At 71.1% G+C, this 113,334-nt stretch carries 100 protein-coding genes, 2 tRNA genes and 2 pseudogenes (2 of these 104 running past the window's edge); 57 read left to right on the forward strand and 47 right to left on the reverse strand.

Annotated elements, in window-relative coordinates; all coding sequences use genetic code 11:
- Nucleotides 1–1,199, reverse strand: the 5' portion of a protein-coding gene (locus tag ABZ098_RS21475) for a M6 family metalloprotease domain-containing protein (protein WP_356593395.1). It extends 82 nt beyond the left edge of the window; 1,199 of the gene's 1,281 nt are visible here — the first part of the coding sequence; the start codon lies at nucleotides 1,197–1,199; the stop codon falls past the left edge of the window.
- Between the two features lie 270 nt (nucleotides 1,200–1,469).
- Between ABZ098_RS21475 and ABZ098_RS21480 the strand changes: the two genes are divergently transcribed.
- Together ABZ098_RS21480 and ABZ098_RS21485 are read left to right on the forward strand one after the other, a co-directional pair.
- Complete coding sequence (locus ABZ098_RS21480) at nucleotides 1,470–2,108, forward strand: TetR/AcrR family transcriptional regulator (protein WP_356593397.1); 639 nt, start codon at nucleotides 1,470–1,472, stop codon at nucleotides 2,106–2,108.
- 165 nt (nucleotides 2,109–2,273) lie between these two features.
- Nucleotides 2,274–3,812: an MFS transporter gene (locus tag ABZ098_RS21485; RefSeq protein ID WP_356593399.1), complete on the forward strand. Its 1,539-nt coding sequence runs from the start codon at nucleotides 2,274–2,276 to the stop codon at nucleotides 3,810–3,812.
- A gap of 91 nt (nucleotides 3,813–3,903) precedes the next feature.
- Here ABZ098_RS21485 and ABZ098_RS21490 read toward each other — a convergent pair whose 3' ends face one another.
- Nucleotides 3,904–4,413 (reverse strand): MarR family transcriptional regulator, encoded by a 510-nt coding sequence (locus tag ABZ098_RS21490; protein WP_356593401.1) that lies wholly within the window; start codon nucleotides 4,411–4,413, stop codon nucleotides 3,904–3,906.
- Nucleotides 4,414–4,532: 119 nt separating this feature from the next.
- Between ABZ098_RS21490 and ABZ098_RS21495 the strand changes: the two genes are divergently transcribed.
- Nucleotides 4,533–5,324: a class III extradiol ring-cleavage dioxygenase gene (locus ABZ098_RS21495; RefSeq protein ID WP_356593403.1), complete on the forward strand. Its 792-nt coding sequence runs from the start codon at nucleotides 4,533–4,535 to the stop codon at nucleotides 5,322–5,324.
- Between the two features lie 16 nt (nucleotides 5,325–5,340).
- Here the strand turns inward: ABZ098_RS21495 and ABZ098_RS21500 are convergent, their stop codons facing one another.
- Nucleotides 5,341–5,871, reverse strand: coding sequence for an N-acetyltransferase family protein (locus ABZ098_RS21500; RefSeq protein WP_356593405.1), 531 nt, complete (start codon nucleotides 5,869–5,871; stop codon nucleotides 5,341–5,343).
- A gap of 193 nt (nucleotides 5,872–6,064) precedes the next feature.
- Here ABZ098_RS21500 and ABZ098_RS21505 point away from each other — a divergent pair, with 193 nt between their 5' ends.
- Nucleotides 6,065–7,063, forward strand: a complete 999-nt coding sequence (locus ABZ098_RS21505) for a sigma-70 family RNA polymerase sigma factor (RefSeq protein WP_356593407.1) — start codon at nucleotides 6,065–6,067, stop codon at nucleotides 7,061–7,063.
- A 440-nt stretch (nucleotides 7,064–7,503) separates the two neighbouring features.
- Here ABZ098_RS21505 and ABZ098_RS21510 read toward each other — a convergent pair whose 3' ends face one another.
- Nucleotides 7,504–8,475, reverse strand: a complete 972-nt coding sequence (locus tag ABZ098_RS21510; protein WP_356593409.1) for a YafY family protein — start codon at nucleotides 8,473–8,475, stop codon at nucleotides 7,504–7,506.
- 62 nt (nucleotides 8,476–8,537) lie between these two features.
- Here ABZ098_RS21510 and ABZ098_RS21515 point away from each other — a divergent pair, with 62 nt between their 5' ends.
- From ABZ098_RS21515 to ABZ098_RS21535, 5 genes are all read left to right on the forward strand, one after another.
- Nucleotides 8,538–10,064, forward strand: coding sequence for an MFS transporter (locus ABZ098_RS21515; RefSeq protein ID WP_356593411.1), 1,527 nt, complete (start codon nucleotides 8,538–8,540; stop codon nucleotides 10,062–10,064).
- Nucleotides 10,065–10,240: 176 nt separating this feature from the next.
- Complete coding sequence (locus ABZ098_RS21520) at nucleotides 10,241–11,002, forward strand: DeoR/GlpR family DNA-binding transcription regulator (protein WP_356593413.1); 762 nt, start codon at nucleotides 10,241–10,243, stop codon at nucleotides 11,000–11,002.
- Nucleotides 10,999–11,946, forward strand: a complete 948-nt coding sequence (gene pfkB, locus ABZ098_RS21525; protein WP_356593415.1) for a 1-phosphofructokinase — start codon at nucleotides 10,999–11,001, stop codon at nucleotides 11,944–11,946. The genes ABZ098_RS21520 and pfkB overlap by 4 nt, the downstream gene beginning before the upstream one ends.
- A 178-nt stretch (nucleotides 11,947–12,124) precedes the next feature.
- Nucleotides 12,125–14,167, forward strand: coding sequence for a fructose-specific PTS transporter subunit EIIC (locus ABZ098_RS21530; RefSeq protein WP_356593417.1), 2,043 nt, complete (start codon nucleotides 12,125–12,127; stop codon nucleotides 14,165–14,167).
- A 99-nt stretch (nucleotides 14,168–14,266) separates the two neighbouring features.
- Complete coding sequence (locus tag ABZ098_RS21535; RefSeq protein WP_356593419.1) at nucleotides 14,267–14,521, forward strand: hypothetical protein; 255 nt, start codon at nucleotides 14,267–14,269, stop codon at nucleotides 14,519–14,521.
- A 57-nt stretch (nucleotides 14,522–14,578) separates the two neighbouring features.
- Here the strand turns inward: ABZ098_RS21535 and ABZ098_RS21540 are convergent, their stop codons facing one another.
- The 4 genes from ABZ098_RS21540 to ABZ098_RS21555 all read right to left on the reverse strand — a co-directional run bounded on the left by ABZ098_RS21540 (nucleotide 14,579) and on the right by ABZ098_RS21555 (nucleotide 19,663).
- The gene (locus ABZ098_RS21540; protein ID WP_356593421.1) at nucleotides 14,579–15,325 is read right to left on the reverse strand and encodes a DUF6227 family protein; all 747 of its coding nucleotides are present in this window, start codon (nucleotides 15,323–15,325) and stop codon (nucleotides 14,579–14,581) included.
- A gap of 177 nt (nucleotides 15,326–15,502) precedes the next feature.
- Complete coding sequence (locus tag ABZ098_RS21545; protein ID WP_356593423.1) at nucleotides 15,503–16,729, reverse strand: Ig-like domain-containing protein; 1,227 nt, start codon at nucleotides 16,727–16,729, stop codon at nucleotides 15,503–15,505.
- Nucleotides 16,730–17,307: 578 nt separating this feature from the next.
- Nucleotides 17,308–18,333, reverse strand: a complete 1,026-nt coding sequence (locus ABZ098_RS21550) for a P1 family peptidase (protein ID WP_356593425.1) — start codon at nucleotides 18,331–18,333, stop codon at nucleotides 17,308–17,310.
- 130 nt (nucleotides 18,334–18,463) lie between these two features.
- Nucleotides 18,464–19,663: a low temperature requirement protein A gene (locus ABZ098_RS21555; RefSeq protein ID WP_356593427.1), complete on the reverse strand. Its 1,200-nt coding sequence runs from the start codon at nucleotides 19,661–19,663 to the stop codon at nucleotides 18,464–18,466.
- Nucleotides 19,664–19,800: 137 nt separating this feature from the next.
- Here ABZ098_RS21555 and ABZ098_RS21560 point away from each other — a divergent pair, with 137 nt between their 5' ends.
- Nucleotides 19,801–19,983 (forward strand): hypothetical protein, encoded by a 183-nt coding sequence (locus tag ABZ098_RS21560; RefSeq protein WP_280850976.1) that lies wholly within the window; start codon nucleotides 19,801–19,803, stop codon nucleotides 19,981–19,983.
- Between the two features lie 22 nt (nucleotides 19,984–20,005).
- On the opposite strand, the gene mscL is transcribed toward ABZ098_RS21560, so the two are convergent.
- The 6 genes from mscL to ABZ098_RS21590 all read right to left on the reverse strand — a co-directional run bounded on the left by mscL (nucleotide 20,006) and on the right by ABZ098_RS21590 (nucleotide 25,620).
- On the reverse strand, nucleotides 20,006–20,461 hold the full coding sequence (gene mscL, locus ABZ098_RS21565; RefSeq protein WP_356593429.1) for a large conductance mechanosensitive channel protein MscL: 456 nt from the start codon (nucleotides 20,459–20,461) through the stop codon (nucleotides 20,006–20,008).
- A gap of 138 nt (nucleotides 20,462–20,599) precedes the next feature.
- Complete coding sequence (locus ABZ098_RS21570; RefSeq protein WP_356593431.1) at nucleotides 20,600–21,154, reverse strand: hypothetical protein; 555 nt, start codon at nucleotides 21,152–21,154, stop codon at nucleotides 20,600–20,602.
- Between the two features lie 133 nt (nucleotides 21,155–21,287).
- Nucleotides 21,288–22,121, reverse strand: a complete 834-nt coding sequence (locus ABZ098_RS21575; protein WP_356593433.1) for an S-methyl-5'-thioadenosine phosphorylase — start codon at nucleotides 22,119–22,121, stop codon at nucleotides 21,288–21,290.
- A gap of 99 nt (nucleotides 22,122–22,220) precedes the next feature.
- Nucleotides 22,221–22,541, reverse strand: coding sequence for an FmdB family zinc ribbon protein (locus ABZ098_RS21580; protein ID WP_356593435.1), 321 nt, complete (start codon nucleotides 22,539–22,541; stop codon nucleotides 22,221–22,223).
- A gap of 67 nt (nucleotides 22,542–22,608) precedes the next feature.
- On the reverse strand, nucleotides 22,609–23,877 hold the full coding sequence (locus ABZ098_RS21585) for an MFS transporter (RefSeq protein ID WP_356593437.1): 1,269 nt from the start codon (nucleotides 23,875–23,877) through the stop codon (nucleotides 22,609–22,611).
- A 207-nt stretch (nucleotides 23,878–24,084) separates the two neighbouring features.
- Complete coding sequence (locus ABZ098_RS21590) at nucleotides 24,085–25,620, reverse strand: potassium/proton antiporter (RefSeq protein WP_356593439.1); 1,536 nt, start codon at nucleotides 25,618–25,620, stop codon at nucleotides 24,085–24,087.
- Nucleotides 25,621–25,921: 301 nt separating this feature from the next.
- Between ABZ098_RS21590 and ABZ098_RS21595 the strand changes: the two genes are divergently transcribed.
- The gene (locus tag ABZ098_RS21595; protein WP_356593441.1) at nucleotides 25,922–28,762 is read left to right on the forward strand and encodes a penicillin acylase family protein; all 2,841 of its coding nucleotides are present in this window, start codon (nucleotides 25,922–25,924) and stop codon (nucleotides 28,760–28,762) included.
- Between the two features lie 53 nt (nucleotides 28,763–28,815).
- Here ABZ098_RS21595 and ABZ098_RS21600 read toward each other — a convergent pair whose 3' ends face one another.
- Nucleotides 28,816–29,400, reverse strand: coding sequence for a 5-formyltetrahydrofolate cyclo-ligase (locus tag ABZ098_RS21600; RefSeq protein ID WP_356593443.1), 585 nt, complete (start codon nucleotides 29,398–29,400; stop codon nucleotides 28,816–28,818).
- Nucleotides 29,401–29,531: 131 nt separating this feature from the next.
- Here ABZ098_RS21600 and galU point away from each other — a divergent pair, with 131 nt between their 5' ends.
- The 7 genes from galU (at nucleotide 29,532) to ABZ098_RS21635 (ending at nucleotide 35,072) form a co-directional block, all read left to right on the forward strand.
- A complete protein-coding gene (gene galU, locus ABZ098_RS21605; protein ID WP_356593445.1) occupies nucleotides 29,532–30,434 on the forward strand; it encodes a UTP--glucose-1-phosphate uridylyltransferase GalU in 903 nt (300 codons plus the stop codon).
- A gap of 4 nt (nucleotides 30,435–30,438) precedes the next feature.
- Nucleotides 30,439–31,761 carry a gephyrin-like molybdotransferase Glp gene (gene glp, locus ABZ098_RS21610; RefSeq protein ID WP_356593447.1) on the forward strand — a complete coding sequence of 441 codons (1,323 nt, stop codon included), beginning with the start codon at nucleotides 30,439–30,441 and terminating at the stop codon, nucleotides 31,759–31,761.
- 62 nt (nucleotides 31,762–31,823) lie between these two features.
- A complete protein-coding gene (moaC, locus tag ABZ098_RS21615) occupies nucleotides 31,824–32,303 on the forward strand; it encodes a cyclic pyranopterin monophosphate synthase MoaC (RefSeq protein ID WP_356593449.1) in 480 nt (159 codons plus the stop codon).
- A complete protein-coding gene (locus ABZ098_RS21620; protein WP_356593451.1) occupies nucleotides 32,300–32,806 on the forward strand; it encodes a MogA/MoaB family molybdenum cofactor biosynthesis protein in 507 nt (168 codons plus the stop codon). Before moaC ends, ABZ098_RS21620 begins: the two co-directional genes overlap by 4 nt.
- Entirely contained in the window at nucleotides 32,803–33,441 is a 639-nt protein-coding gene (locus tag ABZ098_RS21625; RefSeq protein WP_356593779.1) for a GNAT family protein, read from the forward strand. The genes ABZ098_RS21620 and ABZ098_RS21625 overlap by 4 nt, the downstream gene beginning before the upstream one ends.
- 197 nt (nucleotides 33,442–33,638) lie before the next feature.
- Nucleotides 33,639–34,898, forward strand: coding sequence for a gephyrin-like molybdotransferase receptor GlpR (gene glpR / locus ABZ098_RS21630; RefSeq protein ID WP_356593453.1), 1,260 nt, complete (start codon nucleotides 33,639–33,641; stop codon nucleotides 34,896–34,898).
- Nucleotides 34,899–34,998: 100 nt separating this feature from the next.
- A tRNA-Ala gene (locus tag ABZ098_RS21635) sits at nucleotides 34,999–35,072 on the forward strand.
- 60 nt (nucleotides 35,073–35,132) lie between these two features.
- Here the strand turns inward: ABZ098_RS21635 and ABZ098_RS21640 are convergent.
- A complete protein-coding gene (locus ABZ098_RS21640) occupies nucleotides 35,133–35,609 on the reverse strand; it encodes a GNAT family N-acetyltransferase (protein ID WP_356593455.1) in 477 nt (158 codons plus the stop codon).
- Nucleotides 35,610–35,638: 29 nt separating this feature from the next.
- On the opposite strand from ABZ098_RS21640, the gene ABZ098_RS21645 reads away from it, so the two are divergent.
- Nucleotides 35,639–36,442: an exodeoxyribonuclease III gene (locus ABZ098_RS21645; RefSeq protein WP_356593457.1), complete on the forward strand. Its 804-nt coding sequence runs from the start codon at nucleotides 35,639–35,641 to the stop codon at nucleotides 36,440–36,442.
- Here ABZ098_RS21645 and ABZ098_RS21650 read toward each other — a convergent pair.
- The gene (locus ABZ098_RS21650) at nucleotides 36,439–37,083 is read right to left on the reverse strand and encodes a MerR family transcriptional regulator (protein WP_356593459.1); all 645 of its coding nucleotides are present in this window, start codon (nucleotides 37,081–37,083) and stop codon (nucleotides 36,439–36,441) included. The genes ABZ098_RS21645 and ABZ098_RS21650 overlap by 4 nt on opposite strands.
- Before the next feature lie 126 nt (nucleotides 37,084–37,209).
- Here ABZ098_RS21650 and ABZ098_RS21655 point away from each other — a divergent pair, with 126 nt between their 5' ends.
- The 4 genes and pseudogenes from ABZ098_RS21655 (at nucleotide 37,210) to ABZ098_RS21670 (ending at nucleotide 40,816) form a co-directional block, all read left to right on the forward strand.
- Nucleotides 37,210–38,727, forward strand: a complete 1,518-nt coding sequence (locus ABZ098_RS21655) for an NAD(P)/FAD-dependent oxidoreductase (protein WP_356593461.1) — start codon at nucleotides 37,210–37,212, stop codon at nucleotides 38,725–38,727.
- Nucleotides 38,724–39,643 (forward strand): annotated as a pseudogene (locus ABZ098_RS21660) (alpha/beta hydrolase). Before ABZ098_RS21655 ends, ABZ098_RS21660 begins: the two are co-directional and overlap by 4 nt.
- The gene (locus ABZ098_RS21665; RefSeq protein ID WP_356593463.1) at nucleotides 39,640–40,536 is read left to right on the forward strand and encodes an SDR family oxidoreductase; all 897 of its coding nucleotides are present in this window, start codon (nucleotides 39,640–39,642) and stop codon (nucleotides 40,534–40,536) included. Before ABZ098_RS21660 ends, ABZ098_RS21665 begins: the two are co-directional and overlap by 4 nt.
- Before the next feature lie 88 nt (nucleotides 40,537–40,624).
- Nucleotides 40,625–40,816: a hypothetical protein gene (locus tag ABZ098_RS21670; RefSeq protein ID WP_123989852.1), complete on the forward strand. Its 192-nt coding sequence runs from the start codon at nucleotides 40,625–40,627 to the stop codon at nucleotides 40,814–40,816.
- A 123-nt stretch (nucleotides 40,817–40,939) separates the two neighbouring features.
- Here the strand turns inward: ABZ098_RS21670 and ABZ098_RS21675 are convergent, their stop codons facing one another.
- Nucleotides 40,940–44,185: a S41 family peptidase gene (locus ABZ098_RS21675; RefSeq protein ID WP_356593465.1), complete on the reverse strand. Its 3,246-nt coding sequence runs from the start codon at nucleotides 44,183–44,185 to the stop codon at nucleotides 40,940–40,942.
- A gap of 184 nt (nucleotides 44,186–44,369) precedes the next feature.
- Here ABZ098_RS21675 and ABZ098_RS21680 point away from each other — a divergent pair, with 184 nt between their 5' ends.
- Entirely contained in the window at nucleotides 44,370–44,975 is a 606-nt protein-coding gene (locus ABZ098_RS21680; protein WP_356593466.1) for a TetR/AcrR family transcriptional regulator, read from the forward strand.
- Nucleotides 44,976–45,106: 131 nt separating this feature from the next.
- The gene (locus ABZ098_RS21685; RefSeq protein WP_356593467.1) at nucleotides 45,107–47,347 is read left to right on the forward strand and encodes an MMPL family transporter; all 2,241 of its coding nucleotides are present in this window, start codon (nucleotides 45,107–45,109) and stop codon (nucleotides 47,345–47,347) included.
- Nucleotides 47,348–47,389: 42 nt separating this feature from the next.
- Here the strand turns inward: ABZ098_RS21685 and ABZ098_RS21690 are convergent, their stop codons facing one another.
- The gene (locus ABZ098_RS21690; RefSeq protein WP_356593468.1) at nucleotides 47,390–48,019 is read right to left on the reverse strand and encodes a GNAT family N-acetyltransferase; all 630 of its coding nucleotides are present in this window, start codon (nucleotides 48,017–48,019) and stop codon (nucleotides 47,390–47,392) included.
- Nucleotides 48,020–48,239: 220 nt separating this feature from the next.
- Between ABZ098_RS21690 and ABZ098_RS21695 the strand changes: the two genes are divergently transcribed.
- The 4 genes and pseudogenes from ABZ098_RS21695 (at nucleotide 48,240) to ABZ098_RS21710 (ending at nucleotide 51,084) form a co-directional block, all read left to right on the forward strand.
- Nucleotides 48,240–48,749, forward strand: a complete 510-nt coding sequence (locus ABZ098_RS21695; RefSeq protein ID WP_356593470.1) for a YbaK/EbsC family protein — start codon at nucleotides 48,240–48,242, stop codon at nucleotides 48,747–48,749.
- Complete coding sequence (locus ABZ098_RS21700) at nucleotides 48,746–49,591, forward strand: DMT family transporter (RefSeq protein ID WP_356593472.1); 846 nt, start codon at nucleotides 48,746–48,748, stop codon at nucleotides 49,589–49,591. Before ABZ098_RS21695 ends, ABZ098_RS21700 begins: the two co-directional genes overlap by 4 nt.
- A gap of 656 nt (nucleotides 49,592–50,247) precedes the next feature.
- Nucleotides 50,248–50,572: pseudogene (locus ABZ098_RS21705) on the forward strand (ATP-binding cassette domain-containing protein); the annotation flags it as partial.
- 236 nt (nucleotides 50,573–50,808) lie between these two features.
- A complete protein-coding gene (locus ABZ098_RS21710; RefSeq protein WP_356593474.1) occupies nucleotides 50,809–51,084 on the forward strand; it encodes a DUF1876 domain-containing protein in 276 nt (91 codons plus the stop codon).
- Between the two features lie 3 nt (nucleotides 51,085–51,087).
- On the opposite strand, the gene ABZ098_RS21715 is transcribed toward ABZ098_RS21710, so the two are convergent.
- From ABZ098_RS21715 to ABZ098_RS21740, 6 genes are all read right to left on the reverse strand, one after another.
- Nucleotides 51,088–52,248 carry a serine hydrolase domain-containing protein gene (locus tag ABZ098_RS21715; RefSeq protein ID WP_356593781.1) on the reverse strand — a complete coding sequence of 387 codons (1,161 nt, stop codon included), beginning with the start codon at nucleotides 52,246–52,248 and terminating at the stop codon, nucleotides 51,088–51,090.
- Nucleotides 52,249–52,294: 46 nt separating this feature from the next.
- Nucleotides 52,295–52,741, reverse strand: coding sequence for an organic hydroperoxide resistance protein (locus ABZ098_RS21720; RefSeq protein ID WP_356593476.1), 447 nt, complete (start codon nucleotides 52,739–52,741; stop codon nucleotides 52,295–52,297).
- Nucleotides 52,742–52,848: 107 nt separating this feature from the next.
- The gene (locus ABZ098_RS21725) at nucleotides 52,849–53,310 is read right to left on the reverse strand and encodes a MarR family transcriptional regulator (RefSeq protein WP_356593478.1); all 462 of its coding nucleotides are present in this window, start codon (nucleotides 53,308–53,310) and stop codon (nucleotides 52,849–52,851) included.
- Nucleotides 53,307–54,068, reverse strand: coding sequence for an ABC transporter ATP-binding protein (locus ABZ098_RS21730; RefSeq protein ID WP_356593480.1), 762 nt, complete (start codon nucleotides 54,066–54,068; stop codon nucleotides 53,307–53,309). Before ABZ098_RS21730 ends, ABZ098_RS21725 begins: the two co-directional genes overlap by 4 nt.
- The gene (gene cbiQ / locus ABZ098_RS21735) at nucleotides 54,056–54,817 is read right to left on the reverse strand and encodes a cobalt ECF transporter T component CbiQ (protein ID WP_356593482.1); all 762 of its coding nucleotides are present in this window, start codon (nucleotides 54,815–54,817) and stop codon (nucleotides 54,056–54,058) included. The genes ABZ098_RS21730 and cbiQ overlap by 13 nt, the downstream gene beginning before the upstream one ends.
- A gap of 1 nt (nucleotide 54,818) precedes the next feature.
- Entirely contained in the window at nucleotides 54,819–55,862 is a 1,044-nt protein-coding gene (locus tag ABZ098_RS21740; protein ID WP_356593484.1) for an energy-coupling factor ABC transporter permease, read from the reverse strand.
- Between the two features lie 168 nt (nucleotides 55,863–56,030).
- Between ABZ098_RS21740 and ABZ098_RS21745 the strand changes: the two genes are divergently transcribed.
- Entirely contained in the window at nucleotides 56,031–56,378 is a 348-nt protein-coding gene (locus tag ABZ098_RS21745; protein ID WP_356593486.1) for an SsgA family sporulation/cell division regulator, read from the forward strand.
- 13 nt (nucleotides 56,379–56,391) lie between these two features.
- Here the strand turns inward: ABZ098_RS21745 and ABZ098_RS21750 are convergent, their stop codons facing one another.
- The 3 genes from ABZ098_RS21750 to ABZ098_RS21760 all read right to left on the reverse strand — a co-directional run bounded on the left by ABZ098_RS21750 (nucleotide 56,392) and on the right by ABZ098_RS21760 (nucleotide 61,734).
- On the reverse strand, nucleotides 56,392–58,077 hold the full coding sequence (locus ABZ098_RS21750) for a penicillin-binding transpeptidase domain-containing protein (RefSeq protein ID WP_356593488.1): 1,686 nt from the start codon (nucleotides 58,075–58,077) through the stop codon (nucleotides 56,392–56,394).
- Nucleotides 58,078–58,172: 95 nt separating this feature from the next.
- A complete protein-coding gene (locus tag ABZ098_RS21755) occupies nucleotides 58,173–59,795 on the reverse strand; it encodes a penicillin-binding transpeptidase domain-containing protein (protein ID WP_356593490.1) in 1,623 nt (540 codons plus the stop codon).
- Between the two features lie 199 nt (nucleotides 59,796–59,994).
- Complete coding sequence (locus ABZ098_RS21760; protein WP_356593492.1) at nucleotides 59,995–61,734, reverse strand: phospholipid carrier-dependent glycosyltransferase; 1,740 nt, start codon at nucleotides 61,732–61,734, stop codon at nucleotides 59,995–59,997.
- Nucleotides 61,735–61,819: 85 nt separating this feature from the next.
- On the opposite strand from ABZ098_RS21760, the gene rsmI reads away from it, so the two are divergent.
- The 8 genes from rsmI to ABZ098_RS21800 all read left to right on the forward strand — a co-directional run bounded on the left by rsmI (nucleotide 61,820) and on the right by ABZ098_RS21800 (nucleotide 70,362).
- The gene (rsmI, locus tag ABZ098_RS21765) at nucleotides 61,820–62,680 is read left to right on the forward strand and encodes a 16S rRNA (cytidine(1402)-2'-O)-methyltransferase (protein ID WP_356593494.1); all 861 of its coding nucleotides are present in this window, start codon (nucleotides 61,820–61,822) and stop codon (nucleotides 62,678–62,680) included.
- Between the two features lie 234 nt (nucleotides 62,681–62,914).
- Entirely contained in the window at nucleotides 62,915–63,313 is a 399-nt protein-coding gene (locus ABZ098_RS21770) for a hypothetical protein (protein ID WP_356593496.1), read from the forward strand.
- A gap of 46 nt (nucleotides 63,314–63,359) precedes the next feature.
- The gene (locus ABZ098_RS21775) at nucleotides 63,360–64,280 is read left to right on the forward strand and encodes a TatD family hydrolase (RefSeq protein ID WP_356593498.1); all 921 of its coding nucleotides are present in this window, start codon (nucleotides 63,360–63,362) and stop codon (nucleotides 64,278–64,280) included.
- 75 nt (nucleotides 64,281–64,355) lie between these two features.
- A complete protein-coding gene (locus ABZ098_RS21780; RefSeq protein WP_356593500.1) occupies nucleotides 64,356–65,732 on the forward strand; it encodes a ubiquitin-like domain-containing protein in 1,377 nt (458 codons plus the stop codon).
- A gap of 80 nt (nucleotides 65,733–65,812) precedes the next feature.
- Nucleotides 65,813–66,694, forward strand: coding sequence for a 16S rRNA (adenine(1518)-N(6)/adenine(1519)-N(6))-dimethyltransferase RsmA (gene rsmA, locus ABZ098_RS21785; protein ID WP_356593502.1), 882 nt, complete (start codon nucleotides 65,813–65,815; stop codon nucleotides 66,692–66,694).
- Nucleotides 66,691–67,590 carry a 4-(cytidine 5'-diphospho)-2-C-methyl-D-erythritol kinase gene (locus ABZ098_RS21790; RefSeq protein WP_356593504.1) on the forward strand — a complete coding sequence of 300 codons (900 nt, stop codon included), beginning with the start codon at nucleotides 66,691–66,693 and terminating at the stop codon, nucleotides 67,588–67,590. The genes rsmA and ABZ098_RS21790 overlap by 4 nt, the downstream gene beginning before the upstream one ends.
- A 49-nt stretch (nucleotides 67,591–67,639) precedes the next feature.
- Nucleotides 67,640–69,442: an ABC-F family ATP-binding cassette domain-containing protein gene (locus ABZ098_RS21795; RefSeq protein WP_356593506.1), complete on the forward strand. Its 1,803-nt coding sequence runs from the start codon at nucleotides 67,640–67,642 to the stop codon at nucleotides 69,440–69,442.
- Nucleotides 69,443–69,660: 218 nt separating this feature from the next.
- Nucleotides 69,661–70,362: a LuxR C-terminal-related transcriptional regulator gene (locus ABZ098_RS21800; RefSeq protein WP_356593508.1), complete on the forward strand. Its 702-nt coding sequence runs from the start codon at nucleotides 69,661–69,663 to the stop codon at nucleotides 70,360–70,362.
- Nucleotides 70,363–70,703: 341 nt separating this feature from the next.
- Here ABZ098_RS21800 and ABZ098_RS21805 read toward each other — a convergent pair whose 3' ends face one another.
- Nucleotides 70,704–71,003 (reverse strand): hypothetical protein, encoded by a 300-nt coding sequence (locus ABZ098_RS21805; RefSeq protein ID WP_356593510.1) that lies wholly within the window; start codon nucleotides 71,001–71,003, stop codon nucleotides 70,704–70,706.
- Nucleotides 71,004–71,023: 20 nt separating this feature from the next.
- Nucleotides 71,024–72,721 (reverse strand): sodium:solute symporter family protein, encoded by a 1,698-nt coding sequence (locus ABZ098_RS21810; protein ID WP_356593783.1) that lies wholly within the window; start codon nucleotides 72,719–72,721, stop codon nucleotides 71,024–71,026.
- Between the two features lie 111 nt (nucleotides 72,722–72,832).
- Between ABZ098_RS21810 and galT the strand changes: the two genes are divergently transcribed.
- The 4 genes from galT to ABZ098_RS21830 all read left to right on the forward strand — a co-directional run bounded on the left by galT (nucleotide 72,833) and on the right by ABZ098_RS21830 (nucleotide 76,890).
- The gene (galT, locus tag ABZ098_RS21815; protein WP_356593512.1) at nucleotides 72,833–73,894 is read left to right on the forward strand and encodes a galactose-1-phosphate uridylyltransferase; all 1,062 of its coding nucleotides are present in this window, start codon (nucleotides 72,833–72,835) and stop codon (nucleotides 73,892–73,894) included.
- Nucleotides 73,891–74,859: a UDP-glucose 4-epimerase GalE gene (gene galE, locus ABZ098_RS21820; protein WP_356593514.1), complete on the forward strand. Its 969-nt coding sequence runs from the start codon at nucleotides 73,891–73,893 to the stop codon at nucleotides 74,857–74,859. The genes galT and galE overlap by 4 nt, the downstream gene beginning before the upstream one ends.
- Nucleotides 74,859–76,013, forward strand: a complete 1,155-nt coding sequence (gene galK, locus ABZ098_RS21825) for a galactokinase (protein WP_356593516.1) — start codon at nucleotides 74,859–74,861, stop codon at nucleotides 76,011–76,013. The genes galE and galK overlap by 1 nt, the downstream gene beginning before the upstream one ends.
- Nucleotides 76,014–76,101: 88 nt before the next feature.
- On the forward strand, nucleotides 76,102–76,890 hold the full coding sequence (locus tag ABZ098_RS21830) for a hypothetical protein (RefSeq protein WP_356593518.1): 789 nt from the start codon (nucleotides 76,102–76,104) through the stop codon (nucleotides 76,888–76,890).
- On the opposite strand, the gene ABZ098_RS21835 is transcribed toward ABZ098_RS21830, so the two are convergent.
- Nucleotides 76,880–77,338 carry a GNAT family N-acetyltransferase gene (locus tag ABZ098_RS21835; protein WP_356593520.1) on the reverse strand — a complete coding sequence of 153 codons (459 nt, stop codon included), beginning with the start codon at nucleotides 77,336–77,338 and terminating at the stop codon, nucleotides 76,880–76,882. The genes ABZ098_RS21830 and ABZ098_RS21835 overlap by 11 nt on opposite strands.
- 271 nt (nucleotides 77,339–77,609) lie before the next feature.
- Between ABZ098_RS21835 and ABZ098_RS21840 the strand changes: the two genes are divergently transcribed.
- Nucleotides 77,610–78,377 (forward strand): response regulator transcription factor, encoded by a 768-nt coding sequence (locus tag ABZ098_RS21840; protein ID WP_031042132.1) that lies wholly within the window; start codon nucleotides 77,610–77,612, stop codon nucleotides 78,375–78,377.
- Here the strand turns inward: ABZ098_RS21840 and ABZ098_RS21845 are convergent.
- Complete coding sequence (locus ABZ098_RS21845) at nucleotides 78,336–78,833, reverse strand: MarR family transcriptional regulator (RefSeq protein ID WP_007382615.1); 498 nt, start codon at nucleotides 78,831–78,833, stop codon at nucleotides 78,336–78,338. The genes ABZ098_RS21840 and ABZ098_RS21845 overlap by 42 nt on opposite strands.
- An 89-nt stretch (nucleotides 78,834–78,922) precedes the next feature.
- Here ABZ098_RS21845 and ABZ098_RS21850 point away from each other — a divergent pair, with 89 nt between their 5' ends.
- Both ABZ098_RS21850 and ABZ098_RS21855 read left to right on the forward strand, forming a co-directional pair.
- A complete protein-coding gene (locus tag ABZ098_RS21850; RefSeq protein WP_356593523.1) occupies nucleotides 78,923–79,729 on the forward strand; it encodes a trans-aconitate 2-methyltransferase in 807 nt (268 codons plus the stop codon).
- Between the two features lie 62 nt (nucleotides 79,730–79,791).
- A complete protein-coding gene (locus ABZ098_RS21855; protein WP_356593525.1) occupies nucleotides 79,792–79,965 on the forward strand; it encodes a CsbD family protein in 174 nt (57 codons plus the stop codon).
- Between the two features lie 103 nt (nucleotides 79,966–80,068).
- Here the strand turns inward: ABZ098_RS21855 and ABZ098_RS21860 are convergent, their stop codons facing one another.
- Both ABZ098_RS21860 and ABZ098_RS21865 read right to left on the reverse strand, forming a co-directional pair.
- Nucleotides 80,069–80,749 (reverse strand): TetR/AcrR family transcriptional regulator, encoded by a 681-nt coding sequence (locus ABZ098_RS21860; RefSeq protein WP_356593527.1) that lies wholly within the window; start codon nucleotides 80,747–80,749, stop codon nucleotides 80,069–80,071.
- Entirely contained in the window at nucleotides 80,746–81,756 is a 1,011-nt protein-coding gene (locus ABZ098_RS21865; RefSeq protein WP_356593529.1) for a fatty acid desaturase, read from the reverse strand. Before ABZ098_RS21865 ends, ABZ098_RS21860 begins: the two co-directional genes overlap by 4 nt.
- 307 nt (nucleotides 81,757–82,063) lie before the next feature.
- Here ABZ098_RS21865 and ppc point away from each other — a divergent pair, with 307 nt between their 5' ends.
- Complete coding sequence (gene ppc / locus ABZ098_RS21870; protein WP_356593531.1) at nucleotides 82,064–84,805, forward strand: phosphoenolpyruvate carboxylase; 2,742 nt, start codon at nucleotides 82,064–82,066, stop codon at nucleotides 84,803–84,805.
- A 70-nt stretch (nucleotides 84,806–84,875) separates the two neighbouring features.
- Here ppc and ABZ098_RS21875 read toward each other — a convergent pair whose 3' ends face one another.
- From ABZ098_RS21875 to ABZ098_RS21910, 8 genes are all read right to left on the reverse strand, one after another.
- Complete coding sequence (locus ABZ098_RS21875) at nucleotides 84,876–85,574, reverse strand: LPXTG cell wall anchor domain-containing protein (RefSeq protein ID WP_356593533.1); 699 nt, start codon at nucleotides 85,572–85,574, stop codon at nucleotides 84,876–84,878.
- 138 nt (nucleotides 85,575–85,712) lie between these two features.
- Entirely contained in the window at nucleotides 85,713–86,216 is a 504-nt protein-coding gene (locus ABZ098_RS21880) for a hypothetical protein (RefSeq protein ID WP_356593535.1), read from the reverse strand.
- Between the two features lie 52 nt (nucleotides 86,217–86,268).
- A complete protein-coding gene (gene pth, locus ABZ098_RS21885; protein WP_356593537.1) occupies nucleotides 86,269–86,871 on the reverse strand; it encodes an aminoacyl-tRNA hydrolase in 603 nt (200 codons plus the stop codon).
- Between the two features lie 125 nt (nucleotides 86,872–86,996).
- Entirely contained in the window at nucleotides 86,997–87,590 is a 594-nt protein-coding gene (locus tag ABZ098_RS21890) for a 50S ribosomal protein L25/general stress protein Ctc (RefSeq protein ID WP_356593539.1), read from the reverse strand.
- A 207-nt stretch (nucleotides 87,591–87,797) separates the two neighbouring features.
- On the reverse strand, nucleotides 87,798–88,778 hold the full coding sequence (locus ABZ098_RS21895) for a ribose-phosphate diphosphokinase (RefSeq protein WP_356593541.1): 981 nt from the start codon (nucleotides 88,776–88,778) through the stop codon (nucleotides 87,798–87,800).
- Nucleotides 88,779–88,911: 133 nt separating this feature from the next.
- A complete protein-coding gene (gene glmU, locus ABZ098_RS21900) occupies nucleotides 88,912–90,360 on the reverse strand; it encodes a bifunctional UDP-N-acetylglucosamine diphosphorylase/glucosamine-1-phosphate N-acetyltransferase GlmU (RefSeq protein ID WP_356593543.1) in 1,449 nt (482 codons plus the stop codon).
- Nucleotides 90,361–90,473: 113 nt separating this feature from the next.
- Nucleotides 90,474–90,544, reverse strand: a tRNA-Gln gene (locus ABZ098_RS21905).
- An 11-nt stretch (nucleotides 90,545–90,555) separates the two neighbouring features.
- Nucleotides 90,556–91,428: a hypothetical protein gene (locus tag ABZ098_RS21910; protein WP_356593545.1), complete on the reverse strand. Its 873-nt coding sequence runs from the start codon at nucleotides 91,426–91,428 to the stop codon at nucleotides 90,556–90,558.
- 167 nt (nucleotides 91,429–91,595) lie between these two features.
- Between ABZ098_RS21910 and ABZ098_RS21915 the strand changes: the two genes are divergently transcribed.
- Nucleotides 91,596–92,903 carry a histidine kinase gene (locus tag ABZ098_RS21915; RefSeq protein WP_356593547.1) on the forward strand — a complete coding sequence of 436 codons (1,308 nt, stop codon included), beginning with the start codon at nucleotides 91,596–91,598 and terminating at the stop codon, nucleotides 92,901–92,903.
- Nucleotides 92,904–92,932: 29 nt separating this feature from the next.
- Here ABZ098_RS21915 and ABZ098_RS21920 read toward each other — a convergent pair whose 3' ends face one another.
- Both ABZ098_RS21920 and ABZ098_RS21925 read right to left on the reverse strand, forming a co-directional pair.
- Nucleotides 92,933–93,427, reverse strand: coding sequence for an SUKH-3 domain-containing protein (locus ABZ098_RS21920; RefSeq protein WP_356593549.1), 495 nt, complete (start codon nucleotides 93,425–93,427; stop codon nucleotides 92,933–92,935).
- An 83-nt stretch (nucleotides 93,428–93,510) separates the two neighbouring features.
- Entirely contained in the window at nucleotides 93,511–94,083 is a 573-nt protein-coding gene (locus ABZ098_RS21925; RefSeq protein ID WP_356593551.1) for a YwqJ-related putative deaminase, read from the reverse strand.
- A gap of 326 nt (nucleotides 94,084–94,409) precedes the next feature.
- Here ABZ098_RS21925 and ABZ098_RS21930 point away from each other — a divergent pair, with 326 nt between their 5' ends.
- The 3 genes from ABZ098_RS21930 (at nucleotide 94,410) to ABZ098_RS21940 (ending at nucleotide 99,266) form a co-directional block, all read left to right on the forward strand.
- Entirely contained in the window at nucleotides 94,410–95,405 is a 996-nt protein-coding gene (locus tag ABZ098_RS21930) for an SMI1/KNR4 family protein (RefSeq protein ID WP_356593553.1), read from the forward strand.
- 9 nt (nucleotides 95,406–95,414) lie between these two features.
- Nucleotides 95,415–98,180 (forward strand): SUKH-4 family immunity protein, encoded by a 2,766-nt coding sequence (locus tag ABZ098_RS21935; RefSeq protein WP_356593555.1) that lies wholly within the window; start codon nucleotides 95,415–95,417, stop codon nucleotides 98,178–98,180.
- A 198-nt stretch (nucleotides 98,181–98,378) separates the two neighbouring features.
- On the forward strand, nucleotides 98,379–99,266 hold the full coding sequence (locus ABZ098_RS21940; protein WP_356593557.1) for a cellulose-binding protein: 888 nt from the start codon (nucleotides 98,379–98,381) through the stop codon (nucleotides 99,264–99,266).
- 87 nt (nucleotides 99,267–99,353) lie between these two features.
- Here the strand turns inward: ABZ098_RS21940 and ABZ098_RS21945 are convergent, their stop codons facing one another.
- Nucleotides 99,354–100,883, reverse strand: a complete 1,530-nt coding sequence (locus ABZ098_RS21945) for an MFS transporter (protein ID WP_356593559.1) — start codon at nucleotides 100,881–100,883, stop codon at nucleotides 99,354–99,356.
- 424 nt (nucleotides 100,884–101,307) lie between these two features.
- Here ABZ098_RS21945 and ABZ098_RS21950 point away from each other — a divergent pair, with 424 nt between their 5' ends.
- The 3 genes from ABZ098_RS21950 (at nucleotide 101,308) to mfd (ending at nucleotide 108,831) form a co-directional block, all read left to right on the forward strand.
- Nucleotides 101,308–102,096: an ABC transporter ATP-binding protein gene (locus ABZ098_RS21950; protein ID WP_311720604.1), complete on the forward strand. Its 789-nt coding sequence runs from the start codon at nucleotides 101,308–101,310 to the stop codon at nucleotides 102,094–102,096.
- Nucleotides 102,093–104,672 (forward strand): FtsX-like permease family protein, encoded by a 2,580-nt coding sequence (locus ABZ098_RS21955; protein ID WP_356593561.1) that lies wholly within the window; start codon nucleotides 102,093–102,095, stop codon nucleotides 104,670–104,672. Before ABZ098_RS21950 ends, ABZ098_RS21955 begins: the two co-directional genes overlap by 4 nt.
- Nucleotides 104,673–105,300: 628 nt before the next feature.
- Nucleotides 105,301–108,831: a transcription-repair coupling factor gene (gene mfd / locus ABZ098_RS21960; protein ID WP_356593563.1), complete on the forward strand. Its 3,531-nt coding sequence runs from the start codon at nucleotides 105,301–105,303 to the stop codon at nucleotides 108,829–108,831.
- 404 nt (nucleotides 108,832–109,235) lie between these two features.
- Here mfd and ABZ098_RS21965 read toward each other — a convergent pair whose 3' ends face one another.
- Nucleotides 109,236–109,832, reverse strand: a complete 597-nt coding sequence (locus tag ABZ098_RS21965) for a TetR/AcrR family transcriptional regulator (RefSeq protein WP_356593565.1) — start codon at nucleotides 109,830–109,832, stop codon at nucleotides 109,236–109,238.
- 113 nt (nucleotides 109,833–109,945) lie between these two features.
- Here ABZ098_RS21965 and ABZ098_RS21970 point away from each other — a divergent pair, with 113 nt between their 5' ends.
- Nucleotides 109,946–110,860 carry a hypothetical protein gene (locus tag ABZ098_RS21970; protein WP_356593567.1) on the forward strand — a complete coding sequence of 305 codons (915 nt, stop codon included), beginning with the start codon at nucleotides 109,946–109,948 and terminating at the stop codon, nucleotides 110,858–110,860.
- A gap of 18 nt (nucleotides 110,861–110,878) precedes the next feature.
- Nucleotides 110,879–111,502: a nucleotidyltransferase family protein gene (locus ABZ098_RS21975; protein WP_356593569.1), complete on the forward strand. Its 624-nt coding sequence runs from the start codon at nucleotides 110,879–110,881 to the stop codon at nucleotides 111,500–111,502.
- Nucleotides 111,503–111,850: 348 nt separating this feature from the next.
- Here ABZ098_RS21975 and ABZ098_RS21980 read toward each other — a convergent pair whose 3' ends face one another.
- Nucleotides 111,851–112,036, reverse strand: a complete 186-nt coding sequence (locus ABZ098_RS21980; RefSeq protein WP_356593571.1) for an antitoxin — start codon at nucleotides 112,034–112,036, stop codon at nucleotides 111,851–111,853.
- 193 nt (nucleotides 112,037–112,229) lie between these two features.
- On the opposite strand from ABZ098_RS21980, the gene ABZ098_RS21985 reads away from it, so the two are divergent.
- A complete protein-coding gene (locus ABZ098_RS21985) occupies nucleotides 112,230–112,952 on the forward strand; it encodes an HNH endonuclease family protein (protein WP_356593785.1) in 723 nt (240 codons plus the stop codon).
- A gap of 110 nt (nucleotides 112,953–113,062) precedes the next feature.
- A protein-coding gene (locus ABZ098_RS21990; RefSeq protein WP_356593573.1) for a GNAT family N-acetyltransferase crosses the window boundary here: on the forward strand, nucleotides 113,063–113,334 show its 5' portion. The gene runs 472 nt beyond the window's last position; only the first 272 of its 744 coding nucleotides appear in the window; it begins with the start codon at nucleotides 113,063–113,065; the stop codon falls past the right edge of the window.

Below are 113,334 nucleotides of genomic sequence, written 5' to 3' on the forward strand. Positions count from 1 at the left end.
GGATCCCGGAACTCCTCCCCGGTCGCGAACGGCGCGTCCGAGAGTTCCGCGTGGACGTTGGGGCTCCGGGTGCAGCCGCCGCTGTTGCGCCGCGCGTCGTACACGCGTACCGGGCCCCGCCCGGTGTCCACGTCCGCGTCGACCCTGTAGACGAGGACGCCGGGCCGGCACACCGTCTCGTCGTTGCCCTCACGGGTGCGGAGTTCGACCGCGTATCCGGTGCGGCGGCCGAGGGGGACGAAGAGGAGCTTGGTACCGAGGCCGGGCCGGGCGAGCGGGGTCAGCGTGTACTCCGAGGTCCCGGGCGCGGTCACGCAGTTGATCTGCGACGCGTCGAGCCAGCCGAGCTTCCACTTGTGCCAGCCGAGGAGGTCGTTGTTGGCGCCCCAGTCCTCGCTCATGATGTCCCAGTGGCCGACCGCGCCCCCGCCGTTCTGGGTGTAGAGGTCGGGCAGGCCGAAGACGTGGCCGTTCTCGTGGGGCAGGACCCGGTAGCCGGTCTGGGGGTAGGAACCGGAGCCGTCGTCCTGGCGGGAGTAGACGAAGGAGGCGTTGGCGACGGGGACGCCGTCGGCGACGGGGGCGTCGGTGTTGCCGGCGAAGGTCACCGACAGGACCGTGTCGAGGGCGGAGGGGCCGGCGTTCGGGGTCACCAGGACGTTCAGGAAGTCGTACGACCGGAAGTCCACCTCGGGGTCGGCGGCGGCCACGATGTCCTGGACGAGCCGGCGGTAGCCGGGGTCGAAGGGGGCGCCGCGCTCTATGCCGTAGGCCCGGAACGACTTCGGCATGCGCAGCCAGTCGGTGATCGGGGTCTCGGGGCGGTAGTCGAGACGGCCGTAGGAGCTGGTGCGGAACCAGTCCTGGGTCTGCGGGAAGAACTCGCGGAAGCGGTCCAGGGCGGTGCCGGAGCCGCGCGCGTCGGAGAAGTCGATCATCAGGGTGAGGGCGCGGACGGTGCCGGTGGAGCGGGAGTAGCCACCGGGCGTGGGCAGGCCCTCGGACATCTGGACGGCCGGGCCGCCGCTGATCAGACAGGCGTCGTGGGAGTCGGAGCGGGCCAGGGCGACGGGGCCGGCGGTCGTGGTGCCGGGGGCGGGGCGCTCGGTGCCGGCCGAGGTGCTGACCGTGAGGGTCAGCGCGGTCACGGACGCGAGGGCGACGCGCCGCGGGCGTATGCGACGTCTGGTCCACGGCATGCGAGCACCCTTCGGAGCGCGGCAGCCGCTGGTCGGAGGGCTGCTCCTCTTGGATCACCCTGGGCCGGGGGAGGGGAGCACGCGCGCTGGAGGAGACCGAACGTGGGTATCGCGGGTCTGGACGGGGCTCTCGCGGATGTGTGACTCGGGTCACAACATAATTTCTCCTCAACCCGAAATAACCGGGGAGCGTCTCCCCGTTTAGACCTGTGTCCGAGCGAAACGGGGACTGAGTCCCCGGATCACCCGCAACCGACCTAGGAGCACACCGTGCAGACCGCTCTCTCCGTGCAGCGCAAGGCGCCCCGCGCCGACGCCCTGCGCAACCGCGAGCGGATCGTCACCGCCGCCAGCGAGATGTTCACCGAGTTCGGCCCCGACGTGCCGCTCGACGAGATCGCCCGCCGGGCAGGCGTCGGCAACGCCACGGTGTACCGGAACTTCCCCGACCGCGACGCGCTCGTCCGTGAGGTCGTCTGCTCCGTCATGGACCGGACGTCCGAGGCGGCCGAGCTCGCGCTCGCGGAGACCGGGGACGCCTTCGGCGCTCTGGAGCGCTTCGTGCACGCGTCCGCCGACGAGCGGATCACCGCGCTGTGCCCGATGATCCAGGGCGCCTTCGACCAGCACCACCCCGACCTGGTGGCCGCACGCGAACGCATCGAGCAGCTCGTCGAGCAGCTCATGGACCGGGCCAGGGCGGCCGGTCAGCTCCGCGCGGACGTGAGCGTCGGTGACCTGATGGTCGCCGTGGCCCAGCTCTCCCGGCCCCCGGCCGGCACCGGCTGCCTCACCCTCGACGGGTTCGTGCACCGCACCCTTCAGCTGTTCCTGGACGGACTGCGGGCCCCGGCCCGCTCCGCGCTGCCGGGTGCGGCCCTGAGCATGGAGGACCTCCGCCAGGCCTGATCCCACGACGACTTGATCCGACGACGACTTGATCCGACCACGCACCGATTAGTTCACAGCGCGAGAACAGTCTCCAACAACGACTTTCGACCGGCCGTCACCGACGACGGACCGTCCCCTCAAGACATTTTTTTTCCGTTCCGAAGTCCCGAAGTGGGTACCCCCATGTCTGAAACAGCCGCAAAGGCTCCCGGCGCACCGGCCGTGTCCGGCGACGCCAACCGCTGGAAAGCGCTCGTCTTCATCGCGCTCGCCCAGCTGATGGTCGTCCTCGACGCCACCATCGTGAACATCGCCCTGCCGTCGGCCCAGACCGACCTGGGCATCTCCGACGGCAACCGCCAGTGGGTCGTCACGGCCTACGCGCTCGCCTTCGGCGGTCTCCTGCTCTTCGGCGGCCGCATAGCCGACCTGTGGGGCCGCAAGAACGCCTTCGTCGTCGGCCTGATCGGCTTCGCCCTGGCCTCCGCGCTCGGCGGTGCCGCCACTTCCGGCGCCATGATGTTCGGCGCCCGCGCCCTCCAGGGCGTCTTCGGCGCGCTGCTGGCGCCTGCCGCGCTCTCCCTGCTCGCCGTGATGTTCACGGACGCCAAGGAGCGCGCCAAGGCGTTCGGCATCTACGGCGCGATCGCCGGTGGTGGCGGTGCCGTGGGCTTCATCCTCGGCGGTGTGCTGACCGAGTACATGGACTGGCGCTGGACGTTCTTCGTGAACATCCCGTTCGCGATCGTCGCCGCGCTCGGCGCGTACTTCGTCATCCGTGAGCCCGAGGGCGGCCGCAACCGCAACCCGCTCGACATCCCCGGCGTCCTGCTGTCCACCCTGGGCCTGGTCGCGCTGGTCTACGGCTTCACCCGCGCCGAGTCCGACGGCTGGGGCGACTCCGTGACCGTCGGCATGTTCGTCGCGTCGGCCGTCCTGCTGATCGCGTTCGTCGTCACCGAGGCGAAGGTCAAGGCCCCGCTGCTGCCGCTGCGCGTGATCACCGACCGCAACCGCGGTGGGATCTACCTCTCCCTCGGCATCGCGATCATCGCGATGTTCGGCACCTTCCTGTTCCTCACCTACTACCTGCAGATCGTGAAGGGCTTCACGCCGATCAAGACCGGCTTCGCCTTCATGCCGATGATCGTCGGCATGATGGTCGGATCCACCCAGATCGGTACCCGTCTGATGACCCGCCTGCCGGCCCGCCTGCTGATGGGCCCCGGCTTCCTGGTCGCCGCGGTCGGCATGCTCCTGATGACGCAGCTGGAGATCGGCTCGTCGTACGCCTCGATCATCCTGCCCGCGATGCTGCTGCTCGGTCTCGGCATGGGTACGGCGTTCATGCCCGCCATGTCCCTGGCCACCCTGGGTGTCGAGCCCCGTGACGCCGGTGTCGCCTCCGCGATGGTCAACACCTCGCAGCAGGTCGGCGGCGCGATCGGTACGGCCCTGCTGAACACGATCGCCGCGTCGGCCACGACCTCCTACATCGCCGACCACATCGGCTCCGCGACCTCCAAGTCGCAGGCGCAGCTCGTGGCGCTGGAGGGCCAGGTGCACGGCTACACCAACGCGATCTGGTTCGCCGTCGGCATGCTGGTGCTCGCCGCGGTGATCGTCGTGACCCTCGTCAACGCCGGCCGCCCGGACACCACCACGGTGGCCTCCGGAGAGGGCGCCGAGGAGGAGCTGGCGGTCCCGGTCGTCGCCCACTGACGACGACCGTCCGGCCGTACCCCTTCGGGCCTGTCGTACGTACGGGGATGGGGACGCTCCGCACGTACGACCACCGAGGATCTGCCCTGGCTCAGCGGAGCCAGGGCAGATCCGCGCCCGCCTCGTCCGGCTGGAGTCCCTCGGCGACGATCTGCATGATCTCGCCGAGGGACTTCTGCTGTTCCGGGGTGAGCCGGTCGAAGACGGCGTTGCGCACGGCCCGCACATGGCCGGGCGCGGCGCCCCGCAGCATCTCCAGGCCCGGGTCGGTGAGCACCGCGAACTGGCCCCGCTTGTCGTCCGGGCAGTCCTCCCGGCGCACCCAGCCGTTGCGCTCCAGACGGGCGATGGCGTGCGAGAGCCGGGACCGGGTGATCTTCGCCTTCATGGCCAGCTCGGTCATCCGCAGCCGCCTTTGCGGGGCCTCGGCGAGGCCGACGAGCAGCCCGTAGTAGATGTGCGGCATGCCCGCGTCCCGCTGGAGCTGACGGTCGAGGTGATCCTCGAGGAGGGTCGTGGCGTGCACGTACGAGCGCCAGATGCGCTGCTCTTCGTCGTCGAGCCACTGGGGCTCCTCGTCGGGGGCGGGTGCCGTGTTCATGTGTCCCACTCTACGAGCTCTCTCCTTGAAGCTTAAACAAATGAGGCGTACAGTCATGTCGGTAGAAGCTTTAAATTTGAAGCACCGCTCGCATCGGAAGTACCGGAGGAGTCCCCGCCATGTCCGCCGACACGCTGGAGCGCATGCCCGCCCTGTACCTGAGCCACGGAGCCCCGCCGCTCGCCGACGACCCGATCTGGCCCGGTGAGCTCGCCGCCTGGTCCGCGGACCTGCCCCGCCCCAAGGCGATCCTCATGGTCTCCGCCCACTGGGAGGAGGCCCCCCTCGCCCTCGGCGCGGTGACCCCCGTCCCGCTCGTCTACGACTTCTGGGGCTTCCCCGAGCACTACTACAAGGTGACCTACGACGCCCCCGGCGCCCCCGAACTCGCCGAGTCCGTGCGCAAGTTGCTGCGCGCCCCCGGCACCCCCGTGCAGGACGTCCCGGACCGCGGCCTGGACCACGGCGCGTACGTCCCGCTCGTCGAGATGTTCCCCGAGGCCGACATCCCCGTCCTCCAGATCTCCATGCCGACCCTCGACCCGGTCCGCCTCATGGAGATCGGCCGCAAGCTCGCCCCGCTGCGCGACGAGGGCGTCCTGATCGTCGGCTCCGGCTTCTTCACCCACAACCTCGCCGCCCTGCGCCACACCGGCCCCGGAGTGCCCACCTGGTCCTCGGAGTTCGACGACTGGGGCCGAAGGGCTCTGGAGGCGCGGGACGTGGACTCCCTGCTGGACTTCCTCGACAAGGCCCCGGCCGGGCGCTACGCCCATCCGCGCACCGAGCACTTCGCGCCCCTCTTCGTCACCATGGGCGCGGCCGACGTGAGCGGCGAGCTGGACACGCAGAAGTCCGTCATCGACGGGTTCTGGATGGGCATGGCCAAGCGGTCGGTGCAGTTCGGCTGACGTTCGCCGGTAGGCCCTACAGGTCCTTCTCGTACCAGGCGACGTCCCAGTAGCGGCCGAACTTCCGGCCCACTTCCCGGTACGTCCCGACGTACCGGAAGCCGAAGCGTTCATGCAGCCGCGTGGACGCTTCGTTGGGCTGGGCGATGCCGGCGTAGGCGCGATGCAGGTCCTCGCCGGCCAGTGCTTCGAAGAGGGCCTTGTAGAGCAGGGTGCCGACGCCCCGGCCGCCCGCGTCCGGCGCGAGGTAGACGGTCACCTCTACGGAGGTCGCGTACGCGGGCTTCGCGCGGAAGGGGCTGGATGTGGCGTACCCGAGGATCCGCTGTGAGGTTCCTGTCGGGTCCGTGTCCGTGGCAACCATCAGGCGGTACGGGCCGTCTTCAGGGTGGGAGAGCAGCCAAGGACGGCGCTCTTCCGGGGTGAAGACAGCGGTGTCGAACGTGATGGGCGTCTCACGGACGTAGTGGTTGTAGATGTCGGTGAGGGCCCCGAGGTCGCTTTCGACTCCTGGCCTGACCTGCACCTCTGCACGTTCTGACGGCATCACGCCTCCCCATGTGGCCGGACAGGGTACTGCAAGATCAGAAAAATAGCGGCACCGCTTGGGAATTCTGTCCGGTTTCCAGTCGTTGTTTCCATCGGATGCAGGGCACCCGAGGAGAGTCCGGAAAGCAACCGGAGCCGGGACCCAGCGTCCGAAGGACCACCCGCTGACCCAACATCGCAAGGGAGCACGCATGGCAACCCGTGCCGTCGCCCGTCGCAAGTCCGCCACCGGCGGGTCTACCGACGCGGCACGCAGTGTTCGCGTCCATGGCGGCGAGATCGCCGACCGCGACCTGGTCGGCATGTACCTCGACGAGATCGCGCGTACGCCGCTGCTCGACGCCGCCAAGGAAGTCGAGCTGTCCCAGATCATCGAGGCGGGTGTGTTCGCCCGACAGGTCCTCGACGGGTACGAGGAAGCCAAGGCGGACGCGACCCGCGAAGAGCTGGAGGCCCTGGTGGAGGAGGGGGAGCGCGCCAAGGACGTGTTCATCCGCTCCAACCTCCGCCTGGTCGTGGCCGTGGCCCGCCGCTACCCCCGCAGCGGACTGCCCCTGCTCGACCTGATCCAGGAGGGGAACGCCGGCCTGGTGCGCGCGGTCGAGAAGTTCGACTACCGCAAGGGCTTCAAGTTCTCGACGTACGCGACCTGGTGGATCCGTCAGGCCATCACCCGCTCCATCGCCGACCAGTCCCGCACCATCCGGCTGCCCGTCCACCTCGTGGAGGAGCTGGGCCGCATCCGCCGTGTGCAGCGCGAGTTCAACCGCGAGCACGGCCGCGACCCGGAGCCCGCGGAGATCGCCGCCGAGCTCGGCTCCAACGCCGAGCGGGTGATCGACGTCCTGGACTGGGCCCGCGACCCGGTCTCGCTGAACATGTCGGTGGACGACGACGGCGACACCCAGTTCGGCGACCTCCTGGAGGACACGTCGGCGGTCTCGCCCGAGCAGTCGGTGCTGACCCTGCTGCGCAGCGAGGAACTGGACGACCTCATCGGCCGCCTCGATCAGCGCACCGCGTCCATCATCAAGATGCGGTACGGCATCGATGACGGGCGCGAGCGCACGCTGACCGAGGTCGGCAAGGAGCACGGGCTCACCCGCGAGCGGATCCGGCAGATCGAGAAGCACGCCCTGCTGGAGCTCAAGAAGCTGGCGCGGTCCACCGGGTTCGACGCGGCGGCGTAGGCGGGGTGTGCCCGCGTACGCCGGGTGGCGAAAGACCGCGTAAACATGGCTGTACTAGGCCGCTTGAACCGGCCGGACCCTGGGAACAAGACTTCAGGGCCCAGGTGTTCGGACCCGGAAGCCATGCTTTCAGGCCCTCCGCACCCCTAGGACCCTCCCGAACCAAGTCCCGACGCAATCCCCCCCCGGCGCCGGGACTCTCCCCGAGCCGGACCTCGGCGCCCCTCCCCCCGGGCGCCGGGGTCCGGCTCTTTTTTCACGCCTCCGGAGAACGGAACGGTGGGTCACCCCGTACCTGAACCACGGGGTGACCCACCGAAGGGCAGATTCTGTCACATCGACGGGGTGCCTCCGGCGGTCGAACGGGGGTTCCTGGGCGGCGGGTGCGCGACCGGTCCCCACCCGCCCGCGGGCGTCCGACCTCCGAACCCCCCGCCCCCTCAGGCGACTTCCCCCGACGCCCGAACCAGCCGGGTGCCCAACTCCCGCACCGCCTCCACGAGTTCCTGCGGCTGCTCCACCCGGAACTCCACCCCCGTCATCGCCAGCCGCACCGCCATCCACTCCACCGAGTCCCCCACCGACGCCCGCAAGCGGCACCGCCCCTCGCCCAGCGGCTCCGGCACCCCCATCCACGCCGGCACCCGGGCCCCCACCACGGACGCCTCGCCCTCGAAGGTCACGACCAGTTCGTACGTCTCCTGACGGCGGTACATCGACTGCCGCAGGTACTCCGCCGCACTCCCCGTCGGCAACTCCCGCGGGGCGAACCGCGCTCCCGTGGCGAAGGGGTCGTTCACCCGGTCGACCCGGAAGGTCCGCCAGTCGCCGCGGTCGAGGTCGTAGGCGACGAGGTACCAGCGGCGCCCGGTGGAGACCAGGCGGTAGGGCTCCACGACCCGGCGGGACTCGGCGCCGTCCTTCGCGCGGTAGGCGAAGCGCAGCCGTTCGTGTCCGGCGACCGTCGACGCCATCACGGTCAGGGTCTCGGTCGGGATGCTCGCCCCGTCCCCGCTGGTCAGCGGAGTCGTCGCGGACTGGAGGGTGGAGACGCGGTGCCGCAGTCGGGACGGCAGGACCTGCTCCAGTTTCGCCAGCGCCCGTACGGACGCCTCGTCCACGCCCTCGACCGCGTGCCCCGCGCCCGCCCGCAGTCCGACGGCGATGGCCACCGCCTCCTCGTCGTCGAGGACCAGCGGGGGCATGGCCTTGCCCGCGACGAGCCGGTAGCCGCCGTCGGAGCCCTTGGAGGCCTCGACGGGGTAGCCCAGTTCGCGCAGGCGGTCGATGTCCCGCCGGACCGTGCGGCGGGAGACCCCGAGGCGGTCGGCGAGCTCGCCGCCGGGCCATTCGCGGGGCGTCTGGAGGAGGGAGAGGAGCGTCAGGAGCCGTGCCGGGGTGTCCGTCGTCATGAGTTCGAGGATGCCGTACTACTAGGACACGATCTGACCTAATAGGGTCATAGCTTGACGACATGACCTCCACCGAGACCACCCTTTCGGGCACCCTCGACGCACAGCCCGCCACGGGCGACCGGCGTCGCTGGTTCGCTCTCGCCATCGTGATGACCGCGGCCTTCATGGACCTCGTCGACGTCACGATCGTCAACATCGCCATCCCGTCCATCCGGCAGGACGCCGGCGCCTCCGTCAGCCAGATCCAGTGGATCACCGCCGGATACGCCCTGGCCTTCGCCGCGGGGCTGATCACCGGAGGGCGGCTCGGTGACATCCACGGGCGCAAGCGGCTGTTCCTCGTCGGCATCGGCGGGTTCACGCTCGCGTCGGCGCTGTGCGGCTTCGCCGCGAACCCCGAGATGCTGGTCGCGGCCCGGATCCTCCAGGGCGGCATGGCGGCGATGATGGTTCCGCAGGTGCTGTCGATCGTCCACGCGACCTTCCCGGCGCACGAGCGGGGCAAGGTGTTCGGACTGTTCGGCGCGGTCGTCGGGCTCGGGGCCGTCTCCGGTCCGCTGCTCGGGGCGCTGCTGACCGAATGGAACCTCTTCGGCCTCGAGTGGCGGCCGATCTTCCTCATCAACCTGCCGGTCGGGATCATGGGGCTGGTGCTCGGAAGCCGCTTCATCACCGAGTCCAAGGCCCCGCGGGCGCTGAAGCTGGACCTGCCGGGCGTGGCCCTGGTCGTGCTCGGGCTGCTGATGCTGCTCTACCCGCTGACGCGCGGCGAGGAGCTGGACTGGCCGCTGTGGGGCTACGTGTCGATGGCCGGCGCGCCCCTCGTGTTCGCGGCGCTGGTGGCGTACGAGAAGCGCAAGGGCGAGCGGGACGGGTCGCCGCTGGTCGAGCTGTCGCTGTTCAAGGTGAAGAGCTTCGCGGCCGGGATCGCCGTACAGACCGTGTTCGGGATCGGGCTCGGCATCTTCTTCCTGGTGTGGACCCTGTACATGCAGACCGGGCTGGGCTGGAGCCCGCTGCGGGCGGGACTGACCGGGGTGCCGTTCTCGATCGCCGTCTCCGTGGCCGCCGGGCTCTCGGTGCAGCAGCTCGTCCCGCGCTTCGGGCGCAAGGTGCTCCAGGCCGGCGCGCTGCTGATGGCGGTGGGCGTGCTGCTCTACCTCTGGGAGGCCGAGCGGTACGGCATGTCGATCAGCTCGTGGCAGATGGCGTTGCCGCTGGTCGTGATGGGCGTCGGCATGGGCCTGATCGTCGCGCCGCTCACCGACGCGGTCCTGTCGGAGGTGCCGCGCGAGCACGCGGGTTCGGCGTCGGGGCTGATCAACACCGTGCAGCAGATGGGCAACGCGCTCGGGCTCGGGCTGGTGTCGGTGGTCTTCTTCGGGGTCATCGGCGACGACCTGCGGCCGGAACAGCTGGGCCCGGCCTTCGTGGACGCCTTCCAGCACGCGCTCGGGTGGGTCGCGGCGGTGATGGGCGTGATCTTCCTGCTCATGTTCGCGCTGCCGAAGCGGCCCGCGCAGCACGTGGAGGGGGCCGCGGAGCTTCCCGCGGTGGAGGAGAAGGAGCCCGAGCTGGTCTCCTGAAAAACCGAGCAAGGGGCCCGGTACCTGCTGAGGTACCGGGCCCCTTGCTGTACTCGGACACCACCAGACGTCCGTTCATGCCCGAATGACGTCCGAACCTGTTTACTTCTCGGAAATCCGGGCGTAGCCTCCCGACTGAAACCACACGTTCGGGCATCAGTCGGAGGCGAGCGGACATGTACGCACCGGAGCGGCAGCAGGAGATCCTCCGGCTCGCCCGTGACGGTGGGCGGGTGGACGTCGTCTCCCTGGCCGAGGAGTTCCAGGTCACCGCCGAGACCATCCGGCGCGACCTGAAGGCCCTCGACCGCGCCGGGCTGCTGCGCCGGGTGCACGGCGGGGCCATCCCGGCCGGGCGCCTCGACTTCGAGCCTGACCTCGCCGAGCGCGAGACGACCGCGGCCGACGAGAAGGACCACATCGCCAAGGCGGCCCTCGCCGAACTGCCGACCGAGGGCACCCTGATCCTCGACGCCGGCACGACCGTGGCCCGCCTGGCCGCCGCCGTCCCGCTGGAGGCCTCGCTCACCGTCGTCACCCACAGCCTGCCGATCGCGGCCCGCCTCGCGGACCACCCCGGCATCCAGCTCCATCTGGTCGGGGGGCGCGTCCGGCACCGTACGCGCGCCGCCGTGGACGCCTGGGCGCTGCGGGCGTACGGCGAGATCCGGGCCGACGTGCTCTTCGTGGCGGCCAACGGCTTCTCCGCCGAGCACGGCCTCACCACCCCCGACCTCGCCGAGGCCGCCGTCAAGCGCGCGGCGATCGCCGCCGCCCGCCGGGTGGTGCTGCTCGCCGACTCCGCCAAGCACGGCCAGGAGCACTTCGCCCGTTTCGGTGACCTGAGCGATGTGGACCTGCTGATCACCGACAGCGGGCTGAGTCCCGAAGACGCCGTCGCCATCGAGCGTGGCGGCACGGAAGTAGTGCGCGCATGATCCTCACCGTCACCCCGAACCCGTCCCTGGACCGCACGTACGAGGTTCCGTCCCTGGAGCGCGGCGAGGTCATCCGCGCCACCGGGGAACGCATGGATCCCGGCGGCAAGGGCGTCAACGTCTCGCGTGCGGTGGCGGCCGCAGGACAGCGCACGGTCGCGGTGCTGCCCCTGGGCGGGGCGCCCGGAGCGCTCGTCGCCGACCTGCTCGACGCGCAGGGCATCGAGGTCGCGCCGGTGCCGGTCGCGGGTGCGACCCGGTCGAACATCGCGCTCGCCGAGTCGGACGGAGTGCTCACGAAGATCAACGCGCCGGGTCCGGAGCTGTCCGCGACCGAACAGGAGCTCCTGCTGGAGACCGTGCGCGAGCAGTCGCGTGACGCCTCCTGGATCGCGTGCTGCGGGAGCCTGCCCCGGGGGCTCGCGCCTTCCTGGTACGCCGAGGTGGTCGCGCGGGCGCACGCCGGCGGCGCCCGGATCGCGCTGGACACCTCCGGGCGCGCCCTCCTGGAGGCGCTGCGCGAACGGCCCGACGTGGTCAAGCCCAACGCCGAGGAACTCGCGGAGGCCGTCGGACGCCCCCTGTCCACGGTCGGCGACGCGGTCAAGGCGGCCGAGGAACTGCGGGAGATGGGCGCGCGGGCGGTGCTCGCCAGCCTGGGTGCCGACGGGCAGTTGCTCGTGGACGGCTCGGGCGCCTGGTTCGGCAGCGCGCGCGTGGACGCCGTACGCAGCAACGTCGGCGCCGGCGATTCGTCGCTGGCCGGCTTCCTGATCGCCGGCGGCAGCGGCCCCGGCGCCCTCGCCTCCGCGGTCGCGCACGGCGCGGCGGCCGTCCAGCTCCCCGGCAGCGTCATGCCGACCCCGGACGACCTGGACCCGGCCGCGGTGACGGTCACGGCCGAGGTGCCCGTGGACCGGGTGCTGACGGAGCCGGTGTCATGACCGGCCCGGCCACGGCGGCTCCCGGTACGGCGGTCCCTCGCGACGCCGGTACGGCCGCGCCGGCGCTGTTACCGCGCGCCGCCGGCCCCCTCCCCGAGAACCCCCACCGCCCCACCCCCGTCCCCACCCCTCCCGCCCACCCCACCCCCCGGGCGATACGCGTGCGAAGGAGCCCGCGATGAGCGACATGATCACCGCGGACCTGGTCGATCTCGACCTGTCCGCCGACACCAAGGAAGCGGCGGCCCGTGCCCTCGCCGAGCGCATGGTCGCCCTGGGCCGGGTGACCGACCTGGAGGGCTTCCTCGCCGACGTGGCCGCCCGCGAGGCACAGATGCCGACCGGCCTCGACGGGGGCATCGGCATCCCGCACTGCCGCAGCGAGCACGTCACCGAGCCGACGCTCGCCTTCGGGCGCAGCTCCGCCGGGATCGACTTCGGCGCGGCGGACGGACCCGCCGACCTGATCTTCCTGATCGCCGCACCGGCCGGCGCGGACGACGCCCACCTGACGATCCTGTCCTCCCTCGCGCGGCAGCTCATGAACGCCGAGTTCACCGACGCGCTGCGGTCGGTCGGGGACGCGGGGAGCGCGGCCGCGCTGATCCGCGGGGACGAGGCACCGGCCGAGGGCACCACCGAAGACTCCGTTGCGGCATCGGCGGCGGCCTCCGCCGATGCCGCAACGGCCAGTACCGCTCCCGACGTTCCCGAGACCCCCTTCCGGATCGTCGCCGTCACCTCCTGCCCGACCGGTATCGCCCACACCTACATGGCTGCCGAGTCGCTGGAGAACGCCGGCCGCGAGGCGGGCGTCGAACTCGTCGTCGAGACACAGGGCTCGGCGGGCTTCGACCGGCTCGACCCGGCCGTCATCGCGGCGGCGGACGGCGTGATCTTCGCGCACGACGTCCCCGTGCGCGACAAGGACCGCTTCGCCGGCAAGCCCACCGTCGACGTGGGGGTGAAGGCGGGCATCAACCGGCCCGCGGAACTCATCACCGAGGTGCGCGGGAAAGCGGCACGCGGCGAGGTGACCGCGGGAGCCGCCGGAGGCACCGGAACGCCGGTCGAGCGGGCCGGCGAGTCCGGCGACAGCTACGGCACCAAGCTCCGCAAGTGGCTGATGACCGGCGTGAGTTACATGGTCCCGTTCGTCGCCGCGGGCGGTCTGCTGCTGGCCCTCGGGTTCGCGATCGGCGGCTGGCAGATCGCGAACGCGCCCTCGGTCATGAAGCACTTCTCCTGGACCGAGATCGACAGCTGGGGCGCCCTGCTGTTCCAGATCGGCCAGGTCGCCTTCGGCTTCCTGGTCCCGGTCCTCGCCGGATACATCGCGTACGGCATGGCGGACCGGCCCGGCCTCGTCCCCGGCTTCGTCGGCGGCATGATCGCCTTCAACATCAACGCCGGCTTCCTCGGCGGCCTGGTCGCCGGTCTGCTGGCCGGCGCGGTGGTCCTCGCCATCCAGCGGATCAAGATCCCGCCGGTGCTGCGCGGCATCATGCCGGTGGTGGTGATCCCGCTGATCTCCTCGCTGGTCGTCGGATTCCTGATGTTCGTCGTGATCGGCAAGCCCATCGCCGAGGCCCAGAAGGGCATGACGGACTGGCTCAACGGCCTCTCCGGCAGCAACGCCATCCTGCTCGGCGTCCTCCTCGGCCTGATGATGTGCTTCGACCTCGGCGGCCCCGTCAACAAGGTCGCGTACGCCTTCGCCACCGCCGGGATCGCCGTCCAGGACCCCAGCGACTCCGCGATGAAGGTCATGGCCGCCGTGATGGCCGCCGGCATGGTCCCGCCGCTGGCCATGGCCCTCGCGACCACCGTCCGCAAGAAGCTCTTCACCGAGACCGAGCGCGAGAACGGCAAGGCCGCCTGGGTCCTCGGCGCCTCCTTCATCTCCGAGGGCGCCATCCCGTTCGCCGCGGCCGACCCGCTGCGGGTCATCCCGGCCTCCATGGCGGGAGGCGCGGTCACCGGCGCCCTGTCGATGGCCTTCGGCGCCACCCTGCGCGCCCCGCACGGCGGCATCTTCGTGGTCCCGCTGATCGGCAGCCCGTTCCTCTACCTGATCGCCATCGCGGCGGGCGTGTGCGTCACGACCGCGCTGGTGGTCGTCCTGAAGAGCATGCGCAAGCCGACGCCGGCGACTACGGCCACCGCGACGACCGATGCCACCGCTCCGGCGGCCGACCGGAAGCAGCCGGTCGCGGCCTGATCCCTGCCCCTTTGGGGCGGCTGTGAGTTGTTCACGGCACCTGCGAGATACGTCACGGTCCGGGACCAAAGTCCCGGACCGTGGTGTCTACTGGAACGCATGCCTGAGCACGTCTCCGTCTACCAGTTGCTTGGTATGACCCTGCTTGTCCTGGTGGCCGTCGCCTGGGCGATCGGGCTGGCCCTCATGCTGCGCCGCGGCCGCCACCAGGCCGCGCCGTGGCGCTCCGGCCACGGTCTGCCCGCCCTGCCCCACCAGCGCCGGACCGGCCCCGGGCACGAGCACGTCGAGCTGACCCCGGCGGAGGAGGACGCCTTCGCGGGCCTCGTACGACAACTCGGCGGCGGCCGCTGACACGGACGCCGGAGCCGGGACGCACGGGGCCCCTGGCGGGCGAGGGTGTGCCGCCGCTCAGGAGACCTGAGCCGCCCGCCGCTCCATGGCGTCGCGGGCCGCGTCCTCGGAGACGTACACCTCGCACATGTGCCGCCCGTCGGGCGTCGCCGTGTGCTCGACCTCCCACAGGGAGATCTCCGCGCCGTCCCGCAGCAGGAACGCGTGCTCGTACAACGAGAAGCCCAACCCGGCACGCCCCGCCCGGCACGGGCGCCCGAACGCCTGCGTGATCTGGTGGGCGAACGCCTCGGCCAGCAGCGCGGCCGTCTCCGGGCCCGGCCGGTCCGCGTTCTCCGCGCGGCGCAGCAGCCGACGCGCGTGGTCCGCCGAGTCGTCCGGGACGTAGGCGTGCCGCGGCGGGTGCACGGGCGAGAGCTGCACCGTCACCGGCAGCTCGAAGTCAGGGGTGTCCGGCGGCAACGGCAGCCGCATGGTCGCCGCCCGCAGCTCCTCCTCGTCGACGTACACCTCGTGCTGCGGGACGCTGTCCCGCGCGGTGTTGTGGACGAGCTCCCACAGAGTGAGCGCCGAGCCGTCGGCGAGCAGCCAGGTGTGCCGGTACGTCTCCCGGTGCAGCCCCGCGCTGTGGTGCGCGGAGTGCAGCGAACTGTCGTACGCCAGCGCGCAGTCCAGTCGCCTGATGGCCTCGTCGGGCAGCTCGAAGGAGTTCAGGGCACGACCGAGGAGCCGCGCGAGGTGCTCCTCCGGAGACTCGGGCGACTCGGGTGGTTCGTACGCTGCCGTCTCGTACGGAACGCTCAAGGTTTCTCCCGGCGTTGCTGCATGTCACCTTGTGGGTGCATACCGTAGCCCCTCGGTCGGACATCATGTCCGGGAACCGAGAAAACGTACGCTCGGAAAACGCCCGGGCCGCGCAAGATGTTCCCGCGCGGCCCGACGATCCGTCAAAATCCCCTGATCAGAAGGGGATTGCGGCGATCATGACGTGCCCGTGGCGCTGCCCGCGACCCACTCGTTCCACGACATGTTCCAGCCGTTCAGCCCGTTGTCGGGTGCCACGGTCTTGTCTGGGGAGTTCTTCACGACCACCACGTCCCCGATCAGCGAGTTGTCGTAGAACCACTTCGCCGGGGTGTCCGCCTGCCCGCCCTTGACGTCCCGCAGTCCGACACAGCCGTGGCTGGTGCCGGTGCGCCCGAAGGGCGGATTCCCTTGGTTGTACCAGTAGTTGCCGTGGATGAAGGTCCCCGACTGCGTCAGCCGCATCGCGTCCGGCACGTCGGGGATGTCGTACGCGTTGGCCAGCGCGACCGTCCGGCTGTCCATGCGGATCTTCTTGTACTTCTCGGAGATCACCATCTGCCCGTTGTAGGTGGTGAACTCCGGGCTCCCCGTGGAGATCGGCACCGTCTTGACGGTCGTCCCGTCCCGCACGACCTTCATGGTCTGGGTGTCGGCGTCCACGGTGGACACCTGAGAGCGCCCGATCGTGAAGCTGACGGTCCTCTCCTGCACACCGGTGACGCCGTTGGCCCCCTCGACCCCGTCCAGGTCGATCTTCATCGTGACCTTGGAGCCGGCCTTCCAGTACTCCTCCGGGCGGAAGTCGAGCCGCTGTGCCCCGAACCAGTGCCCGACCACCTGCTGCCCGCTGCTGGAGCTGACGGTGATGTGCGACTGCACGGCCTTCTTGTCGCTGATCGCCTTGTCGAAGTTGAACGACACCGGCATCCCCACACCGACCGTCGTCCCGTTGTCCGGCGTGTACGTCCCTATGAAGCTGTTCGCCTTGGAGACGGTCGTGAAGACGGACTTCGCGGTCACGGCCTTGCCGTCGGAGTCCTTCGCCGTCGCCGCTATCTCGTACTTCGTCCCGCGCTCCAACTGCTCCGCGGGCTTCCAGCTCGCCCCGCCCGCGGCCAGCGAGCCCGGCACCTCCTGCCCCGTGCCCGCCACCGTCATCTTCACGCCGGTCAGCTTGCCGTCGCTGACCTTCACGCCGGTCCTGTTGATCGACGCGCCCGTCGAACCGTTCTTGGCGGAGATGGCGATCTGCGCCTCGGAGGTCTTCGCGGGGTCCTTGCCGCCCTTGCCCTCGCTCTTGGCGTCGGAACCGCCTCCGCACGCGGTGAGGGTGAGGGCGCCGACCATCAGGACGGCACAGGCCCCCAGTGCGCGCCGCGCTGCTATGTCCGGCGTTGTCACGGGCTGCTCCAGATTCGTGTGATGTGCGTTGTCCGCTCCACTCCGTGAAGAAAGAGGGACCCGGTCCCCGGCCGGGTTCCCTACGAGCGCGACGAATGCCATCACGTGACAGAACCGGGACGAAATGCTGGGATGCGCTTGGGGTGGAGCCGGGTGCCTACGGTGGGTGCGGTGTGGGGTTGTGGGGCGGGTGCGGGTCCGTGGGGGCGGGCGTTTCGCGCAGTTCCCCGCGCCCCTGAGGGGTTGCGGTCAGCCGCACTGGGGCGAACCGTTCGCCGCCTGGCGCGGGGCGCCTCAGGACGTGCCGGGTGGGGTCGTGGGGCGGGTGCGGGTTCGTCGTGGCTGGTCGCGCAGTTCCCCGCGCCCCTGGGGGTGCGGTCAGCCGCACTGGGATGAACCGTTCGCCACCTGGCTGCGCGGTTCCCCGCGCCCCAGGCACGCGCTGCGCCCGCCCCCACCGAACCCGCACAGGCCGCCGCAGGCACTCAGGGGCGCGGGGAACTGCGCAAAACGCCCGCCCCCACCGACCCGCGGTCAGACCAACACCCCCCGCCCTCGCCGCCCCGCCGCCGCAGGCATCACGTCCCGTACAGCTCCCGGTACGCCGGCCACGTCCCGCCCGCCCCCTCCACCGACTCCGCCGCCCGCACCGCCCGGACGATCGCGCGGGTCACCACATCCGCGCCCGCGGCGAGCACGGCGTTGAGCGCGAGGGGGTCCCCCGCGTCGAGCGGCCGCGCCCCCGTGGACAGGGCGAACACCGTGTCCCCGTCGTGCAGCAGGTGCACCGGCCGCACGGCACGCGCGATGCCGTCGTGCGCGGTGCCCGCCACCTTCTGGGCCTGGGCCTTCGACAGTTGAGCGTCGGTGGCCACCACCGCGAGCGTGGTGTTGAGAGGGGGCGCCGCGTTCCTCGCCGCGGTCTCGGCGAGCCGCCGCCGCGCGGCGTCATGCACCCGCTCGTCCGGATACCGCACCCGCCCCCCGAACAACTCCCCGTACAGAACCCCCGTCTCCGGATCCGACACCGCCCCCACCGCGTTGGCCACCACCAGCGCCCCCACGGTGATCCCCGAGGGGAGTACGACACTCGCCGTCCCCACCCCGCCCTTCATCGCCCCGACCGCGGCCCCCGTCCCCGCCCCCACACACCCCTCCGCCACCTCCGCGCCGAAGGCACTCGCCGCGGCGGCCTCGACGGCGGCCCGCCCGGTCGCCGCGTCCGGACGGGCCCGGAAGTCGCCGCCCCGCCCGAGATCGAAGACACAGGCGGCAGGCACGACCGGCACCACGTGCGAGGGATCCGGTCCGACCCGCACCCCCCGCCCCCGCTCCTCCAGCCAGGCCATCACCCCGGAGGCCGCGTCCAACCCGTACGCGCTGCCCCCGGTCAGCACGATCGCCTCGACCTTCTGCACCAGGTTGCGCGGGTCGAGCGCGTCGGTCTCCTTGGTGCCGGGTCCTCCACCGCGCACGTCCACCGCGGCGACGGCCCCGCCCTCCGGGGCGAGCACGACGGTGGTGCCGGTGAGCCAACCGCCGCCGGTGCGGGTCGCGTGCCCCACGCGTACCCCGGTGACATCCGTCAGAGCGTCAACTGTCATGGGACCAGTCTCTCCAGCCTCGCCGCACTCCTCAGGACCGGCGGTCCGGACGGTTCTGACGGTCCAGACGGTTCTGACGGTCCGGACGGTTCTGACGGTCCCGACTCCTTGAGGTCCCGGCCTGACGAGGTCACGCCACCCGAACCGGCTCCTCGCCCTCCCGAGCCGCCATCCGCGCGGTCAGCGTCGTCCCGGTCACCACCGCCAGCGCCGCCGCGATGCCCGCCGCGAGCACCGCCCAGTCGCCCAGGAAGGTGCAGCAGATCACCAGCAACGCCGTGACCGGCAGCACCAGTTGCTGCGCGATGCCCACCTTGAAGTACCGCGAGTGCAGGAGCCAGACGGTGAGCAGGTAGAGCGAGGTCGGCAGGGTCACCGCGGCCGACGCGGCGAGAGTCGAGATGTGCGCCTTGCCGACGGCCTGCTCCACGGCCACCTCCAGACCCGCCCCGATCGCGGCCGCCGAGGCGAACACCAGGTAGTGGCCGTAACCCCACAGGAACGCCTGTCTGTTGGAGCGCAGATGGCCGTGGATGGGCACCACGAAGTAGATCCACCAGGCGGCGAAGATGATCAGCAGCCCGCCCGCGGCGATCGGCACCAGCTCGCCCAGCGCGTCGTTCTCGTCGATGCCGGACTTCACGGCGACCGTGGCCGCGGCGATCGTCTCGCCGAGCACGATGATCGTGAACAGCCCGTACCGTTCCGCGATGTGGTGCGGATGCCATGACGTCGGACGGTCCCTCTCGGCGAAGGGCGGCACGCACATCTCCAGCACCGCCATCACCAGGAACACCCAGGGCCGTCCGCCCTCGGGCAGCACCAGCAGCCCCAGCCAGCCGACCTGGCACAGCAGCACGCCGAACGCGTACCGCAGGGCAGTCGTCCGCTCCGCGCCCCCGGTCGAACGCGCCACCCGCAGCCACTGCGCGATCAGCGCCAGCCGCATGATCACATAGCCCAGCCACACGGCCAGGAACTCGTGCTCCTCGAACGCCCTGGACACCCCGGCCGCCAGCACCAGGACGCCGGCGATCTGGACCAGGGTGACGACCCGGTAGAGCACGTCGTCGTTGTCGTACGCCGAGGCGAACCACGTGAAGTTCATCCACGCCCACCAGATGGCGAAGAAGACCATCGCGTAGTTGCGGATCCCCTCGCCGGAGTGCGCCTCGGCGACGGCGTGCACCAGGGCCACGCCCGCCTGGGCGATGGCCACGACGAAGCACAGGTCGAAGAAGAGCTCCAGCGGCGAGGCGACCCGATGGGCCTCGTCCCGGCCGCGGGCGGTGAGTCTGCGCAGCGGACTGCGTGTCGTACTGGACGTCATGGAGCCAAGCACACCAGATACGGTCCGGAAACGCTTGAGGGCCGTTCACAGGCGTCGGGGGGCTAGGAGGCCGGACCGGCACCGGGGCGGGCGGCCGCTCCCACGGTGTGTGCCCGGCGGGGCCGTACCCTGGAGCCATGAGTAGCGCCCCCCGCCCCGAACCCCGCGAGCCGAAGCCCGCGCTGGTCTTCGACGATCCGCTGGACCAGCAGTCCTCGGACGACACCGACCGGGGCTGGGGCGACCGGCCGCGCACCGACGGCGACAGCGCGGCCGACCTGAAGCGCTTCCTCGACGAGAAGCCGCCCCACCACCTCTGAGCCGGCGGCGGGGCCCAGCTCGTCAGCGCCCGTCGTGGCCCGAGCCCCGCTGGGCGACCAGGGCGTCGCGGATCTCCTTGAGGACCTCCAGCTCGGTCACCTCGATGACCTCGTGCGTGCCCTCCTTCGCCTTCCGGCGGGCCTCCATGCGGGCCAGGTACTTCGCCATCGGCAGGACCATCAGGAAGTAGACGACGGCCGCGGTGATCACGAAGCTGAGAGTGGCGCCGAGCACCGAGCCCCACAGGATCGTGATGCCCTGCTCGCCCTCGCAGCTGGAGCTCAGACAAGAGCTGTAGTGGTCGAGGTTCTTGGTACCGATGGCTCCGACCAGCGGGTTGATGATCCCCTTCACCACCGAGTTGACGATGTTGGTGAAGGCCGCGCCGATGACCACCGCGACTGCCAGATCGACGACGTTCCCGCGCATCAGAAAGGCCTTGAAGCCCTCCCAGACGCTCGGCTTCTTCTCGCTCACCTAGAGGCCTCTTCTCGCACGCACAGGGTGTGGAACAAACAGCTCCGCAACCTACGTCAACGCGAGGCGACCCTGGCCAATGGGGTAGCTCGAAGGGGGTACTTGACACAAATCCCCGCAACAGACGGATCAGACGCCTCAACACAGCGTCACCGCCAGCCGTGCCGTCGCGCTCGCCCCCGCGAGGCGAGCCGCCGTCGCCCGCGGCACCGAGAGCACGACCAGAGCCCCGCCCTCGGTCGCACCGGTCGGCGGTTCCGGCACCTTCGTCACCCGCGCCCCGCGCGCGACCACCCGGCTGTGCCCGCCCAGCGCCGACTCCTCGGCGGCGATGACGTCGACCCGGTCGCCGGGCCGCAGCAGCCGGACCGTCGCTCCGTCGGCGATCCGCACCGGTGCCGACACCGTCTCGACGGCACGGTGCCCGTGTACCGACCCGGCTCCAGGATGCCCTCGCGCCCCGTCGGCGCCCTGAGCCCCGTCGCCCCGCGGGCCGCCCGCCGCCACCAGCGCGGCCGCGGTGACGGCCAGGCCGAGAGCCACGGCACGCCTGCGGTGCCGTACGAACCGCCGCAGCCGATGCTGTCCGCCGCGCACCCGCACCGGTGCGAAGTGCGGGACCTCGCAGGTGGGGGGAGCGTCGGTGCCGGGCGGGCACGGAGCGAGGGGAGCGGGGGAGGGAGCGAAGGACATGAGGACCACCACCAGCGACGAGAGAACGGCTTGCGCTGCCACGATGAGGCTTCGCGCCGAATCCCGCCGAGGCCGGTGGACCACCGCCCGGTTGTGGACAACTCCCTCACCCGAACGAGAACTTCCGGCCTCGCTAGGGCAGTTCGAACCCCGGATCCATCCCGCCCAGCGCGTTCGCGCACAGGCAGTCCCGCTCCCCGTTCGCGGGCAGCGCCGCGACCGCGTCGAACAGCACGCCCCGCAGCCGGTCCACGTTCGCCGCGAACACCCGCAGCACCTCGTCGTGCGAGACGCCCTCACCGGTCTCGGCGCCCGCGTCGAGGTCGGTGACCAGGGTCAACGACGTGTAGCAGAGCTCCAGTTCACGGGCGAGGGACGCCTCGGGGTGGCCGGTCATGCCCACCACCGACCAGCCCTGCGCCTGATGCCACAACGACTCGGCGCGGGTCGAGAACCGCGGCCCCTCGACCACGACCAGCGTGCCGCCGTCCACGGCCTCCCAGTCCCGCCCGCGGGCCGCCTTCAGCGCGGCCGCCCGCCCGACGGGGCAGTAGGGGTCGGCCAGGGACACGTGCACCACATTCGGCATGCCGCCGTCCGGCAGCGGCAGCCCGTCGAAGTACGTCGCCGCCCGGGACTTCGTACGGTCGACCAACTGGTCCGGCACGAGCAGCGTGCCCGGGCCGTACTCGGGCCGCAGCCCGCCCACCGCGCACGGACCGAGGACCTGCCGTGCCCCCACCGACCTGAGCGCCCACAGATTGGCCCGGTAGTTGATCCGGTGGGGCGGCAGATGGTGGCCGCGTCCGTGCCGGGGCAGGAAGGCGACCCGCCGGCCGGCGACCTCGCCGAGGAAGAGGGAGTCACTGGGCGGACCGTAGGGGGTGTCCACCTGGACCTCGGTCACGTCCTCGAGGAACGAGTAGAAGCCCGAGCCGCCGATTACGCCGATCTGTGCGTTCGCCATGACCAGCACAGTATCCGGCCCCGAGAACCCGGGACCGTCGGGCTCGGGAAACACCGAAGACCCTGCCGTCGTACGACGACAGGGTCCCGGACGCGAGACCTACGCGGCGGAGCTGCTGCTGGACGAGGTGCCCGAGCTCGACGACTTCGCGTCCGACGAGGACGAGGAAGCCGACGAAGAGGACGACGAGGTGGACGTCGACGGCTTCGAGGACGACGACGCCGGCGAGCTGCTCGACGAGGAGCCGCGGCTGTCGTTGCGGTAGAAACCGGAGCCCTTGAAGACGATGCCGACCGCGGAGAACACCTTCTTGAGGCGGCCCTGGCAATTGGGGCACTCGGTCAGAGCGTCGTCGGTGAACTTCTGCACCGCCTCGAGGCCCTCGCCGCACTCGGTGCACTGGTACTGGTAGGTGGGCACTGTCTTCCTCCTGGCACTCTCACTCAATGAGTGCTAACGAGGGTCCATAGTGACGTATTCCCGAGGATCAGTCCACTGCCACCGGCACTCGGTGACCCATGCCACGTGCGACGGTCCGTCCGCGGGGCGGTGTCGCGAGCCGTGAACGCAGCGCCACCAGGGTCGCCAGGGCGAGCAGGGTGCCGCCCATCGGTACCAGGAACCCGGCGCCGCCCCAGAAGCGGTCCTCGAGTTGTCCGGCGATCGTGACGGCGGCCGCCTGGCCGAGCGCCACCGCTCCGGTCAGCCAGGTGAAGGCCTCGGTGCGGGCGCCGGCCGGGACCAGGTTCTCGACCAGGGTGTAGCCGGTGATCAGGGTGGGCGCGATGCACACGCCGACCAGGAGGCCGAGGCCGGCCAGGACGAGCACCGAGTGCGCGGCCCACAGGCCGGAGGCCGTCAGGGCGAGAGCGCCGTAGCCGACGAGCAGGCGCCGCTGGGGGGCCACCTTCCAGGCGATGGCTCCGCAGACCAGGCCGGAGAGCATGTTGCCCGCGGCGAAGACGCCGTACAGGACACCGTTCAGGCCGGGCTCGCCGATCGACTCGCTGAAGGCGGCCAGCGAGACCTGCATGCCGCCGAAGACGGAACCGATGCCCAGGAAGGTCACGATCAGGACCCGCACCCCGGGGACGCGCAGCGCCGAGGCGTGCTCCACGCGTGCGTGCCCGGCGGCCGAGGTGACGGTCGGCTGGGTGCTCTTCTGCGCGGCGAACAGCAGGCCGCCGAGGAGCGTCAGCGACGCCTCCGTCAGCAGGCCCGCGGCGGGGTGGACGGCGGTGCACAGCGCGGTGGCCAGCAGCGGGCCGAAGACGAAGGTCAGCTCGTCCGTGACGGACTCGAAGGCGGCCGCCGTGGTCATCAGGGGGGAGTCCTGGAGCTTGACGCCCCAGCGGGCGCGCACCATGGGCCCGATCTGCGGCACCGAGGCGCCGGTGGGCACGGCCGCGGCGAACAACGCCCACAGGGGCGCGTGTGCGAGGGCGAGGGCCGTCAGCGACAGGCCCGCCAGGGTGTGCACCAGGACGCCGGGGATCAGTACGGCGCGCTGTCCGTGCCGGTCCGCGAGACGGCCGCTGTAGGGCGCGAACAGCGCCATGGAGACGCCGGTGACGGCCGCGACGGCGCCCGCCGCGCCGTAGGAGCCGGTGGTGTGCTGCACGAGCAGCACGAGGGAGAGGGTGAGCATCGCGAACGGCTGGCGTGCCGCGAAGCCGGGGAGCAGGAACGTCCAGGCGCCGCGGGTACGCAGCAGCTGCCCGTATCCCGGGCGGGAGGAGGTGACCGTGGATGCCACGGCCCGTGCCTTTCTGCCGCCTGGTAGCGCGGCCCCTTGGCAGAAGGGGGCGCCGAGAGCTGTCCTCTTGCGCGGACTGCGGTAGATGCCGAAGACCACGTCACGAGGGACGTCCCGGCCGCCATACGGTCGCGCCAGCTCTGCGTCAGGCAGAGTTGGTTCGATCAGGAGTGCGCCCCCATCGTACAGGGGGCGCGAAACACGTCGTTAACGTGCGCTGTCGGGGTCGCCGGTGCCCAGCCAGTCGGCCAGCTTGCCGCCGTGGCCCACGGCGCGCAGGCGCCGTTCGGCGGCGTCGCGGACCGGGTCGGTGGCGACGACGAGCAGTTCGTCCCCGCGCCGCAGCACGGTGGTGGGCAGCGGAACGAACGATTTTTCATCGCGGACGACCAGGGTGACCGCCGCCCCGGCCGGCAGCCGCAGCTCGTTGACCTCGACGCCGTGCATCCGGGACCCCTCGGGGATCGCGACGGACAGCAGGTGCCCGCGCAGCCGCTCCAGGGGCGCCGACTCGATGCCGAGGTCGGCGGCCTCGGGGTCGCCGCCCAGGCGCAGCTTGCGCGCCAGCCAGGGCAGCGTCGGACCCTGCACGAGGGTGTACACGACGACAAGAACGAAGACGATGTTGAAGACGCGACGACTGCCCTCGATACCGCTCACCATGGGAATCGTCGCCAGGATGATGGGGACGGCGCCGCGCAGGCCCGCCCAGGACATGAGCGTCTGCTCCTGCCACGGCACCCGGAACGGCGTCAGGCACAGGAAGACGCTCAGCGGTCGCGCCACCATGGTCAGCACCAGCCCTATGACGAGTCCGGGCAGGACGTCGTCGCCCAGCTCGTGCGGGGTGACCAGCAGGCCGAGCAGCACGAACATGCCGATCTGGGCGATCCAGCCGAGCCCGTCGGCGAATCCGCGGGTGGCGGGCCAGTGCGGCAGCTTGGCGTTGCCCATCGCCATGGAGGCGAGGTAGACGGCGAGGAACCCGCTGCCGTGCGCCAGTGCGCCCGCCGCGTACGCGGTGACGGCGATCGCCATGACCGCGATCGGGTAGAGGCCGGAGGCGGGCAGGGCGACGTGCCTGAGGCCCCAGGAGCCCAGCCAGCCCACCGCGATGCCGAGGGCGGCGCCGATGGCCAGTTCCAGGGTTATCTCGGCGAGCAGCGTGTACCAGTGCTCGACCGGGCCGGTCTGCGAGAAGGCGACCACCAGGATGACCACCGGGGCGTCGTTGAAGCCCGACTCGGCCTCCAGCGTGCCCGTCACGCGCGCGGGCAGGGGGATCTTGCGCAGCACCGAGAAGACCGCCGCCGCGTCCGTCGAGGAGACCACCGCGCCGATGATGAGCGCCTGGCGCCACTCGAGGCCGATCAGGTAGTGCGCGGCCGTCGCCGTGACCCCGACGCTCACCGCGACCCCGCCCAGCGCCAGCGCGGTGGCGGCCGGCAGGGCCGGCTTGATCTCCTTCCACTTCGTGCCGAGACCGCCCTCGGCCAGGATCACGACCAGGGCCGCGTATCCGATGACCTGGGTCAGTTCGGCGTTGTCGAAGTGGATGTCGCCGATGCCGTCCTGGCCCATGGCGATGCCGATCCCCAGGTACACGAGCAGGCTGGGGAGCCCGCTGCGCGAGGAGATCCGGACCGCGGCCACGGCGACGAGCAGGACGAGCGAGCAGACGAGCAGGAGCTGGTTGAGGTGGTGGACAGTCAGCGGCCGTTCCCTTCCCTGGCTCACCCGCATCACGCGCGCGTGAGCTCACGTACATAGGACACGAAGCGGGGGAGCTTCGCATCCAAGTACTTCGTTACCTTACCTAACTCTTGACGATTTCTTGACGCTTCGCGAGGCAAGATCGAACGCTCGTCCGCGTTCGATCCCGACTCCGCGTCAAGTCCGCCTGGGCCCTGCGCCTATGGTTGCTCCAGCGCGCGGAGCCTGCGCACATCCCCGGGCGCGCGACGCCCGGCCGGGGATGTGGCGCAGGCTCCCCGTCGACAGCACAGCCCGCCCTGCCGCTCGCGTTAGGACAGCAAGGACAGCGATGCCCCCCACCACCACCGCCTCATCGGGTCAGCAGCCCGGCAAGTCCGGCAGGAAGAAGGGGCGCAGAGCCCGCCTGATCGTGCTCGTCCTCGTACTGGCCGTCATCGGCGGTGTCGCCTTCGGCGGGTACTGGACGGTGAGCACCGTCCGCGCGTCCTTCCCGCAGACCAAGGGCTCGATCGAGCTCCAGGGTCTGTCGGGCCCCGTGGACGTCAAGCGCGACAGTTACGGCATCCCGCAGATCTACGCCTCCTCCGACGAGGACCTGTTCATGGCGCAGGGCTACGTCCAGGCGCAGGACCGGTTCTACGAGATGGACGTGCGCCGGCACATGACCTCCGGGCGCCTGTCGGAGATGTTCGGCAAGGGCCAGGTCGAGGACGACGAGTTCCTGCGCACGCTGGGCTGGGACCGGGTCGCGAAGAAGGAGTACGACACCAAGCTGTCGGCCTCCACGAAGAAGTACCTCCAGGCCTACGCCAAGGGAGTCAACGCCTACCTCCAGGGCAAGAGCGGCAAGCAGATCTCCCTGGAGTACGCGGCGCTCGGCTTCGAGAACGACTACAAGCCCGCCAAGTGGACCCCGGTCGACTCGGTGGCGTGGCTGAAGGCGATGGCCTGGGACCTGCGCGGCAACATGCAGGACGAGATCGACCGCGCCCTGATGACCAGCCGCCTCGGCCCGAAGCAGATCGCCGACCTGTACCCGGAGTACCCGTACAGCCGCAACCAGGCGATCGTCCAGGAGGGCCAGTACAACGAGCTGACCCGGACCTTCGAGCAGAACGGCAGCTCGCAGGACAACGGCCTGTCCGACTCCGGAACGTCCACGGGCACCGGAACAGGCACGGGCTCCGGAACAGGCACGGGCACCGGAACGGGCACGGGCGGCACCGCGACGGGCACGTCGGCCTCGACCTCGTCCTCGACCGCCTCGGCCCTCCAGAGCCAGCTCTCGGGCCTCTACAACGTCCTGGACGACGTCCCGACGGCCGTCGGCGTCAACGGCCAGGGCATCGGCTCCAACTCCTGGGTCGTCGCGGGCTCGCACACCATCACCGGCAAGCCCCTGCTCGCCAACGACCCGCACCTGTCCGCCTCGCTGCCGTCCGTCTGGTACCAGATGGGCCTGCACTGCCGGACCGTCTCCAGCAAGTGCCAGTACGACGTCGCCGGCTACACCTTCGCGGGCATGCCCGGCGTGGTCATCGGCCACAACGCGAAGATCGCCTGGGGCATGACGAACTCTGGCGTCGACGTCACCGACCTCTACCTGGAGAAGCTCTCCGGCGACGGCTACCTCTACGACGGCCGGACCAAGCCCTTCACCACGCGCGAGGAGACCATCAAGGTCGCCGGCGGCGCGTCCAAGAAGATCGTCGTCCGTGAGACGAACAACGGCCCCCTGCTCTCCGACCGCTACGACGAACTCGTGAAGGTCGGCAAGAAGGCCACCGTCGACAACGCGGCCCCCGACCGCGGCGACGGCTACGGCGTGGCCCTGCGCTGGACCGCGCTCGACCCCGGCACCACCATGGACGCCGTCTTCGCGATGGACAGGGCGTCGAACTGGAGCGACTTCCGCGCGGCGGCGGCCCTGTTCGACGTGCCCTCGCAGAACCTCGTCTACGCCGACGCCGAGAACATCGGCTACACGCTGCCCGGCCGTATCCCGATCCGCGCGAAGGGCGACACCGGAGCCATCCCGGCCCCGGGCTGGGACCCCAAGTACCGCTGGACCGGCAAGTACATCGAGCAGGACGAGTTGCCCTACGAGTTCAACCCGGAGCGGGGTTACATCGTCACCGCCAACCAGGCCGTGATCGACAAGGACAAGTACCCCTACACGCTCACCACGGACTGGGGCTACGGCACCCGCAGCCAGCGCATCACCGACCTGATCGAGCAGAAGATCAAGGGCGGCGGCAAGATCTCCACCGACGACATGCGCCAGATGCAGCTCGACAACAGCAGCGAGATCGCCAAGCTGCTGGTGCCCAAGCTGCTGAAGATCGACGTCGAGGACAAGGACGTCCGCCAGGCGCAGGAGCTCCTGGAGGGCTGGGACTACACCCAGGACGCCGACTCGGCCGCGGCCGCCTACTTCAACGCCGTCTGGCGCAACATCCTCAAGCTCGCCTTCGGCAACAAGCTGCCCAAGGAGCTGCGGGTCAAGGGCCAGTGCCTGTGGGTCGACCCGATCAACACCACCGGCCCCGCAGACGAGACGGACAAGGTCCGTGAGTGCGGCCAGCGCGACGCCGACCAGGCACAGCCCGACGGCGGCGACCGCTGGTTCGAGGTCGTGCGCAAGCTCATGGACGACGAGAACAGCGAGTGGTGGAAGACTCCGAAGGGCATCGGCGACCGCCGCGAGGCCAACAACCGCGACGAGCTGTTCAAGCGCGCCATGGTCGACGCCCGCTGGGAGCTGACCGCGAAGCTCGGCAAGGACATCGACACCTGGAGCTGGGGCCGGCTGCACCGTCTGTTCCTGAAGAACCAGACCCTCGGCCTGGAGGGCCCCGGCTTCCTCCAGTACATGCTCAACCGCGGCCCCTGGAAGCTCAGCGGCGGCGAGGCGACGGTCAACGCGACCGGCTGGAACGCGGCGGGCGGCTACGGCGTCGTCTGGGTGCCGTCGATGCGCATGGTGGTCAACCTCGGCGACCTCGACAAGTCGAAGTGGATCAACCTCACCGGTGCCTCCGGACACGCCTACAGCGCGCACTACACCGACCAGACCGGCAAGTGGGTCAAGGGCGAGCTCCTTGACTGGTCCTTCTCGGACGGCGCCGTCGACAAGAGCACGACCGACACCCTGGTGCTGAAGCCGTGAGCTGAGGCGGCAGACCGGGAAGGGCCCTCCACACGCGTGTGGAGGGCCCTTCCTCATGCGGGCGAGGGGAAGCGGCGCACGCCCGACGGCGTGACCACCGCGTGCACCGGGCGGTCGTGCGCCTCCTCCGGGACCTGCGCGACGACCTCGGAGTCGTACAGGAGCACCACCAGCGCCGGTCGTGCGCCCGCGCGCTCCAGGCGTGCGAGCACCCGGTCGTACGACCCCCCGCCGCGCCCCAGGCGCATCCCGCGCCCGTCCACCGCGAGGCCGGGCAGGAGCACCACGTCGGCACCGGTCACGGCGTCGGGGCCCAGACGCTCGCCGGTGGGCTCGAAGAGGGCCATTTTTCCGCCGTGTTGGACGCGCGCGAGAGAGCCCTCGCCGGTGTAGGCGCCCCAGTCCAGATCGTTGTCCGGCAGAAGCGCCGGGAGCAGGACGCGTACGCCCCGCTCGCGCAGCGCGTCCAGGAGCGCGAGCGTGCCGGGCTCGCTCCCCACGGAGACGTACGCCGCCACCGTGCGCGCACGCGCCAGCTCGGGCAGCTCCAGGGCCCGGCCGGCCAGTGCGGAAGCCGCTTCCCGCACGTCATCGGCCGTCAATCTGTTCCTCACCGCCAGGTACTCTCGTCGCAACATTCGCTTGTCAGGCTCGGTGGGACGTCCGACGTGACTCAAAGTCTGCACCCGTACCCTTCGAATACGCTCATATAAGAGCTTATTAACCGGAGCCCCAGATTCCAGGCAAAGGCACCGGATAGGGTGCGGACATGACTCAGTCGCCCCATCGGATCAGCAAGGCTGTCATTCCGGCAGCAGGGCTCGGCACCCGCTTCCTGCCGGCCACCAAGGCCACTCCCAAGGAGATGCTGCCGGTGGTCGACAAGCCGGCGATCCAGTACGTGGTCGAGGAGGCCGTCTCGGCGGGCCTCGATGACGTCCTCATGATCACGGGACGCAACAAGCGCCCACTGGAGGACCACTTCGACCGCAACTACGAGCTCGAGTCCGCCCTCCAGAGGAAGGGCGACGCCGGCCGGCTCGCCAAGGTCCAGGAGTCCAGCGACCTCGCCACCATGCACTACGTGCGCCAGGGCGACCCCCGCGGCCTCGGCCACGCCGTCCTGTGCGCGGCCCCCCACGTGGGCCAGGAGCCCTTCGCCGTCCTCCTCGGCGACGACCTGATCGACGCCCGCGACCCCCTGCTCCAGCGCATGATCGAGGTGCAGGAGCAGCACGGCGGCAGCGTCATCGCGCTGATGGAGGTCGCACCCGAGCAGATCCACCTCTACGGCTGTGCCGTCGTCGAGGAGACCGAGGACAGCGACGTCGTCAGGGTCAGCGGCCTCGTCGAGAAGCCGGACGCCGCCGACGCCCCGTCGAACTACGCGGTCATCGGCCGCTACGTCCTCGACCCGCGCATCTTCGACATACTCCGCAGGACCGAGCCGGGCCGGGGCAACGAGATCCAGCTCACCGACGCCCTCCAGCAGCTCGCGCAGGACGAGAAGGTCGGCGGCCCGGTGCACGGCGTCGTCTTCAAGGGCCGCCGCTATGACACCGGCGACCGCGGCGACTATCTGCGTGCCATTGTCAGACTCGCGTGCGAACGTGAAGACCTGGGCCCGGACTTCCGGACCTGGCTCCGCCGTTACGTAGCCGAGGAGATGTAGGCATTTGAGCAGCGCCGCGCCCCGCCCCGCCGACCAGGACCACCTCTGGTCGGTGGACGAACACCTGGAGGACATCCTCGCGACCGTCCGTCCCCTCGAACCCATCGAGCTGCAACTGCTCGACGCCCAGGGCTGCGTCCTGGTCGAGGACGTCACGGTCCCGGTATCCCTGCCCCCGTTCGACAACAGCTCCATGGACGGGTACGCGGTGCGGGTCGCGGACGTGGCGGGCGCGAGCGAGGAGTTCCCGGCCGTCCTGGACGTCGTCGGGGACGTGGCGGCGGGTCAGGCCGAGCTGCTGCACGTCGGCCCCGGGCAGGCCGCCCGCATCATGACCGGTGCCCCGCTGCCGCCCGGCGCCGAGACCGTCGTCCCCGTCGAGTGGACCGACGGAGGCCTCGGCGAGGGGCCGGTCAGCGGGATGCGTGCCCGCAGCCTCGGTCCCGAGGGCGCCGAGGGGCACGTGCACGTGTACCGGCCCGCCGAGGCACGCGCGCACGTGCGCGCCCAGGGCAGCGACGTCCGGGCCGGTGACCGCGCCCTCGACGCGGGGACCGTCCTCGGCCCGCCGCAGATCGCCCTGCTCGCCGCCATCGGCCGCGGCACCGTACGCGTGCGCCCGCGCCCGCGCGTGGTCGTCATGTCCACCGGCAGCGAACTGGTCCAGCCCGACGAGAGCCTCGGCACCGGCCAGATCTACGACTCCAACAGCTTCGCCCTGACCGCGGCCGCCCGGGACGCCGGAGCCATCGCCTACCGCGTGGGCGCCGTCGCCGACGACGCCGAGACCCTGCGCTCCACCATTGAGGACCAGCTGGTCCGCGCCGACCTCATGGTCACCACGGGCGGCGTGAGCGTCGGGGCGTACGACGTCGTCAAGGAGGCCCTGTCCTCCGTCGGCGACGCGGACGAGCCGGGCAGCGGCGTCGACTTCCGCAAGCTCGCCATGCAGCCCGGCAAGCCCCAGGGCTTCGGCTCCATCGGCCCCGACCACATCCCGCTCCTCGCCCTGCCGGGCAACCCCGTGTCGTCGTACGTCTCCTTCGAACTCTTCGTCCGCCCCGCGATCCGCACCCTCATGGGCCTCGACGACGTCCACCGGCCGCGGACCCGGGCCACCCTGACCGCGGACAAGGCGCTGACCTCGCCCAAGGGACGCCGGCAGTTCCTGCGCGGTACGTACGCCGACGGCTCCGTCAGCCCGGTCGGTGGCGCCGGCTCCCATCTGGTGGCCGCCCTCGCACAGGCCGACGCGCTGATCGTCGTACCGGAGGACGCCGAGTCCGTCGAGCCCGGCACCGAGGTCGAAGTGGTCCTGCTCGGCTGAGCACCCCGGGTTGGCGGTACCGTGTCGCGCACAACAGGCCGGACCGGGAGCGCCGCACAACCATGAGTACGCAGGACCGACTGACGCACATCGACGAGGCGGGAGCCGCCCGTATGGTCGATGTCTCCGGCAAGGACGTCACCGCACGCACCGCGCGCGCGAGCGGGCGCGTCCTCGTCTCGCCCCGGGTGATCGAGCTGCTGCGCGGCGAGGGCGTTCCCAAGGGAGATGCCCTGGCCACCGCGCGGATCGCGGGCATCATGGGCGCCAAACGCACCCCGGACCTCATCCCGCTGTGCCACCCGTTGTCGGTGTCCGGTGTGAAACTGGATCTGTCGGTCGCGGACGACGCCGTGGAGATCCTCGCCACCGTGAAGACCACGGACCGCACGGGTGTCGAGATGGAGGCCCTCACCGCGGTCTCCGTCGCCGCGCTCACCGTGGTCGACATGGTCAAGGCGGTCGACAAGGGAGCGGTCATCACGGACGTACGGGTCGAGGAGAAGACGGGCGGCAAGTCGGGCGACTGGAGCCGGGCATGACGTACCGCGCTCTTGTGATCACCGCCTCCAACCGGGCCGCCGCCGGCGTCTACGAGGACAAGGGCGGCCCCCTGATCGCCGACGGCCTGCGGGGCTTCGGCTTCACCGTCGACGGCCCCCAGGTCGTCCCCGACGGAGACCCCGTGGAAGCCGCCCTGCGCGCGGGCGTCGAGGCTGGGTACGACGTCGTCGTCACCACTGGCGGCACCGGCATCTCGCCCACCGACCGCACCCCCGAGGCGACCCGCGCGGTGATCGATTACGAGGTGCCGGGCATCGCGGAGGCGATCCGGGCGTTCGGACGGGACAAGGTGCCGACCGCCGCGCTCTCCCGGGGCCTGGCCGGGGTGGCGGGACGCACACTGATCGTCAACCTGCCGGGTTCCAGCGGCGGGGTGAAGGACGGACTGGCCGTCCTGGAACCCCTGTTGACCCACGCCGTCGACCAGCTCCGCGGCGGCGACCACCCGAGACCCGGCGCCGGCAGTGGGGGTGCGAGCTGAACAGCCCGTCATGGCCCGTCGTACTGGCGGACGGCGATGTCGTCCTGAGGCCGATAAGGATGCGCGACCAGCGGGTCTGGCGCGAGGTGAACCGGCGCAACCGGGACTGGCTGCGCCCCTGGGAGGCGACCATCCCGCCGCCCACCCCGACCGGCCCGATCGCGCACCGGCCGACCTACCGCCAGATGGTCCGGCACCTGAGGTCCGAGGCGAACGCGGGGCGGATGCTGCCGTTCGTCATCGAGTACCGGGGCCAGCTCGTCGGGCAGTTGACGGTCGCCGGGATCACCTGGGGCTCGATGTGCTCGGGGCACGTCGGCTACTGGGTGGACCAGTCGGTGGCCGGGCGCGGGGTGATGCCGACCGCCGTGGCACTTGTCGTGGACCACTGTTTCCGCACGGTCGGTCTGCACCGCATCGAGGTCTGCATTCGCCCCGAGAACGGGCCCAGTCGACGGGTCGTGGAGAAACTCGGATTCCGCGAGGAGGGACTGCGGCCGCGCTATCTCCACATCGACGGGGCCTGGCGGGACCATCTCGTGTTCGCGCTCACCGCGGAAGAGGTGCCCGACGGGTTGCTCCGGCGCTGGCAGCGGGCACGCTCCCGCAGTACGCCGCACGACAATCCCGCATAGGCGATCGACCGGACCCGGAAATTGAATAAGTGTTCGAAAATGATCGGTGCATGACCGTCTCGGGGCGTTGAATTCGCGACTGAGGCGGGCTGCTGATCGGATCGGTCACAAAAAAAGCTCGAAATATCAGCCAGATCGTGCGACACACCGGCGCAATTGGCAGATGGCCTCACGCAAACCCCTCTACCGTGTGAGGCGTGAGCAGCAGCGGCCTCATCTACGCAGTCATTGTCGGGGCCTGGGCCGCCTACTTGGTGCCGATGTGGCTCCGTAGGCAGGACGAGCTGAACGAGGCCCGTCCGACGGAACGCTTCAGCACCGCCATCCGGTTGCTGTCCGGACGGGCGGGCATGGAGCGTCGATACGCCAAGGACCTGCGCGCGCGCTCCGCCGACGAGGGGGAGCACGGCGCCGACGAACCGGATGTCGTCACCGAGTCGGTGGACGTCCGGGCCTTCGCCATGCCTCCGACCCGTCCGCAGACCCAAGCGACGGTCCAGCCGCCGGCTTCCGAGCGCCGGGAGGCGACGCGCGAGCCGGCGCGGGAAGCCGAGCGGGAAGCAGGGCACGGCGACCCGGCGCGCGAGAAGACGAACGCGCCCGCGTCCGCACACGGTGGCGCCCCGGCGCGCAAGCAGACACCCGCGTCCGCCGCCCGGCGCACGGCCGCCGCGGAAGCGGCCGCTGCGCGCGCCCGGCGTACAAAGGTGCTCGCACGCCGACGGCGTACGACGGTGATGCTCTTCCTCGCCTTCACGCTCGGCGCGATCGTCGCCGCCGTCGGAGGACTCGCCTTCCTGTGGGCGCCTGGCGTCCCCGCGGTGATGCTCAGCGCGTACATCGCCTACCTGCGCTCCCAGGAACGCCGCCGCTTCGCCTACCAGATGGACCGGCGCCGGGCCGAGCTCGCCGCGCAGCACCTGCGGGAGCGGGCCCGCCAGCCGCGTCGGCGCGCGTCCGTGAGCACCGGCGTGGACGCCGACGAACCGGACGAGGGACCAGGCGCGGAAACCGATCCCGGGCTCTCCGCCCTCGCCGCCGACCGGCGCGCCCTCGTCGAGCAGACCGACCACGCCGAGTGGGTCGACCAGCAGCGCGAGCGGCAGCGCAGGCCGGGGCACGGCGAGAGCTGGGACCCGGTGCCGGTGCCGCTGCCGACGTACGTGACCGCGCCGGTCGCCCCGCGGGCCACCGCGGACGTGGACCTCGGGGCACCGGACGCCTGGAGTTCGGCCCGGTCCAGCGCGGTCACCCCGGAGCACGAGGCGACACCTGTCTCGGAGGACGGGGGAGCGGAGGAGGAGTCCGCCGCCGCCGACGCGGAGGACAAGCCCGAGGCGGACGGTCGTACCGACGCCCGTCGCGCCGCCTCCGCACGCCGGGCACGCGAGCGTGGCCGCACGCCGCTCTTCGACCAGTACGAGGAAGGCGACCGGCCGCGCGCGGCCAACGAGTGACGGACGGGACGGGATCCACCCTGGTGGAGGCCCGTCCCTGACCGCCCGGAACGGATTTCCAAGCACCCGGATGGGGATGCTAGAGTTTCACTCGTTGCAAGGGCCTGTGGCGCAGTCCGGTAGCGCACCTCGTTCGCATCGAGGGGGCCAGGGGTTCAAATCCCCTCAGGTCCACGCATCATGAAGACCCGCTCCTGATTCAGGAGCGGGTCTTCTGCCATGTGTACGGCCTTCTCACAGCGCCTTGGCGAAGCAGCGGCTGTCCTCGTAGTGGCGGTAGTAGCCGAACTTCACGCAGGGTTCGTAGCCGCTGGAGGTGTAGAGGGCGATGGCCTCCGGCTGCTTGGTGCCGGTCTCCAGGACCATGCGGCGGCGGCCGGCCGCGCGCGCGTCGTCCTCCAGGGCGGTGAGGATGCGGCGGGCGAGACCGCGGCCCCGCATCGCCTCGATCACGTACATGCGCTTGAGCTCGGCGTCGCCGTCCAGGTTGCCCTCGCCGTTCGCGTCCTGGGCGCGCCAGCCGCCCGTGGCGACGGGGCTGTCCCTGTCGTCGTACGCGATCAGATACACGCCGTTCGGGTGCTCGAAGTCCGTCGGGGCCAGCTCGGTGGCGTCGCCGCCGTCGCCGTAGCGGACGTGGTACTCGGCCTGGACCTGGTCGTTGAGCTTCACGGCGTCGGGGTGGTCGAAGGGGACACGGCGGATCATCATGCCCTCCAGTGTGCCGGTATCGTTCCCGGGTGCTCACTGTGACCTCCGCCAATGTGAACGGGCTGCGTGCCGCCGCGAAGAAGGGTTTCGTGGAGTGGCTCGCGGGGACCTCCGCCGACGTGCTCTGCCTTCAGGAGGTGCGTGCCGAGCCGCAGCAGTTGCCGGAGAGCGTCCGGGCTCCCGAGGGCTGGCACGTGGTGCACGCGCCGGCCGCCGCCAAGGGCCGCGCCGGCGTCTCGCTCTACACCCGCCGTGAGCCCGACCGGGTCCGGATCGGCTTCGGTTCGGCCGAGTTCGACACCAGCGGGCGCTACGTCGAGGCCGACCTGCCCGGCGTCACCGTCGCCTCCCTCTACCTGCCCTCCGGCGAGGTCGGCACCGAGCGGCAGGACGAGAAGGTCCGCTTCATGGACGAGTTCCTCGTGTACCTGAAGGGACTGCGCGAGCGCGCCGCCGCCGACGGCCGCGAGGTCGTCGTCTGCGGCGACTGGAACATCGCCCACCAGCCGGCCGACCTCAAGAACTGGCGCGCCAACCAGAAGAGCTCCGGCTTCCTGCCGGAGGAGCGCGCCTGGCTCACGCAGGTGTTCGACGAGACCGACGGAGGGTACGTCGACGTCGTACGGTCGCTGCATCCGGACGTGGCGGGGCCGTACTCGTGGTGGTCGTACCGGGGGCGGGCGTTCGACAATGACACAGGTTGGCGCATCGACTACCACGTCTCCACCCCGGGGCTCGCCGCCAAGGCAGTCAAGGGGTTCGTCGAGCGCGCGGCCACGCACGCCGAGCGCTGGTCGGACCACGCTCCCGTGACGGTCGTCTACGACCTCTAGTCCCGCTTGCGCAACCGCCGGTCAAGCGCCAAAGACAGTTCCGCCTCCACCACGCTCCGGGCCAGGGGGCGCAGGCGTTGGAGGTCGTCCTCGGTTGCGTGGCGGAGGACCAGGTCGGCGAACATCTCGGCCAGGGCGTCGACGTGTTCGCGGACCCGTTGGCCGGCGGTGAGGACCTCGGCGAGGGGGATGCCCTCGCGGACCAGTTCGGAGGAGACGTCCAGGAGGCGGCGGCTGATGTGGACGATCTCGTCGCCGTCGGTGCCGAGGTAGCCGAGGTCGAGGGCGGCCGCGAGGTTCTCCGCGGTGACCTCGCCCTCGAAGCGGGCGGCGAGTTCCTCGGGGGTGAGGCGGACCGGCTCCTCCTCCGTGGGCGGCGCCACGCCCAGGACGTCGGCGACGTCGCGGCCGTGGTCGAGGGCTTCCGCCAGTTCCGCGATGCCGGTGAGGGTGTGCCCGCGCTCCAGAAGCGCCGCGATCGTGCGCAGGCGGGCCAGGTGGTGGTCGTCGTACCAGGCGATGCGGCCCTCGCGGCGAGGGGGTGGGATGAGTCTGCGTTCGCGGTAGAAGCGCAGGGTGCGCACCGTGATGCCGGCCAGGCGGGCCAGTTCCTCCATGCGGTATTCGCGCTTGTCCGTCACGTCCGCAGCCTATGTTGTACCGCCGGTAACTTTCCCTCGTCCGCCCCCTACCCATCGGTACGGAGCTGCTCTACCCTCCCATTGCGCCAGTGTTCACTGGCGGAGTCGGGCAGGGAAGGCATCGGGATGGCCGAACACGAGCATGTGCGGGTGGCGGTGGTCGGGTCCGGGTTCGGTGGGCTGGGGGCCGCCGTACGGCTGCGGCGCGAGGGAGTCACCGACTTCGTCGTGCTGGAGCGGGCCGACAGTGTGGGTGGCACGTGGCGGGACAACAGCTATCCGGGGTGTGCCTGTGACGTGCCGTCCCATCTGTACTCGTTCTCCTTCGCGCCCCATCCCGACTGGCCGCGCACCTTCTCCGGGCAGGAGCACATCCGCGCCTACCTGGAGCATGTGACGGACGTCTTCCGGCTCCGCCCGCACATCCGCCTCAACTCCGAGGTCAAGCGAATGACCTGGGACGCCGAGAAGCTGCGGTGGGACATCGAGACCGCCAGTGGCAGGCTGTCGGCCGACCTCGTCGTCTCCGCCACCGGGCCGCTCTCCGATCCCAAGATCCCCGACATCCCGGGGCTGGACTCCTTCCCGGGCAAGGTCTTCCACTCCGCGCGCTGGGACCACGACTACGACCTGCGCGGCAAGCGGGTCGCCATGGTGGGGACGGGCGCCTCGGCCATCCAGATCGTCCCGGCCATCCAGCCGCTCGCCCGCAACGTCACGCTGTTCCAGCGCACCCCGCCCTGGGTGATGCCCCGCATGGACCGGGCGATCAGCGGCGCCGAGCGCTGGCTGCACCGGCAGTTGCCCTTCACCACCCAGGTCCGGCGCGGACTGCTGTGGGGCATCAGGGAGTTGCAGGTCCAGGCGTTCACCAAGCACCCCAACGAGCTCGGCGCGGTGGAGCAGTTGGCCAAGCGGAACATGGCCCGGGCCGTCAAGGACCCGGCGCTGCGCGCCAAGCTCACTCCCGACTACCGCATCGGCTGCAAGCGGATCCTGCTGAGCAGCACCTACTACCCGGCGCTCGCCCAGCCCAACGTGGACGTGGTCGCGAGCGGGCTCAGCCGCGTCGAGGGGTCGACCCTCGTCGCCGCCGACGGCACCGAGGCGCGGGTCGACGCGATCGTGTTCGGCACGGGCTTCCACGTCACCGACATGCCGATCGCGGACCGGGTCGTCGGCGCCGACGGGCGCACGCTCGCCGAGGCGTGGAAGGGCGGGATGGAGGCGCTGCGGGGTGCCTCCGCCGCCGGTTTCCCGAACTGGATGACCATCATCGGGCCCAACACCGGCCTCGGGAACTCCTCGATGATCCTCATGATCGAGTCCCAGCTGAACTACCTCGCCGACTTCGTGCGGCAGCTCGACGTCCTCGGGGGGCGTGCGGCCCTGGACGCGCGTCCCGCCGCGGTGGCGGCCTGGAACCACCGGGTGCAGGAGCGCATGAAGCGCACGGTGTGGAACACCGGTGGCTGCACGAGCTGGTACCTGGACGCGAACGGCCGCAACAGCACCATCTGGCCCGGTACGACGACCGAGTTCCGGCGGGCCACCCGGCGGGTGGATCTCTCCGAGTACGAGGTGCTGCGGCCCGCCGGACAGGGGAGCGCGGTCGCGGACGAGAGCGCGGAGGCCGCCGTATGAGCCGCATGGCGCATGTCGTCTCCGGTCCGTACGCCCCGCCCGCCCCGGCGCGTGAACTCACCGCGTTCTCCGCCGACGGCGCTCGACTGCACGTGGAGGTGCACGGGCCCGAGGGCGCGCCTCCCGTGGTCCTCGCCCACGGCTGGACCTGTTCCACCGCCTTCTGGGCCGCCCAGATCCGCGAACTCGCAGTGGACCACCGGGTCATCGCGTACGACCAGCGCGGTCACGGGCGCAGTCCGGCGAGCCCGGCGTGCAGTGCGGAGGGGCTCGCCGACGACCTCGTGGCCGTGCTGGAGGCGGCCCCCTCGGGGCGGGGGAGAAGGCGGTGATCGCCGGTCACTCGATGGGCGGGATGACCGTCATGGCCGCCGCCGAACGCCCCGCGTTCCGTGCGCACACGGCGGCCGTCCTGCTGTGCAGCACCGGTTCGTCGCGGCTGGTCGCCGAGTCGACCCTCGTCCCGATCCGGGCCGGGCGGCTGCGGACCTGGCTGACCCGGCAGGTCCTCGGGGCGCGGGCGCCGCTCGGACCGGTCACGCCGCTGGCCCTGAGGATCCTCAAGTACGGGACGATGGGCCCCGGTTCGGCCCCGCACATGGTGGAGGCGTGCGCGCGGATCGTGCACGCGTGCCCGCGCAAGGTGCGCCACGCATGGTCGCAGGTCCTCGATCTGCTCGACCTGGACCACGGCGTACGGCGGCTCACCGTGCCGGCGGCCGTCGTCGTCGGCACGGCCGACCGGCTCACCCCGCCCGTGCACGCACACCGGTTGGCGGCCGCGCTGCCCGAATGCCTCGGGGTCACCGAGCTGCCCGGCGTCGGCCACATGACACCCGTCGAGGCGCCCGAGCCGGTCAACGCGCTGATCCGGCACCTCGTCACCACGTACGTCCAGGTCAAGGAGGGCGCATGAGCAGGGTCGGACTCGAAGGACAGGTCGCTGTCGTCACGGGGGCCGCGCGGGGCGTGGGCGAGCTGCTCGCCCGCAAGCTGTCCGCGCGGGGCGCCAAGGTCGCGCTGGTCGGCCTCGAACCGGACGCGCTCAAGCAGCTCTCCGAGCGGCTGCACGGCGACAGCGACCACTGGTACGCCGACGTGACGGATCACGAGGCGATGGCACGGGTCGCGGGGGAGGTGAAGGAGCGGTTCGGGAAGGTCGACATCGTGGTCGCCAACGCCGGTGTCGCGACCGGCGGTCCGTTCGTCGACTCCGATCCGCAGGCGTGGCGGCGGGTGATCGAGGTCAACCTCATCGGGTCGGCCGTCACCGCGCGGGCGTTCCTTCCGGTGCTGATGGAGAGCCGTGGCTATCTGCTCCAGATCGCCTCCCTCGCCGCGATCACCCCGGCGCCGATGATGACCGCCTACTGCGCGTCCAAGTCCGGTGTGGAGGCGTTCGCGCACAGCCTGCGCGCCGAGGTCGGCCACAAGGGCGTGCGGGTCGGGGTCGGGTATCTGTCGTGGACCGACACCGACATGGTGCGCGGGGCCGACCAGGACGACGTCATGCGGGAGCTGAGGCAGCGGCTGCCGTGGCCGGCCAACAAGACCTATCCGCTGGGGCCGGCCGTGGAGCGGATCGTGGCCGGGATCGAGCGGCGGTCCAGCCATGTGTACGGCCAGGGGTGGCTGCGCGGGATGCAGGGCATGCGCGGGTACCTGCCGGGGCTCATCGGGACCGTCGGGCAGCGGGAGATGCGGCGGTTCGGGCAGCGGCTGGAGGGCATGCGGGTGGGGCTCGTCGGCGCAGGTGGGGCGGCGGACGAGGAGGCCCGCGCCAAGGCGCCAGCTACGCACCGTGACTGATCGAAATGCGTTCTTTGTCCGGGCGTGTGAATCTGGTCGAGGCCCCGGCCAGGGGCTCTTCCCCTCACCCCCACGGGAGTGAACCCACATGGGTATGAAGGACCAGTTCCAGGACAAGTCCGAGCAGTGGCAGCAGCAGGCCAAGCAGAAGGCCCAGGAGGGCCGGGAGCAGGCCCAGCGCGGTCGCCGCGGCGAGCAGGACGAGCGCATGCGGGACGAGGAGTCCGAGCGGCTCCGTCGCGAGGAGCAGGAGCGGCTGGACCCCGACTACGACATGTAGTCACTGCTTGAAGTGTGGGGTGCCCTCTGGTTGTTGGAGGGCACCCCACACTTGTTGCTTTTCGGCTGCGGGCCGGTGGGGGCTTGTCGCGCAGTTCCCCGCGCCCCTAAAAGCAAGAACAACTCACCTGGGCGGAAGTTTCGGCCTCGACCGGTTCGGTACGTCCCGGTAGTCCGGCGGTGTTGCAGGGGGGTTGGTTTCCAGGAGGTCCAGCGCCAGCGTGACCGCGTCGTCCAGTTGGGCGTGGCGGCCCTCCGCCCAGTCCAGGGGGGTGCGCAGGATCTCCAGGTCGGGGGTGACGCCCTGGTTCTCGATCGACCAGCCGTACGCGTCGAACCAGGCCGCGTTCATCGGGACCGTGATCACCGTGCCGTCGCCGAGCTGGTGGCGGCCGGTCATGCCGACCACTCCGCCCCAGGTGCGCTGGCCCACCACCGGTCCCAGCTTCAGGAGTTTGAAGGCGGCCGTGATCATGTCCCCGTCCGAGGATGTCGCCTCGTCGGCGAGGGCCACCACCGGTCCGCGCGGGGCGTTCGAGGCGTACGACACCGGCTGGGCGTTTCTCGTCAGGTCCCAGCCGAGGATCGTGCGGGTCAGTTTCTCCACCACCAGCTCGCTGATGTGGCCGCCCGCGTTGCCGCGCACGTCGACGATCAGGGCGGGCCGGGAGACCTCCATGCGCAGGTCCCGGTTGAACTGGGCCCAGCCCGAGCCGCCCATGTCGGGGATGTGCAGATAGCCGCAGCGGCCGCCGCTCAACTCCCTGACGACGGCCCGGCGTTTGGCCACCCAGTCCTGGTAGCGCAGGGGGCGTTCGTCGAGGAGGGGGACCACCGCGACCCGGCGGGCCCTGCCCTCGCCCTCGGCCGGGGTGAACGTCAGCTCCACCGTCGTACCGCCCGCCGCCGCGAGCAGGGGATACGGGCCGGTGACCGGGTCGACCGGGCGGCCGTCGACGTGGGTGAGGACCGCGCCCTCGCGGATGCCGGTGCCGGCCAGCGGGGAGCGGGCCTTGGAGTCCGAGGAGTCGCCGGGCAGGATCCGCCGGACCGTCCAGCCGCCGTCCCTGAGGACGAAGTTGGCGCCCAGCAGGCCCTGGCGGCGCTGGTAGTGGGGCGGGCCCTCGTTGCGGCGGGCGGCGGTGACGTAGGCGTGGGAGGTGCCCAGTTCGCCGAGGACCTCGCGCAGGAGGTCGGCGAACTCGTCGGGGGAGGCGACTCGTTCGAGCAGCGGGCGGTACTGGTCGAGCACCGCGTCCCAGTCGATGCCGCACATCCCCGGGTCCCAGAAGTAGGCCCGGATCAGTCGGCCCGCCTCCTCGTACGACTGGCGCCACTCGGCGGCCGGGTCGGCCTCGTGGAGGATGCGGCGCAGGTCGATCCAGACGGTCGAGTCGCTGTCGCCGGACTCGGTGGCGGGGGTCGCGCGCAGGTCGCCCTCGTCGACGAGGACCAGTCGGGAGCCGTCGCCGCTGACCGCGAACCAGTCCAGGTGCTCGACGAGTTCGGTCTTCTTCGCCTTGCTGACGGCGAAGTGTTCGAGGGTGGGGCGCTCGGAGGTGTCGTCCGGGTTGACGAAGGTCTCGCCGAGCGCGCCCGAGATCGGCCAGCGCAGCCAGACCAGGCCGCCGCCCGCGACCGGGTGCAGTGCCGAGTACTTGGAGGCGGGGACCGGGAAGGGGGTCACCCGGCTCTCCAGGCCTTCGAGTTCGACGGTCACCGCGCTGCCGTCGCCGCCCTCGCCGCTTCCGTCCTCGACCGGGTCCAGGCCGCCGGCGGCCGGGCGGCCCTCCGGGTTCAGGGCGAAGGGGGAAGGGGTGGCCGAGGAGAGCGGGACCAGGTAGGGGCGGCAGCCCAGCGGGAAGGACAGGTCGCCGGTGTGGACGTCGTACACCGGGTCGAAGCCGCGCCAGGAGAGGAAGGCGAGGTAGCGGCCGTCCCGGGTGAAGACCGGGTTCTCGTCCTCGAAGCGGCCGTTGGTGACGTCCACGATCAGGCGGTCCTTGATGCGGGCCATCTTGATCTGGCGCAGGGAGCGGCCGATCCCGGGGTGCGACCAGGTCAGCCACGAGCCGTCGGGGGAGAAGGCGAGGTCGCGGACCGGGCCGTTGACCGAGCGGATGAGCTCGGTGACCTCGCCGTCGGAGTCCTCCGTCCCCGCGGCGTCAGCCGCATCATCGGACACAGTCAGGAGCAGCAGGCGTCCGTCGTGCGCGGCGATGGCCAGCCGCTCGCCCCGGGGATCCGAGACCAGCTCCAGGACCCGGCCCAGCTCGCCGGAGGCCAGTCGCCGGGGCTCGCGGTCACCGGTGGCCCGGGGCAGGTAGGCGATCTCGACGGCGTCCTCGCCCTCCGCGTCCGTCACGTACGCGACCTGGCCGCCGGAGCCCAGCATCTCCGGGAGCCGGACCCGTACCCCTGGTGTGTCGGTGATCGTGCGCGCGGGGCCGTCGCGGTGGGTCAGCCAGTACAGGCTGCCGCGGACGACGACGGCGCTCGCGCGGCCCGTCTCGTCGACGGAGATGCCGTCCACGTGCTGGGCGGCGGGCACCTGGTACGGACGGCGGCCGGCCCGCGGCCCGCTCAGCCGTACGTCGAGTTTGCGGGGCTCGGCGCAGGCGAGGTCGTCGACGATCCACAGGTCGCCCGCGCACTGGTACACCACCCGGGTGCCGTCGCTGGCTGCGTGCCGGGCGTAGAAGGCGTCGTGGTCGGTGTGGCGGCGCAGGTCGGAGCCGTCGGGAGCGCAGGAGTACAGGTTGCCGACGCCCTCGTGGTCGGAGAGGAAGGCGATCCGGTCGCCGACGAACATGGGGGAGTGGAGGTGGCCGCCGAGGTCGGGCAGCAGGCGTTCGCCGTGCAGCCAGAGGCGGCCCGTGGCGCCGCCCCGGTAGCGCTTCCAGGCGGCCGGTTCGTGCGGCGGGGTGCCGGTCAGCAGGAGCGTCCTGCGGTCGGCGACCTGGATGTCGGAGACCGGGCCCCAGGGGAGCTTGTGGCCGGGGGAGCCGTCGGTGGGGACCTTGTACGCCCAGGTGAAGTAGGAGAAGGGCTCGCCGTGGGAGGCGACGGCGAGGATCTCGCCCCCCGGGGTCCAGCCGGTGACCTGGGTGTCCGTGGAGCCCCAGTAGGTGAGTCGGCGGGCCGGTCCGCCGTCCACGTCGGCCAGGTGGATCTCGGGCACGAAGCTGCGCCAGCTCGTGTAGGCGATGTGGCGGCCGTCGGGAGAGAAGCGGGGGTGGCCGACCTTGGTGCGGTCGACGGTCAGGCGCCAGGCGCGGCCCGGACCGTCGAGGGGGGCCAGCCAGAGGTCGTCCTCGGCCACGAAGCACAACAGGTCACCGTGCAGATGGGGAAGGCGCAGATAGCTCACCTCCCCATGCTTTTCCGGAGGATGGGCCGGAGCAACTTATGAAAAACCGCCTCATGCCGACCTGCGAGAGCCGGCGGTGACCCACAACACGAACGAAACCGTTTCGTTTCGCTGGCGGATGCGCTACATTCGTGTCGTACGAAACAGTGTCGTTCCACGTACCGGAGCGGAAAGGGTGAGTGACATGACCGAGGTCTCGACCGCGCGTCGCAGCCGTATCACCCCCGAGCGCGAGGCCGAGCTCTACGAGGCCGTGCTCGACCTGCTCCGGGAGGTCGGCTACGACGCCGTCACGATGGACGCCGTCGCGGCCCGCACCCGTTCCAGCAAGGCCACGCTCTACCGCCAGTGGGGCGGCAAGGCCGAACTGGTGGCGAAGGCCGTGCGGCACAGCAAGCCGGGCGGCATCGGTCTCGACGACATCGACACCGGGTCCCTCAAGGGCGACCTGCACGCGCTCACCATGCGCTCGGACGACTGCACGATGGAGCAGAACTCCGCGCTCATGCGGGGTCTGGCCATGGCGATCCACGGCAACCCGGATCTCCTGAAGGCGTTCCGCGAGCATCTCATCGAACCCGAGACGGCGGAGTTCCGCCGACTGGTGCAGCGGGCGATCGACCGGGGCGAGGTACGCCCCGACAACCCGGCGATCGAGTTCATGCTCCACATGATGCTCGGCGGGTTCGCGGCCCGGACGATGATCGACGAGCTGCCGCCGACCCAGTCCTTCCTGCTTTCGTACATCGACGCCGTGGTCCTCCCCGCCCTCGGCGTCTCGGCCGACTGACCCCCAGTCTCCCCAGCACGTCCCCCACCTGACGTAACCGCTCACGTCGTCGGGTTGATCACCCCTGCCACCCACCGGGCTGATCACCCCTGCCCTGAAGAACCCCACGACCTGACCGGGAGTACGCCTTCGTGGCCACTTTCCTCTACCGACTCGGCCGTCTCGCCTTCCGGCGACGGCACCTCGTCGCCCTGCTGTGGGTGGCCCTGCTGACCCTCGCGGGCGTCGGCGCGGTCAGCGCCCCCGCCGCCGGATCGACCTCCTTCTCCATCCCCGGCACGGAGGCACAGAAGGCCTTCGACCTGCTGGAACAGCGCTTCCCCGGGGCCAGCGCCGACGGCGCGACCGGACGCATGGTCTTCAAGGCGCCCCAGGGCGAGAAGATGACCGACGCCGCCAACAGGGCCACCGTCGCGAAGACCGTCAGGGAACTGGGCGACGGTTCCGAGGTCGTCTCCGTCACCGACCCCTACACGACCCACGCGGTCAGCAAGGACGGCACGGTCGCCTACGCGTCGGTGCGCTACGACGCCCCCGCCATGGAACTCGAGGACGCGACCAAGGACGCCCTGCAGAAGGCCGCCGACGAGGCCCGGGACACCGGGCTGACCGTCGACGTCGGCGGCGACGCGCTCCAGGCCGAGCCGGAGGCGGGGGCGATCGGTGAGGTCATCGGTCTCGCCATCGCCGCGGTCGTCCTGGTCATGACCCTGGGCTCGCTGGTCGCGGCCGGGCTGCCACTGCTGACGGCGGTCATCGGCGTCGGCATCGGCGTCGGCACCATCACCGCCCTCGCCAAGGCGCTCGACCTCGGCGACACCACCTCCACGCTCGCGGGGATGATCGGCCTCGCGGTCGGCATCGACTACGCCCTGTTCATCGTCTCCCGCTACCGCGCCGAGCTGGCCGAGGGCCGCGACCGCGAGGAGGCGGTGGGACGGGCCACCGGCACCGCCGGTTCCGCGGTGGTCTTCGCCGGCCTCACCGTCGTGATCGCGCTGGCCGGTCTCACGGTCGTCAACGTGCCGATGCTGACCAAGATGGGCCTCGCCGCGGCCGGCACGGTCGTGATCGCCGTCCTCATCGCGCTGACCATGATCCCGGCGCTGCTCGGGTACGCGGGCCGCAGAATCCGCCCCGTGGGCGAGAAGCGCAAGGAGGTCCATGGTGCGGACGCCTCTGCTCCGAAGTCGGGGAAGCCGGTGAAGCCGGTGAAGCCGGGGAAGCCCAACCTCGGCACCCGCTGGGCGAGCTTCGTCATCCGCCGCCCGGCCGCCGTGCTGCTGCTCGGCGTGGTCGGTCTCGGCACCGTCGCGCTGCCGGTCAGCCAGTTGGAACTGGGCCTGCCCGACGACGGTTCGCAGCCGACGTCCACGACCCAGCGCCGCGCCTACGACCTCCTCTCGGAGGGCTTCGGGCCCGGCTTCAACGGACCCTTGATGATCGTGGTCGACGCGAAGAACAGCGACGCCCCGAAGGCCGCGGCCGCCACGGTGAGCGACGGGATCAAGGACCTGGACGACGTCGCCACGGTCACCCCGCCGGCCTTCAACAAGGCCGGCGACACCGCGACCATCACGGTCGTCCCCGGCTCCAAGCCGTCCTCGACGCAGACCGAGGACCTGGTGCACGCCATCCGTGACGACGTCGCGTCCAAGGCGGACGCGGACGTCCTGGTCACCGGCACCACCGCGATGAACATCGACTTCTCGCAGAAGCTCTCGGACGCCCTGATCCCGTACCTGGGCCTGGTGGTCGGCCTCGCCTTCCTCCTGCTGATCGTGGTCTTCCGCTCGATCCTCGTCCCGCTGAAGGCGGCCCTCGGCTTCCTGCTCTCGGTGCTCGCGGCACTCGGCGCCGTGGTCGCGGTCTTCCAGTGGGGTTGGCTCGGCGGAGTACTCGGCGTCGAGGAGACCGGCCCGATCATGTCGATGATGCCGATCTTCATGGTCGGCGTGGTCTTCGGGCTCGCGATGGACTACGAGGTCTTCCTGGTGACCCGCATGCGGGAGGCGTACGTCCACGGCGAGTCCCCGAGCCAGGCCGTCGTGACCGGGTTCAAGCACAGCGCCCGGGTCGTGGTCGCCGCCGCGGTCATCATGATGGCCGTCTTCGGAGGCTTCATCAGCTCCGGAGAATCGATGATCAAGATGATCGGCTTCGGTCTCGCGATCGCCGTCTTCTTCGACGCGTTCGTGGTCCGCATGGCGATCGTCCCCGCGGTCCTCGCCCTGCTCGGCCGCCGCGCCTGGTGGCTGCCGAAGTGGCTGGACCGCGCGCTGCCCGACGTCGACGTCGAGGGCGAGGGACTGCGCACCCGGGCCGAGAAGGACGCGGACCCGGACGAGGACCGGGAGCCGGCACGCGTCTGACGCACCCGGTGTGAGCGGAGGTAGGCCGGTGGGGGAGTGCCCTCACCGGCCTTCCGCTGCCGTGGACCGGCCGAGATAAGTGACGGGCCCCGGATCCGGTACGGCGATCTCGTGGAAGCCGAGACGGTCGTAGAAGGCACGGGCGGGCGTGTTGGCGGACACCATGGACAGGTGTACGGCCGCCACGCCCCGCTCGTGCAGCGCGCGCAGGAAGCTCTCCATCAGCGCCCGCCCGTACCCGCGTCCCTGCCACTCGGGGAGCAGGTCGATGTGCAAGTGGGCGGGATACGCGGCGACTTCGGGCACGAGCATCCGCTCGGGGCGGTGCAGGAGCGCGATGATCTCCTCGTCGGGGGTGCGCGGCTCGCGGCGGGGCTCCGGGTAGCGGTCGGCCACGAGCGGCAGCCACTTCACCCGGTAGTCCTCGACGAACCGGGGCGTGTCGGCGGTACCGACGATGTACCCGACGGCCTGCCCCTCCCCGTCGTCCAGCACGAAGGCCAGCTCCGGTTCGAGATGGACGTAGGGGTCGGCGAAGGCGGCCGGGAAGACCTCGGGGTCCTGGTAGTGGGGACGCGCGTCCCGGCCCACGTGCGCGGTGCGGACACAGATGTCGTCGAGGGCCTCGCGGTCCTCGGGGCGGTAGGGGCGTACGGCGGGAGACGGGGTCATGGCGGCATCCTGCACGACCGGAGGCGGAGGGGGCTGCGGAACGCTTCAGGCCGGCGTCACGAAGACGCTGCGCTCGCTCACGTCGGGGAGGACGCGGGCGGCTGCGCGGGCAGTGTCTGTCGACGGTGGCTCTGCCGAGGGCGGCGCGTTCGGCGCCGTGCGCCCCGCACCCCCTTAACCCGCTCGCGTGCCCCCTACACCCACCGCTAGCGTGCCGTGCATGACGACCACCGACGCCGACGGCTCCCAGGCCGCCCACCCCCGTTTCGCCGAGGCTCTGCGCGAGCTGGGGCTCGATGAGCTGAACACCGAGGTCCGCCGCTTCCCGGACGCCACCCGTACCGCAGCCGAGGCCGCCGCGGCGATCGGGTGCGAGCTGAGTCAGATCTGCAAGTCGCTGATCTTCGCGGCGGACGGGGTGCCGGTGCTGGTGCTGATGGACGGGGCCTCGCGCGTCGACCTCGAACGGGTCCGGGCGGAGCTCGGCGCCGACAACGTCACCCGGGCCAAGGCCGACGTCGTACGGGAGGCGACCGGGTACGCGATCGGGGGCGTGCCCCCCTTCGGGCACCGTACGAGGACCCGGGTGCTGGCCGATCGCTCGCTGCTCACCCATGACGTGGTCTGGGCCGCCGCCGGCGATCCGCACGCGGTGTTCCCGCTTCAGCCCAAGGATCTGATCGCCCACGCCGGCGCCACCCTCGTGGACGTCCGCGAGCACACCTCGTGACACCTCTCGTCACCGCGGCCGTTCTCCTCGCCGCCGTCACGCACGCCAGCTGGAACGCCATCGCGCACCGGATCACCGACAAGCTGGTCGGGTTCACGCTGATCTCGGGTGGCGGGATGGTCATCGGGCTGGTGATCACCCCGTTCGCGGCGGTTCCGGCGGCGGGCGCGTGGCCGTATCTGCTGGCCTCGTGCTGCATCCACATCGCCTACTACGCGCTGTTGATGAAGTCCTTCCGGCTGGGGGACTTCGGGCAGGCGTATCCGATCGCACGCGGCACCGCGCCCCTGGTGGTCACCCTGCTCGCCGCGCTGTTCGCCCATGAGGTGCCGGACGGATGGGCCGCCGCGGGGATCGCCCTGTCCTGTGCGGGACTCACCGGTGTCGCGCTGTGGGGACTGCGGGGCCGCAGGCCCGACTGGGCCGCGATCGGGGCCGCGTTGGCGACCGGGCTGACGATCGCCGCGTACACCGTCGTCGACGGGCTCGGTGTGCGCGCCTCGGGCTCCTCGCTCGGGTACATCGCCTGGCTGATGGCGGTGCAGGGCGTGGTGATCCCGGCGTACGCGCTCCACCGGTGGCGCGGGCAGTTCCGCACCGTCCTGCGGCCGTTCGCCACCGTGGGTCTGCTGGGCGCCGCCCTGTCCGTCACCGCGTACGGGCTCGTCCTGTGGGCCCAGACCAAGGCCGAACTCGCGCCCATCGCCGCGCTGCGCGAGTCCTCGATCATCGTCGGCGCGGCCATCGGCGCGGTGTTCTTCAAGGAGCGGTTCGGGGCGCCGAGGATCGCGGCGGCCGGGCTGCTCGTGGTGGGCATCGGGCTGATGCTGCACGCCGGGTGAGGCCGGTCTCGCCGACTATCGGCCGACGGTGAGTGCCCACCGGACGCGGGATGAAGCCGCGACCTGCACCGTGGCGTCCGTGCGAGAGCTCGTCAGATCCATCTGGTTGAAGATGCTGTTGACCTCTCCGTTCACGCAGGCGAGGGGGAAGCTCAGACCGACGGGTCGCACCGAGACGGTGAGCGTTCCCTCTCCCTGACAGTTCACGAGGACCGCGAGGGGTCCGGCCTTCAGCCCGCCCGGAATCTCCAGTTCCGCACTTCCCCGGACGTTCGCCCTCCGCACCAGGACCCTCCCGTCCGGGAAAGGCGGAGCCTTGGCCACGGTTTCGCCCGGTACGTGGTTGACACTGTCAGGCGTCGACGACTTCGCCGGTGACGAGACGGAAGGGGGCGGCGGTGTCCGGGGAAAGGCAACGGCATCGTCCTGGTCGCTGGTGCAGCCCGCGAGGGAGACCGCCACTGCCAGTCCCCACACCGCGGTGAGCGTTCTTCTGATCGAGGTCTCCCGGTCGTGGATACCGCCCTGTTGAGCAGTCGAACCCATTGTCGGCCGAACCGGTCAAGTCCTGCTCAAGCCCCGACCAACCCCGCCCCTTGTTTGCCTACTTGCCGCTGACTTGACGGTTCGTTCCCCGAGCGTTCAGGGCCCGCGGGATCACCAAGTGCTTCGGTGGCGTCGTGGCGCTCGACGACGTCGACTTGATGTGACGGCGCCGGGAAGACCACTCTGCTCGGGCCACTGCTGGGCCTCGCCGGGCCGCCGACGCGCGGGAACCTGGCCGCGCTGGCCGAACTCCGCGGCCGGGACGCCCGTACCGCCGGCATCGATGACGTGCTCGACCAGGTCGGGCTCACCGACGTCGCCGGCGACAGGGTTCGAGGCTTCTCCCTCGGCACGCGCCGGCGGCTCGGGCTCGGAGCCGCACCGCTGACCCGGCCGCGGCTGCTGGTGCTCGACGAACCGTCCAACGGGCTCGACCTGCCGGAGAACGGCAGGCGCATCCCGATGTACGGGGCGTTCACAGGCAAGCCGGACACCACCCCGTTCACCGCGGTGCCCCACCGCACCTCGCTGCCCGGCGACAAGAAGGTCTACGCGCCGAACGACGTGCCGGGCGCCTACCTCCCGTCGGCGGAGTCCGACGGCTGACCGGGCCCCGTGCATCGGCATCGTGGAAGGAGCACTCTGGAAGCAGAGATCCGGAGGTGACCGTCATGACGCACACCGCTGTGGGTTGGCACGTCGAGCTGGAGTTCCGGGAGGACGAACGGCACACGGAGGCGGCCGCGCTGGTCCGCCTGCCCGACGGGACCGAGGTACGGGCGCACGGACACGCCAGCCGCCACCGCAGCGACCCGAATCAGCCGCGGGTCGGCGAGGAGGTGGCGGGGGCGCGGGCGCTGAACGAACTCGCCATGCAGTTGCTGACGAAGGCGCACGACGAGATCGACGAGGCGTCCGGGCGGACGTCCCACTCGATCAACGTGTAGCCCTCACAGGGCCGCCCGCACCGCCCGGACCAGCGCCTGCGCCCTGGGGTCCGCCGTGACCGTCTTGCGGAAGCCGTTGGTGACATAGCCGAGGGCGATGCCCGTCTCCGGGTCGGCGAAGCCGAGGGAGCCACCCCGGCCGGGGTGGCCGAAGGAGCCCGCGCCGAGGAACGGCGAGGCGCTGCCGTGCAGCATGTAGCCGAGCCCGAACCGGGTGTTCACGACGAGCACCCGGTCCGGGCCGGCCGACTCCTCGGTGCGGGCGAGCTCGACGGTGGCCGGGTCGAGGAGGCGCACCCCGTCGACCTCGCCGACCATCGCCGCGTAGATCCGCGCCAGCCCGTCGGCCGTCGCGATCCCGTTGGTCGCGGGCAGGGCGCTCGCCCGGTACTCGGGCGCGTTCTGGTCGGGGAAGGGGGTGATCGCGGCGAAGGCACGGCGGGTGAGGGAGCCGGGATCCTCGTAGGCCTCGGTGACGGACCGCTTGGGACGCGCGCGCAGGGCACCGGTGGGCTCCGGCGCCTCGATACGGCCCACCCGTCCCGTCCGCCCGGCCGCCTCCTCTTCCTGCGGCAGCCCGAGCCAGAAATCCGCCCCCAGCGGTCCGGCGATCTCCCGCGCGATCCACGCACCGGCCCCGGCCCCGGTCACCCGGCGCACCAGCTCGTCCAGCATCCAGCCGTACGTCAGCGCGTGGTACCCGTGGTCCGTGCCGGGCTCCCAGACGGGTGCCTGCGCGGCTACCGCCTCGGATCCCTTCAGCGGGTCCAGGGCCTCCTCGGGGGTGAGCGGGCGGTCGAGCACGGGCAGCCCGGCCCGGTGGTTCAGGACCTGCCGGACCGACACCCGCTCCTTGCCGCGCGCCTTGAACTCGGGCCAGTACTCGGCCACCGGCGCGTCCAGGTCCAGCTCCCCGCGCTGGTGCAGCATCAGGGGTACGGCGGCGGCGACGCCCTTGGTCGCCGAGCGCACGACCTGCGCGGTGCCGCGCCGCCAGGGCTCGGTGCCGTCGACGTCCCTGGTGCCGGCCCACAGGTCGACGACCTTGCGCCCGTCCCGGTACACGGCGAGCGCGGCGCCCCGGTCCCCGAGCGCCTCGAAGTTCCGCGCGAACACGTCCCTGACCGGCTCGAAGCCCTCGGCGACTGCGCCGTTCACGTCCACGCCGTACTCCTCCTGCTGCCGCCCGGTGCCTTGCTCGATGCCCCTCTCAGCCAAGCAGAATCGTCACGTCGATGTTCCCGCGGGTCGCGTTGGAGTACGGGCAGACCTCGTGGGCCGCGTCCACCAGCTTCGCCGCGAGGTCCGCGTCGAGGACCGGCAGGGAGACGCTCAGGGCGACCGCGAGGCCGTAGCCGCGGTGCTTGTTGGGGCCGATGCCGACCTTCGCGGCGACCGTGGAGCCGGTCAGGTCGTAGCCCTCGCGGTTGCCGACGAGGATCAGCGCGTTGTGGAAGCAGGAGCTGTAGCCGGCGGCGAAGAGCTGCTCCGGGTTGGTGCCGTTGCCGTCCCCGCCGAGCGCCGGCGGCATCGCGACCTTCAGCTCGATCTGGCCGTCCTGGCTGGTGACGAAGCCGTTCCGGCCGCCGTGGGCGGTGGCCTCGGCCACGTACATGATCTTCGTCGGCCGGGTGTCGACGGCGGTTTCCTCAAGCATGGCTGGTCTCCCCCCGGAGAAGTGCGCACAAGTACATCGTGCACAAGGTACCGGCCGGTAGGTCGGGGTCGGGTTACCAGGGGGTAGCAACCCTGGGTAACAGAAGGTCAGCGGGGGCGCTCGGCCGCCGCGTCCGCCCGTTGCGCGAGCCGCCGCAACTCCTCGCGCAACCGCGCGGCCTCCGTACTGTCCAGCGCCGTGGCCTCCAGCAGCGCGCCGGGGACGCACGTCGCGCGGTCCCTGAGTTCCTCCGCGCGTGCCGTGCACGCGACGAGCACCGAGCGCTCGTCGGCCGCCGCGCGCTCCCGGCGCACGAGCCCCGCCGCCTCCAGCCGCTTGAGCAAGGGCGAGACCGTGCCGTAGTCGAGGCGCAGGGCGCTCGCCAGCTCCTTCACCGTCGTCTCGCCGCGCTCCCACAGCACCAGCAGCACGAGGTACTGCGGGTAGGTGAGCCCGAGCTCGTCGAGGAGCGGCCGGTACGCGGCCGTCACCGCGCGCTGGGCGGCGTACAGCGCGAAGCACAGCTGGTCGTCGAGCAGCAGTGATCCGGCGTCCTCTTCGTTCGTCACGCGCCCATTGTCACGGACCGCGGGTCGAATCCGAAGGGCAGCTCCAGACGGTGGGCGCGCATCAACTCGTCGTCGGAGAGCAACCCACCGGTGGGGCCGTCCGCGACGATCGTGCCCTCGCTCAGGATCAGCGAGCGCGGGCACAGCTCCAGCGCGTACGGCAGGTCGTGCGTGACCATGAGGACCGTCACGTCCAGCGAGCGCAGGATGTCGGCGAGTTCGCGGCGGGAGGCCGGGTCAAGGTTGGAGGAGGGCTCGTCCAGGACGAGGATCTCCGGCTCCATGGCGAGCACGGTCGCCACCGCCACCCGGCGCCGCTGGCCGAAGGAGAGGTGGTGCGGGGGCCGGTCCTTGAACTCCGCCATGCCGACCAGGCCGAGCGCCCGGTCCACCCGCTCCTCCAGCTCGGGCCCCCTGAGCCCGGCCGCCGCGGGGCCGAACGCCACGTCCTCGCGCACGGTCGGCATGAAGAGCTGGTCGTCGGGGTCCTGGAAGACGATCCCGACCCGGCGCCGGACCTCCGCCATGTGCTTCTTGTCCACGGGCAGCCCGGCGACCTGCACCGTGCCCACCCCGCCGCTCAGGATGCCGTTGAGGTGCAGCACCAGGGTCGTCTTGCCGGCGCCGTTCGGGCCGAGCAGCGCGACCCGCTCGCCGCGCGCGATCGAGAAGTCCACGCCGAACAGCGCCTGGTGCCCGTCGGGGTAGGCGAACGCGAGGCCGGAGACCTCCAGGGAAGCAGTGCTCACAGGGCCCATCCCAACACACAGACGACAAGGGCGGCGACGGGCAGCGCGAGGGCGTACGACCACTGCGTCCGGGACGCGGTCACCTCGTCGATGACCGGCATCGAACCGGCGTAACCCCGGCTGACCATGGCCAGGTGCACGCGCTCGCCGCGCTCGTAGGAGCGGATGAACAGCGCGCCGGCCGACTTCGCGAGGACGCCCCAGTGCTTGACGCCGCTCGCCTCGAAGCCCCGTGACTCGCGCGCGATCCGCATCCGCCGCATCTCGTCGGTGATGACATCGCCGTAGCGGATCATGAAGGACGCGATCTGGACGAGGAGCGGCGGCAGCTTGAGCCGTTGCAGGCCGAGGAGCAGTTCGCGCAGTTCGGTGGTGGAGGCGAGCAGCACGGACGCGGCGACGCCGAGCGTGCCCTTGGCGAGCACGTTCCACGCCCCCCACAGGCCGCTCACGCTCAACGACAGCCCGAGCACCTCGACCCGCTCGCCCTCCGCGACGAACGGCATGAGCACCGCGAACGCCACGAACGGCACCTCGATCAGCAGCCGCTTCAGCAGGAAGCCGGCGGGCACGCGCGCGGTGTACGCGACGACGCCCAGGAGGACGGCGTACAGGCCGAACGCCCACATCGCCTCGCGCGGGGTCGAGACGACGACCACCACGAAGGCGAAGACCGCCGCGAGTTTCGTGTGCGGCGGCAGGGCGTGCACGGGCGAGTGCCCGTGCCGGTAGAGCCTGTGCGCGTGCCCCGCCCCCATGTCAGACGCTGCTCGTGCTCGCCGGGGAGGCATCGGCCGTACGACGCCTGCGGACCGCCCAGAAGATGCCGGTGCCCGCGACCACGGTCACGCCGACGCCGATCACGCCCGCCAGCCCCCCGGACAGGCGGGCGTCCTTCACGTCCTTCACGCCGTAGTCGGCGAGCGGCGAGTCCGCCGTGGCGTGCTCCTCGGTCTTGGCGTCGATGCCCTTGTCGGCGGCGACCTTCTCCAGCCCGTCGGGGCTCGCGGAGGCGTAGAAGCTGACGAACCCGGCGAGGACCAGGGAGGTGACCAGCCCGGTGATCCACACCTTGCGGTGGGAGCGGGCGGCGGCGACGGGCGCGGTGTCCGGCACGTCGACCAGCTCGCCGCCGACCCGCAGCTTGAGCTTCTGCCGGAGGCCGCGGGCGCCGTACACCAGGTCGGGGCGTACGGCGACGACGGCACCGACGGTCAGCGCGGTGATGGCCGCCTCGCCGATGCCGATGAGGACGTGGACGCCGATCATCGCGGTGGCGACCTTGCCGAGGGAGACGTCGGTGGTGCCGCCGACGGCGTAGATGAGGGTGAAGGCGAGCGCGGCGGCGGGCACGGAGAGCACGGCGGCCACGAAGGAGGCGGCGGTGATCGCACCGCGCCCACGCGGAAGCACCTTCACCAGCCCGCGGAAGACGGCGTACGCCACGACCGTCGTGACGACGGCCATGTCGGTGATGTTCACGCCGAGCGCGGTCAGGCCGCCGTCCGCGAAGAGGATGCCCTGCATGAGCAGGACGACCGAGACGCACAGGACCCCGGTGTAGGGGCCCACGAGGATCGCGGCCAGGGCCCCGCCGAGGAGGTGTCCGCTGGTTCCGGCGGCCACCGGGAAGTTCAGCATCTGCACGGCGAAGATGAAGGCCGCGACCAGGCCCGCCAAGGGCGCGGTGCGTTCGTCCAGCTCACGGCGGGCGCCGCGCAGGCTCACCGCGACGGCGGTCGCGGCGACCACGCCGGTCGCCGCCGAGATGGGGGCGTCTATGAATCCGTCAGGCACATGCACCGTTCGATGATAGTGGCTTGTTGCGAACTCTTTGCAAGAGAGCTGTGCCACGAACAGCAAGTCGAGGGCTTTCGGTCCCGGGGGCGGAACGCGGGAAATGTGCGACGCTGGGGAAGGAATGGATGCACAGCTTCCGCACAGGTTACGCAGCGTGAGAGGGCCGTCACGATGTCTGTAGTCGAACAGTACGCGCGAGCCCACATCGTTTCGGACGCGGACATCGCGCAGGACGAGGCGGTCCCGGTGGTCCTGCGCTACGACCCGGAGGCCGACCCGCGCTCGGTACGGGTGGGCCTGCCGGGCACCCACGAGTGGACCTTCTCCCGGGCGCTGCTGGAGCAGGGACTCAGGGCCCCGGCAGGCAGCGGTGAGGTGCGGGTGTGGCCGTGCGGGCGGGTCCAGGCCGTGGTGGAGTTCCACTCCCCGCAGGGGGTGTCGGTGGTGCAGTTCGAGCAGAAGACCCTGCTGAGGTTCCTGCGGCGGACCTATATGGCCGCCGCACCGGTGCGGAACTGACCGCGGTGCGGGCTCAGCCGCCCATCTTCAGCAGGGCCGCCACGATCGGGCCCGCCGTGTCGCCGCCGTGGCCGCCCGCCTGGACGACGCCTGCGGCCGCGAGGTCGCCCCGGTAGGCGGTGAACCAGCCGTTCGGCTTCTTCTGGCCGTCGACCTCCGCGGAACCGGTCTTCGCGCCGACGTTGCCGGACACCCCGGACATCGCCTCGGCCGCCGTGCCGTAGCCCGCCGTGTACGCCATCAGCTCACGGAGCTGCGACAGCGTGCCCGAGGACATCGTGCGCGAGGCGGTGGCCAGCGTGCGGTTGTCGACCGAGGGGGAGACCAGGTAGGGCTGCTTGAAGGTGCCCGACTCGACGGTGGCGGAGACCGACGCCATGTTCAGCGGGTTCATCCGGACCCCGCCCTGGCCGATGAGCGAGGCCGCCTTCTGGGCCGCGCTCTGCACCGGCACCGAGCCGTCGAAGGACGGGACGCCGATCGCCCAGTTGTCCATGGACAGGCCGAAGACCTGCTGGGCCTGCTCGGTCAGGCTGCCGTTGTCCAGCTTGCCCGCCTGGCTGATGAAGGCGGTGTTGCAGGAGCGGGCGAAGCTCGCCTTGAAGGTGCCGCCCTTGATCTCGAACTTGTCGTCGTTCTGGAACTTCCAGCCGCCGTACGTGAAGTACTTCGGGCACGGGTGCGCCTTGTCCGCGGAGGCGAGGCCCTTCTCGATCAGCAGCGAGGAGGTGATGACCTTCATCGTGGAGCCCGGGGCCAGGGAGCCCTGGAAGGCGGTGTTGAAGCCGTGGCTCGCGTTCGCCACCGCGAGGATCTCGCCGGTCGACGGACGCAGGACCACGACGGAGGACCGCGCCCGCTTGGCGACCTGCGCCTCGGCCGCCGCCTGGAGCGTCGGGTTCAGCGTCGTCCTCACGGTGCCCGGGGTGCCCTTGCTGAGCTCCACCAGGGTCTTGTCGGAGTCCTTGGACTTGGCGGAACCGGCGCCCTTCGCGCGGATCACCCGCAGCTCGATGCCCGCCTTGCCGCCGGCCTTCTTGCCGTACTTCTCGCGCAGCCCGTCCAGCACGGTGCCCAGCGACGGGTACTTGGCCGCGGTGATCTCGCCACCGTCCCGGTCGACCGCCTTGATCGGCGGGGTCCCGGACTCGCCGGTGACGAGGGTGTCCCCGTCCTTCAGGTCGGGGTGGACGACCGAGGCGCTCCAGCGCACCCGCGGCTTCCCGGTGCCGGTGTCGCGGACGACGGTCAGCGAGCTGTCGTAGGCGAGCGGCTTGCTCATGCTCTTGTACGTCACCGTCGCCTTGACGGAGAAGGGCACCTTGTCGCCGGTGCGGGTGCCCGGGGTGAGGGTGACGCCGGTGATGTGGGCGTCCTTGGCGTAGCCGGTCAGGAGAGCGGTGGCCGCCTTGGTGTCGCTGGTCGCGGCGGCGGCCGGCCCCACCTTGCCCTGCTGCCAGGAGGTCAGGAAGGTGGTCGCCGTGGTGGTGACCTCGGCTGCCGACAACGGGCCGGTCTTCACCTTCGGCTTGTGGTCGGCGGCCGAGGACGTGTTCTGCGTCCGGTCGTCGGCCGCCGCTCCACCGCCGTACAGCGCGTACACACCGAAGCCGGCGCCGCCGACGACCACGGCGATCATCCCGGCGACCACGGCGGGCCTGGTCTTCCGTCGCTCGGCGACGCGCCTTCTGTTACCCACGACTTACGCTTCCTCCGCGCTTTGCAGGGTCCCCGTTGCCCTCATGCACCTCAACGACTGCAACAGACTAGAGTCCCTGTCCCGCACGGGTGACGTCAGCCTGCGGCTCGTAGCACAGCTGCGACAATCGGGCCCGCCGCGTCGCCGCCGTGGCCGCCCTCCTCCGTCATGGCCGCCGCCGCCACGTCGTTGCGGAAACCGGTGAACCAGCTGTTGGACACCTGCTGTCCGTCGACCTCCGCGGAACCGGTCTTCGCGCCGATGTCCCCGCGGAGCCCGGCCATCGCCGTGGCCGCCGTGCCCTGGGTCGCGGTGAGCCGCATCATCTGCTTCAGCTGGGAGGCGGTGGTGTACGGCAGCCCCTTCGCGGTGGCCAGTTCGCGGTCGTCGAGCCTGGGCGAGATGAGGTAGGGCTGGCGGAAGGTGCCGGTGATGGCGGTGGCCGTCACCGAGGCCATGTTCAGCGGGTTCATCTGGACCTGGCCCTGGCCTATCGCGTTCGCCGCGCGGTCCGGGCCGCTCATGGGGGGCACCTTCCCGTCGAAGGAGACGATGCCGGTCTTCCAGTCCTCGCCGATCCCGAAGCGGTTCTGGGCCTCCAGCGTCAGCGACTCGTCGGTGAGCGGCTTCTCGTCGATGAGCTTGATGAAGGCGGTGTTGCAGGACCGCATGAAGCTGTTGGCGAGGGTGGCGCCCTCGTTGGGCTCCATGTTGGTGAGGTTCTTGAAGGTCTGCCCCTGCCACACGGCGCTGTCCGGGCAGGGCGCCGGGCCGTTCATCGAGGTCACGCCGTTGTCGATCAGCATCGCGGCGGTGATGATCTTCATGGTGGAGCCGGGGGCCTTGGTGCCCTCGAAGGCCGCGTTGAAGGCGTCCGTACGGTTGTTGGCCACGGCCAGCACCTCACCGGTGGTGGGCTTGACGGCCACGACCGACGACTGTTTGTACAGCTTCACGGCCTTCTCGGCGGCCGCCTGCGCGGTCGCGCTGAGCGTGGTCCTGAGCTTGCCCGCCTTCCCCTCGGCGAGGGTGAGCAGCGAGGTGTCGGGGGTCTGGTCCGGGTGCTTGATGACCAGCTCGATGCCGGGGGTGCCGCCGGCCTTGTCCCCGTACTTCTCGCGCAGCGCGTCCAGGACCGGGCCCAGCGACGGGTACTTCTCCTTGCTCAGCACCTTGCCGTCGCGGTCCACCGCCTCGATGGACGGGTTCGCGGACTCGCCGGTGACGAGCCGGTCGTCCCGCTGGAGCTTCGGGTACACCACGGAGGGCTGCCAGTCGACGAGCGCCTTGCCGGTGGTCACCCCGCGCACGACGGTCAGCTTGCTGCTGTACGTGAGCGGCTTCGACTTGCCGTCGTACGACACCGTCGCCTTCACGCTGTACGGCACGGTCGCGCCGGTCGCCTTGCCGGGCGTGACGCGCACCTCGCCGATGTGGGCGTCGGTCCCGAACTCCGTCAGCAGGGCCTCGGCCGCCGTGCCGTTGTTCGTCAGCGCGCCAGCGACCGCCGCGTCGCCCTTCTCCCAGGCGGCGAAGAAGTCCTTTGAGGTCTCCTCGATCTCGTCGGCGGTCGGCGGCCCGCTCCGCTTGGTCTCGCCGACCCCGCCGCTCCCGTCGTCGCTCAGCGCCGACACGAAGTTGTACGCGCCGTATCCGGCCCCGCCGACCATCACGGCGAACACCGTGCTGACGACAGCGACCTTCACCCCCTTGGCCATGGATGGCCCCCTCCCCGAATTCCCCGTTGTTGTGGGCAGCCTAAGCGGGAGGTGTGACAGGTGGGGTAAAGGTTTTCTGAATCCGTCGGGCCGGGTGCTCAATCATGTACGTGAACTACGGTCGCCGACCGGGATCATTGCGCCCATGGGGATGCCCGTCCAACCGACGATTTCCGCTCCGTGGCCTGCGATCACCGGCCTAGACCCACGTGTCCAGCCACATCCGCGACCGCCAGTCGTCGATCGGGATCGACGTTCCCGTGTACAGCGGCCAGAAGTAGATGAAGTTCCAGGCGATCAGCAGGACCAGGACGCCTGCCGCCGTGGCGCCCGCCACGCGGCGGGTGTCGGAGGCGCGTGGAGGCCCCACCAGGGCACCGACGAGCATCGCGACGGCCAGACAGAGGAAGGGCAGGAAGACGATCGTGTAGAAGAAGAAGATCGTGCGTTCCTGGTAGTTGAACCAGGGGAGGTACCCGGCCGCGATGCCGCAGGCGATGGCGCCCGCCCGCCAGTCGCGTCGGAAGAACCAGCGCCACAGCACGTACAGGATCGCGAAGCAGGCCGCCCACCACAGCAGCGGCGTGCCGATCGCCAGGACCTCCCGCGCACACTTCTCGCCCGCGTCGACCGGGCAGCCGTCGGTGCCGGGCGAGGGGGACTCGTAGAAGTACGAGACCGGGCGGCCGTCGACGATCCAGCTCCACGGGTTGGACATGTACGTGTGCGGCGAGGACAGGCCGACGTTGAACTTGTAGACCTCGTGCTCGTAGTGGATCAGGCTGCGCCACCAGTCGGGCAGGAAGGTCCAGCTGCCGCCCTTGCCGTCGGTCGCCGCCCAGTTGCGGTAGTAGCCGCCGGTGCCGTCCGCGGGCGAGAGGATCCAGCCGATCCACGAGGTGACGTAGGTGACGACCGCGACCGGCACCATGGCGAGGAACGCGATGCCGAGGTCGTACTTGAGGACGGCCTCGTAGGGGCGGCGGGCGCCCGCGACCCGGCGCGAGCCCACGTCCCACAGCACCGTCATGACGCCGAACGCGATGAGGAAGAAGGCGCCGTTCCACTTGGTGCCCATGGCCAGGCCCAGCAGCAGGCCCGCCAGCCAGCGGTAGGGGCGCCACCCCAGGCGCAGGGTGTCCCCGATGTGCGCGTCGGGGCGCACGAGGCCGAAGGAGTCGACCGGCAGCGCGGCGGCGAGTTTCTCCCGGGCCCGGTCGCGGTCGATGACCAGGCAGGCGAACGCGGCCAGCACGAAGAACATCAGCACGCCGTCGAGCAGCGCGGTCCGCGCCATCACGAAGGCCAGGCCGTCCACGGTCATCAGCGCGCCCGCAAGGCAGCCGAGGAACGTGGAGCGGAAGAGCCGCCGGCCCACCCGGCACACGATCAGCACCGACAGCGTCCCGAGCAGCGCCGTCATGAACCGCCAGCCGAACGGGTCGAACCCGAACATCAGCTCGCCGAGCCCGATGACGTACTTGCCGACCGGCGGATGCACCACGTACGCGGCGTCCGTCGGCAGCGGGACGTGCCCGTTCGAGGACAGGATCTGGCTGTCGGCGTTCTTGCCCCAGCTCAGCTCGAAGCCGCGGTGGACGAGCGCCCACGCGTCCTTCGCGTAGTACGTCTCGTCGAATATCACCTTCTTCGGGCTGCCCAGGTTCCAGAACCGCATCAGCCCCGCCACCAGCGTCACCAGCAGCGGTCCCAGCCAGCCCGACCAGCGCGTGATCCGCTCGGCGAGCCCCCCGGGCACGCCCAGGACCTGCCACATCCGCGGACTGGGCGTGACGAAGGGCGGCACCAGGCGCTCGCGCACATCGCTTCTGGCCTCGGGCGTGTAGCCGAAACGGCGCAGCCTCTGCTGCCACGACGGCCGCCGGTCCTGGGGGGCCTGGTCCTGCCGGGTGTCCGTGGAGGACGCGGTACTGGTCACCGCGCCATCGTAAGGAACCGCGCTGTGTGAGTCCCGTGCATGGGCGGATGCGTCCGGTTCGGGGTGCTGCTGGGAGGATGGGGACGTGACTGGAACCCTTGTCCTGGCGGGCACCCCCATTGGCGACATCGCGGACGCTCCTCCCCGGCTCGCGGCGGAACTGGCCGGGGCCGACGTGGTCGCGGCCGAGGACACCCGGCGGCTGCGGCGGCTGACCCAGGGGCTCGGCGTGACGCCCAAGGGGCGGATCGTGTCGTACTTCGAGGGCAACGAGGCCGCCCGTACGCCCGAACTCGTCGACGAACTCCTCGGCGGCGCGCGCGTGCTGCTCGTCACCGACGCGGGGATGCCGTCGGTGTCCGACCCCGGGTACCGGCTGGTCGCCGCGGCCGTGGAGAAGGACGTCCGGGTCACCGCCGTACCAGGGCCGTCAGCGGTGCTCACCGCGCTCGCGCTGTCCGGGCTGCCCGTGGACCGGTTCTGCTTCGAGGGGTTCCTGCCGCGCAAGGGCGGTGAACGGCTGTCGCGGCTGCGGGAGGTCGCCGACGAGCGGCGCACCCTCGTGTACTTCGAGGCTCCCCACCGGCTCGACGACACCCTCGCCGCCATGGCCGAGGTGTTCGGGGCCGAGCGGCGGGCGGCGGTGTGCCGGGAGCTGACCAAGACGTACGAGGAGGTCAAGCGGGGGGAGCTGGGCGCCCTCGCGCAGTGGGCCGCGGAAGGGGTCAGGGGCGAGATCACCGTCGTCGTCGAGGGGGCGCCCGAGAAGGGGGCCGGGGAGGTCGACGACGCGGAACTGGTGCGCAGGGTGCGGGTGCGGGAGGAGGCGGGGGAGCGCCGCAAGGAGGCGATCGCCGCGGTGGCCGTCGAGGCCGGGGTCCCCAAGAGGGTCGTTTTCGATGCCGTCGTCGCGGCGAAGAACGCCCCTTCCCCAGGTACCGGATGAGGTGGGTCACACCCCCTCTGAGCAGGGCGCATGACTTCTGAGCGTGCGCCCCATGTGCTCGCAAAGCCGTGTATCGGAATGCAAAGCTCCAAGCTGCCCCGCGGGCCCGTTCGGCAAGGAAGGACCAAATCGCCTCCAACAGTCGACAGGCCTGTCGCCATCGGGTCCCGGGAGGCGTCCACTGGGGTGAGGGACGTTCCCGTCCTTCGAACCAGCGGACACACAGGAGCTGGCATGAGTGAGATCGCAGGGCACCCCGGTGCGACAGCTGTCGTCAACGAGTCCTACTCCTTCGCCTGCATGCGCTGCGGGCACGGATGGGAGCAGTCGTACGAGATAGAGCACCACGTCGACGGCGACGGCCGGGAGTTCGTGCAGTACACGGCGGACGGACGGGTCGTGCCCTCTCCGCTCTCCAGGCCCACGTGCGCGAACTGCGACAACCACGTCGTACGGATCATGCGGCCCGGCCGGGTCGCCTCCGCCCGAGACGCGGCGCACGGTCAGCACCGCACGCCCCCGGCCGGGCCCGTCGAGGCGCCGGCGGCCGGTGACGGCACACAGGTCCCGGGCGCGGACCACCACTGGCACCTGGCCGACCTGCTGCACGTCTTCCAGCGCAAGGCGAGCTGACCGCTCCGGCATCCGGGTGGGCATGCCCCTTTCGTAGGATCGGGGCATGCCTTCGAACAGCCCCCGCGACAAGAACGCGGCCCCGCCGCTCCCCGAGCCCCTGCGGGTCCCGGTCGCCGACTCCCACACCCACCTGGACATGCAGGACGGGACCGTGGAGGACGGACTCGCGAAAGCCGCGTCGGTCGGGGTGACCACGGTCGTCCAGGTCGGCTGCGACGTACGGGGCTCCCGGTGGGCGGCCGAGACGGCGGCCCGGTACGACGCCGTCCACGCCACCGTCGCCCTGCACCCCAACGAAGCGCCCCGGATCGTCCACGGCGACCCCGACGGCTGGTCCCGGCAGGGGGCGCGCGAGGGCGGGGGCACCGGGGCGCTCGACGAGGCGCTCGCGGAGATCGACCGCCTGGCCGCCCTCCCGCAGGTCAAGGGCGTCGGCGAGACCGGCCTCGACCACTTCCGCACCGGCCCGGAGGGCAAGGAGGCGCAGGAGGCGTCCTTCCGCGCCCACATCGAGATGGCCAAGCGGCACGGCAAGGCGCTCGTCATCCACGACCGGGACGCCCACGCCGACGTGCTGCGCGTGCTGAAGGAGGAGGGCGCCCCCGAGCGCACCGTCTTCCACTGCTACTCCGGCGACGCCGAAATGGCGGAGATCTGCGCCGGCGCCGGATACTTCATGTCCTTCGCCGGCAACGTCACCTTCAAGAACGCCCAGAACCTGCGGGACGCGGTGGCCGTGGCGCCCCTCGAACTCCTCCTCGTGGAGACCGACGCGCCCTTCCTGACACCGGCGCCGTACCGCGGACGGCCCAACGCCCCCTATCTCATTCCGGTCACGGTGCGTGCCATGGCCGCCGTGCGCGGCATCGACGAGGACGCGTTGGCCACGGCACTCGCCGCGAACACCGCACGCGCCTTCGGATACCGAACGGCCGCCGACCCCCTCGAACGTAACTCCGGGTAGCCGCGTCGCTTTGGAGAGTGACGACCGCTCCGCTAGGTTCTGTGGGCCCGATCCGGACCCCTGGAGCGTGTCGTCGTGAGCAACTCGCAGTACGAGACGTACGAGGCCTACGAGACGTACGGCCCGACCGAGCCGTACGAGCCCTCGCCGTACGGCGGTCACGGCGTGCCGCCGACCGATCCGGACACCACGCAGACGCTCGCCCACGGGGTGTACGGGGCGCCGGACACGACACCCACCCAGCCCTACGAGGACACTTACCGGCCCGCCTACGAGATGCCCCGGGCACCGCTCCCGCGCCAGGCCGAGGTGGGGCGGCGGGCCGCGCGCCGGCGCCGGGCGCGGTACGCGGAGCGCCAGGAGAGCCCGATGCGCCGGCTGTTGCCGCAGGCGCTGGTCGTCGCGTTCCTCGCCGGGGGCACCACCGCGTTCGTCGCCGAGGACAAGGCGATCGAGCTCACCGTCGACGGCAGGCCCCGGACGCTGCACACCTTCGCGGACGACGTGACCGAACTGCTCGCCGAGGAGGGAGTCACGGTGGGCGCGCACGACGTGGTCGCGCCCGCCCCCGGCGAACAGCTCGCCAGCGGCGACGAGGTCGCGGTGCGCTACGGGCGTCCCCTGCGGCTCACGCTCGACGGGCACCGGCGTGAGGTGTGGACCACGGCACGGACGGTGGACGGGGCGCTCGAGCAGCTCGGGGTGCGTGCGCAGGGCGCGTACGTGTCCACCTCGCGCTCCCGGCGGATCGGGCGGGAGGGGCTCGCCCTGGACGTGCGGACCGAGCGGACCGTGACGATCATGGCCGACGGCCGGGCGCGCACCATCCGCACGAACGCGGCGACCGTGGCCGACGCCGTCCAGGAGGCCGGGGTCACGCTGAGGGGCATGGACACCACCTCGGTGGCGCCGGGCAGCTTTCCCCGCGAGGGCCAGACCGTCACGGTGCTGCGGATCACCGGGTCCAGGGAAGTGCGCGAGGAGCAGATCCCCTTCCGGGAGGAACGGAGCGAGGACTCCTCCCTCTTCAAGGGCACGGAGGTCGTGGAGCAGTCGGGAGCGCCGGGGGTGCGGCGGGTCACCTACTCCCTGCGGACCGTCAACGGGGTCCGGCAGAAGCCGCGGCGGACCAGGGTCGAGGTGGTGCGGGAGCCCCGGACGCAGATCGTGCGGGTGGGGACCAGGCCGAGGCCGACGTCCGTCCAGGGCGCCGACCACCTGAACTGGCAGGGCCTGGCGCACTGCGAGTCCGGGGGCCGCCCGAACGCGGTGGACCCCTCGGGCACGTACGGCGGGCTGTACCAGTTCGACACGCGGACCTGGCAGGGGCTGGGCGGTTCGGGCCGGCCCCAGGACGCACCGGCGGCGGAGCAGACGTTCCGGGCCAAGAAGCTGTACGTACGGCGGGGGGCGAGCCCGTGGCCGCACTGCGGCGGCCGACTGCACGGATGAGGGTGCCGGCCTGGACCCACCTTCAGGGGCGCGGGGAACTGTGCGACCAGCCCCCACCGGTGCGCGGATAGGCTGTGCACGTGAGCAGCCCCTCCCCAGACGCCCTACTCGGCCCGGCCGACATCCGCGAACTCGCCGCAGCCCTCGGCGTCCGCCCGACCAAGCAGCGCGGCCAGAACTTCGTGATCGACGCGAACACGGTCCGGAAGATCGTCCGCACCGCTGACGTCCGGGACGACGACGTGGTCGTGGAGGTAGGCCCCGGCCTCGGGTCACTCACCCTCGCGCTCCTCGAGACCGCGGACCGCGTCACCGCCGTGGAGATCGACGACGTACTCGCCTCCGCACTGCCGGCCACGATCGCCGCCCGCATGCCTACCCGCGCGGACCGTTTCGCCCTGGTGCACTCGGACGCGATGCACGTCACCGACCTCCCCGGCCCATCGCCTACGGCACTCGTCGCGAACCTCCCGTACAACGTCGCCGTACCCGTGCTGCTGCACATGCTCGACACCTTCCCGAGCATCGAGCGCACCCTCGTCATGGTCCAGGCGGAGGTCGCCGACCGGCTCGCCGCGGCACCCGGTTCGAAGGTGTACGGCGTTCCGTCCGTGAAGGCCAACTGGTACGCCGAGGTCAAGCGGGCCGGGGCGATCGGCCGCAACGTCTTCTGGCCCGCGCCGAACGTCGACAGCGGGCTCGTCGCGCTCACCCGCAGGACCGAGCCGATCAGGACGACCGCGTCGAAGCGCGAGGTGTTCGCCGTCGTCGACGCCGCCTTCGCCCAGCGGCGCAAGACCCTGCGGGCCGCGCTCGCCGGGTGGGCGGGTTCGGCGGCGGCCGCCGAGACGGCCCTCGTGGCGGCCGGGGTCTCGCCCCAGGCCCGCGGCGAGGCGCTCACCGTCGAGGAGTTCGCGCGGATCGCCGAGCACGCACCGAACAAGGAGCCGGTCCAGCAGTGAGCGTCACCGTCCGCGTCCCCGCCAAGGTCAACGTCCAGCTCGCGGTGGGCGCCGCCCGCCCCGACGGCTTCCACGACCTGGCCAACGTCTTCCTCGCGGTCGGCCTCCACGACGAGGTGACCGTGACGCCCGCCGACGAGCTCCGCGTCACCTGCGCGGGTCCCGACGCCGCCCAGGTCCCCCTGGACCGCACGAATCTGGCGGCCCGCGCGGCGATCGCCCTCGCCGAGCGCCACGGTCTCGATCCCGCCGTCCACCTCCACATCGCCAAGGACATCCCCGTCGCCGGCGGCATGGCGGGCGGCAGCGCGGACGGCGCGGGCGCGCTGCTGGCCTGCGACGCGCTGTGGGGCACCGGCGCCTCCCGTGCGGAACTGCTCGACATCTGCGCCGAGTTGGGCAGTGACGTGCCGTTCAGCCTGGTCGGCGGGGCCGCCCTCGGGACGGGACGCGGGGAGAAGCTCAGGACGCTGGAGGTCGGCGGCAGCTTCGACTGGGTCTTCGCCGTGGCGGAGCGCGGGCTGTCGACCCCGGCCGTCTTCCGTGAGTTCGACCGGCTCACCGAGGGCCTCGACGTCCCCGCGCCCGTCGCCTCCGAGCACCTGCTCGACGCCCTGGCCGGCGGCGACCCGGACGCGCTCGCCGCCGCCGTCTCCAACGACCTCCAGCCCGCCGCCCTCTCCCTCTTCCCCGAGCTCACCGACACCCTCGCCGCCGGCAGCGCCGCGGGCGCCCTCGCCGGGCTCGTCTCGGGATCCGGCCCCACCACGGCGTTCCTCGCCCGCGACGCCGAGTCCGCGGCGAAGATCGCGGACGCGCTGCTCGCCTCCGGCACCTGCCGGACCGTGCGCACGGCGTCAGGGCCCGTGCCGGGTGCGACGGTGATCCGGCCGTAGCGGGCGGACTACCCTGGAGGGTCGATCGATCCCCCTGGGCAGGAGAGAAATGGCCGTCAATCTGGTCAATGTCGAGAACGTCAGCAAGGTGTACGGCACCCGTGCCCTGCTGGACGGTGTCTCGCTCGGCGTCTCCGAGGGCGATCGCATCGGCGTCGTGGGCCGCAACGGCGACGGCAAGACCACCCTGATCCGCATGCTCGCCAAGCTGGAGGACGCCGACACCGGGCGCGTCACGCACTCCGGCGGACTGCGCCTGGGGGTCCTCACCCAGCACGACTCCCTGGACCCGACCGCCACCGTCCGGCACGAGGTCATCCGGGACATGGCCGACCACGAGTGGGCCGGCAACGCCAAGATCCGTGACGTGCTGACCGGACTGTTCGGCGGGCTCGACCTGCCCGGCTTCCCGCAGGGACTCGACACCGTCATCGCGCCGCTCTCCGGTGGCGAGCGCCGCCGTATCGCGCTGGCCAAGCTGCTCATCGAGGAACAGGACCTGATCGTCCTCGACGAGCCCACCAACCACCTCGACGTCGAGGGCATCTCCTGGCTGGCGAAGCACCTGCGCGAGCGCCGGTCCGCGCTCGTGTGCGTCACCCACGACCGGTGGTTCCTCGACCAGGTCTGCACGCGCATGTGGGACGTGCAGAAGGGCGACGTCTTCGAGTACGAGGGCGGGTACTCCGACTACGTCTTCGCGCGTGCCGAGCGCGAGCGGATCGCCGCCACCGAGGAGACCAAGCGGCAGAACCTGGTCCGCAAGGAGCTGGCCTGGCTCCGGCGCGGAGCCCCCGCCCGTACGTCCAAGCCGCGCTTCCGCGTCGAGGCCGCCAACGAGCTCATCGCCGACGTGCCGCCGCCGCGGGACAGCAGCGAGCTGATGAAGTTCGCCTCCTCTCGGCTCGGCAAGACCGTCTTCGAGCTGGAGGACGTCACCGTCCAGGCCGGGCCCAAGGTCCTGCTCAAGCATGTGACGTGGCAGCTCGGCCCCGGGGACCGGATCGGTCTCGTCGGGGTCAACGGCGCCGGGAAGACCTCCTTGCTGCGGGCCATGGCCGAGGCCGCGCGGACCGAGGGCGAGAAGCAGCCCGCGAGCGGGCGGGTCGTGGTCGGCCGGACCGTCAAGCTCGCCTATCTCTCGCAGGAGGTCGCCGAACTCGACCCGGCGCTGCGGGTGTTGGAGGCCGTCCAGCAGGTGCGGGAGCGCGTGGACCTCGGCAAGGGGCGCGAGATGACCGCCGGACAACTCTGCGAGACCTTCGGCTTCAACAAGGAGAAGCAGTGGACGCCGGTCGGGGACCTGTCCGGCGGTGAGCGGCGGCGGCTCCAGCTGCTGCGGCTGCTGATGGACGAGCCCAACGTCCTCTTCCTCGACGAGCCCACGAACGACCTCGACATCGAGACGCTGACGCAGCTGGAGGACGTCCTCGACAGCTGGCCCGGCTCGATGATCGTCATCTCCCACGACCGGTTCTTCGTCGAGCGGACCACCGACCGGGTGTTCGCGCTGCTCGGGGACGCCACCCTGCGGATGCTGCCGCGGGGCATCGACGAGTACCTGGAGCGACGGCAGCGGATGGAGGAGGCGGCCGCCGCCTCGGCGCCGGTGGTGGAGAAGCCCGCCGTCGAGAAGAGCTCCGCCGACCAGCGGGCCGCGAAGAAGGAGCTCCAGAAGATCGAGCGGCAGCTCGACAAGATCTCCGAGAAGGAGACGAAGCTGCACGCGGCCATCGCCGAGAACGCCACGGACTTCGGGAAGGTGGCCTCCCTCGACGCCGAACTGCGGGATCTCGCCGGGGAGCGTGAGGAACTGGAGCTGCGGTGGCTGGAGCTGGCCGAGGACGCGTGAAGGTGCGGCACATCCTCCTCGAACGACAGGAAAGCCAGGAATTCAGCACTTCCGGGACACTTCTCACCGGTAGGGGAAGCGCAACGTCGAACTAGCGTGTAGCTTCCGGGGGCATGAAGGGCGGGGGTGCCGGGAGAGGGCCTCCGCCTGTGCGGATCAGTGGGCATCCATGGTGGGGCATTCACGCGGATCCATTGGGGGGACTGGGGGGTTGCTCGATGGGAGTTCGGCTCATGGTGGTCGACGACCACCGATTGCTCGCCGAGGCGCTGGCCTCGGCACTGAAACTGCGCGGGCACCGGGTGCTCGCGGCGGCGGCGCCCGCCGCGGGGGCGGCGGAGCTGGTGATCAGCCGGGCGCCCGAGGTGTGCCTGCTGGGGACGGCCACGCCGGCCGAGCCGGGGATGTTCGACCCGGTCGTGAAGATCAAGCGGGAGCGGCCGCAGGTGGCGGTGCTGGTGCTGGGGCCGGTGCCGAGCCCCCGCGGGATCGCCGCCGCCTTCGCCGCGGGGGCCTCCGGCTATGTGCGGCACGACGAGCGCATCGAGGGCGTGGAGCGGGCGATCATGAAGGCGCGGGCGGGGGAGGCGGCGGTCGCTCCGCAGCTGCTCCAGGGCGCGTTCAGTGAACTGCTGAACCCCGCGGCCCAGCCCGACGACGAGGGGCAGCGGCTGCTCCAGATGCTGACGCCCCGGGAGGTGGAGGTGCTGGTGCGGGTGGCCGACGGGGAGGACACGCGGCTGATCGCGGCGGGGATGGGGATAGCGCCGTCCACCGCGCGGACGCATGTGCAGCGGGTGCTGATGAAACTGGGGGTGGGGTCGCGCTTGGAGGCGGCGGCACTGGCGGCCCGGACGGGATTGCTGGACCGGGCGGGGCCAGTCCCACAGCCTCAGCCTCCGGCGGTGGAGCAGGGGTAGGTGGGGTCGGGCAGCTGAGGCGGTCGGGCGTCTGCGGGCCGGTGGGGGCGGGCGTTTCGCGCAGTTCCCCGCGCCCCTGAACGCCTGCGGCGCAGCCGCGGCTCCGGTGGGGTGTGGCGCGTGAGGCTCGGTGACGGATCGGGCAGGGCCGGGCTGACTGCAGCCCCCCCAGGGGCGCGGGGAACTGCGCGATCAGCCACAGTGCGCCCGCACCCGCCCTCTCACCCGACCGGGCACCCCCTTAGGCGCCCCGCCCAAGCCCAGCGCAGCGGCCCCGCGGGGAACTGCGCGACCAGCCGCAACGCGCCCGCACCCGCCAGACAACCCGACCCGGCACCCCCCTAGGCGCCGTCCTGCTCCTCAGGCGTCTCCACCTGCACCGGCGCCGCAGGCTTCAGTTTCAGCCACACCAGGAAGAAGATGCCCAGGGCCAGCATCCCGAGGCCCGTCCAGAGGTTGATGTTGACGCCCTCCGACTTGTCGAGGGAGGAGTCGGAGGGGTTGATGCCGGCGATCGTGACGATGATGCCGTAGAGCACGAACAGGCCGCCGATGATGCGGCGCAGGTCGAAGATGCGGGCAGCCGTCGCCGACTTGGCCTGGAGTTCGGAGACTTCCCGCTGGACGTCGTGTTCGGACATGGTTGCTCAAGCCTCCGGGATCAGAAGGAGAACGGGATGTAGCAGGCGGCGGCCAGGACGACCGCGCCCCAGCCCAGCAGGGCCGGCCTGCGGTACCAGGCGTCGTCGCCGACGGCGGGGGGCTCGGACATGCCGGGGGACGTCGTGCCGTAGACGAGGCCCTGGAGTTCGTCGGCGGGCTTGGGCACGGTGAACAGGGACACGGCGACCATGACCACCGCACCGGCCACGAAGCCCACGATCGCGGAGACGAAGTTGGCGCCCTGGTCGGAGGGGATGTCGATGATGCCCTGCTTGTAGATCCAGAAGTAGTTCACCATCGCCGCGACCGTGCCGGCCAGCAGACCCCAGAAGCCGGACTTGGCGGACGCGCGCTTCCAGAACATGCCGACGATGAAGACGACGAACATCGGCACGTTGAAGAAGGAGAACAACGTCTGGAGGTAGCTCATGATGTTCGAGAAGGAGGACGCCAGGAACGCCGTGCCGACCGACGCGCAGACTCCGATCACCGTGATCAGGCGGCCGAAGCGGACGTAGTACTCGTCCTCACGGCCCTTGTGCACATAGCGGCCCCAGATGTCGTTGGTGAACACCGTGTTGAAGGAGGACACGTTGGCCGCCATGCCCGCCATGAAGGCCGCCAGGAGGCCGGTGACCGCGATGCCGAGGACGCCGTTCGGCAGGAGCTGTTCCATCAGGTACGGGATGGCGTCGTTGTACTGGTAGCCCGAGTCGGGGGTGCCGAAGCCGGGGATCAGGGCGGCCACCGTCAGGCCCGGGATCATCACCAGGAACACGATGAAGATCTTCGGGAACGCGGCGATGAGGGGCGTGCGCTGGGCCGCCGAGAGGTTCTTCGCCGACAGCGCCCGCTGGACCTCCGCGAAGTTCGTCGTCCAGTAGCCGAAGGACAGCACGAAGCCGAGACCCAGCACGATCGTCAGCCAGTTCGCGCCCAGCGGGTTGGCGCTGCCGATGCCCGTGCCGCCCCACGCCGTGGTGAAGTTCGCCCCGTGCTCCGCCGTCAGCTTGTCCGTCAGGCCGTCCCAGCCGCCGACCTTCTTCAGGCCGAGGACGACCAGGGGGATCAGGGCCGCCAGGATCACGAAGAACTGGAGGACCTCGTTGTAGATCGCGGAGGACAGGCCGCCGAGGGTGATGTAGGCGAGGACGAAGGCGCCGGCCACGACGATGGCCACCCACTGCGGCCAGCCCAGCAGGGCCTCGACCACGATCGCGAGGGCGTACAGGTTCACGCCCGCGATCAGGATGGCCGCGAAGGCGAACAGGGCCGAACTGAGCAGGTGCGCCCACTTGTCGAAGCGCAGCAGCAGCATCTCGGGGACCGAGCGCACCTTGCTGCCGTAGTAGAAGGGCATCATCACCAGGCCCAGGAAGACCATGGCCGGGATGGCGCCGATCCAGTACCAGTGGACCGTGTAGGCGCCGTACTGCGCGCTGTTGGCGGCCATCCCCAGGATCTCGGTGGCGGCCAGGTTGGCGGAGATGAAGGCGAGGCCGGTGATCCAGGCCGGCAGGGAGCGGCCCGACAGGAAGAAGTCGAGGCTCGTCTTCACCGAGCGGCGGGCCGCGAAGCCGATGCCGAGGACGACGACGAAGTAGATGCCGAGGATCGTGTAGTCGAGCCAGTTGGTGGGGAGTCGCAGCTCGGCCGCGAGATATGCGGTGTATGAGCTGTTGGTGGGGCTTTGCATAGTCAGCAATTCAACACCTCGGCTGATGCGCTTTGTTTGATTCCGATGTTGACTCGGGTGGGTGGTTATGGTTACTTGTGTTTAGTTATGTTTGAGTGAAGGAGTCCAGCGGTGAAGAAGACCTCGACCCGGCTGGCCGACGGTCGCGAGCTCATCTACTACGACCTGCGCGACGACACCGTCCGCGACGCCGTGGACCGGCGGCCGCTGGAGCGGACCGTCACCACGTCCGAGGTTCGTCGTGATCCGCTGCTCGGCGACTCCGTGGCCATCGCCTCGCACCGGCAGGGGCGCACCTACCACCCGCCCAAGGACGAGTGCCCGCTGTGCCCCTCGCAGGGTGAGCGGCTGAGCGAGATCCCGGACTCGTCGTACGACGCCGTGGTCTTCGAGAACCGTTTCCCCTCGTTGGCCGGCGACTCGGGGCGCTGTGAGGTCGTCTGCTTCACCTCGGACCACAACGCGTCCTTCGCGGACCTCACGCAGGAGCAGGCACGGCTCGTCCTGGACGCGTGGACCGACCGGACGTCGGAGCTGTCGCATCTGCCCTCCGTGGAGCAGGTCTTCTGTTTCGAGAACCGGGGTGCGGAGATCGGTGTGACCCTGGGTCACCCCCATGGCCAGATCTACGCCTACCCCTTCACCACGCCTCGCACCGCCCTGATGCTGCGTTCTCTCGCGACGCACAAGGAGGCGACCGGAGGGGAGAACCTCTTCGACGCCGTCCTGGAGAGCGAGCTGGCGGGCGAGCGGCTCGTCCTGGAGGGCGAGCACTGGGTGGCCTTCGTGCCCTTCGCGGCGCACTGGCCCTACGAGGTGCACCTCTACCCCAAGCGCCGGGTGCCGGACCTGCTCGGCCTCGACGAGGACGCCCGCACAGAGTTCCCCAAGGTGTATCTGGAACTGTTGAGGCGCTTCGACCGGATCTTCGGCGAAGGTGAGCCTCCGACGCCGTACATCGCCGCCTGGCACCAGGCGCCGTTCGGGCAGTTGGAGGAGTTCGAGGGCGTCAACCGCGACGACTTCGCGCTGCATCTCGAGCTTTTCACCATTCGTCGCACGTCCGGCAAGCTGAAGTTCCTCGCGGGCTCCGAGTCGGGCATGAACGTCTTCATCAACGACATCCGACCGGAAGCCGCGGCACAGCGACTGCGAGAGGTAGCGAGTTCATGAAGTACCTGGTGACAGGTGGCGCGGGATACGTCGGCGGTGTCGTGGCCCAGCACCTCCTTGAGGCCGGCCACGAGGTCGTCGTCCTCGACAACCTCTCCACCGGCTTCCGCGAGGGCGTCCCGGCCGGGGCCGCCTTCATCGAGGGCGACATCCGCGACGCCGCCAAGTGGCTGGACCCCTCCTTCGACGGCGTGCTCCACTTCGCCGCGTCCTCGCAGGTCGGCGAGTCGGTCGTGAAGCCCGAGAAGTACTGGGACAACAACGTGGGCGGGACGATGGCCCTGCTCGGCGCCATGCGCGAGGCCGGCGTCAAGAAGCTCGTCTTCTCCTCCACGGCCGCCACGTACGGGGAGCCCGAGGAGGTGCCGATCGTCGAGTCGGCGCCGACGAAGCCCACCAACCCGTACGGCGCCTCCAAGCTCGCCGTCGACTACATGATCACCAGCGAGGCGAACGCGCACGGCCTGGGTGCCGTCTCCCTGCGCTACTTCAACGTCGCCGGCGCCTACGGCAGTCAGGGCGAGCGGCACGACCCGGAGTCGCACCTCATCCCGCTGGTCCTCCAGGTCGCCCAGGGCAGGCGCGAGGCGATCTCGGTCTTCGGCGAGGACTACCCGACCCCGGACGGCACCTGCGTCCGCGACTACATCCACGTCGCCGACCTGGCCGAGGCCCACCTCCTCGCGCTGAAGGCCGCCCAGCCGGGCGAGCACCTCATCTGCAACCTCGGCAACGGCGAGGGCTTCTCCGTCCGCCAGGTCATCGAGACGGTCCGCAAGGTGACCGGCCACCCGATCCCCGAGGTCGTGGCCCCCCGCCGGGACGGCGACCCGGCCACCCTGGTCGCCTCCGCCGCCACCGCCCGCGAGAAGCTGGGCTGGAACCCGTCCCGCGCGGATCTCGCGGGGATCGTCGCGGACGCGTGGGAGTTCGCACAGAGCATCAGCGCAGCAAGGGAGCAGTAGTGGCGGCACAGCAGGTCAGGGACGGTTTCACCGAGCTCTACGGAACCGAGCCCGAGGGTGTCTGGTCGGCGCCGGGCCGCGTCAACCTCATCGGTGAGCACACCGACTACAACGACGGCTTCGTGATGCCCTTCGCGCTGCCGCACACCGCGGTCGCGGCCGTCTCCCGGCGCGAGGACGGCGTGCTGCGCCTGCACTCCTCGGACGTCGAGGGCGGTGTCGTGGAACTCCGCCTCGACGACCTCGCCCCGGAGAGCGACCGCGACTGGACCGCCTACCCGGCCGGTGTCGTCTGGGCGCTGCGCGAGGCCGGGCACCCGGTCACCGGCGCCGACGTCCACCTCGCCTCGACGGTCCCGGCGGGCGCGGGCCTGTCCTCCTCGGCGGCCCTGGAGGTCGTCGTCGCGCTCGCGTTGAACGACCTGTACGAGCTCGGCCTCCAGCGCTGGCAGCTGGCCCGGCTGTGCCAGCGCGCCGAGAACGTCTACGTCGGCGCCCCCACCGGGATCATGGACCAGACCGCGTCCGCCTGCTGCGAGAGCGGTCACGCCCTGTTCCTCGACACCCGGGACCTCGGCCAGAAGCAGATCCCCTTCGACCTCGCCGCCGAGGGCATGGTCCTGCTGGTCGTCGACACCCGCGTCAAGCACGCCCACAACGAGGGCGAGTACGGCAAGCGCCGCGCGGGCTGCGAGCGGGGCGCGGCCCTGCTCGGCGTGGACGCGCTGCGGGACATCCCCTACGGCGAGCTCGACGCGGCCCTCGCGAGGCTCGGCGACGACGAGGAGGCCGTACGCCTGGTCCGGCACGTCGTCACCGAGGACGAGCGGGTCGAGAAGGTCGTCGCCCTGCTGGAGTCGGGCGAGACCCGCGCGATCGGCCCGGTGCTGGTCGCCGGACACGCCTCCCTGCGCGACGACTTCCGGATCTCCTGCCCGGAACTGGACCTGGTCGTCGACACCGCCCTCGCCTCGGGCGCCCTGGGCGCCCGGATGACCGGCGGCGGCTTCGGCGGCTCGGCGATCGTGCTGGCCGAGGCGGCCGACGTCGAGACCATCACCAAGGCGGTCCAAGAGGCCTTCGCGGCGGCCGAGTTCACCGCTCCGCGGGTGTTCGAGGCGGTGCCCTCGGCAGGGGCGCGGCGCCTGGTCTGAGACCGGCTGACCGCTGTTTTGCCCGGCTTGATCCGAACTTGGGGAAAGCCGGGCCTCTCCCTGACATACGCCCCAGTAGCGTCGGAGCGTGAGTCGAGGGCGCCTTCGCATCCTGTCGGCGATCGGCATCGGCTGCTACGCGCTCGCCGCGATCGCCGGCTTCTTCGTCCTGGCCGACCACCAGGGCTACGGACTCCTGGTGCCCCTGTGGATCGCGCACGGGGTGCTCCTCGCCGTCCTGCTCACCAAGCTGTGCGCGGACGAGACGGGCCTGTCCGCGGCGCTGCTGGTGGTGGGGGCCTCGCTCGCGGCCGTGTACATCGCCGACCTGGCCCGCGACGACCTCACCCTGGAGCGCCGGGGCGAACGGATCACCGCCACCGTCGTACGGGACTGGCCCGCCCCGGACCGGGGGCGGGAGGCGGACACCTACGACTACGCCCTCGCGCGCCGCGACGGCACCAGGCTCCCGGGCCCCGCCCTCCAGGCCGGATCCGGCAGCTTCGCCGTCGGGCAGACCGTCACCGTGCTCGCGGACCCCGCGGGCGTCCTGCGCCCCCGCCTCCCGGGCGACACAGGCGCGACCGGAGACGTCCTGGGCGCGGGGGCGTTCGTGCTGATCGCGCTCGGCGTCGTCGCGGCAACGGGCCGCCGGGGCGCGTCCGTAGCCCGTCGACGGGAGGAGCGGGCCCGGCTGGCGGAGCAGGAACACATCCTCCGCGAGGCACTGCGCACGGCCTCGGCCGACGACCACGGGGTCATCGAGGTCCACCCCGGGCACTACCCCGACGTCCCCCACCGCCGCGCGGCCGGCATCGCCGGGGAGCTGGGCCTGGAACCGGCGGACGAGCCGGGCTCGTGGCGCTTCAGACGGTGAGCCGCTTGGTGAGCGTGTACTCCGTGATCCCCGGCGGATAGTCCGGGATCACGCACACCACCTCGTACCCCTGCTTCTTGTAGAACTCCGGCGCCTGGAAGTCCCAGGTCTCCACGCGTGCCGCGGTGCAGCCCCGGCCGCGCCGGGCCAGGCGCTCCGCGCGTGCGAGCAACTGCGAACCCAGGCGCGCCCCGCGGTGTTGTCCGTCGACCCACAGGTAGGTCACGTGCAGCCAGTTCGTCCAGGTGTGGCCGACCAGTCCGCCCGCGAGCGCGCCGGAGTCGTCCAACGCCCAGACGTGGAGCGGAAGTTCCCGTTCACCTGGGGTTCCGCGCAGTGCGCGCAGGACCGGGGAGGCGGCCGTGTTGGCGTCCCGCAGCCGTTTGCGGAGCAGATCCTGCCGGGCTTTGTCGACTTCTGTCTCCAGACGAAACATGCGGCTCACCATAAACGCACCGGACAGCCAGTTCTGCAAATAACCTTCCGCTCCTGCCCCCCGGCCGTACCCTGATGAACAGCACCGGTGGGGGCCGGTGCTGATCAGGGGGCGAGACAGTCGGGTACGGCGCCCGAAGTGGGGGTAGCAGTTCTTGCGCGGCGGCGGCCGTGCGGCCATCGTGCTTCGGGCGTCGTACCCGCGGCGGTCGTCTCCCGTGTCGTCCTCAGCCGAAGACGATGGGGCATCCCCTGCTCTTCGAGAGCTTGGGGAAGGGGGTTTCGTGGTTCGCATCCGAGTCCTGGTCGTCGACGACCATCGCATCTTCGCCGAGTCGCTCGCCGCCGCGCTGGCGGCCGAGCCCGACGTGGAGGTCTCCGCGGCCGGCAGCGGTCCGGCCGCGCTGCGCAGTCTGGAGCGCGCGGCCGCCGAGGGCCGCCGTTTCGACGTGCTGCTCGTCGACGCCGACCTGGGCGGCAACGTCCAGGGCATCAGGCCCGCCGTGTCCGTGCCGGACGGCGGCGAGGAAGGTCTGGTCGACGGCATATCGCTGGTCGCCGGGGTCCGTACGGGACAACCGGCGGTCCGGATCGTCGTGCTCGCCGAGAAGGACGATCCGCGGCGGGCCGCGCTCGCCCTCCAGGCCGGCGCCTCGGGCTGGGTCGCCAAGGACTGCTCGCTGTCCCGGCTGCTCACCGTCATCCGGGGGGTGCTGCGCGACGAGACCCATCTGCCGCCCGCCCTGCTCACCGGCGTGCTGCGGGAGCTCACCGCCGCCCGCAAGCACCGCACCGAGAGCGAGCGGCTGGTGGAGTCCCTGACCCCGCGCGAGCGGGAGGTGCTGCGCTGCATGGTGGCCGGGCTCGGCCGCAAGGCGGTCGCGGAGAGACTGTTCCTCTCCCCGCACACCGTGCGCACCCACATGCAGAACGTCCTCGGCAAGCTGGGCGTCCACTCCACCCTGGCCGCCGTCGCTCTCGCGCGGCGCGCGGGTGTGGGACCGGTCGACCTAGCCGGGGATGTTGTCGAACGGGGCGGTCAACTGGCGTAGCAGCCCGGCCAGTTCCCCGCGCTGGGCGCGGGAGAGCTCGGCGAGGATCGCGCGCTCCTGTTCCAGCAGACCGGCGAGGGCCTGGTCCGCGCGGTCCTTGCCGTCCTCCGTGAGCCGCACCAGCACCCCGCGCCGGTCGCTCGGGTCGGGCAACCGCTCCACCAGGCCCTTCTTGGCCAGCCGGTCGATACGGTTGGTCATGGTGCCCGAGGTGACCAGCGTCTGCGTCAGAAGCTGCCCCGGCGAGAGCTGGTACGGCGTCCCCGCGCGCCTGAGCGCGGTCAGCACGTCGAACTCCCATGGCTCCAGGCTGTGCTCCGCGAAGGCCAGCCGGCGTGCCCGGTCCAGGTGCCGGGCCAGTCTGCTCACCCGGCTGAGCACCTCGAGCGGTTCCACGTCGAGGTCAGGGCGCTCCCGGCGCCACGCAGCGACCAGCCGATCGACCTCGTCCTCCATGACGATCAGTGTAGTGGTTGTGTCGACATGAAGTCTCTTGATGTGAAGTCTCTTGACATCAAGATAAAAAGCGGGGAACAGTGAACGCCATGACGACTTGGGACCCCGCCCAGTACCTCCGCCACGCCGACCACCGCGCCCGCCCTTTCGCCGACCTCCTCGCCCGCGTCCCGGACCTGCCCGGCGAACGGCCCCTGATCGCCGACCTCGGCTGCGGCCCCGGCAACGTGACGGCACTGCTCGCCGCACGCTGGCCCACGGCCCGGATCACCGGCTATGACAACTCCGTCGAGATGCTCGACAAGGCGCGCGTCGAGTACGCCGGCCCCACGCCCGGCGGCGGCCGGCTCGACTTCGTCCACGCGGACGTCCGCACGTGGGCGCCCGCACAGCCGTACGACCTCATCGTCAGCAACGCCACGCTTCAGTGGGTGCCGGGGCACATGGAGCGGTTCGGGGCGTGGGTGGCGGGACTGGTGCCGGGCGGCACCTTCGCCTTCCAGGTGCCCGGCAACTTCGACTCCCCGAGCCACCGGCTGATGCGCGACCTCGCCGAGCGGGCGGGCCTCGCGCAGACCCTGCGCCACGACGACGCCGTCCGCACGCCCGAGGCCTATCTGGCGGCGCTGGCCGACCTGGGCTGCGAGGTGGACGCGTGGGAGACGACGTACGTGCACCTGCTCCAGGGCGAGGACCCGGTCCTGGACTGGGTGAAGGGCACCGGTCTGCGGCCGGTCCTGGCCGCACTCGCCGACGACCCGCCGGCCAGGGAGAGATTCCTGACCGCCTACCGTGCGGCCCTGCGCGAGGCGTACCCGCCGGGACCGCACGGCACGCCGTTTCCCTTCCGCCGCGTCTTCGCCGTCGCCCGCAAGCCGGCGGAGTTCCTGGTTTGACCGGGGCGGGCCGGGTCACCCGCAGAGCTGACAGCGAATTCCGATCGCCGGGAGTGAGAACGGTGGCAGGAGACCAGAAGGCCAAGGCCAAGAAGGAACAGGTCAAGGGCAAGGCGAAGGAAGCCGTCGGTCGCGCGGTCGGCAACGAGCGCATGGAAGCCGAGGGCCGCATGGCGCAGTCCAAGGGCGACGCGCGCCAGGCCAAGGAGAAGACGAAGGACACCTTCAAGCACTGACGTACGAAAACGAACGGCCCGTGCACCGAAGCGAGGTGCACGGGCCGTCGTACGCGCCGATGCCGGCTCATCTCACGGAGCCGGCTGAACTACGTTCCGCGTCCTAGCTCTTCCGGCGTCCTATCAGGCGCGGCTTCGCCTCCAGGCCGTCCAGGCCGTGCCACGCGAGGTTCACCAGGTGCGCCGCCACCTCCGCCTTCTTCGGGCGGCGCACGTCCAGCCACCACTGGCCGGTCAGGGCGACCATGCCGACCAGGGCCTGGGCGTAGAGGGGGGCGAGCTTCGGGTCGAAGCCGCGGCGCTTGAACTCCCGGCCCAGGATGTCCTCCACCTGCGTCGCGATGTCCGAGATGAGCGAGGCGAACGAACCCGTGGACTGGGGGATCGGGGAGTCGCGGACCAGGATGCGGAAGCCGTCCGTGTGCTCCTCGATGTAGTCGAGGAGGGCGAAGGCGGCCTGTTCGCACAGTTCACGGGGGTGGCCGGCGGTCAGGGAACTCGTCACCATGTCCAGCAACCGCCGCATCTCACGGTCCACCACCACCGCGTACAGGCCCTCCTTGCCGCCGAAGTGCTCGTAGACCACCGGCTTGGAGACGCCCGCCTTCGCCGCGATCTCCTCCACCGACGTGGCCTCGAAGCCCTTCGCGGCGAAGAGCGTGCGACCGATCTCCAGAAGCTGCGCGCGGCGCTCGGCCCCCGTCATCCGGGTGCGCCGGGCACGCCGCGGCTTGGCTTCGCTGCTCGGGGTACTGCTGGAGTCGGTCGCCACGGCGTCCATCATGCCGCCTCGGCGGCCTCCTCCTTGCGCCGGGAGCCGTCCCCGTCCGCGTTCCGGCGCGAATCGATACGCGAGCGTGACGGCCAGCGCACGTCGTACGCCCAGCCCAGCATCTCGAACCAGCGGATGATCCGCGCCGAGGAGTCCAGCTGGCCCCGCATCACCCCGTGCCGCGCCGACGTCGGGTCGGCGTGGTGCAGGTTGTGCCAGGACTCACCGCAGGACAGCACGGCCAGCCACCACACGTTGCCCGAACGGTCCCGGGACTTGAAGGGCCGCTTGCCGACCGCGTGGCAGATCGAGTTGATGGACCAGGTCACGTGGTGGAGGAGGCAGACGCGGACCAGGGACCCCCAGAAGAAGCCGGTGAACGCGCCCCACCAGGACATCGTCACCAGACCGCCGATCACGGCGGGCAGGGCCAGCGAGAGCATCGTCCAGAAGATGAACTGCCGGGAGATCGCCCGGATCGCCGGGTCCTTGACCAGATCCGGCGCGTACTTCTCCTGCGGGGTCTGCTCCTCGTCGAACATCCAGGCGATGTGGGCCCACCACAGGCCCTTGATCAGTGCCGGGAGCGTCTCCCCGAACCGCCACGGCGAGTGGGGGTCGCCCTCGGCGTCGGAGAACTTGTGGTGCCTGCGGTGGTCGGCCACCCACCGCACCAGCGGCCCCTCGACCGCCATCGATCCCATGATCGCCAGCGCGATTCTCAGCGGGCGTTTGGCCTTGAAGGAGCCGTGGGTGAAGTAGCGGTGGAAGCCGATCGTGATGCCGTGACAGCCGAGGTAGTAGAAGAAGACCAGAAGGCCCAGATCGAGCCAGCTCACGCCCCATCCCCAGGCCAGCGGCACCGCCGCGAGCAGGGCGAGGAACGGAACGATGATGAAGAGGAGCAGGGTGATCTGTTCGAGCGAGCGTTTCTGCTCACCGCCGAGCGTCGCGGAGGGCGGTGTCGAGCCGTCGGGCGCCTTCGGGGCGTCTGCGATCACATCGGAGCGCGTGGTCATGGGCGTCCCCTGTGGGGTTCGGAGGATGTGAGACAGGTGCCGGGCCACGGGAAGCCTTCCAGGGGTCCGTCACAACGGACCCTACGGTTCCGTAACCTACGGCGTCGTAAGTATGGCAGTGCGGCGCCCGGCGGCTGGAGCCCGACATTCTGCGCGTCCGCATGGACACCTATCCTTGGAGTCGGTCGGACAGCGCGGTCCGCTCTGATTTCTTCCCGGATGCCCGGCCCGTATGCGGCGGCTGCCGCAGGACCGCACTCCGGGTTCCCCTCCCGGACGAGCTTCAACACTGCAAGGAGCCGCACCTGTGAGCAGTGCCGACGACCTGACCACGAGCGCCACGTCGACCAGTACCGAGCTGCGCGCCGACATCCGCCGGCTGGGCGACCTCCTGGGCGAGACCCTCGTCCGCCAGGAGGGCCCCGAGCTGCTGGAACTCGTCGAGAAGGTGCGCCGCCTCACCCGTGAGGACGGCGAGGCCGCCGCCGAGCTGCTGCGCGGAACCGAACTGGAGACCGCCGCCAAGCTGGTCCGCGCCTTCTCCACCTACTTCCACCTGGCCAACGTCACCGAGCAGGTCCACCGCGGCCGTGAGCTGCGGGCCCGGCGCGCCGCCGAGGGCGGTCTCCTCGCCCGCACGGCCGACCGCCTCAAGGACGCCGACCCCGAGCACCTGCGTCAGACCGTCTCCAACCTCAACGTCCGCCCGGTCTTCACCGCCCACCCGACCGAGGCCGCCCGCCGCTCGGTGCTCAACAAGCTCCGCCGGATCGCGGCCCTCCTGGAGACCCCGGTCATCGAGGCGGACCGGCGCCGCTACGACACCCGTCTGGCCGAGAACATCGACCTCGTCTGGCAGACCGACGAACTGCGGGTGGTACGCCCCGAGCCCGCCGACGAGGCCCGCAACGCCATCTACTACCTCGACGAGCTGCACGCCGGCGCGGTCGGCGACGTCCTGGAGGACCTGACCGCGGAACTGGAGCGCGTCGGCGTCAGAATCCCCGACGCGACCCGCCCCCTCACCTTCGGCACCTGGATCGGCGGCGACCGCGACGGCAACCCCAACGTCACGCCCCAGGTCACCTGGGACATCCTGATCCTCCAGCACGAGCACGGCATCAACGACGCCCTGGAGCTCATCGACGAGCTGCGCGGCTTCCTGTCGAACTCCATCCGCTACACCGGCGCCACCGAGGAACTCCTGGAGTCCCTCAAGGCCGACCTGGAGCGCCTGCCGGAGATCAGCCCCCGCTACAAGCGCCTCAACGCCGAGGAGCCGTACCGCCTCAAGGCCACCTGCATCCGGCAGAAGCTGGAGAACACCAAGACCCGGCTGGCCAAGGGCATCCCGCACGAAGACGGCCGCGACTACCTCGGCACCGGCGAACTGCTGCACGACCTGACCCTGATCCAGACCTCGCTCAGGGAGCACCGCGGCGGCCTCTTCGCCGACGGCCGGATGAACCGCACCATCCGCACCCTGTCCGCCTTCGGCCTCCAGCTCGCCACCATGGACGTCCGCGAGCACGCCGACGCCCACCACCACGCCCTCGGCCAGCTCTTCGACCGGCTCGGCGAGGAGTCCTGGCGGTACGCGGACATGCCCCGCGAGTACCGGGCCAAGCTGCTCGCCAAGGAACTGCGCTCGCGCAGGCCCCTCGCGCCCACCCCGGCCCCGGTCGACGCGGCCGGCGAGAAGACCCTCGGCGTCTTCCAGACGGTCAAGCGGGCCCTGGAGGTCTTCGGGCCCGAGGTCATCGAGTCGTACATCATCTCGATGTGCCAGGGCGCCGACGACGTCTTCGCGGCCGCCGTGCTGGCCCGCGAGGCCGGCCTGCTCGACCTGCACGCCGGCTGGGCGAAGATCGGCATCGTGCCGCTCCTGGAGACCACCGACGAGCTCAAGGCCGCCGACACCATCCTGGAGGACATGCTCTCCGACCCGTCGTACCGGCGCCTGGTCGCGCTGCGCGGGGACGTGCAGGAGGTCATGCTCGGCTACTCCGACTCCTCCAAGTTCGGCGGCATCACCACCTCGCAGTGGGAGATCCACCGCGCCCAGCGGCGGCTGCGTGACGTCGCCCACCGGTACGGCGTACGGCTGCGCCTGTTCCACGGCCGCGGCGGCACCGTCGGCCGCGGCGGCGGCCCCTCCCACGACGCCATCCTCGCCCAGCCCTGGGGCACCCTGGAGGGCGAGATCAAGGTCACCGAGCAGGGCGAGGTCATCTCCGACAAGTACCTCGTGCCCTCGTTGGCCCGGGAGAACCTGGAACTCACGGTCGCCGCCACCCTCCAGGCGTCCGCCCTGCACACCGCGCCCCGCCAGTCCGACGAGGCCCTGGCCCGCTGGGACGCGGCCATGGACGTCGTCTCCGACGCCGCCCACGCCGCGTACCGCCGCCTGGTCGAGGACCCCGACCTGCCGACGTACTTCCTCGCCTCCACGCCGGTGGACCAGCTCGCCGACCTGCACCTGGGCTCACGGCCCTCCCGCCGCCCCGGCTCGGGCGTCTCCCTCGACGGACTGCGGGCCATCCCGTGGGTGTTCGGCTGGACCCAGTCCCGGCAGATCGTGCCCGGCTGGTTCGGCGTCGGCTCCGGCCTCAAGGCGCTGCGCGAGGCCGGCCTCGACACCGTGCTCGACGAGATGCACGAGCAGTGGCACTTCTTCCGCAACTTCATCTCCAACGTCGAGATGACGCTGGCCAAGACGGACCTGCGGATCGCCGCCCACTACGTCGACACCCTCGTCCCCGACGAGCTCCGGCACGTCTTCGACACCATCAAGGCCGAACACGAACTCACCGTCCGCGAGGTCCTGAAGATCACGGGCGAGGACGAACTCCTCGACGCCACCCCGGTCCTCAAGCAGACCTTCGCCATCCGCGACGCCTACCTGGACCCGATCTCCTACCTCCAGGTGACGCTGCTCAAGCGCCAGCGCGAGGCGGCGGCCGCCGGTGAGCCCGCCGACCCGCTGCTCGCCCGCGCCCTGCTCCTCACGGTCAACGGCGTCGCCGCGGGCCTGCGCAACACCGGCTGACCCTCGCGAACGGAAACAAAAAGGAAGCGGTGCCCCCGAGTCATCGGGGGCACCGCTTCCTTCTGTGGCGTCAGGCCCGGCGCCGCCGGACCACGAGGTAACCGCCCGCCGCCGTCAGCGCCGCGGCCACGCCCGCGAGCAGGCCGACGGGAGCGCCGTTGCCGGTCTCGGCGAGGTCACCGGCGGTGCCCTGCGCGGAAGCGGAAGCAGAAGCGGAAGCGGAGGCCGAGGCGGACGGGGAGGCCCCGGTCCCGGCGGACTCGCTGGGGTCGGCGCTCGGGGAGGTGGACTCGCCCGAGCCGGGAGTGCCGGAGGGCGTCGCCGTCGGCGTGGCCGTCGTACCGCCGCCGCCTTCCTCCTCCTCGCAGTCGGTCCAGAACACCTTGTGCTTGGCGGCCTTGGAGTTCTCGCCCTCGAAGTTCCAGAACAGCTTGTAGTGCCCGTCGGGCAGTGACAGATCCTCCGTCCGGCCGTGGCCCTCGGCGTCCAGCGTGATCTCGCCGGACTTCACGGTCTCGCCCTTGACGTCGGCCGTCGGGGCCCAGGCCTCGATGTGCCAGTCGACCTCCTGGGCGGCGTCGAAGCCGAAGGCGTCGAGGTAGAAGGTGCAGACGTGCGGCTCGTTCTTGCGGAGCTCTTCGCCGGTGGTGGCGTCGTGGATCTTCACGGTCCCGTTGTCACCCGGAGGGGTGGCGTGGGCGGCCGGGGCGACCAGGAAGGCCGCGGAGGCGACGGCGGACAGGACGCCGAAGCGGGTGAGGGTACGCATGGGGCAGTAGTCCATCTTCGAGAGTGAAACGGGAAGATGTGGAGGGTGCGGCTCAGCTTCCAGGTGTGACTGACCTCTGGTCAATCACGAACCGGCAACACTCGCGTCCTCCACAGAAGCGGAGAACGGCGAAAGCCGTCAGATGGTCACGAAAGCCGCTGTCAGCAGGGCGATCCCGGCCCCCGTCAGCACCCACGCGAGCCGGGTCCTGCGCAGCCCGCCCGCCACGACCACCGACGCGAGCAGCAGCGCCCCGCCCATCGGCACCCACGCGTACAGCACCCCGGCCGGCCCCGACCGCACGACCTCGGCACTGCCGGGCTTCACCACGACCGAGTAGGTCCGGCCCCTCCGCACAGCCACCGATTTCTCGATGACGACCCGGTCCCGCGCCACGGACCCGTGCGACAACGGCGTGTACGGGCCGCTGCACACGTCCGTGCCGCACCCGGTCACCTCGATAGTGCCGCGCTCCCGCCCCTTGGTCAGCATCACGTACTGCGCGCTGCCCCAGGACCCCCACACCCCCGCGACGAGGATCAGCACCACGACCGCCCCCATCGCCGCGAGCCGTCCGAACCGCAGCACGGCGACCGAGGCCCGGCGGGAGACGGGGGCTGTGGCAGGCATGGCCGGGATCATTGGCCATGGTCCTGCGCGGGGTCAACTCGGGCCCGTCGGACCGGCGGACAAGTCAGGAGTTGTACGTGCTTTGCGCCCGCTCCAGGCCCTCGATCACCAGTGCCTCCACCGCGTCGGCCGCCCGGTCCACGAAGTAGTCGAGCTCCTTGCGCTCGCTCGACGAGAAGTCCTTCAGCACGAAGTCCGCGACCTGCATACGGCCCGGCGGGCGCCCGATCCCGAACCGCACCCGGTGGTACTCCGCCCCGAACGCCTTCGTCATCGACTTCAGCCCGTTGTGACCGTTGTCCCCGCCGCCGAGCTTGAGCCGCAGCACGCCGTAGTCGATGTCCAACTCGTCATGGATCGCCACGACGTGGGCGACCGGCACCTTGTAGAAGTCCTTGAGCGCGTTCACCGGACCGCCGGACAGGTTCATGTACGACATCGGCTTCGCCAGGATCACCCGCCGGTTCGCCGGCCCCGGCGGCCCGATCCGCCCCTCCACGACCTGCGCCTGCGCCTTCCCGGCCCGCTTGAACCGGCCCCCGACCCGCTCGGCCAGCAGATCGGCCACCATGAAACCCACGTTGTGCCGATTGCCCGCGTACTCGGGCCCCGGGTTCCCGAGGCCGACGATCAGCCAGGGGGCGTTGGCGGGGGTGGTCACGTCCATCTCTCCTCTGCACATACCGCAGCCGCCGCCCCCGGAACAGGGAGCGGCGGCTGCGAGCGTATATCGCTACCGCACTGCCGGGCGCCGGGCAAGCGGCGGCACGACAGCTACGGCCGGACCGCCGGTCAGGCCTCCGCGGACTCGTCGCCCTCGGCGGACTCGCCCGCGGACTCCTCGGCCTGCGCGGCCAGGACCTGCAGGACGACCGTGTCCTCCTCGACAGCCAGCTTGGTGCCCTTGGGCAGCGGGATGTCCTTGGCGAGAATGGAGTCGCCGGCGGACAGACCCTCGATGGAGACGGTGACGGACTCGGGGATGTGCGTGGCCTCGGCCTCGACCGGAAGCGCGTTCAGGACGTGCTCCAGCAGGAAGGCACCCGGGGCCAGGTCACCCTCGGTGTGGACGTAGATCTCGACGTTGACCTGCTCGCCGCGCTTGACCAGCTGAAGGTCGACGTGCTCCAGGAAGCCCTTGATCGGGTCACGCTGAACGGACTTCGGGATCGCCAGCTCGTTGGTCTTGCCGTCGATGTCCAGGGAGATCAGGACGTTCGGCGTACGCAGCGCCAGCAGCAGGTCGTGGCCCGGGAGGGTCAGGTGCAGCGGGTCGGAACCGTGACCGTACAGAACACCGGGAACCTTGTTGTCACGGCGGATGCGACGAGCGGCACCCTTGCCGAACTCGCTGCGGGTCTCGGCGGTGAGCTTGACCTCGGACATGCGGATCACTCCTCGTAGAAAGAGAACGGACGTGGTCACCCGGCCACGAACGGCCTGCTACGAAGAGCGCGTCGATAACGGACCGCCGTATCCCCTTCTCGCGAAGCGGTACGGCCTCCCTCGCCGAGCAACTGGGGCAGTCTACTCGGCGCGGAAGGCCGTAGGAAAATCGATCATGCAGAAGCGTTTTACGGCGTACCCGCGCGCTTACTGCTCGTCGAAGAGGCTCGTCACCGACCCGTCCTCGAACACCTCACGCACCGCGCTTGCGATCGTCGGCGCGATCGACAGAACCGTCAGCTTGTCCAGGTCCCGGCCCAGCTCACCCGGCGTCGGCAGGGTGTTCGTGAACACGAACTCGCTCACCCGCGAGTTCTTCAGCCGGTCCGCCGCCGGACCGGACAGCACACCGTGCGTCGCCGTCACGATGACGTCCTCCGCACCGTGCGCGAACAGCGCGTCCGCAGCCGCGCAGATGGTGCCACCCGTATCGATCATGTCGTCCACCAGGACGCACACCCGGCCCTTGACCTCACCCACGACCTCGTGGACGGTCACCTGGTTCGCCACGTCCTTGTCACGCCGCTTGTGCACGATCGCCAGCGGCGCGCCCAGCCGGTCGCACCAGCGGTCCGCGACCCGCACCCGGCCCGCGTCCGGGGACACGACCGTCAGCTTGTCCCGGTCCAGCTTCCGGCCCACGTAGTCCGCCAGCAGCGGCAGCGCGAACAGGTGGTCCACCGGACCGTCGAAGAAGCCCTGGATCTGATCGGTGTGCAGATCGACGGTCAGCAGGCGGTCCGCACCCGCCGTCTTCATCAGGTCCGCGATCAGCCGCGCCGAGATCGGCTCACGGCCACGGTGCTTCTTGTCCTGCCGCGCGTAACCGTAGAACGGCACGATGACCGTGATGGAACGGGCCGACGCGCGCTTCAGCGCGTCGATCATGATCAGCTGCTCCATGATCCACTGGTTGATCGGAGCCGTGTGGCTCTGGATCACGAAGCAGTCGGCGCCACGCGCCGACTCCTGGTAACGGACGTAGATCTCGCCGTTCGCGAAGTCGAAGGCCTTGGTCGGGACAACCCCGACACCCAACTGCTGGGCGACCTCCTCGGCAAGCTCGGGGTGGGCGCGGCCGGAGAAGAACATCATCTTCTTCTCGCCGGTCGTCTTGATCCCGGTCACAGCACTGTCTCCTCAGAGGTGTCACAGCTAAGTGCCGACAGACCGCGCCGCTGGGCGCGACGGGCCGTCCTAGCTGGTGGGGTGCGGGTGTGCACTTATCACGGTACGACGACTTCGGCGCACCTGTTTCCGGTCAGTCCTCGCTCGCGCCCTCCCGGGAAGCCGCCTCGGCGGCCTTCGCCGCCGCGCTCCCCGGACGCTTCCGGGCCACCCAGCCCTCGATATTCCGCTGCTGGCCACGGGCCACGGCCAGCGAACCGGGCGGCACGTCCTTCGTGATCACCGACCCTGCGGCGGTGTACGCCCCGTCCCCGACCGTGACAGGCGCCACAAACATGTTGTCCGAACCCGTGCGGCAATGCGACCCGACGGTGGTGTGGTGCTTGTCCTGACCGTCGTAGTTCACGAACACGCTCGCGGCGCCGATGTTCGTGTACTCACCGATCGTCGCGTCCCCGACATAGGAGAGATGCGGGACCTTCGTCCCCTCCCCGATGGAGGCGTTCTTCGTCTCGACGTACGTCCCGATCTTGCCCTTCGCGCCCAACCGGGTGCCGGGCCGCAGATAGGCGTACGGCCCCACGCTCGCGCCCGCGCCGACGTGGGCGCTGTCGGAGACCGTGTTGTCGACCCGGGCGCCGGCTCCCACGACCGTGTCCCTCAGACGGCTGTTGGGCCCCACCTCGGCGCCCTCACCGACATGCGTCGCACCCTGCAACTGCGTGCCCGGGTGGACCACGGCGTCCTGACCGAAGGTGACCGTGACGTCGACCCAGGTCGTCGCCGGGTCGACGACGGTCACACCGGAGAGCATGGCCTCGGTCAGCAGCCGGTCGTTGAGGATCCGACGCGCCTCGGAGAGCTGCACACGGTTGTTGATCCCGGCGATCTCACGGTGATCGGCCGCGACACAGGCGCCGACGCGGTGCCCGGCCTCGCGGAGGATCCCGAGCACGTCGGTGAGGTACTCCTCACCCTGGGAGTTGTCGGTGCGCACCTTGCCCAGCGCGTCCGCGAGCAACTGCCCGTCGAAGGCGAAGACCCCGGAGTTGATCTCCCGGATCGCCCGCTGCGTCTCGGAGGCGTCCTTGTGCTCGACGATCTCGGTCACGGCACCGGAGGTCTCGTCCCGCACGATCCGCCCGTACCCCGTCGCGTCCGGCACCTCGGCGCTCAGCACGGTGACGGCGTTGCCGTCCGCGGAGTGCGTGGCGGCAAGGGCGTTGAGGGTCTCGCCGGTCAGCAGCGGGGTGTCGCCGCACACGACGACGACGGTCCCGTCGACACGGCCGCCGAGCTCCTCCAGCGCCATCCGCACGGCGTGCCCGGTGCCGTTCTGCTGCGCCTGCACGGCCGTTCGTACGTCGGCGTCGGTGCCGGCGAGGTGGGCGGTGACCTGCTCCCGGGCGTGCCCCACGACCACGACGAGGTTCTCGGGGTCCAACTCACGGGCGGCGGCGAGCACATGACCCACGAGGGAGCGGCCGCACAGCTCGTGCAGGACCTTGGGTGTGGCCGACTTCATACGGGTGCCCTCACCCGCTGCGAGAACGACGACGGCTGCCGGGCGAATGGCGCTCACGGGATGCCCTTCGGCTGTGGAGAGGGTGGGTGACATCCGCAGGATACCGGGGCGTTTCCGGGGGGACATGAGAGCGGGCCCTGACAGTGCTGTCAGGGCCCGCTCCAGTAGGGCTCCCGGGGAAGGAATCGAACCCTCATTCAATGGACCAAAACCATTTGTCCTGCCTTTAGACGACCCGGGATGGTCTGTGCGCTATGTCCGATTTTCCTGACCGGCTTCACGCACGGCCACTACTATGCCGTACCAGGAGCCCTCGATGCGACGGTACAAGTCGGTGCCCCTCAGGACTTTGATCACCAGGCAACCCCGGTACGCGTCCCCGATGTTCTTGCGGACCGTCTTGGGGTTGTGCTTCTTGATGGTCGTTTTGTTGAAGGCGGAGCGGTCGGCTCCGACCAGGTCGGCCCAGTACTGTTCGGCGCGGGCGACGTCTGCGGTCTCGTGAATCATCACGGTGAACCGGAGGCGCCCCCGCTCCACTTGCAGGAGGTCGAGCCAGGCCAGGAAGACCTCGATCATGCCGGGGTCGCTGTTGACGAAGGCGACGTTCTCTCGTCGGTCGTACGGCTTGTCCTTGCCCCCCTCGGCCCAGTACAGGCCGACGCCGAGCAGGAAGAGCTCGCGGTCGGACAGCTTTCCGATCGCCTCCGCCGCGGCTGCTTTGGTTCGCTTCCGCTCCTCGTCCCGCACCGCCAGCTCGTGCTCCCACCTCTTGCGGCAGGCCAGCCGAGCCTGCTCGCCAGGGTCGCGCCGCTCCGGCTTCGGGAGATCCCGTACCCACAGCGAGATCGAACTCTTCGAGCACCCCAGCTCGACCTGGATCTGGTCGTACGTGCAGCCCTGGAGGCGAAGTTCTCGGGCCCGCTCTCGCAGGTCGTCCTTCGCGTTCGGGCGCTTCGTCCATTCCGGAGGAGGCTCGCCCTCCAGGAGCCGGTTGAGGATGTCGTTGTTGTCGACGTGCAGCCGATCGCGGATCTGACGTCGACTGAGGCCTGCCCGGCGCAACGCGACGGCCTGTTCGCGCAGTTCTTCGAAGTCCGCGTATTTGTGTGTCGAATGTGCCATGGGCATACCGTCCGGGTGGAATCCGATCTTCCGGCCTCGAACGGTGAGCGATTCAGCAGTTCGAGGGATATCGGGGGGTTTCGTGATCGAGTGGTCACTCAATGTGGTGTAGGCCAGTCGTCGAAATGCGCCGGAAAACCTGCGGGCGGCGACCGTAGGCTGGAGGCATGACCACGACGGGGGAAGACACCACCGCGGCACAGAAGGGGCCGTGGTGGTGGGCACGGTGGCGCAGTGCGGTACTGGACGCGGGACTGGCTTCCGCGTCCGCGGTGGAGTGCGCGTTCGAGGGGGTCCGGTTCGCTGAGGACGCGGGGATCCCGACGGCCGCGGGGATCGTGTTCGGGGTGCTGGCCGGATCGGTGCTGGTCGTCCGGCGCAAGTGGCCGATCGCCGTCGTGCTCGTGAGCATCGCCATCACGCCCGCCCAGATGGGCTATCTGATGGGCATCGTCGGCCTGTACACGCTCGCCGCGTCCGAGCTGCCGCGCCGGATCATCGGCTCACTGGCGGGGATGTCCCTCGTCGGGATGCTGATCGTGATGTTCGTACGGGTCCGCCAGGACATGGCGCACGGCGAGCTGGACCTGGGGGACTGGTTCGTACCCTTCGCGTCGATCACGACCGCGATCGGGATGACCGCGCCGCCCCTGCTGCTCGGGCTGTACGTGGGGGCCCGGCGTCGGCTCATGGAGAGCCTGCGGGAGCGGGCCGACGACCTCGAGCGGGAGCTCCAGTTGCTCGCCGAGCGGGCCGAGGAGCGGGCGGAGTGGGCGCGGGGCGAGGAGCGGACCCGGATCGCCCGCGAGATGCACGACGTCGTCGCGCACCGGGTGAGCCTGATGGTCGTGCACGCGGCCGCCCTGCAGGCGGTGGCCCGCAAGGATCCCGAGAAGGCCGTGAAGAACGCGGCCCTGGTCGGGGACATGGGGCGGCAGGCGCTCACCGAGCTGCGGGAGATGCTCGGGGTGCTGCGCAGCGGGGACGGGTCCGGGCGGCAGGCGCGGTCGGCGGATCCGCTCGTCGCGGTGGGGGTGGCGGCGGCCGCGGCGGTCTCGCGCGTCGTGGAGGAGAGCGACGGGCCCTGCCTGGACGATCTGGAGACGCTGATCGGGCAGTCGGCCGCGGCGGGCATGGCCGTGGACCTGTCCGTGGAGGGCGACGCGAGGTCGTATGCCGCGCAGATCGAGCAGACGGCGTTTCGGGTGGTGCAGGAGGCGTTGACGAACGTCCACAAGCACGCGGCGGGCGCGAAGACGCACGTGCGGCTGGCGCACCGGGTGTCCGAGATCGCGATGCAGGTGGAGAACGAACCGCCGCCGGAGGTGCCGTCCCTTGCCTCGGCCCGGTTGCCCTCGGGGGGCAACGGTCTGGTGGGGATGAAGGAACGTGTCTCCGCGCTGGGCGGGGTGTTCGTGTCGGGGCCGACGGAGGCGGGGGGCTTCCGGGTGTCGGCGGTGATTCCGGCGGCTTGAGAACGGCTGGGACCGGCTGAGAGCGGTTCTCAGCCCGCGGTGAGGCGGGTCGGTTCGATGCCGGAGACCAGGCCGGCCAGGGCCTGGTCGATGTCGGGGCCGAGATACCAGTCGCCGGTGTGGTCGAGGGCGTAGACACGGCCCTCGGTGTCGATGGCGAGCAGTGCCTGGGTGTCGGTCTCGGCGCCGAGCGGGCAGACCTCGGTGTCGAGGGCGCGGCCGAGGTCGGCGAGGGTGCGGGCCATGTGGAGGCCGTGCAGGGGGTCCAGGTGGAGGCGGGCGGGGGCGACCTGGCGGCCGGGGCCGGTGGGGGTCAGGTGCAGTCCGCCGAACTCGGCCCAGGCCTCGACGGCGGCCGGGAACACGGCGTGCCGGTGTCCGGCGGGTGAGGTGTGGTCACGCAGGGCGTCGGCCCAGATCTCGGCCTGCTTTATGTCCCAGCGTCCGGGCTGCCAGCCGGCGGCGCGCAGAACGGCGTCGACGGGGACGGGGAAGCGGGTGGTGCCGGTGCGGTCGGGGTGCATCTGCCCTTCGCGTTCGTCGAGGTCATGGAGGGGCGCCGGGGTGCGTGGAGGCGCCGTCGTGCGGGTCGTGCGGGTGGGGGGTGTCAGCCGCCGTTCGCCGTGGGGTCGACGATGCGTACGCCGAAGTGGGCGCTGAGGGCGGTGCAGGCCCGGCAGGGGGCGGCGAAGCTGCCGTGCAGTGGGTCACCGTCCTCGCGGATGCGGCGGGCGGTGAGTTTGGCCTGCTTGAGGGCGCGGCGGGCCTCGCCGTTGGTCATCGGCTTGCGGGCGGCGCGCTTGCTGCGGGCGGCGTCCGCGGCGGTGATGTGCCGCGATATGAGCATGGTCTCGGCGCAGCGGCCGGTGAAACGGTCGCGCCGGTCGCTGCCGAGGGTGTCGAGGAAGTCCTGGACGAGCGGGTGCAGCGGCGGGGCCTGGTCGCCGCGGGCGGCGGTGGAGGTGAGGGTGGCGCCGCGTACGGACAGGGCGGCGGCGACCGTGGGCAGTATGCCGTCGCGACGGTGGCGGAGGGTGGGCGCGTGGGGTCTGTCGGCGCTGCTCCAGCCGATGCGGGGATCGCCGTTGAAGGCGGCGTGCGGGCTGCCGTTCGTGCCGGTCGTCATGCCCGTGTGCGGTCCTGTGTGCGGTCCCGTCTGCGTCGTGTTCATGATCGTCATCCCCTCCCGAGCATCCCCCCGGAGGTCACAGACTGCCAAATGGCGTGGCTGGTGCGGAAGCTGGGGCGGCGCGACACGCCCGGGTTCGGGCGGTCCGTCACGGTGGGGTGACGGCTGGTCACGGAACCGGAGGGGGCCTGGCCGGTGCCCGGTGACCGGTGTCGTCGTACCGCATAGGCTGTCGGCACCGCGATCCAAGTGGTCGCCGCGATGCGCGCGGTTGACGCGTGGAGACGGACGAGACAGTCGATACGGCGCGTGGCGGCCCCGCTTTGCCCAAGGGGGTCGCCGCGGGCCGTACCAGAGCGCCGCAGGGGGCTTTCGCCATGACGACAGGTCGGCTCGGGCAACAAGCCGCGCCGCCGAACGCGGCCTACGCCGGGCAGGTCGTGCATTTTCCGGATCCGGTCCGGGCCGCGCGTCATCCCAGAGGGGTGCGGGTGGACGAGCGTGGCTACCCCGACTTCTCGCCCTACGCGCGTGCCGCCGCCGAGATCGCCGAGCCCCCCGAGGGCTTCGGGGTCGACGAACTGCGGCTGACGGACTACGTGTCGGCGAACGCGGCGCTCGCGGCCACCGGTCACGAACTGTGGGACACGGTGCCGGCGGTGGCGACGCCGCACGGCTGGACGTGGCACCACGTGGTGGGCTCGCGGCGGCTGGAACTGATCCCGGTCGAGGTGAAGGCGCTGCTGCGGCACCACGGCGGCATCGCGACGACACGTGTCGACCAGAACAAGCGGGGGACGCGGCCGTTGCAGGAGACGCGTCCGGCGCACTTCGGGCTGCCGAAGTCGTCGCTGGCGGTGACGGAGTCGCAGGTGCAGGGGGTCGAGGAGGATCTCGGGTACCGGTTGCCGGGCGCGTACCGGTCCTTCCTGAAGGCGGCGGGCGGGTCGGCGCCGGTGGGGGCCGCGCTGGACGCGGAGTTGGGGCTCCTGGTCGACCAGCCGTTCTTCACGGTGCGCGACGAGGCGGCCGTCAACGACCTCGTGTACGTCAACAAGTGCCTGCGTGACCACCTGACGAAGGACTACTTGGGCGTCGGCTTCGTCCAGGGCGGTCTGCTGGCCGTGAAGGTGAAGGGCGAGGGAATCGGATCGGTCTGGTTCTGCGCCTACGACGACGCGCGCGACGTCGACCCTTCGATGCGGCCCGCCGAGCGCGTGGAGCGCCTTCTGCTGCCCTGCGGTGCGGACTTCGACGTGTTCCTGTCCCGACTGGCCGGTAATCCGCCGGAGTTGGAGACGGTGGCGAACCTGATGGTGGACGGCGGGTTCGCCCGGTCCGTTCCCGTGTCTTCTTCCGTGTCGGGGGAGTGAGCTTCAGCGATGGTGACGTTCGCGCAGGCGCAGGAGCGCGCGGAAGAGTGGATCAACGGGGATGTGCCCTCGTACCAGCATCGTGAGGTGCGGGTGCGGGAGTTCGGCCTCGGGTTCGTGGTGTGGGCCGAGGATCGTGCGGAGGGGCCGCGTTCGGACGGAGGTGCCCAGCGGTTGGTGATCGCCCGGGACAGCGGGGAGGCCACGCTGTGGCCCTCGTTGCCGGTGGGCGAGGTGATCCGCCGCTACGAGGAGGAGTACGGGCGGGAGGACGGGGGCGGGGAGTCCGCGGCGGGGGGTGCGTCCGCCGCGTCCCGGGTCGATCTGAATCAGACGTCGTTCCTTCTGACGCCGCCGGAGTGGTTGCAGGACGCGGCGGACAAGTTGGGGATCGGAGGGGCGGGGGCTGACGCCGGGGCCGGGTCCGACGCCGGTGGCGGTTCCCGTGCCGGGGGCTCTGGGGCTTCGGAGGCTCGGCCCTGGACCGGGACGGACACCAATGGGGGTGAGGACCTTTCCGTGGCGTTGCCGGAGACGGTGTTCTCGTCGCCGCCGGTGCCGGTGCCGGTGCCGGTGCCGGTGAGTGGTGCGGAGGCGGCGTCGGTTTCGGATGCGTCGGAGATCGCGGAGGTTCAGGACGTCTCGGAGGTCCAGGACGCCTCTGACGTTTCGGACGTCACCGATGCCTCGGATGTGTTGGATGTGCCGGACGTGTCGGATGTGTCGGACTCCAGGACTGCCCGGATTTCGGGGCCGCGGGGCGGGGGCTCGGTGCCGGGGGCGCCGGGAACCACGCCGCCTGGTGGGTCTCCGGTCGGGGGGTCGTCGTACGGGTATCCGCAGGAGTCCGCGAGTGGGCCGGGGGTGCCTCCGGTGCCGGGGGCTTCTGGGGCCGTCGGTTCCGGGCCGGCGCCTGCGCCGAGTGCCGGGGACATCGCCGATGTCGCCACCAGCAAGCTGGCGCCTCCGTCGCGCGGGGCGCAGGGCGGGAGTTCGGCTCCGCCGCCTCCGCCGGGGGTGCCCGGGGTGCCTGGTGGGCGGCCGGGGAGCGGTCCGACTCCGCCGCCCGGGCCTGCGGGGGGTGGGTATGTGCCGACCCAGTTCGTGACGGCGCCGGGTGCCGAGGGGACCGCGGGGCCGGGAGCCCAGTCGGGTTCCGGTGGCGCTCCCACTCCGCCTCCGCCCCCGGCTGCCGCGCCGGGTGCTCACGGCACCCCGGGCATGCCGCCTCCGCCTGGGCCACCGGGGTTCCCCGGCGCACCTGGTGCGCCCGGCGCCCCGGGATCCGCTTCGGGGGCTCCGCAGCCGCCCGGCGTTCCGGGTGCACCCCAGTTCCCGAATCCGCCGGGTGCGCCGGGGGCTCCGCAGGCGTCCGGTGCGCCGAACGCCGCCCCGCCGCAGAGTTCCCCGGGGATGCCCGGTGCGCCCCAGCCTCCCGGTGTTCCGGGGGCCGCGCAGGGGGCCGTGCATCACGCGGAGACCGTGCTGTCCGCGCCCCCGATGGGCGGACCCGGTGTGCCCCCGCCTCCGCCGCCGCAAGCTCCCGGCTCTCCCGGCGCCCCCGGAGCCGCTCCGGGTGCTCCGCAGCCGATGCCGCCCGGCATGATGCCGCCCCCGCCTCCGGGTGCCGTACCGCCCCCGGGCCCGGTGCCCGTCCCGGCACAGACGATGCCGGGACAACCGGCGTCGGGGCAGCCGATGCCGGGGCACCCCGTACCCGGTCACCCCACGCCCGCCCACCCCGTCCCCGGACACCCCGGGCCCGCCCAGCCCCCCGCCTACGGCTACCCCCAGCAGGCGCAGCCCACCGTCGGGCCCGGCTACCAGGCGGTGCTCAGGTACCGGGCGCAGGACGGGTCGGAGCAGCAGTTGATCCGGCGGTCGGCGCCGGGGACGCCGCACCCGGAGTGGCAGATCTTCCACGAGCTGCGCGGCATGAACGTCCCCCCGGATCAAGTGCTGGAACTGCACACCGAGTTGGAGTCCTGCGAGCTGCCGGGCGCGTACTGCGCGCGGATGATCCGGGAGCAGTGGCCGCAGGCGCGGATCGCGAGCATCGCGCCGTACGGCACGGATCACGCGAGCCGGCAGCAGGGCATGCAGCAACTGCTGGCGCACCAGGGCGAGTTGCACCAGGTGGCGGACGGGCCCGCCCGCCCGGCGCCGGTGCGCGCGCCGTTGCCGCCCGTGCAGGCCGTGCCGCCGGTCCCGCCGGAGGGCGTGGCGCAGGAGCTGGCGGGCGCCTTCGGGCCGGGGATCTTCCGGTTCGAGCAGGTCGCGGTGGACCGCCAGGGCGTGCCGCCGGTCGTCGCGCACTCGCTGGTCGTGGCGGGGCTGCCGGTGGACATGGGGCCGTTCTTCTGGGCGCAGGCCCAGCCGGGGCGCCCGGTGCCGACGCTGGCCGAGCTGGCGGCCGAGCGCGGAGTGCAGCCGGCCGCCGACGCGGGCTCGTACCTCGTCATGGGCAGCGACTTCGGCAAGGCGATCTGTGTGCAGTACGGCACGGCGAACATCGTCGCCGTACCTGTGGAGGCGGGCCCGGGCGGTGCGCCCGTACCGCCGCAGTTCGTGAACACGGGCCTGCCCGAGTTCCAGCGCTGTCTGGCCCTGCTGGGCCGGATGTGGCGGCTTCGCTTCGGCCTGAACCAGGAGCAGGCGGGCCGCTGGACCGTCGACTTCCAGGCCCAGCTCGCCTCGCTCGACCCGGCGGCGCTGAGTTCGCCGGAGAGCTGGTGGTCGGTGCTGCTGGAGCAGATGTGGGACGGGCTGCTGTGACGTCCCGCCGACGCTGAGCCACGCGCGCGTGGAGGGCCGGACCCGGTTGTGAGACCGGGTCCGGCCCTCCCTTTTGTGCACGCTCTTGCGGCCCGCGCGCGGAGTGTCGCGTTATGAACATTTCCGTCCGATACATCAAGATGTGCGCGAAATCATCATTTCGCGTTCGTTTGTGTCGTTGCGGAGAGGGGTTGCAGGATGAGCAGCGCACCGGTGTCACCCCCGGGGTTCGTGGCCGTACGGGGGCGCGGCTACCGCCCCGACCAGGTCGACGCGTACGCCGCCGTCCTGTCCTGGGACCGGGACGCCGCCTGGGAACGGGCCGCCCGGCTCACCGTGCTCGCCAGGGAGATGGAGGCCGAGGTGGTGCGGCTGCGGGAGGTCGTGGCAGAGCTAGCCCCGCAGGCGTACGAGGCCCTCGGCGAGGGTGCCCGGAGACTCTTCGAGATGGCGCAGGAGGAGGCCGCGGCCGTCAGGGAGCGGGCGCGCCAGGAGGCGCGGCGCCTTGAGGACGAGGCGCAGGCGGACGCCGACGGCGTACGGGATGCCGCGCAGGCGCGCGCCGACAGCGTGCGCGCCGAGGCCGAGGAGCGCGCCCGTCAGCGGCTGCTCACCGCGCGCGCCGAGGCCGACGAGATCCGGGTCGCCGCCCGGCGTGAGGTGAAAGCGGGGCGCGGGAAGGCGCTCGCCGCGTTGCGCGAAGTACGGCAGCGCACCACCGCGATGCTCGCCGAGCAGGCCAAGGAGCACGCGGAGCGGCTGGCCGAGGTGCAGCGGGCCTGGGAGAAGCGGGCGGCCGAGGCGGACGCGCGGGACGCCGAACGGGTGGCGCGGGCGGAGGCGGCACTGGCGGAGGCGGAGCGGGAGTTCGCGGAGGCGGAGGCGTCGGCGGTGCAGCGCGAGGACGACGCACGCGTGCGTGCGGCGGAGATCATCGCGCAGGCGCGGGCCGAGGAGGAGCGGATCGCCCAGGAGACCGAACGGGTGCTGCGCGAGCACGGCGCGCGCTGGGACGAGGTCCAGGCCGAGATGGGCCACGTGCGCAGCAGTCTGACGGCGCTCACGGGCAAGGCGGCGACGGAGTAGGCGCGCCTGGACCGGGCGGGGGCGGGAGGGGGGGAGTCGGGCGGGGTCGGCGGGACCGGGCGGGGTCGTCCGGGGCAGCGGGGGTGGTCACGGCTCCTTGGGGACCGGCTCCTTGGGGACCGGCTCCTTGAGGACCGGGAAGCGCCGCGGTGCCAGCACCAGCAGCACCCCGAACGCCAGGGCCGCCGCGCACCCCGCCCCCACGTACACCGCGTGCACCGCGTCCGCGATGGCCGCGCGGGTCGTCTCCGGGGCCGTACCGGCGTCCAACGCGCGCGTGACGGAGTCGAGGTCGCTCGCGCCGCCCAGGCGACTCGCCAGGACACCGTTGGCGACCGCGCCGAAGACCGCCGCGCCCACCGTCTGGCCGGTCTGGCGGCAGAAGAGGACGGAGGCCGTCGTCGTACCGCGTTCCGCCCAGCCGACCGTCGACTGGACCCCGACGATCAGGGGGAGTTGGAACAGGCCCAGCGCGGCGCCCAGGAGCAGCATCAGCAGGGCGGGCTGCCAGGCCGCGCCCGGGTAGGGGAGGAAGGGGAACGCGAACAGGATCAGGGCCGCCGTTGCGCTGCCCAGCATCGCCGTGTTGCGGAAGCCGATGCGCCGGTAGACGTGCTGGCTCAGCGCCGCCGACACCGGCCAGCTCAACGTCCATACCGACAGCACGAATCCGGCGGCGACCGGGGCGAGACCGAGCACCGACTGGGCGTACGTCGGCAGGAAGACCGTAGGGGCCACCATGAGGAGGCCCAGGGCGCCGAGGGCCAGGTTCACCGCGGCGATCGTGCGGCGGCGCCAGACCCAGCCGGGGATGATCGGCTCGGCCGCCCGGCGCTCGATCAGGACCACGGCGGCCACCAGGGCGAGTCCCGTGCCGAACAGGCCCAGTGACGGTCCCGACAGCCACGGCCACGCCACCCCGCCCTGCACCAGCGCCGTCAGCAGTACGCCCCCGCAGGCGAACACCGCGAGCGCGCCCGCCCAGTCGACACGCGCACGCGTGGAGCGTGCTTCCCGGACCGGCTCCCGCAGGTACCGGGTGATCAGCCACAGCGCCACCGCGCCGATCGGCAGGTTGATCAGGAAGATCCACCGCCAGTCGGCGTAGGCGGCGAGCACTCCGCCGATTCCCGGCCCGGCGACCGCCGCCACCGCCCACACCGTCGACAGCTTGGCCTGGATCTTCGGCCGTTCCTCCAGCGGGTACAGGTCGGCGGCGAGCGTCTGGACCGTGCCCTGGAGGGCCCCGCCGCCCAGGCCCTGCACGATCCGGAACGCGATCAGCGCGCCCATGTTCCACGCCACCGCGCACAGCAGCGAGCCGAGCAGGAACACCGCCGAGCCCGCGATCAGCACCGGCTTGCGCCCGAAGGTGTCGGACAGCTTGCCGTACACCGGCAGCGTCACCGTCACGGCCAGCAGATAGCCGGAGAACAGCCAGGAGAAGACCGAGAAGCCGCCCAGGTCGCCGACGATCTGCGGGACCGCCGTGGAGACGATGGTGGCGTCCAGGGCCGTGAGCGCCATCGCGAGCATCAGGGCCGCCACGACGGCCCCGCGCCGGTTCGTGGAGACGTGCGCCGCGGTCTCCCGTATCGACGGCTTCGTGTCGTCCACGCGGATTCCTTCCCCCTGCATCTATCTGCCGGCGACCACTCTCCCACTTGCCCCTCACGCGGCGGCAGGGTGCAGTCTCGCCGGGGCGGAGGGTGGAGCCGCCCCCTAGATCGACTCCACCTGTCGGTGGACTGCCCCTAGGGGTACCTCCGTACTACGGCTGGGGGCGGGTTCGTACCGCCGGAGGACGAGGAGGGCCAGGGGACGTCCTTAACCTGGCTTTACGCCGCTGGGGAGCGGTGGGGGAGGGGCGGCCGGATCGACGGGGGTGGGGTTTTCCCCCGTAGAAGAGGGTGCTGAGCACCAGCGCGCCGGACCGTCCCGCGGCACCAGACTGAACGCCGTACCGAGCACACGCACCAGCACCTACCGAACGCCGGGCGGTTCCGGCGGCTTACTGACTGACCGATATAGGAGACATACCGTGACATCGGCTGTAACCATCACCAGGCACGGGGGCACTGGAGGGCGTACGGCCGTTGCCGCGCGGGCGCGGCAGGTCGTCAAGGCGTACGGGTCCGGCGAGACCCGTGTCGTCGCCCTCGACCATGTGGACGTGGACATCGCCCGCGGACAGTTCACCGCGATCATGGGCCCCTCGGGGTCCGGCAAGTCCACCCTCATGCACTGCCTCGCCGGACTCGACACCGTGACGAGCGGTCAGATCTACCTGGACGACACCGAGATCACCGGCCTGAAGGACAAGAAGCTCACGCAGCTGCGCCGGGACCGGGTCGGATTCATCTTCCAGGCCTTCAACCTGCTCCCGACGCTCAACGCGCTCGAGAACATCACGCTGCCCATGGACATCGCCGGACGCAAGCCGGACAAGCAGTGGCTCGCACGCGTGGTGGACACCGTTGGACTTTCCGACCGGCTCAGGCACCGTCCCACCCAGCTCTCCGGCGGACAGCAGCAGCGTGTCGCCGTGGCCCGCGCCCTGGCCGCGCGCCCCGAGATCATCTTCGGTGACGAGCCGACCGGAAACCTCGACTCGCGCGCGGGTGCCGAGGTGCTGGGCTTCCTGCGCCGCTCCGTCGACGAGCTCGGCCAGACCATCGTGATGGTCACGCACGACCCGGTCGCCGCCTCGTACGCGGACCGCGTGCTGTACCTCGCCGACGGCCGGATCGTCGACGAAATGCACAAGCCGACCGCGGAGGCCGTCCTGGACCGCATGAAGGACTTCGACGCCCGGGGGCGCACGTCATGACCGTCATGAAAACCTCCATGCGCAACTTCTTCGCGCACAAGGGACGCATGGCCCTGTCGGCCGTCGCGGTCCTGCTGTCGGTCGCCTTCGTCTGCGGGACGCTGGTGTTCACCGACACGATGAACACCACCTTCGACAAGCTCTTCGCGGCCACCTCCTCGGACGTGACGGTGAGCGCCAAGGGCGCCTCCGACAGCGGCGAGACGACCTCCGGCAACGGAAAGCCGCCGGTCATGCCGGCCTCCGTGCTCGGCAAGGTCCGCGAGGCACAGGGCGTGAAGACGGCGGAGGGAACCGTCTTCTCGACCTCGGTGACCGTCGTGGACGCCGACAAGGACAGCCTCTCGCCGTCCGGCGGCGGCCCGACCATCGTCGGCAGCTGGAACGGCAACGACGCCCGCACCATGAAGATCACCTCCGGTGCGGCCCCCAAGAACTCCGACCAGGTCATGGTCGACAAGGACACCGTCGACAAGCACCACCTCAAGCTCGGTGACGAGATCGGCGTCATCAGCGCGGTCGGCACGCACAAGGCGAAGATCTCCGGCGTCGCCGAGTTCGAGGTCACCAACCCCGGTGCCGCGATCTTCTACCTGGACACGAAGACCGCCCAGCAGACGCTCGTCGGCGAGTCGAACGTGTTCACGAACGTCAATGTCACGGCCGCGGCCGGGGTCACCGACGCGCAGCTGAAGAAGAACGTCGCCGCCGAGCTCGGCGGCACCTACAAGGTGCAGACGGCCAAGGAGACCGCCGACGCCAACCAGAAGGACGTCGAGGGCTTCATGAACGTCATGAAGTACGCGATGCTCGGCTTCGCCGGGATCGCCTTCCTCGTCGGCATCTTCCTGATCATCAACACCTTCTCCATGCTCGTCGCGCAGCGCACCCGGGAGATCGGCCTGATGCGGGCGATCGGGTCCTCGCGCAAGCAGGTCAACCGCTCCGTGCTGGCCGAGGCGCTCCTGCTGGGCGTGTTCGGGTCGGTGCTCGGGGTCGGCGCGGGCGTCGGCCTCGCGATCGGGCTGATGAAGCTCATGGGCTCCATGGGCATGAACCTGTCGACCAGCGACCTCACGATCGCCTGGACCACCCCGGTCGTCGGTCTCGTCCTCGGTGTGGTCGTCACCGTCCTGGCCGCCTGGCTGCCGGCCCGCCGCGCGGGCAAGGTCTCCCCGATGGCCGCCCTGCGGGACGCCGGCGCCCCCGCCGACGCCAAGGCGGGCCGCGTACGGGCCCTGGTGGGCACGCTCCTGACCGGCGGCGGCGCCTACGCGCTCTACCTCGCCGCCGAGGCGGACAAGGCCAAGGAGGGCTCCTCGTGGCTCGGCCTCGGCGTGGTGCTCTCCCTGATCGGCTTCGTCGTGATCGGCCCGCTCCTCGCCGGTGTCGTGGTGCGCGTCCTGGGCGCCGTCGTCCTCAGGATGTTCGGTCCCGTCGGCCGCATGGCCGAGCGCAACGCCCTGCGCAACCCGCGCCGCACCGGAGCCACGGGCGCCGCCCTGATGATCGGCCTCGCCCTGGTCGCCTGTCTGTCGGTCGTCGGCTCCTCCATGGTCGCCTCGGCCACGGACCAGCTCGACAAGACGGTCGGCACGGACTTCATCATCCAGTCCGACAGCGGGCAGCTCGTCACCCCGGCGGCCGTGAAGGCCGTCAAGGACACGCCGGGTCTTGAGCGGGTCACCGAGTACAAGATCACGGAGGCCGACTACACGACCCCCGACGGCAAGACGCTCAAGGACACCGACATCACGGCGGCCGACCCGACGTACGCGACCGACCTGCAGACCAAGACGGTCGCCGGAAAGCTCGCCGACGCCTACAGGCCCGACTCGATGTCCGTGCACGACCAGTTCGCCAAGGCGCACGGCATCCACCTAGGGTCGAAGATCAAGGTCGCCTTCAAGGACGGCGCCACCGCCGACCTGACCGTACGGGCCATCACGAGCAGCGACGGCCTCATCGACGCGGGCTCGAAGTACATCTCCACCGCCACGCTCGCCAAGTACGTGCCGGCCGACAAGATGCCCCTCGACCAGCTCGTCTTCGCCTCGGCCAAGGAAGGCCAGACGGACGCCGCGTACAAGTCCCTCAAGTCGGCGCTGCACGACTACCCGCAGTACACCGTGCGCGACCAGACCGACTACAAGGAAGCCCTCAAGGACCAGATCGGCCAGCTCCTGAACATGATCTACGGCCTGCTGGCCCTCGCGATCATCGTCGCGATCCTGGGTGTCGTGAACACCCTGGCGCTCTCGGTGGTCGAGCGGACCCGGGAGATCGGCCTCATGCGGGCGATCGGCCTCTCGCGGCGCCAGCTGCGTCGGATGATCCGCATGGAGTCCGTGGTGATCGCCCTCTTCGGCGCACTGCTCGGGCTGGGACTGGGCATGGGCTGGGGCGCGACCGCCCAGAAGCTCCTCGCCCTTCAGGGCCTGAAGGTCCTGGAGATCCCCTGGCCGACGATCATCGCGGTCTTCATCGGCTCGGCCTTCGTGGGCCTGTTCGCCGCCCTCATCCCGGCGTTCCGGGCGGGCCGGATGAACGTCCTGAACGCGATCGCGACCGAGTAGTCCTTCTGGGGACAACCCTCCCGGGGACGGGGGCGGGCCCGGCACCGAGAAGCCACGGGGGGCTTCTCGGTGCCGGGCTTTTCGCTGGCGGGTCGGCCGGCCATCGGGTTGGCGGTCGGCTGCGGTGCGGGGTCGGCGGGCGGCTTCGCTGCTGGGCCGGCTGTTGGATCGGCGGTCGGTTTCGTTGTCGAGGTCGGCCGTCGGGTTGGCGGTCGGCTTCGCCGTTGGGTCGGCGGTCGGGTTGGGCGGTTGGCTTAGCCGTCGGGGTCGGTTGTCTGATTGGCGGTCGGCTTCCTTGTCGGGGGGCGGCCGTCGATGGGAAGTGGCTGTGGCGGCCGTCGGTGGGAAGCGGCTCGGGGGTTCGTGGCCGTCCTCAGGGGGGCGAGCTGGGGGCGTCGTACCCGGGGGGGCGACGGGAAGCGGCTCGCGCGTGCGTGGCCGTCCACAGGGGGGGGGCGGCCAGGGGTGCGTCGCTGTCCACAGGGCACTCGGGGGTGCGGCGGGGTTGTCCACAGGCTCCGACGGTCGGGCCGACGCCGTCGTAGGCTGGAGACCCCCCGGCCCTTCGTTGTGTCGGGCCCTTCGCGTTGCCCACCCCCGAAAACCCCCCGGACGAAAGCCGCCCCGAATGAGCCTGCACGGTCTGCTCGACGCCGTCGTCAAGGACCCCGCCCTCGCGGAAGCGATCACGGCGGCCCAGGACGGCAACCGCATGCACGTCGACCTGGTCGGCCCCCCGGCGGCCCGCCCCTTCGCGATCGCCGCGCTCGCGCGTGAGGCCGGCCGGCCGGTGCTCGCGGTGACGGCCACGGGCCGCGAGGCGGAGGACCTCGCCGCGGCCCTGCGCTCCCTGCTCCCCCCGGAGGGAGTCGTGGAGTACCCGTCCTGGGAGACCCTCCCGCACGAGCGTCTCAGCCCCCGCTCCGACACCGTCGGCCGCCGCCTGGCCGTCCTGCGGCGCCTGTCCCACCCCCGCCCCGACGACCCCGAGACCGGCCCGGTCTCCGTGGTCGTCGCACCCGTACGATCCGTGCTCCAGCCGCAGGTCAAGGGCCTCGGCGACCTGGAACCGGTGGCCCTGCGCACCGGCCAGACCGCCGACCTGAACGCGATCGTGGAGGCCCTGGCCGCCGCCGCGTACGCGCGCGTGGAGCTCGTCGAGAAGCGCGGCGAGTTCGCCGTACGAGGAGGCATCCTCGACGTCTTCCCGCCCACCGAGGAACACCCCCTGCGCGTCGAGTTCTGGGGCGACGACGTCGAGGAGATCCGCTACTTCAAGGTCGCCGACCAGCGCTCCCTCGAGGTCGCCGACCACGGCCTGTGGGCTCCGCCCTGCCGCGAACTGCTCCTGACGGACGACGTACGCGCACGCGCGCGTGCCCTCGCCGAGCAGCACCCGGAGCTCGGTGAACTGCTCGGCAGGATCGCCGAGGGGATCGCCGTCGAGGGCATGGAGTCCCTGGCGCCCGTCCTCGTCGACGACATGGAGCTCCTGATCGACGTCCTGCCCAAGGGCGCCATGGCCGTCGTGTGCGATCCGGAGCGGGTCCGCACGCGCGCGTCCGACCTCGTGGCCACCTCGCAGGAGTTCCTCCAGGCGTCCTGGGCGGCCACCGCGGGCGGCGGCGAGGCGCCCATCGACGTCGGCGCGGCCTCCCTGTGGTCCATCGCCGACGTCCGTGACCGCGCGCGCGAGCTGGACATGATGTGGTGGTCGGTGTCGCCGTTCGCGGCCGATCTCGAACTGGAGGCGGACACCCTCAAGCTCGGCATGCACGCGCCCGAGACCTACCGCGGCGACACCGCCAAGGCGCTCGCCGACACCAAGGGCTGGCTCGCCGACGGCTGGCGCGCGGTCTTCGTCACCGAGGCGCACGGCCCCGCGGCCCGCACCGTCGAGGTGCTGGGCGGCGAGGGCATCGCGGCCCGCCTCGACGCGGAACTCACCTCCCTGAGCCCGTCCGTCGTGCACGTGGCGTGCGGCTCCATCGAGTACGGCTTCGTCGACCCGGCGCTGAGACTCGCGGTGCTGACCGAGACCGACCTGACGGGGCAGAAGGCGGCCGGCAAGGACGGCGCCCGGATGCCCGCGCGGCGGCGCAAGACGATCGACCCGCTCACCCTGGAGACGGGCGACTACATCGTCCACGAACAGCACGGCGTCGGCCGCTACATCGAGATGGTCCAGCGGACCGTGCAGGGCGCCACGCGCGAGTACCTCGTCGTCGAGTACGCCCCCGCCAAGCGTGGCCAGCCCGGCGACCGGCTCTACATCCCCACCGACCAGCTGGAGCAGATCACCAAGTACGTCGGTGGCGAGGCACCCACGCTGCACCGGCTCGGCGGCGCCGACTGGACGAAGACCAAGGCGCGCGCGAAGAAGGCCGTCAAGGAGATCGCCGCCGACCTGATCAGGCTGTACAGCGCGCGGATGGCGGCTCCCGGGCACACCTTCGGGCCGGACACCCCCTGGCAGCGGGAGCTGGAGGACGCCTTCCCGTACGCGGAGACGCCCGACCAGCTCACCACCATCGCCGAGGTCAAGGAGGACATGGAGAAGTCGGTCCCCATGGACCGGCTGATCTGCGGCGACGTCGGCTACGGCAAGACGGAGATCGCGGTCAGGGCCGCCTTCAAGGCCGTCCAGGACGGCAAGCAGGTGGCCGTGCTCGTCCCGACGACCCTGCTGGTGCAACAGCACTTCGGGACGTTCAGCGAGCGCTACTCCCAGTTCCCCGTGGTCGTGAAGGCCCTCAGCCGCTTCCAGACCGACACCGAGGCGAAGGCCGTCCTGGAGGGGCTGCGCGAGGGCTCGGTGGACGTCGTCATCGGCACCCACCGCCTGTTCTCCTCGGAGACCAAGTTCAAGGACCTCGGCCTGGTCATCGTCGACGAGGAGCAGCGCTTCGGCGTCGAGCACAAGGAGCAGCTGAAGAAGCTCCGCGCCAACGTCGACGTACTGACCATGTCCGCCACCCCGATCCCGCGCACCCTGGAGATGGCGGTCACCGGCATCCGCGAGATGTCGACCATCACCACACCCCCGGAGGAGCGCCACCCGGTGCTCACCTTCGTCGGGCCGTACGAGGAGAAGCAGATCGGCGCCGCCATCCGCCGTGAACTGCTGCGCGAGGGCCAGGTCTTCTACATCCACAACCGCGTCGAGTCGATCGACCGGGCGGCCGCGCGGCTGCGCGAGATCGTCCCCGAGGCGCGCATCGCCACCGCGCACGGCCAGATGTCGGAGCAGGCACTGGAGCAGGTCGTCGTCGACTTCTGGGAGAAGAAGTTCGACGTGCTCGTGTCGACCACGATCGTCGAGTCGGGCATCGACATCTCCAACGCGAACACCCTGATCGTCGAGCGCGGCGACAACTTCGGCCTCTCCCAGCTCCACCAGCTCCGCGGCCGGGTGGGCCGTGGCCGCGAGCGCGGTTACGCCTACTTCCTGTACCCGCCGGAGAAGCCGCTGACGGAGACCGCGCACGAACGCCTCGCGACGATCGCCCAGCACACCGAGATGGGCGCGGGCATGTACGTCGCCATGAAGGACCTGGAGATCCGCGGCGCGGGCAACCTCCTCGGCGGCGAGCAGTCCGGGCACATCGCGGGCGTCGGCTTCGACCTGTACGTCCGCATGGTCGGCGAGGCCGTCGCGGACTACCGGGCCTCCCTGGAGGGCGGTGTCGAGGAGGAGCCGCCGCTGGAGGTCAAGATCGAGCTCCCGGTCGACGCGCACGTCCCGCACGACTACGCGCCGGGCGAGCGGCTGCGCCTCCAGGCCTACCGCGCGATCGCCTCGGTGAACACCGAGGAGGACATCAAGGCCGTACGCGAGGAACTCGTCGACCGCTACGGCAAGTTGCCCGAGCCGGTGGAGAACCTGCTGCTGGTTGCGGGCCTGCGGATGCTCGCACGCGCGTGTGGCGTCGGCGAGATCGTCCTCCAGGGCACCAACATCCGCTTCGCGCCGGTGGAGTTGCGGGAGTCGCAGGAGCTGCGGGTCAAGCGGCTCTACCCGGGCACCGTCATCAAGCCGGCCGCGCACCAGGTGCTGGTGCCGCGCCCGAAGACCGCGAAGGTGGGCGGAAAGTCGTTGGTCGGGCGGGAGTTGCTCGGTTGGGTGGGGGAGTTCCTGACGTCGATCCTGGGGTCGTGACGGGGCGGGGTGAGGTGAGCCGGGTCGGCGTGACGGTGTGCCCCGGGTCCGGCGTCCTGGCGGGGTGCTCCGGGGTGCTCCGGGGTGGGGCGTCGGGTGCGCGTGCTGGGTGGTGGGGTGCCCCGGGGGCGGGCGGTTGCGTGTGACCGCCGGTGACTGGACGCGAGGGCGTCGAGCCCGCCTGTCATGCGCGTGTTCCGGTGGCCCGACGCGGCGGCGTGGTGAGTCGGTGCTCTGTCGGAGGGCGTGCTTGCGGTGATGCCCTGTCAATCGACCGAGCGGTGGTCTTGGCGGATGGGCTGGGGACGGTCGGGTTGCTCGGGGAAGGCCGGGTTGGGTCGGGGATCGTCGCACTGGGCCCGGGAGGGTTCAGGGCGCGCCCTCTGCTGAGGGCGGCCGTGCGTTCAGTGCGTGCGGAACAGCGTGGTCGCCAGGGTCCGGAACACCTCCTCGGGGTCCTTGTCGCCGACCGGGCCGTCCAGGTTGTGGCTGAGGAGCAGGGTCGCGAAGCCGTGGGCGAGGGACCAGGCGGCGACGCCCGCGAGGCGGCTGTCGATGCCGAAGTCGCCGGCGTGCACGGCTGAGACCGAGGAGCGCAGGGCCTCGGTGGCCAGGGCGCGGGCCGTGGTGAGTTCGAGGTCGTCGGCGCGCAGCAGCTCGGGCGCGAACATCACCTGGAAGTGGGCCGGGTGCTCGCGGGCGAAGCGAACGTAGCGCCCGCCCGCGTCCTTGAGATCCGCGGCGTCGCTGACGGCGGCCGCGAGCAGCGCGAAGCCTTCGGCGGCGATCGCCGTGAGCAGTCCGGCGCGGTCGCGGAAGTGGTGGGCCGGGGCGGCGTGCGAGACCCCGGCGCGGCGGGCCAGGTCACGCAGGCTCAGCCCGGCGGGGCCGTCGGCGGCGATGACGTCGAGGGCGGCCGTGAGGATCGCGTGGCGCAGATCGCCGTGGTGGTAGGGGCGGTTCGGCTGGTCGGTCGGCTGGTCTGTTTCGGCGGGTGCCATGGTCAGAGGGTACGCCCAATCTAGGCATTGACAAGTTCGGGCTGCCCAGGCAATCTAGTCAGTGTCAAGTTACAGGTCTGATCGAAGGACACCACTGACGACGGGGGTATGTCATGTCGAAGTACGACGGCAAAACCGAGGTCGAGGCCGACGGGGTCGGTGCCGTTGTGGAGCTGATTCGCGTGCGCCAGCTCTGGCATCTACTGGAACCTCTGCACGCGGTGCTCTACTACGCGCCGGAGGTCTTCGAGGAGGCGGCGGCGCTCGGATACGACACGAAGGAACGCTGGCCGAGCTACTTCCCGCTGCGTGCCGCACCGTTGGGGCCGGTGGGCGCCGAGCGTGTGGCGTCCGCCTTCTACAGCTTCAGCCCCCGCATGGTCGCCGAGCACATCGACTCCGCGTGGGCGACCGCCGAGCCCGGCGCGGTGCTGGAGGCGAGGCTGCGGGGCATCGACCGGGCCTACCGCGCGCTGTTCGGCGACCGCGTCGACAGCCCGGAGCTGGCGGAGGCCGCCGCTCTCGCCCGGCGCGCGGCCGAGTCGGTGAACACGGCGGGCCGTCAGCTCGCCGCGGCCAACGCCGAGTCGGGGTGGCCCGAGGCTCCTCACCTCCAGTTGTGGCAGGCGGCGACGATCCTGCGGGAACACCGCGGCGACGGCCACATAGCGGCCCTGCTCGTGGCAGGTCTCGACCCGGTCGAGTCGCTCGTCTCCTTCGCCGCGATCGGCGCCGCGTCCGTGGAGCGCTTCGAGAGCCGAGGCTGGAGTGCCGGCGAATGGGCGTCCGCGCGGGAGCGTCTGACGGCCCGTGGTCTGGTCGACGAACACGGCCGGGCCACGGACGCCGGCCGCGACCTGCGGCACCGCGTGGAACACCACACCGACCAACTCGCCGCCGCGCCCTGGCGGTTGCTCGGCGCGGCCGATGTGGCCCGGCTCGCGGACCTGCTCGGTGACTTCTGGGTCGCGGTGCTGTCCTCCGGGCTGCTCCCGTCGGAGACGACCCTGGGTATCGGCAAGGTCTGACCGTGATAGTCAGGACAGATGCTCGGACGACTCCCTCTCGCGGAACAACTTGTCGCGTTCCGCGCCGCACTCGGCCACAACGAGATCCTCACCGAGGTGATGGCCAGGACGGCGACGCTTGATCTGCCGGGCTGGTACGTGACGGCGGGCTGCCTGTTCCAGACGGTGTGGAACGTGGTCACCGGCAGACCCCCGGCCCACAGCATCAGGGACTACGACGTCTTCTACTTCGACGACACCGATCTCTCCTGGGAGGCCGAGGATGCCGTGATCAAGGCAGGCCAGGAGGTGTTCGACGGCCTGCCGGCCGAGGTGGAGATCCGCAACGAGGCCCGGGTGCACCTCTGGTACGAGCGCAAGTTCGGGGTGCCCTGCGCGCCGCATGACTCCACCGAGTCCGCCATAGACCGCTTCGCCGCGACCACTTGCTGTCTGGGCGTGCGGCTGGAACGGGGCGGGGAGTGGCGCGTCTACGCGCCCCACGGCCTGTCCGACGTGTTCAACCTCGTGGTCCGGCCCAACCCGGTGCTCGCTCCGAGGCAGGTCTACGAGGCCAAGGCCGCCCGGTGGAAGGAGGAATGGCCGGAACTCACGGTGCTGCCGTGGCCGTCCGGGGAGGCTGGGGGCGATCCTCGCCGGTGATCTGACCGCCGGTCCGCCAGTCCGCCAGTCCGCCGGCCCACCGGAGCACCGGTCCACCGGCTCGCCGGTCTATCGCGTGTCCGTTGCCGACCTGCCGCCGTACCTGGCGATCCGTCAACAGTCGCCGGAACGCGAAGCCGTCCGCAGTCGCCGGAACGCGAAGCCGTCCGCAGTCGCCGGAACGCGAAGCCGTCCGCAGTCGCCGAAACGCGAAACCGTCCGCAGTCGCCGGAGCGTGAAGCCGTCCGCGCGAGGCGGATCCGCGCGGACGGCCGCTCGTTCGGCATGTGAGGGGCCCGTCGGGGTGGCGCCCGGCGGGTCCCGGTGTCCTCGGTGGGGTCTTCGGTCCTACGACTGTTCGGGCCTGTCGCGATCCATGCCGAGCGACCCTTCGATCTTCTGCTGCGCGTCGTCGACCTGGCCCTCGTACTTGTTGCCCGTCCTGTCGTTGACCTTCCGTTCCGCCATGTCGGACATGTCCTTGGACTTGTCCTGCATCTGGCGGTTGCTCTTGAACCTGTCGAAGATTCCCATCCAGAGCTCCTTCCGGAGGTGACTCAGCAATCGACGATACGGCCGATATGTCCGCGATGCCCACTCGAAGGGGGTGTGGTCTGGACCTCCTGAATGCCGCGGTGCGCCCACTCGCTACGGTGTGCGCGACGTCGTACGAGGGAAGGCGCTCCCTGCGGGGGCGGACCGGGTAGCAAGGGGAGGGGCGCACGTGATGCGTCTGAGGGGCGGGGCCGCGGCCGCCGTCGTGCTGGTGTTCGCCGTGGCCGGGTGCAAGGCGGAGACGACCACCGGGGCCGGCGGCCCCGGGGAGACCGGGGGCGCGGGCGGTTCGGGGGCCGCCCTCAGCGCCGCCGAGTCGCTCACCGTGAAGGGGCGGGCGCCCAAGACGGGTTACGACCGGGACCGTTTCGGCACGGCGTGGGCGGACACCGACTCGAACGACTGCGACACCCGCGACGACATACTCAAACGCGACCTGGAGAACGTGAAGTTCACCCGCGGGGACTGCAAGGTGTCCTACGGCGTGCTCGAGTCGGACCCGTACTCCGGCAAGGAGGTGACCTACCGGCGGGGGCGCAGCCAGGTCGACATCGACCACGTGGTCGCGCTCTCCGACGCCTGGCAGAAGGGGGCCAAGTACTGGGACCCCAGCAAGCGGATAGCTCTCGCCAACGACCCCCTCAACCTCCTGGCGGTCGACGCGAGCACCAACCGTTCCAAGGGGGACGGCGACACGGCGACGTGGCTGCCGCCGAACAAGGCGTACCGGTGCACGTATGTGGCCGCCCAGGTCGCCGTGAAGAAGAAGTACGGCCTGTGGGTCACGGCCGCCGAGAAGTCCGCGATGGAGAAGGTCCTCTCGGGCTGCCCCGGGCAGAGGCTCCCGGCCGGCGGCAATCCGACGGCAGCGCCGCCACGCTTCCACGCGGACTGAGATCCGCTCCCTCTCGCCGAGCAGTCGGGGTCCCGTCGGTCCCCTGGAAGCCGTAGAGGTGATCGGGAAATGCGCTTTTCCGGTGGGCGGCCCGCGCCTACCGTGATCGCATGGAGTGGAAGACATCGAGTCTCGCCGAGCGTCCTGAGATGCGGGAGCGCGTTCTCGACATGGCCAGCAGCTGGCCGGAGTTCGTGACCGAGGACCTCGTGGGCAACGCCTACTACGGACGGATCTCCGCCGAACTCCCCGAGTACGTGCTGTTCGCCGAGGACGAGCGGGGCGAGGTCGTCGCGCACGCCCACAGCGTGCCCTTCGCCCTCCGCGCCGAGGGTCGCGGTGAACTGCCCGCCCGGGGCTGGGACGAGGTGCTGGGGTGGGC

The sequence above is a fragment of the Streptomyces sp. NPDC006335 genome (assembly GCF_040612795.1).
In the GTDB taxonomy this organism is placed as follows: domain Bacteria; phylum Actinomycetota; class Actinomycetes; order Streptomycetales; family Streptomycetaceae; genus Streptomyces.

Bases quoted from the DNA above. Each gene is read 5' to 3' on its own strand.
- ABZ098_RS21485 (WP_356593399.1), top strand. From the start codon at position 2,274: ATGTCTGAAACAGCCGCAAAGGCTCCCGGCGCACCGGCCGTGTCCGGC.
- ABZ098_RS21490 (WP_356593401.1), bottom strand. From the start codon at position 4,413: ATGAACACGGCACCCGCCCCCGACGAGGAGCCCCAGTGGCTCGACGAC.
- ABZ098_RS21495 (WP_356593403.1), top strand. From the start codon at position 4,533: ATGTCCGCCGACACGCTGGAGCGCATGCCCGCCCTGTACCTGAGCCAC.
- ABZ098_RS21500 (WP_356593405.1), bottom strand. From the start codon at position 5,871: ATGCCGTCAGAACGTGCAGAGGTGCAGGTCAGGCCAGGAGTCGAAAGC.
- ABZ098_RS21505 (WP_356593407.1), top strand. From the start codon at position 6,065: ATGGCAACCCGTGCCGTCGCCCGTCGCAAGTCCGCCACCGGCGGGTCT.
- ABZ098_RS21510 (WP_356593409.1), bottom strand. From the start codon at position 8,475: ATGACGACGGACACCCCGGCACGGCTCCTGACGCTCCTCTCCCTCCTC.
- ABZ098_RS21515 (WP_356593411.1), top strand. From the start codon at position 8,538: ATGACCTCCACCGAGACCACCCTTTCGGGCACCCTCGACGCACAGCCC.
- ABZ098_RS21520 (WP_356593413.1), top strand. From the start codon at position 10,241: ATGTACGCACCGGAGCGGCAGCAGGAGATCCTCCGGCTCGCCCGTGAC.
- pfkB (WP_356593415.1), top strand. From the start codon at position 10,999: ATGATCCTCACCGTCACCCCGAACCCGTCCCTGGACCGCACGTACGAG.
- ABZ098_RS21530 (WP_356593417.1), top strand. From the start codon at position 12,125: ATGAGCGACATGATCACCGCGGACCTGGTCGATCTCGACCTGTCCGCC.
- ABZ098_RS21535 (WP_356593419.1), top strand. From the start codon at position 14,267: ATGCCTGAGCACGTCTCCGTCTACCAGTTGCTTGGTATGACCCTGCTT.
- ABZ098_RS21550 (WP_356593425.1), bottom strand. From the start codon at position 18,333: ATGACAGTTGACGCTCTGACGGATGTCACCGGGGTACGCGTGGGGCAC.
- ABZ098_RS21555 (WP_356593427.1), bottom strand. From the start codon at position 19,663: ATGACGTCCAGTACGACACGCAGTCCGCTGCGCAGACTCACCGCCCGC.
- ABZ098_RS21560 (WP_280850976.1), top strand. From the start codon at position 19,801: ATGAGTAGCGCCCCCCGCCCCGAACCCCGCGAGCCGAAGCCCGCGCTG.
- ABZ098_RS21570 (WP_356593431.1), bottom strand. From the start codon at position 21,154: ATGTCCTTCGCTCCCTCCCCCGCTCCCCTCGCTCCGTGCCCGCCCGGC.
- ABZ098_RS21575 (WP_356593433.1), bottom strand. From the start codon at position 22,121: ATGGCGAACGCACAGATCGGCGTAATCGGCGGCTCGGGCTTCTACTCG.
- ABZ098_RS21590 (WP_356593439.1), bottom strand. From the start codon at position 25,620: ATGCGGGTGAGCCAGGGAAGGGAACGGCCGCTGACTGTCCACCACCTC.
- ABZ098_RS21595 (WP_356593441.1), top strand. From the start codon at position 25,922: ATGCCCCCCACCACCACCGCCTCATCGGGTCAGCAGCCCGGCAAGTCC.
- ABZ098_RS21600 (WP_356593443.1), bottom strand. From the start codon at position 29,400: ATGTTGCGACGAGAGTACCTGGCGGTGAGGAACAGATTGACGGCCGAT.
- galU (WP_356593445.1), top strand. From the start codon at position 29,532: ATGACTCAGTCGCCCCATCGGATCAGCAAGGCTGTCATTCCGGCAGCA.
- moaC (WP_356593449.1), top strand. From the start codon at position 31,824: ATGAGTACGCAGGACCGACTGACGCACATCGACGAGGCGGGAGCCGCC.
- ABZ098_RS21620 (WP_356593451.1), top strand. From the start codon at position 32,300: ATGACGTACCGCGCTCTTGTGATCACCGCCTCCAACCGGGCCGCCGCC.
- ABZ098_RS21640 (WP_356593455.1), bottom strand. From the start codon at position 35,609: ATGATGATCCGCCGTGTCCCCTTCGACCACCCCGACGCCGTGAAGCTC.
- ABZ098_RS21655 (WP_356593461.1), top strand. From the start codon at position 37,210: ATGGCCGAACACGAGCATGTGCGGGTGGCGGTGGTCGGGTCCGGGTTC.
- ABZ098_RS21665 (WP_356593463.1), top strand. From the start codon at position 39,640: ATGAGCAGGGTCGGACTCGAAGGACAGGTCGCTGTCGTCACGGGGGCC.
- ABZ098_RS21670 (WP_123989852.1), top strand. From the start codon at position 40,625: ATGGGTATGAAGGACCAGTTCCAGGACAAGTCCGAGCAGTGGCAGCAG.
- ABZ098_RS21680 (WP_356593466.1), top strand. From the start codon at position 44,370: ATGACCGAGGTCTCGACCGCGCGTCGCAGCCGTATCACCCCCGAGCGC.
- ABZ098_RS21690 (WP_356593468.1), bottom strand. From the start codon at position 48,019: ATGACCCCGTCTCCCGCCGTACGCCCCTACCGCCCCGAGGACCGCGAG.
- ABZ098_RS21695 (WP_356593470.1), top strand. From the start codon at position 48,240: ATGACGACCACCGACGCCGACGGCTCCCAGGCCGCCCACCCCCGTTTC.
- ABZ098_RS21710 (WP_356593474.1), top strand. From the start codon at position 50,809: ATGACGCACACCGCTGTGGGTTGGCACGTCGAGCTGGAGTTCCGGGAG.
- ABZ098_RS21720 (WP_356593476.1), bottom strand. From the start codon at position 52,741: ATGCTTGAGGAAACCGCCGTCGACACCCGGCCGACGAAGATCATGTAC.
- ABZ098_RS21730 (WP_356593480.1), bottom strand. From the start codon at position 54,068: ATGGGCCCTGTGAGCACTGCTTCCCTGGAGGTCTCCGGCCTCGCGTTC.
- cbiQ (WP_356593482.1), bottom strand. From the start codon at position 54,817: ATGGGGGCGGGGCACGCGCACAGGCTCTACCGGCACGGGCACTCGCCC.
- ABZ098_RS21745 (WP_356593486.1), top strand. From the start codon at position 56,031: ATGTCTGTAGTCGAACAGTACGCGCGAGCCCACATCGTTTCGGACGCG.
- ABZ098_RS21755 (WP_356593490.1), bottom strand. From the start codon at position 59,795: ATGGCCAAGGGGGTGAAGGTCGCTGTCGTCAGCACGGTGTTCGCCGTG.
- ABZ098_RS21770 (WP_356593496.1), top strand. From the start codon at position 62,915: ATGAGTGAGATCGCAGGGCACCCCGGTGCGACAGCTGTCGTCAACGAG.
- ABZ098_RS21775 (WP_356593498.1), top strand. From the start codon at position 63,360: ATGCCTTCGAACAGCCCCCGCGACAAGAACGCGGCCCCGCCGCTCCCC.
- ABZ098_RS21795 (WP_356593506.1), top strand. From the start codon at position 67,640: ATGGCCGTCAATCTGGTCAATGTCGAGAACGTCAGCAAGGTGTACGGC.
- ABZ098_RS21800 (WP_356593508.1), top strand. From the start codon at position 69,661: ATGGGAGTTCGGCTCATGGTGGTCGACGACCACCGATTGCTCGCCGAG.
- ABZ098_RS21805 (WP_356593510.1), bottom strand. From the start codon at position 71,003: ATGTCCGAACACGACGTCCAGCGGGAAGTCTCCGAACTCCAGGCCAAG.
- ABZ098_RS21810 (WP_356593783.1), bottom strand. From the start codon at position 72,721: ATGCAAAGCCCCACCAACAGCTCATACACCGCATATCTCGCGGCCGAG.
- galE (WP_356593514.1), top strand. From the start codon at position 73,891: ATGAAGTACCTGGTGACAGGTGGCGCGGGATACGTCGGCGGTGTCGTG.
- ABZ098_RS21835 (WP_356593520.1), bottom strand. From the start codon at position 77,338: ATGGTGAGCCGCATGTTTCGTCTGGAGACAGAAGTCGACAAAGCCCGG.
- ABZ098_RS21845 (WP_007382615.1), bottom strand. From the start codon at position 78,833: ATGGAGGACGAGGTCGATCGGCTGGTCGCTGCGTGGCGCCGGGAGCGC.
- ABZ098_RS21850 (WP_356593523.1), top strand. From the start codon at position 78,923: ATGACGACTTGGGACCCCGCCCAGTACCTCCGCCACGCCGACCACCGC.
- ABZ098_RS21860 (WP_356593527.1), bottom strand. From the start codon at position 80,749: ATGATGGACGCCGTGGCGACCGACTCCAGCAGTACCCCGAGCAGCGAA.
- ABZ098_RS21865 (WP_356593529.1), bottom strand. From the start codon at position 81,756: ATGACCACGCGCTCCGATGTGATCGCAGACGCCCCGAAGGCGCCCGAC.
- ABZ098_RS21875 (WP_356593533.1), bottom strand. From the start codon at position 85,574: ATGCGTACCCTCACCCGCTTCGGCGTCCTGTCCGCCGTCGCCTCCGCG.
- ABZ098_RS21880 (WP_356593535.1), bottom strand. From the start codon at position 86,216: ATGATCCCGGCCATGCCTGCCACAGCCCCCGTCTCCCGCCGGGCCTCG.
- pth (WP_356593537.1), bottom strand. From the start codon at position 86,871: ATGGACGTGACCACCCCCGCCAACGCCCCCTGGCTGATCGTCGGCCTC.
- ABZ098_RS21890 (WP_356593539.1), bottom strand. From the start codon at position 87,590: ATGTCCGAGGTCAAGCTCACCGCCGAGACCCGCAGCGAGTTCGGCAAG.
- ABZ098_RS21910 (WP_356593545.1), bottom strand. From the start codon at position 91,428: ATGGCACATTCGACACACAAATACGCGGACTTCGAAGAACTGCGCGAA.
- ABZ098_RS21915 (WP_356593547.1), top strand. From the start codon at position 91,596: ATGACCACGACGGGGGAAGACACCACCGCGGCACAGAAGGGGCCGTGG.
- ABZ098_RS21920 (WP_356593549.1), bottom strand. From the start codon at position 93,427: ATGCACCCCGACCGCACCGGCACCACCCGCTTCCCCGTCCCCGTCGAC.
- ABZ098_RS21925 (WP_356593551.1), bottom strand. From the start codon at position 94,083: ATGACGATCATGAACACGACGCAGACGGGACCGCACACAGGACCGCAC.
- ABZ098_RS21930 (WP_356593553.1), top strand. From the start codon at position 94,410: ATGACGACAGGTCGGCTCGGGCAACAAGCCGCGCCGCCGAACGCGGCC.
- ABZ098_RS21935 (WP_356593555.1), top strand. From the start codon at position 95,415: ATGGTGACGTTCGCGCAGGCGCAGGAGCGCGCGGAAGAGTGGATCAAC.
- ABZ098_RS21940 (WP_356593557.1), top strand. From the start codon at position 98,379: ATGAGCAGCGCACCGGTGTCACCCCCGGGGTTCGTGGCCGTACGGGGG.
- ABZ098_RS21955 (WP_356593561.1), top strand. From the start codon at position 102,093: ATGACCGTCATGAAAACCTCCATGCGCAACTTCTTCGCGCACAAGGGA.
- mfd (WP_356593563.1), top strand. From the start codon at position 105,301: ATGAGCCTGCACGGTCTGCTCGACGCCGTCGTCAAGGACCCCGCCCTC.
- ABZ098_RS21965 (WP_356593565.1), bottom strand. From the start codon at position 109,832: ATGGCACCCGCCGAAACAGACCAGCCGACCGACCAGCCGAACCGCCCC.
- ABZ098_RS21970 (WP_356593567.1), top strand. From the start codon at position 109,946: ATGTCGAAGTACGACGGCAAAACCGAGGTCGAGGCCGACGGGGTCGGT.
- ABZ098_RS21975 (WP_356593569.1), top strand. From the start codon at position 110,879: ATGCTCGGACGACTCCCTCTCGCGGAACAACTTGTCGCGTTCCGCGCC.
- ABZ098_RS21980 (WP_356593571.1), bottom strand. From the start codon at position 112,036: ATGGGAATCTTCGACAGGTTCAAGAGCAACCGCCAGATGCAGGACAAG.
- ABZ098_RS21985 (WP_356593785.1), top strand. From the start codon at position 112,230: ATGCGTCTGAGGGGCGGGGCCGCGGCCGCCGTCGTGCTGGTGTTCGCC.